The organism is Rhabdonatronobacter sediminivivens, assembly GCF_013415485.1.
Lineage (GTDB): Bacteria > Pseudomonadota > Alphaproteobacteria > Rhodobacterales > Rhodobacteraceae > Rhabdonatronobacter > Rhabdonatronobacter sediminivivens.
Map to the genome: position 1 here is coordinate 57,672 of NZ_JACBXS010000004.1, position 100,754 is coordinate 158,425.

91 protein-coding genes and 1 tRNA gene (1 of these 92 only partly in view) are annotated in these 100,754 nt (G+C 68.1%); 32 read left to right on the forward strand and 60 right to left on the reverse strand.

Going from position 1 to position 100,754, the window contains the following annotated elements:
• The 4 genes from HUK65_RS02745 to efp form a co-directional block, all read right to left on the reverse strand.
• Positions 1–1,444: the 5' portion of a TrkH family potassium uptake protein gene (locus HUK65_RS02745; protein ID WP_179904598.1), read on the reverse strand. The gene continues 92 nt to the left of window position 1, outside the view; 1,444 of the gene's 1,536 nt are visible here — the first part of the coding sequence; the start codon lies at positions 1,442–1,444; the stop codon falls past the left edge of the window.
• Positions 1,445–2,821: a Trk system potassium transporter TrkA gene (gene trkA / locus HUK65_RS02750; RefSeq protein ID WP_179904599.1), complete on the reverse strand. Its 1,377-nt coding sequence runs from the start codon at positions 2,819–2,821 to the stop codon at positions 1,445–1,447.
• A gap of 80 nt (positions 2,822–2,901) precedes the next feature.
• On the reverse strand, positions 2,902–4,110 hold the full coding sequence (locus tag HUK65_RS02755) for an META domain-containing protein (RefSeq protein WP_179904600.1): 1,209 nt from the start codon (positions 4,108–4,110) through the stop codon (positions 2,902–2,904).
• A gap of 55 nt (positions 4,111–4,165) precedes the next feature.
• Positions 4,166–4,729 carry an elongation factor P gene (efp, locus tag HUK65_RS02760; RefSeq protein ID WP_179904601.1) on the reverse strand — a complete coding sequence of 188 codons (564 nt, stop codon included), beginning with the start codon at positions 4,727–4,729 and terminating at the stop codon, positions 4,166–4,168.
• A 206-nt stretch (positions 4,730–4,935) separates the two neighbouring features.
• Here efp and HUK65_RS02765 point away from each other — a divergent pair, with 206 nt between their 5' ends.
• Complete coding sequence (locus HUK65_RS02765) at positions 4,936–5,259, forward strand: DUF6280 family protein (protein ID WP_179904602.1); 324 nt, start codon at positions 4,936–4,938, stop codon at positions 5,257–5,259.
• A gap of 109 nt (positions 5,260–5,368) precedes the next feature.
• On the opposite strand, the gene HUK65_RS02770 is transcribed toward HUK65_RS02765, so the two are convergent.
• The 11 genes from HUK65_RS02770 to HUK65_RS02820 all read right to left on the reverse strand — a co-directional run bounded on the left by HUK65_RS02770 (position 5,369) and on the right by HUK65_RS02820 (position 17,654).
• A complete protein-coding gene (locus HUK65_RS02770; protein WP_179904603.1) occupies positions 5,369–5,746 on the reverse strand; it encodes a hypothetical protein in 378 nt (125 codons plus the stop codon).
• Positions 5,747–5,870: 124 nt separating this feature from the next.
• Positions 5,871–6,275 carry an SgcJ/EcaC family oxidoreductase gene (locus HUK65_RS02775; RefSeq protein ID WP_179904604.1) on the reverse strand — a complete coding sequence of 135 codons (405 nt, stop codon included), beginning with the start codon at positions 6,273–6,275 and terminating at the stop codon, positions 5,871–5,873.
• 242 nt (positions 6,276–6,517) lie between these two features.
• Positions 6,518–6,739 carry a DUF1127 domain-containing protein gene (locus HUK65_RS02780; protein ID WP_179904605.1) on the reverse strand — a complete coding sequence of 74 codons (222 nt, stop codon included), beginning with the start codon at positions 6,737–6,739 and terminating at the stop codon, positions 6,518–6,520.
• 150 nt (positions 6,740–6,889) lie between these two features.
• Entirely contained in the window at positions 6,890–8,377 is a 1,488-nt protein-coding gene (locus HUK65_RS02785) for a Y-family DNA polymerase (protein ID WP_179904606.1), read from the reverse strand.
• A gap of 68 nt (positions 8,378–8,445) precedes the next feature.
• Complete coding sequence (locus HUK65_RS02790) at positions 8,446–9,519, reverse strand: glycosyltransferase family 4 protein (protein WP_179904607.1); 1,074 nt, start codon at positions 9,517–9,519, stop codon at positions 8,446–8,448.
• Positions 9,516–11,135 carry an ABC transporter permease gene (locus tag HUK65_RS02795; RefSeq protein ID WP_235441728.1) on the reverse strand — a complete coding sequence of 540 codons (1,620 nt, stop codon included), beginning with the start codon at positions 11,133–11,135 and terminating at the stop codon, positions 9,516–9,518. The genes HUK65_RS02790 and HUK65_RS02795 overlap by 4 nt, the downstream gene beginning before the upstream one ends.
• Positions 11,122–11,925: an ABC transporter ATP-binding protein gene (locus tag HUK65_RS02800; protein ID WP_179904608.1), complete on the reverse strand. Its 804-nt coding sequence runs from the start codon at positions 11,923–11,925 to the stop codon at positions 11,122–11,124. The genes HUK65_RS02795 and HUK65_RS02800 overlap by 14 nt, the downstream gene beginning before the upstream one ends.
• On the reverse strand, positions 11,918–12,913 hold the full coding sequence (locus HUK65_RS02805) for an ABC transporter substrate-binding protein (RefSeq protein ID WP_179904609.1): 996 nt from the start codon (positions 12,911–12,913) through the stop codon (positions 11,918–11,920). The genes HUK65_RS02800 and HUK65_RS02805 overlap by 8 nt, the downstream gene beginning before the upstream one ends.
• Before the next feature lie 128 nt (positions 12,914–13,041).
• Entirely contained in the window at positions 13,042–14,619 is a 1,578-nt protein-coding gene (locus HUK65_RS02810) for a glucan biosynthesis protein (RefSeq protein ID WP_179904610.1), read from the reverse strand.
• Positions 14,616–17,060, reverse strand: coding sequence for a glucans biosynthesis glucosyltransferase MdoH (mdoH, locus tag HUK65_RS02815; protein WP_179904611.1), 2,445 nt, complete (start codon positions 17,058–17,060; stop codon positions 14,616–14,618). Before mdoH ends, HUK65_RS02810 begins: the two co-directional genes overlap by 4 nt.
• Positions 17,061–17,084: 24 nt before the next feature.
• Positions 17,085–17,654, reverse strand: a complete 570-nt coding sequence (locus tag HUK65_RS02820; RefSeq protein WP_179904612.1) for a cytochrome b — start codon at positions 17,652–17,654, stop codon at positions 17,085–17,087.
• Between the two features lie 223 nt (positions 17,655–17,877).
• Here HUK65_RS02820 and HUK65_RS02825 point away from each other — a divergent pair, with 223 nt between their 5' ends.
• From HUK65_RS02825 to HUK65_RS02845, 5 genes are all read left to right on the forward strand, one after another.
• Positions 17,878–18,675 carry a CDP-alcohol phosphatidyltransferase family protein gene (locus HUK65_RS02825; RefSeq protein WP_235441729.1) on the forward strand — a complete coding sequence of 266 codons (798 nt, stop codon included), beginning with the start codon at positions 17,878–17,880 and terminating at the stop codon, positions 18,673–18,675.
• Entirely contained in the window at positions 18,675–20,306 is a 1,632-nt protein-coding gene (locus HUK65_RS02830) for an alkaline phosphatase family protein (RefSeq protein ID WP_179904684.1), read from the forward strand. The genes HUK65_RS02825 and HUK65_RS02830 overlap by 1 nt, the downstream gene beginning before the upstream one ends.
• Positions 20,303–21,205 (forward strand): lysylphosphatidylglycerol synthase transmembrane domain-containing protein, encoded by a 903-nt coding sequence (locus HUK65_RS02835; RefSeq protein ID WP_179904613.1) that lies wholly within the window; start codon positions 20,303–20,305, stop codon positions 21,203–21,205. Before HUK65_RS02830 ends, HUK65_RS02835 begins: the two co-directional genes overlap by 4 nt.
• Positions 21,206–21,340: 135 nt before the next feature.
• Entirely contained in the window at positions 21,341–22,459 is a 1,119-nt protein-coding gene (locus tag HUK65_RS02840) for an NAD(P)/FAD-dependent oxidoreductase (protein ID WP_179904614.1), read from the forward strand.
• Between the two features lie 265 nt (positions 22,460–22,724).
• Complete coding sequence (locus tag HUK65_RS02845) at positions 22,725–24,287, forward strand: 2-isopropylmalate synthase (RefSeq protein ID WP_179904615.1); 1,563 nt, start codon at positions 22,725–22,727, stop codon at positions 24,285–24,287.
• A gap of 505 nt (positions 24,288–24,792) precedes the next feature.
• Here HUK65_RS02845 and HUK65_RS02850 read toward each other — a convergent pair.
• Entirely contained in the window at positions 24,793–25,167 is a 375-nt protein-coding gene (locus tag HUK65_RS02850) for an ArsR/SmtB family transcription factor (protein ID WP_179904616.1), read from the reverse strand.
• 267 nt (positions 25,168–25,434) lie between these two features.
• Between HUK65_RS02850 and HUK65_RS02855 the strand changes: the two genes are divergently transcribed.
• A complete protein-coding gene (locus tag HUK65_RS02855; protein ID WP_179904617.1) occupies positions 25,435–26,616 on the forward strand; it encodes a cytochrome P450 in 1,182 nt (393 codons plus the stop codon).
• Between the two features lie 6 nt (positions 26,617–26,622).
• Here HUK65_RS02855 and HUK65_RS02860 read toward each other — a convergent pair whose 3' ends face one another.
• Positions 26,623–27,096, reverse strand: coding sequence for an Lrp/AsnC family transcriptional regulator (locus HUK65_RS02860; protein WP_179904618.1), 474 nt, complete (start codon positions 27,094–27,096; stop codon positions 26,623–26,625).
• A 252-nt stretch (positions 27,097–27,348) separates the two neighbouring features.
• Between HUK65_RS02860 and HUK65_RS02865 the strand changes: the two genes are divergently transcribed.
• Both HUK65_RS02865 and HUK65_RS02870 read left to right on the forward strand, forming a co-directional pair.
• Positions 27,349–28,155, forward strand: coding sequence for a ferredoxin--NADP reductase (locus tag HUK65_RS02865; protein WP_179904619.1), 807 nt, complete (start codon positions 27,349–27,351; stop codon positions 28,153–28,155).
• A 277-nt stretch (positions 28,156–28,432) separates the two neighbouring features.
• A complete protein-coding gene (locus HUK65_RS02870) occupies positions 28,433–29,464 on the forward strand; it encodes a fatty acid desaturase (RefSeq protein WP_179904620.1) in 1,032 nt (343 codons plus the stop codon).
• 619 nt (positions 29,465–30,083) lie between these two features.
• Here HUK65_RS02870 and guaB read toward each other — a convergent pair.
• From guaB to fabF, 3 genes are all read right to left on the reverse strand, one after another.
• Entirely contained in the window at positions 30,084–31,532 is a 1,449-nt protein-coding gene (gene guaB, locus HUK65_RS02875) for an IMP dehydrogenase (RefSeq protein WP_179904621.1), read from the reverse strand.
• An 84-nt stretch (positions 31,533–31,616) separates the two neighbouring features.
• A complete protein-coding gene (gene mltG / locus HUK65_RS02880) occupies positions 31,617–32,789 on the reverse strand; it encodes an endolytic transglycosylase MltG (RefSeq protein WP_179904622.1) in 1,173 nt (390 codons plus the stop codon).
• The gene (gene fabF, locus HUK65_RS02885) at positions 32,789–34,051 is read right to left on the reverse strand and encodes a beta-ketoacyl-ACP synthase II (RefSeq protein ID WP_179904623.1); all 1,263 of its coding nucleotides are present in this window, start codon (positions 34,049–34,051) and stop codon (positions 32,789–32,791) included. Before fabF ends, mltG begins: the two co-directional genes overlap by 1 nt.
• Positions 34,052–34,245: 194 nt before the next feature.
• Here fabF and HUK65_RS02890 point away from each other — a divergent pair, with 194 nt between their 5' ends.
• Both HUK65_RS02890 and HUK65_RS02895 read left to right on the forward strand, forming a co-directional pair.
• On the forward strand, positions 34,246–34,584 hold the full coding sequence (locus HUK65_RS02890; RefSeq protein ID WP_179904624.1) for a DUF427 domain-containing protein: 339 nt from the start codon (positions 34,246–34,248) through the stop codon (positions 34,582–34,584).
• Between the two features lie 117 nt (positions 34,585–34,701).
• The gene (locus HUK65_RS02895; RefSeq protein ID WP_179904625.1) at positions 34,702–36,075 is read left to right on the forward strand and encodes an FAD-binding oxidoreductase; all 1,374 of its coding nucleotides are present in this window, start codon (positions 34,702–34,704) and stop codon (positions 36,073–36,075) included.
• A gap of 119 nt (positions 36,076–36,194) precedes the next feature.
• Here HUK65_RS02895 and HUK65_RS02900 read toward each other — a convergent pair whose 3' ends face one another.
• Positions 36,195–36,923 carry a P-loop NTPase family protein gene (locus tag HUK65_RS02900; protein WP_235441730.1) on the reverse strand — a complete coding sequence of 243 codons (729 nt, stop codon included), beginning with the start codon at positions 36,921–36,923 and terminating at the stop codon, positions 36,195–36,197.
• Complete coding sequence (locus HUK65_RS02905; RefSeq protein ID WP_327787023.1) at positions 36,910–37,977, reverse strand: AI-2E family transporter; 1,068 nt, start codon at positions 37,975–37,977, stop codon at positions 36,910–36,912. Before HUK65_RS02905 ends, HUK65_RS02900 begins: the two co-directional genes overlap by 14 nt.
• 155 nt (positions 37,978–38,132) lie before the next feature.
• On the opposite strand from HUK65_RS02905, the gene HUK65_RS02910 reads away from it, so the two are divergent.
• On the forward strand, positions 38,133–38,366 hold the full coding sequence (locus HUK65_RS02910; protein WP_179904627.1) for a DUF1289 domain-containing protein: 234 nt from the start codon (positions 38,133–38,135) through the stop codon (positions 38,364–38,366).
• A 26-nt stretch (positions 38,367–38,392) separates the two neighbouring features.
• On the opposite strand, the gene HUK65_RS02915 is transcribed toward HUK65_RS02910, so the two are convergent.
• The 4 genes from HUK65_RS02915 to HUK65_RS02930 all read right to left on the reverse strand — a co-directional run bounded on the left by HUK65_RS02915 (position 38,393) and on the right by HUK65_RS02930 (position 42,993).
• Positions 38,393–39,181, reverse strand: coding sequence for a 3'(2'),5'-bisphosphate nucleotidase CysQ (locus tag HUK65_RS02915; RefSeq protein ID WP_179904628.1), 789 nt, complete (start codon positions 39,179–39,181; stop codon positions 38,393–38,395).
• On the reverse strand, positions 39,168–40,514 hold the full coding sequence (locus HUK65_RS02920) for a TldD/PmbA family protein (RefSeq protein WP_179904629.1): 1,347 nt from the start codon (positions 40,512–40,514) through the stop codon (positions 39,168–39,170). Before HUK65_RS02920 ends, HUK65_RS02915 begins: the two co-directional genes overlap by 14 nt.
• A 383-nt stretch (positions 40,515–40,897) precedes the next feature.
• Complete coding sequence (locus HUK65_RS02925) at positions 40,898–42,319, reverse strand: sensor histidine kinase (protein ID WP_235441731.1); 1,422 nt, start codon at positions 42,317–42,319, stop codon at positions 40,898–40,900.
• The gene (locus tag HUK65_RS02930; RefSeq protein WP_327787024.1) at positions 42,316–42,993 is read right to left on the reverse strand and encodes a response regulator transcription factor; all 678 of its coding nucleotides are present in this window, start codon (positions 42,991–42,993) and stop codon (positions 42,316–42,318) included. The genes HUK65_RS02925 and HUK65_RS02930 overlap by 4 nt, the downstream gene beginning before the upstream one ends.
• Positions 42,994–43,170: 177 nt before the next feature.
• Here HUK65_RS02930 and HUK65_RS02935 point away from each other — a divergent pair, with 177 nt between their 5' ends.
• From HUK65_RS02935 to HUK65_RS02945, 3 genes are all read left to right on the forward strand, one after another.
• Positions 43,171–44,277 carry a Bug family tripartite tricarboxylate transporter substrate binding protein gene (locus tag HUK65_RS02935; protein WP_179904630.1) on the forward strand — a complete coding sequence of 369 codons (1,107 nt, stop codon included), beginning with the start codon at positions 43,171–43,173 and terminating at the stop codon, positions 44,275–44,277.
• Positions 44,278–44,407: 130 nt separating this feature from the next.
• Complete coding sequence (locus HUK65_RS02940; protein ID WP_179904631.1) at positions 44,408–46,414, forward strand: tripartite tricarboxylate transporter permease; 2,007 nt, start codon at positions 44,408–44,410, stop codon at positions 46,412–46,414.
• A gap of 11 nt (positions 46,415–46,425) precedes the next feature.
• On the forward strand, positions 46,426–47,520 hold the full coding sequence (locus HUK65_RS02945) for a PrpF domain-containing protein (protein ID WP_179904632.1): 1,095 nt from the start codon (positions 46,426–46,428) through the stop codon (positions 47,518–47,520).
• A gap of 11 nt (positions 47,521–47,531) precedes the next feature.
• Here HUK65_RS02945 and HUK65_RS02950 read toward each other — a convergent pair whose 3' ends face one another.
• Entirely contained in the window at positions 47,532–48,260 is a 729-nt protein-coding gene (locus tag HUK65_RS02950) for a GntR family transcriptional regulator (protein WP_235441732.1), read from the reverse strand.
• An 86-nt stretch (positions 48,261–48,346) separates the two neighbouring features.
• Here HUK65_RS02950 and HUK65_RS02955 point away from each other — a divergent pair, with 86 nt between their 5' ends.
• The gene (locus HUK65_RS02955) at positions 48,347–49,375 is read left to right on the forward strand and encodes an AbrB family transcriptional regulator (protein ID WP_179904633.1); all 1,029 of its coding nucleotides are present in this window, start codon (positions 48,347–48,349) and stop codon (positions 49,373–49,375) included.
• Here the strand turns inward: HUK65_RS02955 and HUK65_RS02960 are convergent.
• The gene (locus tag HUK65_RS02960) at positions 49,372–50,667 is read right to left on the reverse strand and encodes a DUF3422 family protein (RefSeq protein WP_179904634.1); all 1,296 of its coding nucleotides are present in this window, start codon (positions 50,665–50,667) and stop codon (positions 49,372–49,374) included. The two genes, HUK65_RS02955 and HUK65_RS02960, sit on opposite strands and share 4 nt — an antisense overlap.
• Positions 50,668–50,906: 239 nt before the next feature.
• The gene (locus HUK65_RS02965; protein WP_235441733.1) at positions 50,907–51,524 is read right to left on the reverse strand and encodes an SH3 domain-containing protein; all 618 of its coding nucleotides are present in this window, start codon (positions 51,522–51,524) and stop codon (positions 50,907–50,909) included.
• Between the two features lie 141 nt (positions 51,525–51,665).
• Between HUK65_RS02965 and HUK65_RS02970 the strand changes: the two genes are divergently transcribed.
• The 3 genes from HUK65_RS02970 (at position 51,666) to HUK65_RS02980 (ending at position 54,079) form a co-directional block, all read left to right on the forward strand.
• Complete coding sequence (locus HUK65_RS02970) at positions 51,666–52,850, forward strand: amino acid aminotransferase (RefSeq protein ID WP_179904635.1); 1,185 nt, start codon at positions 51,666–51,668, stop codon at positions 52,848–52,850.
• Positions 52,851–52,863: 13 nt separating this feature from the next.
• Complete coding sequence (locus HUK65_RS02975) at positions 52,864–53,394, forward strand: gamma carbonic anhydrase family protein (protein ID WP_179904636.1); 531 nt, start codon at positions 52,864–52,866, stop codon at positions 53,392–53,394.
• Positions 53,395–53,563: 169 nt separating this feature from the next.
• Positions 53,564–54,079, forward strand: coding sequence for a hypothetical protein (locus HUK65_RS02980; protein ID WP_179904637.1), 516 nt, complete (start codon positions 53,564–53,566; stop codon positions 54,077–54,079).
• Positions 54,080–54,321: 242 nt separating this feature from the next.
• On the opposite strand, the gene HUK65_RS02985 is transcribed toward HUK65_RS02980, so the two are convergent.
• Positions 54,322–55,821, reverse strand: a complete 1,500-nt coding sequence (locus HUK65_RS02985) for a CoA-acylating methylmalonate-semialdehyde dehydrogenase (protein ID WP_179904638.1) — start codon at positions 55,819–55,821, stop codon at positions 54,322–54,324.
• Positions 55,822–55,942: 121 nt separating this feature from the next.
• Between HUK65_RS02985 and HUK65_RS02990 the strand changes: the two genes are divergently transcribed.
• Entirely contained in the window at positions 55,943–56,827 is an 885-nt protein-coding gene (locus tag HUK65_RS02990; protein ID WP_179904690.1) for a LysR family transcriptional regulator, read from the forward strand.
• 74 nt (positions 56,828–56,901) lie between these two features.
• Here HUK65_RS02990 and HUK65_RS02995 read toward each other — a convergent pair whose 3' ends face one another.
• The 4 genes from HUK65_RS02995 to ectA form a co-directional block, all read right to left on the reverse strand.
• A complete protein-coding gene (locus HUK65_RS02995; protein WP_179904639.1) occupies positions 56,902–58,344 on the reverse strand; it encodes an aspartate kinase in 1,443 nt (480 codons plus the stop codon).
• A 125-nt stretch (positions 58,345–58,469) separates the two neighbouring features.
• Entirely contained in the window at positions 58,470–58,853 is a 384-nt protein-coding gene (locus HUK65_RS03000; protein ID WP_179904640.1) for an ectoine synthase, read from the reverse strand.
• Between the two features lie 5 nt (positions 58,854–58,858).
• A complete protein-coding gene (gene ectB, locus HUK65_RS03005; protein WP_179904691.1) occupies positions 58,859–60,148 on the reverse strand; it encodes a diaminobutyrate--2-oxoglutarate transaminase in 1,290 nt (429 codons plus the stop codon).
• Positions 60,149–60,243: 95 nt separating this feature from the next.
• Positions 60,244–60,786 (reverse strand): diaminobutyrate acetyltransferase, encoded by a 543-nt coding sequence (gene ectA, locus HUK65_RS03010; protein WP_179904641.1) that lies wholly within the window; start codon positions 60,784–60,786, stop codon positions 60,244–60,246.
• 279 nt (positions 60,787–61,065) lie between these two features.
• On the opposite strand from ectA, the gene HUK65_RS18980 reads away from it, so the two are divergent.
• Both HUK65_RS18980 and cysE read left to right on the forward strand, forming a co-directional pair.
• A complete protein-coding gene (locus HUK65_RS18980; RefSeq protein ID WP_179904642.1) occupies positions 61,066–61,542 on the forward strand; it encodes a MarR family winged helix-turn-helix transcriptional regulator in 477 nt (158 codons plus the stop codon).
• Between the two features lie 79 nt (positions 61,543–61,621).
• Entirely contained in the window at positions 61,622–62,431 is an 810-nt protein-coding gene (cysE, locus tag HUK65_RS03020) for a serine O-acetyltransferase (protein ID WP_179904643.1), read from the forward strand.
• 39 nt (positions 62,432–62,470) lie between these two features.
• On the opposite strand, the gene HUK65_RS03025 is transcribed toward cysE, so the two are convergent.
• The gene (locus HUK65_RS03025) at positions 62,471–63,319 is read right to left on the reverse strand and encodes a helix-turn-helix transcriptional regulator (protein WP_235441735.1); all 849 of its coding nucleotides are present in this window, start codon (positions 63,317–63,319) and stop codon (positions 62,471–62,473) included.
• A gap of 109 nt (positions 63,320–63,428) precedes the next feature.
• Positions 63,429–64,322: a tRNA (adenosine(37)-N6)-dimethylallyltransferase MiaA gene (gene miaA / locus HUK65_RS03030; protein ID WP_179904644.1), complete on the reverse strand. Its 894-nt coding sequence runs from the start codon at positions 64,320–64,322 to the stop codon at positions 63,429–63,431.
• Positions 64,323–64,465: 143 nt separating this feature from the next.
• Here miaA and pyrH point away from each other — a divergent pair, with 143 nt between their 5' ends.
• The 6 genes from pyrH (at position 64,466) to rseP (ending at position 69,985) form a co-directional block, all read left to right on the forward strand.
• Positions 64,466–65,218, forward strand: coding sequence for a UMP kinase (pyrH, locus tag HUK65_RS03035; RefSeq protein ID WP_179904645.1), 753 nt, complete (start codon positions 64,466–64,468; stop codon positions 65,216–65,218).
• Positions 65,219–65,317: 99 nt separating this feature from the next.
• Complete coding sequence (gene frr / locus HUK65_RS03040) at positions 65,318–65,884, forward strand: ribosome recycling factor (RefSeq protein ID WP_179904646.1); 567 nt, start codon at positions 65,318–65,320, stop codon at positions 65,882–65,884.
• A 29-nt stretch (positions 65,885–65,913) separates the two neighbouring features.
• Positions 65,914–66,654 (forward strand): polyprenyl diphosphate synthase, encoded by a 741-nt coding sequence (gene uppS, locus HUK65_RS03045; protein WP_179904647.1) that lies wholly within the window; start codon positions 65,914–65,916, stop codon positions 66,652–66,654.
• Positions 66,654–67,448 carry a phosphatidate cytidylyltransferase gene (locus tag HUK65_RS03050; protein WP_179904648.1) on the forward strand — a complete coding sequence of 265 codons (795 nt, stop codon included), beginning with the start codon at positions 66,654–66,656 and terminating at the stop codon, positions 67,446–67,448. The genes uppS and HUK65_RS03050 overlap by 1 nt, the downstream gene beginning before the upstream one ends.
• 10 nt (positions 67,449–67,458) lie before the next feature.
• Positions 67,459–68,631, forward strand: coding sequence for a 1-deoxy-D-xylulose-5-phosphate reductoisomerase (gene dxr / locus HUK65_RS03055; RefSeq protein WP_179904649.1), 1,173 nt, complete (start codon positions 67,459–67,461; stop codon positions 68,629–68,631).
• A gap of 16 nt (positions 68,632–68,647) precedes the next feature.
• On the forward strand, positions 68,648–69,985 hold the full coding sequence (gene rseP, locus HUK65_RS03060) for an RIP metalloprotease RseP (RefSeq protein ID WP_179904650.1): 1,338 nt from the start codon (positions 68,648–68,650) through the stop codon (positions 69,983–69,985).
• Between the two features lie 81 nt (positions 69,986–70,066).
• Here the strand turns inward: rseP and HUK65_RS03065 are convergent, their stop codons facing one another.
• The 13 genes from HUK65_RS03065 to HUK65_RS03125 form a co-directional block, all read right to left on the reverse strand.
• Entirely contained in the window at positions 70,067–70,363 is a 297-nt protein-coding gene (locus HUK65_RS03065) for a DUF7742 family protein (RefSeq protein ID WP_179904651.1), read from the reverse strand.
• Positions 70,364–70,495: 132 nt separating this feature from the next.
• Positions 70,496–74,392, reverse strand: a complete 3,897-nt coding sequence (locus tag HUK65_RS03070) for a baseplate multidomain protein megatron (RefSeq protein ID WP_179904652.1) — start codon at positions 74,390–74,392, stop codon at positions 70,496–70,498.
• A 45-nt stretch (positions 74,393–74,437) separates the two neighbouring features.
• On the reverse strand, positions 74,438–74,908 hold the full coding sequence (locus HUK65_RS03075; RefSeq protein ID WP_179904653.1) for a C40 family peptidase: 471 nt from the start codon (positions 74,906–74,908) through the stop codon (positions 74,438–74,440).
• Positions 74,905–75,795, reverse strand: coding sequence for a DUF2163 domain-containing protein (locus HUK65_RS03080; protein ID WP_179904654.1), 891 nt, complete (start codon positions 75,793–75,795; stop codon positions 74,905–74,907). Before HUK65_RS03080 ends, HUK65_RS03075 begins: the two co-directional genes overlap by 4 nt.
• Positions 75,792–76,424: a DUF2460 domain-containing protein gene (locus tag HUK65_RS03085; RefSeq protein ID WP_179904655.1), complete on the reverse strand. Its 633-nt coding sequence runs from the start codon at positions 76,422–76,424 to the stop codon at positions 75,792–75,794. The genes HUK65_RS03080 and HUK65_RS03085 overlap by 4 nt, the downstream gene beginning before the upstream one ends.
• Position 76,425: 1 nt before the next feature.
• On the reverse strand, positions 76,426–77,085 hold the full coding sequence (locus tag HUK65_RS03090) for a phage tail tape measure protein (protein WP_179904656.1): 660 nt from the start codon (positions 77,083–77,085) through the stop codon (positions 76,426–76,428).
• Positions 77,063–77,290, reverse strand: a complete 228-nt coding sequence (locus HUK65_RS03095; protein WP_179904657.1) for a rcc01693 family protein — start codon at positions 77,288–77,290, stop codon at positions 77,063–77,065. Before HUK65_RS03095 ends, HUK65_RS03090 begins: the two co-directional genes overlap by 23 nt.
• Positions 77,287–77,607, reverse strand: a complete 321-nt coding sequence (locus HUK65_RS03100) for a gene transfer agent family protein (RefSeq protein WP_179904658.1) — start codon at positions 77,605–77,607, stop codon at positions 77,287–77,289. Before HUK65_RS03100 ends, HUK65_RS03095 begins: the two co-directional genes overlap by 4 nt.
• A 14-nt stretch (positions 77,608–77,621) precedes the next feature.
• On the reverse strand, positions 77,622–78,035 hold the full coding sequence (locus HUK65_RS03105; protein WP_179904659.1) for a phage major tail protein, TP901-1 family: 414 nt from the start codon (positions 78,033–78,035) through the stop codon (positions 77,622–77,624).
• Between the two features lie 55 nt (positions 78,036–78,090).
• The gene (locus HUK65_RS03110; RefSeq protein WP_179904660.1) at positions 78,091–78,504 is read right to left on the reverse strand and encodes a DUF3168 domain-containing protein; all 414 of its coding nucleotides are present in this window, start codon (positions 78,502–78,504) and stop codon (positions 78,091–78,093) included.
• Positions 78,501–78,839: a head-tail adaptor protein gene (locus tag HUK65_RS03115; RefSeq protein WP_179904661.1), complete on the reverse strand. Its 339-nt coding sequence runs from the start codon at positions 78,837–78,839 to the stop codon at positions 78,501–78,503. The genes HUK65_RS03110 and HUK65_RS03115 overlap by 4 nt, the downstream gene beginning before the upstream one ends.
• The gene (locus tag HUK65_RS03120) at positions 78,836–79,417 is read right to left on the reverse strand and encodes a head-tail connector protein (RefSeq protein ID WP_179904662.1); all 582 of its coding nucleotides are present in this window, start codon (positions 79,415–79,417) and stop codon (positions 78,836–78,838) included. The genes HUK65_RS03115 and HUK65_RS03120 overlap by 4 nt, the downstream gene beginning before the upstream one ends.
• A gap of 137 nt (positions 79,418–79,554) precedes the next feature.
• Positions 79,555–80,760 carry a phage major capsid protein gene (locus HUK65_RS03125; protein ID WP_179904663.1) on the reverse strand — a complete coding sequence of 402 codons (1,206 nt, stop codon included), beginning with the start codon at positions 80,758–80,760 and terminating at the stop codon, positions 79,555–79,557.
• Between the two features lie 207 nt (positions 80,761–80,967).
• Here HUK65_RS03125 and HUK65_RS03130 point away from each other — a divergent pair, with 207 nt between their 5' ends.
• From HUK65_RS03130 to HUK65_RS03140, 3 genes are all read left to right on the forward strand, one after another.
• Positions 80,968–81,846, forward strand: a complete 879-nt coding sequence (locus HUK65_RS03130; protein WP_179904664.1) for a DMT family transporter — start codon at positions 80,968–80,970, stop codon at positions 81,844–81,846.
• 41 nt (positions 81,847–81,887) lie between these two features.
• Positions 81,888–83,165 (forward strand): phosphopyruvate hydratase, encoded by a 1,278-nt coding sequence (eno, locus tag HUK65_RS03135; protein ID WP_179904665.1) that lies wholly within the window; start codon positions 81,888–81,890, stop codon positions 83,163–83,165.
• Positions 83,166–83,242: 77 nt separating this feature from the next.
• Positions 83,243–84,127 (forward strand): DMT family transporter, encoded by an 885-nt coding sequence (locus tag HUK65_RS03140; RefSeq protein ID WP_179904666.1) that lies wholly within the window; start codon positions 83,243–83,245, stop codon positions 84,125–84,127.
• Positions 84,128–84,142: 15 nt separating this feature from the next.
• Here the strand turns inward: HUK65_RS03140 and HUK65_RS03145 are convergent, their stop codons facing one another.
• From HUK65_RS03145 to selD, 10 genes are all read right to left on the reverse strand, one after another.
• Positions 84,143–86,788 (reverse strand): peptidoglycan DD-metalloendopeptidase family protein, encoded by a 2,646-nt coding sequence (locus tag HUK65_RS03145; protein WP_179904667.1) that lies wholly within the window; start codon positions 86,786–86,788, stop codon positions 84,143–84,145.
• Between the two features lie 330 nt (positions 86,789–87,118).
• A complete protein-coding gene (locus HUK65_RS03150; RefSeq protein ID WP_179904668.1) occupies positions 87,119–89,209 on the reverse strand; it encodes a 3'-5' exonuclease in 2,091 nt (696 codons plus the stop codon).
• Complete coding sequence (locus HUK65_RS03155; protein ID WP_179904669.1) at positions 89,202–89,648, reverse strand: response regulator transcription factor; 447 nt, start codon at positions 89,646–89,648, stop codon at positions 89,202–89,204. The genes HUK65_RS03150 and HUK65_RS03155 overlap by 8 nt, the downstream gene beginning before the upstream one ends.
• Positions 89,629–90,171: a hypothetical protein gene (locus HUK65_RS03160; protein WP_179904670.1), complete on the reverse strand. Its 543-nt coding sequence runs from the start codon at positions 90,169–90,171 to the stop codon at positions 89,629–89,631. Before HUK65_RS03160 ends, HUK65_RS03155 begins: the two co-directional genes overlap by 20 nt.
• A 9-nt stretch (positions 90,172–90,180) precedes the next feature.
• A complete protein-coding gene (locus HUK65_RS03165) occupies positions 90,181–92,001 on the reverse strand; it encodes a DUF294 nucleotidyltransferase-like domain-containing protein (protein WP_179904671.1) in 1,821 nt (606 codons plus the stop codon).
• Between the two features lie 76 nt (positions 92,002–92,077).
• Entirely contained in the window at positions 92,078–93,850 is a 1,773-nt protein-coding gene (locus tag HUK65_RS03170; RefSeq protein ID WP_179904672.1) for a sodium:solute symporter family protein, read from the reverse strand.
• Between the two features lie 11 nt (positions 93,851–93,861).
• Positions 93,862–94,122 carry a DUF4212 domain-containing protein gene (locus tag HUK65_RS03175; RefSeq protein WP_179904673.1) on the reverse strand — a complete coding sequence of 87 codons (261 nt, stop codon included), beginning with the start codon at positions 94,120–94,122 and terminating at the stop codon, positions 93,862–93,864.
• Positions 94,123–94,266: 144 nt separating this feature from the next.
• Positions 94,267–94,956 (reverse strand): adenylate kinase, encoded by a 690-nt coding sequence (locus HUK65_RS03180; RefSeq protein WP_179904674.1) that lies wholly within the window; start codon positions 94,954–94,956, stop codon positions 94,267–94,269.
• Between the two features lie 4 nt (positions 94,957–94,960).
• Complete coding sequence (gene acs, locus HUK65_RS03185; protein ID WP_179904675.1) at positions 94,961–96,922, reverse strand: acetate--CoA ligase; 1,962 nt, start codon at positions 96,920–96,922, stop codon at positions 94,961–94,963.
• Between the two features lie 400 nt (positions 96,923–97,322).
• Positions 97,323–99,515, reverse strand: coding sequence for a selenide, water dikinase SelD (gene selD, locus HUK65_RS03190; RefSeq protein WP_179904676.1), 2,193 nt, complete (start codon positions 99,513–99,515; stop codon positions 97,323–97,325).
• Positions 99,516–99,680: 165 nt separating this feature from the next.
• On the opposite strand from selD, the gene HUK65_RS03195 reads away from it, so the two are divergent.
• Positions 99,681–99,757 (forward strand) — tRNA-Met (locus HUK65_RS03195).
• Here HUK65_RS03195 and HUK65_RS19165 read toward each other — a convergent pair.
• Positions 99,714–100,703 (reverse strand): recombinase zinc beta ribbon domain-containing protein, encoded by a 990-nt coding sequence (locus HUK65_RS19165; RefSeq protein WP_407692408.1) that lies wholly within the window; start codon positions 100,701–100,703, stop codon positions 99,714–99,716. The genes HUK65_RS03195 and HUK65_RS19165 overlap by 44 nt on opposite strands.
• Between the last annotated feature and the right edge of the window lie 51 nt (positions 100,704–100,754).

The window sequence follows — 100,754 nt, forward strand, 5'->3', positions numbered from 1 at the left end:
CCTCGCCCAGTTCGCCCCAGGACAGGCGGACATCGGCGGCGACATCGGTCAGGGGGCCGGTGGTGGTGATCGCGGCGATGGCATAGACCAGCGCATCCTCGAAGCGCAGGCCCAGGACCGTCAGCAGGGACACCACCGCGATGGTGCTGAACAGGAACAGCATGAGGATCAGCCAGGCGGCCAGGGCCCCCTCCCGGCGCAGGGCGCGGCGCCTCACCCCCTCCCCCCCGACCGAGGACGGATAGACCACGCGGTCCAGCTCGCGTCGGCCCTGAAGGATCAGCGCATGAAGGCGCAACAGCTTCAGCCCGCCGGCGGTTGTCGCCACCCCGCCGCCCGCCATGGCCAACCCCAGCAGGATCAGCCCCGGCGGGGGCATGCCGGACCAGGCCCAGGCCACATGCCAGTCCTTGCTGACAAAGCCGGTGGTGGTCAGAAACGACAGCGCCGTGAAAAGCCCGCCCCACAAGGTATGGACCGCAGCGCCCAGATTGCCGCCTTCGCCCAGCCCGTGCGCGCCCAGCCAGTGGCGCAGCAGCAGCACCCCCGCCACCAGGAGCACCAGCACCACCGCCAGGCGCGGCTCCGGGTCACGCCACAGGGGCAGCGCGTCATGGGGCGCGGGCGCGCCCGGCAAGCTGCGGCGGCTGAGGGCCAGCAGCAGCCCGGCCAGGATCAGCGCCTCGGCCCAGAACCCGGCCGGGCCGGGACCGCGCGCCATGGTTATCCCCGAGGTCGAGAGCGTGGACATGGCCTGGATGATGGCCAGCAGGCCCGGGTTTCCGGCCATGACAAGCGCGATCCACAACAGACCCGTCACCGCCGCAAAGGCCGGCATGACTGCACGGATTTCGCGCCCCAGCCGGATGCGGGGGGCCGTTTCCGAATGGCCCTGCGTCGATGATCCTGGCGCTGCAGCCTGATGGCGGTGCAATTCGGCCTGGGCCTGGGTTTCGCCCCGGGCCATGGGCGCGACCAATGCCGCCGCGACCACCAGCACGAACGCGCCGCCCAGCCAGCCCACGGTCGCCCGCCACAGATGCACCGCATCGGGGATCCGGCGCGGGGCGTCAAAGACACTGGCCCCGGTGGTGGTGAAGCTGGAAACCATCTCGAACCAGGCGCGCGAGAAGCCCAGGCCAGGAAGCGCCTCGGCCAAGGGGATGGCCATCAGGGGCGGCAGCACCGCATAGGCCAGGATCACCACCGACAGCGGATCATCCAGCACCCGCCGCACCCGCCGCCCTGTGCGCGCGCCCGGGGCGGCGCTGGCCACGGCCAGGAACAGCGCCCCCACCAGCACCAGCACCGCCGAATGCAGGAACGCCCGGCCGATGGCGGCCTGCCCGGTGGCAAAGGCCATGGCGGCAGGCAGCAGCATCGCCAGCCCCACCCCGCCGATAAGGATCGGCAGCAGGGCAGCGTTGCGCAACAGGGCCCGCATTCAGAAATACTCGACCGCGACCTGCAGCAGGTGCTCCACCGCCGCCACATCCCCCGACAGCGCAAAGATCACGACGATATCGCCCACCTCCAGCCGGGTGCTACCGCTGGGGCGGAAATAGCTGTCCTTGCGCAGCACCCCGGCCAGCAACGCGCCTTCGGGGAAATCCACATCGCGGATCGCACTGCCCGCCAGCGGCGAGGTGGACAGCACCTGCGCCTCGATCACCTCGGCCTCGCTGTCGCCGATGGAATAGACCGACCGCACCCGCCCGTGGCGCACATGGCGCAGGATCGACGACACCGTGACCGCGCGCGGGTTGATATGCGCGTCAATCCGGAGCGGCCCCGACAGCGGGATCAGCGAAGGGTCATTGATCAGCGAGATCGCCAGCGGACAGCCCAGCGAGCGCGTGCGCACCGGCACCAGCATGTTGGTCTTGTCATCTTCGGTCAGCACCAGAACGGCATCGGCGCTGTGGACCTCGGCCTCGCGCAGCAGCTCGATATCCATGCCATCGCCATGCAGGACGATGGTGCGCTCCAGCGCATCGGCCACGCGTTCGGCGCGGGCGCGGGCGCGCTCTATCATGCGCACCCGCACCCGTTCCGTGCGCGCCTCCAGCGCCTGCGCCACCGCCAGCCCCACATTGCCGCCCCCGATGATCACCACCCGGCGCAGATGCGGCGTGGGCTTGCCAAAGATCTGCAGCGTGCGTTCGGTATCCGCGGTTTCGGCAAAGACGTAGATCTCGTCGCCTTCGAACAGCTGATCCATGGGTTCGGGCGCGAACAGCCGCTTGCCCCGGCGCACCCCCACCACAATGGCCCGCAGGGTCGAGAACAGCTCGCTCAACTGCCGCAGGGGGGTTTTCAGCACCGGACAATCCGCATCCAGCGCAATCCCGATAAGCTGCGCCCGCCCGTCCATGAATTCGGCGACATCAAAGGTCGCCGGATAGGATATCCGCTTCAGAGCGGCCTGCGACACCTCGCGCTCGGGGCTGATGACCACGTCGATGGGCATGTGCTCGCGCCGGAACAGGCTGCCGTATTGCGGCTCCAGATAGGTCTGTTCGCGCAGGCGGGCAATCTTGCGGGTGACACCAAAGACCGAATGCGCCACCTGGCAGGTGACCATGTTCACCTCGTCCGAATGGGTGGCGGCGATCAGCATGTCGGCATCTTCGGCACCCGCGGCCTCCAGGACATGGGGGTGGCTGGCAAAGCCGGTGACACCCATCACATCCAGCGCATCGGTGGCGCGGCGCACCAGCACGGGGTTGTTGTCCACAATGGTGATTTCATTGGCTTCCCCGGACAGATGGCGCGCAATCTGCCACCCCACCTGTCCGGCACCGCAGACGATGACCTTCATCTTCGCCGAACTCCTCTTGTTCACTGCGGCGCCCTGTCAGTCTTGCCATAGCATTCCGGCGCCTGCGGGGAAACCGGCCTTCAGCGGCGCAGGGTCATCACCGGGGACTGGCCGGCGTAGAAGATGGCAATGCCCTCACGCCCGATATCGAAGCGGGTGATCTGGTCCAGCGCGTCCAGGAACCGCCGCTCCAGCGCCTGCAGGGACGCGGGGCAGGCCATGCGCGTGCTGGCCATCTGGCCAAAGCGCAGCCCCGCGCGATCCGCCGCTACATCGCCCAGATAGAGGTTGCATGCCCCCCGCCCCGACACCCGGCCATCGATGAACCGCATGGTCAGCTCCGGCATCTCGGCCTGGCCGGGGTCGATGGCGATACCAAAGAGGCTGATCACGTGCCATTCCGCCCCCCGCAGCAGCATCAGCGGATCACCGCCGCAGCCGGGCAGGATATCCGCCCCCCGGTCCAGCCCCACAATGACCGGAAAGGGCATGCCGCTGACCCGGTCATGGCACAGCCCCTCGGACAGGGTAACGCCCAGGCCCTGGCCATCCAGCTCCAGCCGCCCAGCCACCGCAACGACCGGCGGCCGCGCCACCGTGGTTTCGGCATCATCGCCCGCCATGCGCAGGCTCATCGCGTCTTCGGTGATCCGCAGCACCCATTCCCCCTGCTGCCCGGCGGCATCAAAGGGAAACAGGATCGGCGGCAGCGCGGGACGGCATTCGCCCAGATCCGCGCCGCTCAGCGTGATCTTGAGCATGTTGCCATGCAGCCAGGCATCAGAGTCATTGGCCCCGAACCAGCCGCGCGGGCCCTCTTCCAGCCGCGGCAGCACATAGGTCATGCCGTCATGGCGCACCCGCAGCGCATCGGCGCCAAGGGCCAGGAAATCCGCCGGGCCGGCCGTGCAGCGCAGCGGCTGGCTGAAGCTGGTGGCCGACAGGGCGCCGGCCTGAAGCGGCTCCAGGGTCAGCGAGCGGGTTTCGGGCAGGGTCACGGCGCGGGTGGCGGCGATCACCTGTGCATTGCTGACGATCCCGGCGCGCAGTTGCGCCACCGGGCCGGGGACGTCCTCCAGCACGGTATGCAAGGCGCTTTCATCCGGCGGCAGGGGCAGGAAACGGCTGCGCAGCAATTCGCCTTCGGCATTGCGCAGCTCGAACAGCGCCTCGGTCCCCGGGGGGAGCCTGTCCAGATCCGGCCAGGACAGCGAGAGTGTCAGATCGCGCGCGGCGGCCGGGACGGCGGCAAGCGTCAGGGCCAGCAACATCAGGGCGTGACGGCGCATTGCGGAATTCCTCGGTGCAGTCCGCGCGCGCCCCCGGGCGGTGAACAGGCGGTTATCAGGCGCGCTCGACGTATTCAAAGGTTTCGGTATTGACCACCACCGCTTCATCCACACCGACGAAGGGCGGCACAGTGACCCGCACGCCATTGTCCAGGACGGCGGGCTTGTAGCTGTTGGCGGCGGTCTGTCCCTTCACTACCGGTTCGGTGTCGGCCACGGTGCAGGTGACCTTTTGCGGCAATGTGACATTCAGCGCCTCCTCACCATAATATTCGATGGTGACCATCATCCCGTCCTGCAGGAAGGGACGGCGTTCGCCAAGGATATCGGCAGGCAGTTCCAGTTGTTCGAAGCTTTCCATATCCATGAAGACCAGCATATCATCGTTTTCGTAAAGAAACTGCTGATCCCTTTGCTCCAGCCGGACGCGTTCGACCTTGTCCTCGGAGCGGAAGCGTTCGTTCAGCTTGCGCCCGTCGCGCAGATTCTTCATTTCCACCTGGGCGAAGGCGCCGCCCTTGCCCGGCTTCACATGATTGACCTTGACCGCCACCCACAGGCCCTGGTCATGCTCAAGCACGTTCCCGGGACGGATTTCGTTTCCGTTGATTTTCGGCATTTCTCACCCTGGCGTGGCTTGTGATATAATTGCCTGCCCCTATATCTGGGGCCGTGGCATGACGCAAGATCAGGATCGTGCTCCGCAGCCATGCGCCGGACGCATGGGTGGTATGCGTCACTGCCGTAGCGAATCGCACTGCCAAAGGCGTAGAGACGTCGGACGGTAAATTGCAAGTGCAAGAACAAGAAAAAAGGACCAGGATGATGTTCGACACCACGGATGGCACGGCATTCAATCACGAGCAGGGCGCCCGTGCACGGAAACTGTTCGCTGCCGTGGTGCTGGCTGCTCTGGATGATGCCATCGCCGATGACAAGAAATACGGCAATGGCCCTGAACAGATCGCCCGTTGGGCGCGGTCCCGTGACGGGCGTGAGGTTCTGTCCTGCGCCGGGATCGACCCGAACGAACGGGTGGTGAAGGGGCTGATGGAATTTGTGGGCCGCGGCGTGCGGACCTCGGTCGCGCTGTCGCGCGAGGAAAGCGAACGCCGCAACCAAGCGGCGGCCGAAGCGCAGGCCGCCTGACGCCAGCATCAGCGCGAAGCTGCGAAAACCCCGCGCCCGGTCTGGGCGCGGGGTTTCGCTTTCTGCCGCGGGCGGGATCGCATGTCCTGCCCCGGGTGCAGGCGCAGTGCTACATCTGCAGGCCCGAGGCCGTCCACAACTGACGGATCGAATGATCTCCGGCGCGGCCAAGCCGTGCCCATACGGCCGCAAAGGCCACCCCGTCCCCGCTGCGCGCGCAGATCGCCACATCCCGGGCCACGCGCGCCAGGGTTGTCAGGCCGATCTCGGATGCCGCATCCGACAGCGCCTGGGCCTGCTTGGCCATGGTGGCGGCGCTGCCGTGGTGATACACCTCCTGGAGATGCGTCAGATCCTGGGCGATCGCGCCCACCCGCTCCATCAGATAGGATTCGGCATCGCGCAGGCCGTGCATGCGGCACAGCGTGGCAATGCGCCGTCTGTCCACCAGGATCGTTTCAATCGCATCGAATGGAAGCACCATCATCGAAGCACCCGCCCATAGTTCATTTCACCCATGGGCAGGATGCAACGCCGGCGCTAACAAATCCTTGCGGTTGTGCCGGGTCTGACGGCTTTTTCCGCCTCTGGGTAAATGCGGGCTGAACAGATCACTTCGGCGGGCCGGGGCGGTCCACATATTCCGGCATCATCGAGGAATGATGTTCGATGATGCGCCAGTCATCGCCTTCGGCGCGATAGACGAAGGTGTAGCGGCACAGGACTTGCACCAGGCCCTCCTCGGTGGTCAGGTCGAAGTCGTAGACCCCGGAATTGATGGCCAGATCGCCGAAGATGCGGATATTCTGCTGGTGGATGGTGCCATGGGGGCGCTTCTTCAGGAACTGGGTGAAATACTCTTCGATCTCGGCCGGAGAGCGGCGCACCTTGTTCGACACCGTGGGCAACAGCACCGCATCGGGGGCGTAAAGCGCCGCCACGGTCTTTGGATCGCCGGTCTGCAGGGCAGCGTTCCAGCGGTCGAACAGTTGGGCAATGGTGGTTTCGGTGGTCATGCGACGGCTCCCCGGTTGATGCAGGCTGAAAAAACCGCTCTCGCTTTTGCAAGGTGCCGCGCCTTGCACAAGCATTTTTCGCCTGGCGCAGGATGCGCGCGGGGTCACATCGAAGTCAACAGGATCGGAGGAAGCCGGAAAGGGCAGCGCGCATTGCCGATGGGGCAATGCGCGCAGCATGTGCTCAGGTCTGTCCGGGAAACCACCCGGGGCCGCCCGAAGGCCGTGCCGCCGACCTCGGATCAGAGGCCGAAACGGTCCCGGAACACATGGAACGGGATCTGGTCACGGGTCAGGCCCATGCGCGACAGTTCGTCATCGCTCAGCCGGTTCAGGGCCCGGATCTGGTCGGTGCGGGCGCGCCGCTCCAGGTAGGCACCAAAGCCATTGGCCAGCCCGGCAAAGAAATCAGCGACAGCAGAGCCTTCTGCGCGGTTGCGGTGGTCGGTCGAAATAAAAGCCATGGGAACGCCTCATGTTTGTGTGTCGTCCCCTCCCTGCCATTCAAGTTAGGGCATGAGTGCTGACATTTCCATTGCCAATGCTGCAAGGCAGCATTGCACCTGCAGCAATGGTATACCAGATACCGGGCACCACGGCAGCGCCCGGGGCGATCAGGCAAACACGCCCTGCACCGCCCAGCCCCCCACCTGCGGGGTGCGGAACAGCCACAGGCGCGGGCCTTCGCGGGTCTGCACCACCCAATAGTCGCGCAATCCGCTGCGCCAGGCGGGATCGTCCAGCCACCATTCCGGGGTGATCCGTTCCGGCCCCTCCGCCTGCAGCACCTGCAGCCGCTGGCGCCGCCAGGTGAAGCGGCGGGGCGGGTCGCGGCTGTCGCGCGCGGCCAGCGGTTCGGGCGGGAAGATCAGCAGCGGGCGCGGCGGGGCGGCGGGCCAGTCCGCCACCGGGTCGGCATGGGCGGCCGAGGCGGTGACAAAGCTGCGTTCGGGGATGTGGCTGTCGGCGGGCAGGAAGCGGGTCAGCCGTTCGAACCCCACGCGATTGCCCAGCCGGGTCAGCAGGTCGGACAGGTCATCGGCCTGCATCTGGCCGCCGGTGGTGATCTGGGCGGCGGCCAGCGGCTCGGTCACGGGGGCGCTCAGCCGCAGCGCATCGATGCCGAAACCCGCGTCCACATCCTCTAGCGCGCGGTCGAACAGCCGGGCCATGGCCGTGGCGTCGCGCATGGGGCGGGCCAGGCCGATCTGGGCCTCGGCGCGGCTGCCATCGGCGCGCAGCAGGTCCAGCCGCAGGCGGCGCGCGCCCAGTTCGGCGGCCTGCAGATGGGTGCAGAGCCGCTCCAGCAGGCGCAGCAGCGCGGCGTCGATGTCCCCGCGCAGGCCGATCGGGTCCGGGAAGCTGAGGCGGACGGCAGGCAGCGGCGCCTCGTCGCGCGGGGCGACGGGTTCGGGCACCGCCCCCAGTGCCTGGTCCAGCCGCAGCAGCAGCGCCTGGCCAAAGCGCCGGGCCAGCGTGGCGCGCGGCAGGGCGGTCAGATCGGCGATGCAGCGCAGGCCCAGACGGTCCAGCGCCTCGGCTGTTTCGGGGGCAATCCGCAGGGCGGCGGGCGGCAGAGGCGCCAGCGCTGCCGCCCCCTGCCCCGCCGCGATGATGCGCCCCGGCTGCCGGCCATGCCGGGCCAGCGCCCAGGCCGCGCCGCGCGTGTCGGCGATGGCGCCGCGCGCGGCAAAGCCCATCCGCCCCAGCCGCGCCAGCAGATCGTCCAGCAGCGCCCCCTCGCCCCCCATCAGATGCGCCGATCCGGTGATGTCCAGCACCAGCCCGTCCGGGCCTTCGGTGCCCACCCAGGGGCAATAGCGCCCCGCCCAGCGCCGCAGCGCCGCCTGCGCGCGGGCATCGGCGGCGGGGTCATGGGGGCGGGTGATCAGGTCCGGGCACAGCGCGCGCGCCTCGGCCAGGGCCTGGCCGGGACGCGCGCCGCCGCGCCGCCCGGCGGGGTTGACGCAGACCAGCCGCGCCGCCCCCGCCTGCATCGCCGTCACCGCAAAGGGGCCATCGGGGGCCATGCCCCGCCCCTCGCGGTCCGAGGCGAAGCGCGGCAGCCAGAGCGACAGGATACGCCGGGGGGGCGAGGACATGGGCGAAGGATCCGATCAGGAATGTTCGCTTTACGTTCTAGGCGTCACCCCGCCCTGAGTCGAGTCCCTCAGCCCCGCCCCGCGGCCCGCGCCGCAGCACGCGCCAGCGCGCGGGCCATGACCGCGGCAGCCTCCTCCCAGCGCGGCAGCGCGGCGCCTTCGGCACGGGCGGTGGCGGCCATGGCGGCATGGGTGGCCGGGTCGGTCAGCAGCCGCTCCAGCGCGGTGGCAAAGGCGGCGGGGTCATCGGGCGGGGTCAGGATCCCGGCGCCCGGCGGCAGGGTGTCCGGCACGGCGCCCACGGTGCAGCTGACCACCGGCAGGCCATGGAGCAGCGCCTCGGACAGGACCATGCCATAGCCTTCGTAGCGGGTGGCCAGCGCGAACAGATGCGCCTGCCGCCACAGCCGGTCCAGCGCCGCCGCAGGGATCACGCCGGTGAAAGTGACGCGCGCGTCAAACCCCAGAGCGGCGCGCTGGCGATGCAGCGCGGCCTCGACGCCTCTGTCATGGGTCAGGCCGACGATGGCCGCCTGCCACGGCAGGTCCCGCAGCCGGTCCAGCGCCGCCAGCAGCACATCATGCCCCTTGCGTTCGCAGATAATGCCCACCGACAGGATCAGCGGAGGCGCGGCCTTCGGCACCGGGGTCCCCGGGGGCGTGGGGCGGTCAAAGCCCGGCAGGGCGATGGAAATGTTCTCCGGCGCCACCCCGAACTGTTCGATCAGGATCGCGCGGGTGTGCGGGCTGGGCACCACCACGTGGTCAGCGTGGCGCAGGTTGGCGGTTTCGTGGTCAATCAGCGCGCGGGCCACATCCGGGGGCAACCCCGCCTCCAGCCCCAGCGGATGGTGCAGCATGGCCACCACCGGCAGGTCCAGCGACGCCAGCAGCGCGGTGTCCATCGACCCGAAGACCAGCCCGTCCAGAATCAAGGGCGTCCCCGGTGCCAGCGCGCGCAGCTTTTCGGCCAGCTCTGCCTCGGCCTGCGGCGTGGGATGGGGCCATGAGGGCATCAGCGCCACATGCGCCGTGGGCAGGCCGATCGCGTTGAGGGTCTCCAGCATCCGGCGTTCATAGATATAGCCGCCGGTGCGGGTGTTCAGGTCGCCGGGAATGGCAAAGGCGGCGTGCAGGGTCATCGCAACTGCTCCGGGGCCACGCGGGCCAGCACGCGGCGTTCGACCGCGCCCACCAGCGCATAGCCCGCCGCCGAGCCCAGCGCCACCAGCACCACCGCCGACCACAGCAGATTGTAGTTCGAGGTCGAGGCCGTCAGCGCCATGAGGTTCCCCAGCCCCGTTCCCGTAGCCAGCCATTCGGCCACCGTCACCGCCAGCACTGCCGCCGGGACCGACATGCGCGCGGCGGCAAAGAAGGCGGGCAGCATGGCTGGCAGGCGCGCATGGATTAGGCGCGTCAGGCGCCCCGCGCCATAGGTGGCCATCACGTCCAGCACCTGCCCCGGCGCCTGCCGCAACCCCTGCAAACAGGCCACCAGCGCCGGAAAGAAGATCATCACCGCCACGATGGTGATGGTCCCCGCCGCCCCCCGCCCGAGTGCGAGCACGATCAGCGGCGCCGTGGTCACGATGGGGACCGAGCGCAGCGCCACCGCCACCGGCAGCACCGCGCCCGCCAGCCCCGGCGCCAGCACCAGCACCATGGCCAGCACTGCCCCCAGCCCCAGCCCGGCCAGATAGCCCGGCAGCACATAGGTCAGGGTCTGGGCGCTGGCCTCCCACAGGATCGCGCGGTTCTCGGCCGCCGTCGGCGCGCTGACCAGAAAGGCCCACAGATCATCCGGGCGCTTGGCGAAGAAACGGCTCAGACCGAACGCCTCCATCACCCCCCACCACAGCGCCAGCATCAGCACCAGCGTCAGCGCCGCCACCCCTGCGCCGCGCAACGCCCGCCCCGCGCGCCCCGACAGGGCGGTGGCGGGCGGCGGGGCCAGCAGCACCTCGGGGCGCGCAGGGGCCAGGGCGCGCGCCACCCAGCCCAGCGCGCCATAGGCCAGCATGGCCACCACCGCCGCCACCGTGGCCAGCGCCCATGTGGCCTCCACGTCCAGCCCGCGCATGGCGCGGAGCGCCAGCACGCCCATGCCGCGCTCGGCGCCCGTGAACTCGCCCACCATGGCGCCAAGGAATGCCGCCGGGGCCGCGATCTGCAACCCCGCCAGCAGATAGGGCAGCGCCGCCATCACCCGCACCTGCACGAACGCCGTCCAGGCCCCGCGCCCGTAGACGCGCATCAGGTCGAACCAACTGGCCGGGGCCGCGCGCAGGCCCACCATCAGCGGGATGAAGGTGGTGTAATAGACCGCCAGCGCGGCCAGCGTGATCTGTGGCCCCGGCCCGGGGCCGTAAAGCACCCGCAGGATCGGCCCGGTGGCCACCAGCGGCAGGCAGAAGACCACCAGCGCAAACCCCGCCACCACCGGCTGGCTGCGCGGGATCAGGACCACCACCAGCGCCAGAGCCACCGCCGCCAGGTTCCCGGCCACAAAGCCGAGGGCGGCGTTTTCCAGCGTGATCGCCAGCGCACGGCCCATCAGCCCGCTGTTGGCCTGCAGGTAGCGCGCCACATCCACCGGCCCGGCCAGCAGATAACTGCCCGCCAGCCCGCGCGCCGCCAGTTCCCACAGCACCAGTGCCGCCAAGGCGCCGCCCACCGCCTGCGCCCCTTCGCGCGACAGGCGCGGCAACCGCACGGCCAGTGTGACCGCGCCCGCCATGGCCCTACTGCGCGGCATGTCGCCCCGAGCCCGGATCATCCGCCCAGCCCTGCGACAGGGCGGCGGTGACCTCGGCCATCAGGGTGCGGCCCTCGGCACTGTCCAGCGCCAGAAGATCAGGGACGCGCAGATCTGCCACCACCTGTGCCGGACGGGATGAGAACACCACCACCCGGTCGGCCAGCGCCACCGCCTCGCGCACGGAATGGGTGACCAGCAGCGCCGTGGTGCCCTGCGCCTGCCAGAGCGCGGGCAGGTCCGTGTTCAGCCGCGCGCGGGTCAATTCGTCCACCGCGCCAAAGGGCTCATCCAGCAGCAGCACGCGCGGCTGCGTGACCAGACAGCGCGCAATGGCCGCGCGCTGGCGCATCCCGCCCGAGAGTTCCGCCGGGCGGGCGTTTTCAAAGCCTGCCAGCCCCACCCGCGCGATCATCGCATCCACCGCCGCCAGATCCACCGGCTTGCGCGCCAGTTTCAGCGCCAGCGCCACATTGCCGCGCACCGACCGCCACGGCAGGAGCGAGGCATCCTGAAACGCCATGGCCAGCGCGCCTTCGCCCTGAAGGTCGGCAGGCGCAGCACCGTCCAGCGTGACGGTGCCCGCGCTCGGCGCCTCCAGCCCTGCGACCATGCGCAGCACGGTGGACTTGCCGCAGCCCGAGGGGCCCACAAGCGCCGTCAGTTCCCCCGCGGCAAAGGTCAGGTCCAGCGGCGCCACCGCCTCGACCGCCGCCGGGCCGGTGCCGAAGGTCTTGGCCAGCGCCGCGCAGGTGATCGCGGGGCCGCGCCCTGCGCGTTGGTCAGCCATGCACCTCTTCCAGAATCGAGCGGTCCCACAGATCGGCGCTGACCGGCATCCCCAGCAGGTCCAGCGTCTCGATGTTCTGCGCTACGGTCTCATCCGTCCACCAGCCGAAGCCGTGTTCATCGGTCAGGTCCGAGAACATCAGCGGCACCTGGCGGCGGGCCTGTTCAAGCTGGGTGTCGCGGTCCAGCCCGGCGTCCGGAAAGCGCGCGAGCGTCAGATCGGTGGCGGCCTCCAGGTCGCGGCGGTATTCCTCCCAGCCCTGCACCTCACCTGCGATCAGCGCCACCAGATCGGCGCGGCGGTTGGCGATGGAGTCCTCGGTGGCGATGTAGGTCTGCGAATGCAGCGTATAGCCGAAATCGGCCATCAGCATGACCGTCGGATCAATCCCGCGCACATACATGGACACCGGAATGTCGGTGGACCAGGTCAGCAGGCAATCCACCTCTCCGGCGATCAGGGGGGCGGCGTCATATTGCGTGGGGATGATGGTGATGGCGTCGAAATCCACGTCATTGAGCGTGGCCAGCGTGCGCAACACGGGCGTGTTGGCGGTGGCCATGCCGATGCGCTTGCCCTCCAGATCGGCGGGGCTGTTCACGGGGTTGTCGGGGAGCGAGGTGATGGCGAAGGGGTTGTTCTGCATCGCCACGGCGATGATCTTGAAGGGCGCCCCCTGCTGGACGGCGGCGGCGGTATAATCGGCCGCCGAAATCCCCACCAGCGCGGTGCCCGAGACCACCGGCGGCTCCACCGGCGCGTTCGGCCCGCCGCTGTCCAGCCGCACGTTCAGGCCCCGGTCCGCCCAGAAGCCACGTTCATCGGCGATATAGCTGCCCGCAAACTGCACCGAATGCAGCCAGGACAGCTGCAGCGCCACATCGGTCTGCGCGAAGGCCGCCCGCGGCCCCATGCCCAGCGTCCAGGCGCCCAGCCCGGACAGCCCCATGCCCATCAGGTGCCGGCGCGAGATCTGAAACCGTGTCATTGTCATTCTCCCTGTTGTCGCGTTCGTCGCTGTTCAACCTAGTGTCAGGCGCGGCCCCCGCAAGTTGCCGGGCGTGCCCCCCGCTTGCGGCAGGGGTCCGGCGTCCGGTGCTGCCGCCGTGCGCCGGTTCAGGCGCCGCCATCGCGCGCACGCGTCCAGCGAAACAGCCAGACCGGCGCCACCAGCGCGCCGCTGTCGCGTCGGCGCAGACGCAGGCGCAACTCGGCCAGGTCCACGCCGTCGTCCGGGGTGAGCACGAAACTGGCGCGCAGGGTGCCGCGTTCGGGGGTCAGCACATAAAGCGCCTGCCCGTCGATCTTCGCGCCCGGGTCCGCGTCGATGTCCAGGCGCAGCGCTGCCGGGTCCGGGGCCTCTGCCCCCGCAACGGCCGGGAAATCGATCACGAACAGCCGCCCCGCCCGGTTCACCGGCTCCACCCCCGAGGCGCTGCGCAACGGCAGCAGCGGCAGGTCCTGCGCGCCCCGCGGCAAGGCCTGCGGCCCCGGCGGCTGCCAGCGCAGGCGATAGTCGAAGCGATGCGCATGCCCCGGCTGCAACGCGGCGGCGGGGCGCCAGAAGGCCACGATATTATCGGCATATTCGTCGATTGTGGGGATCTCCAGCAGCATCACCGCGCCGGGGCCCCAGTCGCCCAGGGGTTCGACCATGGCCGAGGGGCGGCGATCATAGGCGCCCTCGGCATCGCGGAACCGCTCAAAGCGATCGGACGATTGCAGCAGGCCGAAGCGGCGCGGCCCCTCATCGACAAAGGCGGACATCTGAAGCTGCGCGGGATTGGCAAGGGGCCGCCAGAGGCGCTCTCCGGCGCCATTGTCGATGACCAGCACATCGCTGTCATGCACGGCGGGGCGGAAATCATCGATGAAACCGGGGCCAAGGTCCGAATGCTGGAACATCGAGGTCAGCGGCGCGATGCCCGCATCCGCCAGAGCCTCACGCGCGAAGAGGTGGAGCGAGAGGTCCATCACCGTATCCGGCGCGCCTTCGCGGCCCGGGCGCAGATCGCAGATCAGCGCGGCGGCGGCGCGCGGGCTGTCGATCAGGCAGCCCAGTTGCACCGACGCCGCATCGGCGCCAAAAATGGTGATATGGCGGGTGACGGGGAATTCCTCGGGGGCCGGGCCGCCGGTGCCCAGCGCCAGCGCGCGGGCCGAAAGCCCGTATGCCGTGTCGCGCGCAAGTGCGCGGAAGTAGCTGGCGCCCTGAATGACCACGATCTCGTCGCGCTGGTCAGGGGCGTTCATGGGCGCGGTCAGGCGCAGGCCGGAAAAGCCCATGTCGGCGGCGTCCATCCGGGGCGGGCCATCGGGGAAATAGCGGGGCGCGAAGTCGAAAAGCGCGGGGTCGAAAGGGTGCTGCTGTGCCGCGCCGGGCAACTGGACGGCCACCGGGTCCCGGAACAGCCAGCCGGGGGGCAGCAGATCAGCCTGGAACGGGCCGCCCAGCGGGATCTGCGCGGCCCCGCCCGCGCGCGGCCGGACGGCGCGGTAGCTGTCATAGGTCAGCGCATCAAAAGGCGGCTGCAACAGGTTCTCTGGCGGCGCATGTGGGGTTTCGGCCAACCGCCGGGCGGTGGCGATCATGGCATCCGGGCTGCCCGCCGCGCCGATGTCCTGCGCCGGGGCCGGTCCGGGCCGAAGCCCCAGCGCCGCCACGGCACTGGCCAGAAACGCCCGCCGTCTCATGCCGCGCTGCGCCCGGGCTGCGGCGACGGGGTGGCGCGCCGGGCGACGGCATCGCGCAGCACGACCATCCGGTAGCCCATGATCCCGGCACGATGCGCCTGGGTCAGGGCATTGCCGCCGATCATGTTGGCAAAGAGCGGCACCCGCCCAAGCCCCAGCGCATCGGCCAGCGGCCCGGCCAGCCGCAGCGCCCGGTCCCGCCAGCGGTCCAGCCGCAGCAGCGGGCTGAGGTCGCGCTGTTCGACGGGGTCGAACGCTTGCGCGCGGGCCTCGGCGATCAGCCCCGCCGCAGGCGAGACATGCCCCAGCCGCCAGCCCCGGCGGAAGGCCGCAACCAGCCCCTGCCCGCGCGGGTCCAGCCGCTCAGGGTCCGTGGCCAGCATGTCATCGACAATGATCAGCACACCCCCTGGGCGCAGATGAGCGCGGGCCGCGCGCAGGAAGCCCGCGGCGCTGTCGGTGTGGACATGGCTTTCAATGGCGATGACCAGATCGGCACGCGGCAGCAACGGCGGGCAGGTGAAATCCGACTGCACCACCTGGACCTGCCGCTCCAGCCCGCGCGCCCGGGCAAAGCCGCGGGCAAGGCGCACCTGCTCGGCGCTCAGCGTGACGCCGGTCAGATGCGCCCCGGGCCAGCGCCGGGCCAGATGCAGCAACGTGCCCCCGACCCCGCAGCCCAGATCACAGACCTGCGCGGGAAGGCGGCCAAGGGCGGCCTCGGCAGCCGTGGCGACCAGAGTGTTGACATGCGCGCTTGCCGCCTCCACGCCTGCCAGACCCTCGGCCCAAAGCGGTCGATGGATCGCCAGCGCCGCGCCGCTGCCGCCGATGGCCAGGAACCGCCGGGTGCTGGCGTCATAATACGCGGCCACGGCATTGGTGCCGGGACGCGGAGCATCGAACCAGCGGATCAGCCAGGGCGCGGCCAGCAACGGGCCAACGACCGGCACCACCACGGTCGCCGCCAGAAGCGCGGCACCGGCGCCTCCGCCCAACATCATCTGTGGCGCCGTTACGGCAAGGGCGATGACGCCGCCCGCGATGGCCTCAGGGCGGCCGGGTGCAGCGGTGGCCGAGGCGGCGCTCCCGGCGGGCTGCCAGCCGCTGTCGCGCCCGGCGGCGACGGCCAGCACGAACCCCGTGCGCCGGATCATGGCCAGCGGCGCAAACAGCGTGGTCTGGGCCAGTTCGCCCCAGAGCGCGCGGCGCAGCGTGGCCCGGCGCGAAGGCGTCATCCGCCCCTGTCGCCAGCGCGCCAGCCCGGCCAGTTTCGGCACCATCAGCAGCGCCAGCGTTGCCCCCAGCGGTGCCAGCGCGGCCCAGGTCGCATGCACAGCACCGGAGCCAAGCATCACCACCAGCATCAGCCAGATCGGCGCCGAGAGGTAACTCTGGATCCCCGCCAGCAGGTGCAGGCGGCTGGCCGGATGCAGCCCGCGCGCACCGATCAGGCGCAGGTGCTGCAGGTTCCCCTGCGCCCAGCGCCGGTCCCGGCGGTGATGGGCCTGCACGCTCTCGGGGCTGTCCTCGAAGCTGCCGCGGGCCTCGGGATCGATCACCACCTTCCAGCCCGCCCGGCGCAGGGCGGCGGCTTCGATGAAATCATGGCTGAGGATCACCCCCCCCATCGGCGCGCGCCCCGGCAGCGCGGGCAGCGGCGTGACTTCGGCAAAGGCTCGGGTGCGGATCAGCGCGTTATGGCCCCAGTAATTGCCCGCGTCACCGCTGAGCCGCGCCAGCCCATGGGCAAAGCCCGCCCCGCACAGCCGCGCCGAAAGCCGCTGCATGCCCGCCAGGCGGCTTTGGCCCGGACGCAGCCGGATGGCGCATTGGATCAGCCCCAGGTCCGGTTCCGCGGCCATGCGCGCGCGCAACCCCGCCAGCCGTTCGGCGCTGAAACCGCTGTCGGCATCCAGCACCAGCATCGAGTCATAATCCGCGCCATGCGCGGCGATCCAGTCCTGCAGATTGCCCGGCTTGCGCCCCTCTGGCTCGGCCCGGTTGCGGTAGCGCACGCCCAGGGGCGCAAAGACCCGGGCTTCGGCGGCGCGGGCCTGCGGCGATGCGGTGTCCGAGAGGATGAAGATATCGCACACCCCCTGCAGCCCCGCCCGGCGCAGGCCGCGCCGAAACACGGCGATGCGCGCAGCAATCGGGTCAGGGTCCTCGCCGCAGACCAGCCAGAGGACCGCGGTGCGCGCCCGCGCGGGGGCCGCCCGCGGCGATGGCGATGCAGGCACACCGCCACGCCCCATCAGCGCCGTGATCGCCGCTCCGGCCAGCCAGAAGGCGTTGAACGCAAACAGCGCCAGCACCACGCCCGCCAGCCAGGGGTTGGTGGCCGGCAGGTCCACCCCCAGCCACAACAGCGACACCAGCGCCCCCGTCACCGCGCCCGCCAGCCAGAGTTGACGGCAGCGCGCGGGCGTCAGGGTCATGGGGGCGCGGGGACGGTCCATGGATCAGCGCCCGACCGGCGGCCAGATGCGGGAAAACACGCCATCGCGCTTGAGCGCATGCTGCACCGCCGCCCCCACATGCGCCAGGATCAGCGCGATGAGCACGAACCGCCCCGTGCTGTGGATCGCCTGCGCCGTTTCCGCCAGCGAGTCCGAGCGCGGCACCATCGCGGGCACCCCCAGCGCATCGAGCATCTCCACCGGGAACCCCCCGGCGCGGACCCGGATATAGCCGCTGACGGTCATCACCAGCAGCATGGCATAAAGCCCCCAATGCGCCAGCTTCGCCACCGCCTGCTGCCAGCCCGGCATGGTTGCAGGCATCGGCGGCGCGGGGGTGGCCACCCGCCACAGGATGCGCAGCACCACCAGAAGGAAGATGATCACGCCGCCATTCTTGTGCAGGATGAACAGCAGATCCTGGGTCGCGCGCTCCAGCCCCTCGCGCTGCATCACATTGGCGATGGGGATCGTGCCGATGATCAGAATGGCGACAAGCCAGTGCAGAAAGCGCACGGGCACGGCGTAGCGCACAACCGGCGGGCGACCGGCGTCCGGGGTCTGATGGGTCATGGCATACCTCCTGATGCTGCCGCGCTTCCGGGGCGCGCAGAGGCGCCTTGCGCATGGTTGCCCCAACAAACTCGCACGCCAGCGGGGTCGTTGCACGAATTTTATGGTAATTAGTGCGGACAGGGCGCAGGCAACTTGTAAGGGCGGTGATTTGCCGGGTGGGCTTTCACCACTTCGTGACCGCGCCAGGTTGATCCGCGCGTCACGGAACTAGTTACATTCGATGACCATGACCCGAAACACCACCCTTACGGCATATACCGGGCCCCTGCGCGGGCCGCAGCACCACGGGCTGCTTGCACTGGCGGTGCTGACCCCGCTGGCCTGCGCGGCCAGTGCCGGGCTGGCGCTGGCGGGCGACGCCGTGCAGGCTGCGCTGCCCGCCGCCGTGACCCTGGCGCTGTGCGTCGCGGGGGGCGCGCTGATCCTGCGCGGTCTGGGGTCCGAGAGCTACCCCCATGACCGTCTGGGCCTGTGCAACATGATCACCATGACCCGCGGCGCCGGGATTGCGGTGCTGGCCGGGCTGGTGGCGGCACCGCAGGCGCTGGCGGCCGGGGGCGCATTCGGCTGGGCGGTGCTGGCGCTGGCGGTGATCGTGCTGGCGCTGGACGGGCTGGACGGGTGGCTGGCGCGGCGCTCGGGGCTGCGCTCGCGCTTCGGGGCGCGGTTCGATGTGGAATCCGATGTGATCTTTGCCATCGTCATGGCGGCGCTGGCCTCGCAGGCGGACAAGGTCGGCGCCTGGTTCCTGCTGCTGGGGCTGTTGCGCCCCGCGTTCCTGCTGGCGGGCGCGGTCTGGCCCGTGCTGCGCGCGCCCCTGCCGGACCGGCGCTGGCGCAAGGTCATGGCAGCCTTGCAGATGAGCGTGCAGGTCGCCCTGCTGGCGCCGCTGGTGGCCCCGCCCTTGTCCTCGGGACTGGGCGCTGGCATCCTCTTGGCCATGCTGATGTCCTTTGCAATCGATATCCGCTGGCTGATCCTGCGCGGGCGCGCGGTGCCACGGTTTGCGGCGCCGTGATGGCGGCACAGGGCCTGCTGCGCCTGCTGACGGCGGCGGCGATCTTCTATCTGATCCTGATCCAGCCCAACCACCCGGCAGCCATGACCTGGGGCGCACTGGGCATGTTCCCGCTGGAGCTTCCGGCGCTGCTGGCGGCGCTGATCCTGGCCGGGCCGGGCCCGGCAGGGCTGGCGCTGCGCGCGGCGCTGACCGGGGTGCTGCTGGGGGTCGCATTGCTGAAACTGGCGGATTTCGGCACTTTCATCGCCTTCAACCGCGGCTTCAACATCGTGGTGGATTACAACCTGATCCCCGCCGCATGGGAGCTTGCCCGCGGCAGTTTCGGCACCATGCAGGCGGTTCTGGCCGTGGCGCTGGCGGGGCTGGTGCTGGTGGTGAGTGCGGCGGCGCTGTGGTGGGCCGGAGGGGTGTGGGCCGCCCTGGGCCGGGAGCGCGGGCGGTGGGGCGCGGCGGTGCTGCTGGTCCCCGCCCTGGCCCTGGCCCTGGCCGAGATCGGCCAGGCCCGGCGCGCCTGGACCCTGCCCGCCCCGGTGGCGCAGGCCCTCCCCGGCGCGGCCTTCACCGCCCGCGTGGCCTGGGAGCGCGCCTTGCAGGTCCGGGACACCCGCGCCGATCTGGCCGCCTTTCGCCGTGCCGCACGGCAGGATCCCATGACCGACGCCGGGCCGCTGTTCGATCTGGCCAGGGACCGTGACATCATCCTGATCTATGTCGAAAGCTACGGTCGCTCCAGCTTTGAAAACCCGCTCTATATCGACACGCATACCGGCACCCTGCGCGACATTCAGGCGGATCTGGCCGGGCGCGGGCTGGCCATGCGCGCCGGCTGGGCACGGGCACCGATGGTGGGGGGGCAAAGCTGGCTGGCGCATGGGTCGGTGGCCTCGGGGATGTGGCTGGACACGCAGGGGCGTTACCGCGCGCTGCTGGCCAGCCCCCGCCGCACCCTGTTCCATTTTGCCCGGGAGGCGGGCCTGCGCACAGTGGCGATCAAACCCGCCCATGTCTTTCCCTGGCCCGAAGGCGCCTTCTTCGGCTTCGATGCCATCTATAACGCCCCTGACCTGGGCTATGCGGGCGCGCCGTTCAACTGGGTGACCATGCCGGACCAGTTCACCCTGCATGCGCTGGACCGGTTGGAGCGCAGCGCCCCGCAGGGCAGCCGCGCGCCCCTGCTGGCGCAGGTGGCGCTGGTATCCTCGCACGCGCCGTTCCTGCCGGTGCCGCCGGTGATCGACTGGGACAAGATCGGCGATGGCACGGTCTTCAACCAATGGGCCAGCACCGGCGACCCGCCCGAGGTCGTCTGGCGTGACCATGACCGCGTGCGTGAGAAATTCCGCCTGGCGGTGGATTACAGCCTGCAGACGCTGGGCGCCTGGGCCGCGCGCCATGCCGATGATCCGCCGCTGATCATCGCCCTGGGCGACCATGAGCCCGCGCGCTTCATCTCGGGGGTGGATGGCTATGACGTGCCGGTGCATGTGATCGGCCCGCCGGAACTGGTCGCGCGGTTCGAGGCGCTGGGCTGGACCGAAGGCATGATCCCCGACCCCGCCACCCCGACCCTGCCCATGGATGACCTGCGCGACGCGCTGCTGCGCATCTTCGGCAGCGGCCTGCAATGAGGCGCCGGCGCTGGCAGGGGCTGGCCCGGCTGGCGGTCACGCTGGGGGCGCTGGCCCTGCTGCTTGCCGTTCTGGGCGGGGCCGAGATCACGCAGCACCTGCGCCAGGCGGCGCCGGGATGGGTGGCGCTGGCGGCGGGGCTGCTGGCCGCGCAGATCATCCTGTCAGCCCTGCGCTGGCGGCTGTCGGCCGGGGCGCTGGGGCTGGCAATGACCCGGCGCGCGGCAGTGGGCGAATACTTCCTGTCGGTGCTGGGCAACACGCTTCTGCCCGGGGGCGTGCTGGGCGATATCGGCCGCGCCGCCCGCGCCCGCCACACCGCCGGGCTGGAGGTCGCAGCCCAAAGCGTGGTGATCGAACGCCTGACCGGGCAGGTGTTTCTGGCGCTGGCGGCGGCGCTTGGGCTGGGGGTCTGGCTCTGGCCAGGGCCCGGGGCCTGGGGGGTGGCGCTGGCGGCTGTGGGGGTGCCGGTGGCGGCGCTGTGGTGGCTGCGCCGCGCCACCGGCAGCCGCGCCGGGCTGTGGCGCCGAGCGCTCCGGGCGGCACGGCTGGTCTGGCTGGACCGGCGCGGATGGCGCGCGCAGGCGGGGCTGAGCCTGCTGATCCTGGGGTGCAACATCGGCGGCTTCTGGGCGGCAGCCGCCGCGGCGGGGGTCGTGCTGTCGGCCCCTGACGCGCTGCTGCTGATCCCGCTGACGCTGATGGCGATGCTGCTGCCGGTGTCGGTCAACGGCTGGGGCCTGCGCGAAGGGGTGGCCGCCACGCTCTGGCCGCTGGCGGGGGTCGGCGCGGGGGCGGCGGTGGCGGCCAGCATCCTGTTCGGCCTGGCGGCCGCGCTTGCCTGCCTGCCGGGGCTTTGGGTGCTGGCCCGCTGTCCCCTGACCGCCCCCGCCCCTTGACCGCCCCCGCCCCCTGACCGCCCCCGCCCCCTGACCGCTACCGGCCCCGGCCCGGAAGGCACCTGAGCGCGCCCCGGGGCTTTTCATTCCCGCCCGCGCCTGTATCGTCACGGCGCAATCACGGACGAGGGCAGCATGACCATCGCAGTTATCGGGCGCGGGCCCATCGGATCGGCCGCCGCACGGCATCTGGCGCAGGCGGGCCATGAGGTTTTGCTGATCGGCGCCCCGGAGCCGCAGGACAAACCCGCCCATCAGGGTGTCTTTGCCAGTCATTGGGATGAAGGCCGCATCACCCGCGCGCTGGATGCCGACCGCTACTGGAGCGATGTCAGCCGCGCCTCGATCGCGCGCTATACGCAGATCGAAGCGGAAAGCGGCATCCCCTTCTTTACCGAATCGGGCGCCATGATGGCCGGCCCGGCGGCGGGTGAATTCATGCGCAATGTGGCGGCGGTGCAGGCAGAGGCCGCAATTGCCGCCGAAACCCTGAACGGGGCGGCGCTGGCCGCGCGCTTTCCCTTCTTCGCCTTCCCCGACAGCATCGACACCCGCCATGAGGCGACCGGCGCGGGCCATCTCAACCCCCGCCGCATGGTCGCAGCCCAGGCCCAGGCCGCCCGCCACCACGGGGCCGAACTGGTCGAAGCCACGGTGCGCGCGATTGACCCCGCCCCGCGGGGCGTGACCCTCAGCACCGAAGCGGGCAGCCACCGCGCCGACCGGGTGCTGTTGGCCACCGGCGGCTGGGCCAATGACCTGCTGGCGGACCCCCTGCCGCTGGCGGTCCATGCCCGCACGATCACCTTCTTCGCCCTGGACGCGGCCGAGGCCGCGCGGCTGGCCGCGATGCCCGCGCTGGTCTATCGAACCCCCGCGGGGGATGTCCCCTATGTCCTGCCGCCCATCCGCTATCCGGACGGGCGCACCTATATCAAGATCGGGGGCGACCCGGATGATCGCGTCCTGACCGATACCGAAGCGGTCAGCGACTGGTTCCGCAGCGCCGGATCGGCCGAGGTCGGCGCCTATCAGACCCGCATCCTGACCGAACTGATGCCGGATCTGCGCTTTGAGGCCACCCATACCGAAGCCTGCGTCACTGTCTTCACCGCCCGGGACCGCCCCGTGATCCGACGCCTGGATGAGCGTATGGCCGTGGCCACCGGCGGCTGCGGACGGGCGGCGAAATGCGGCGATGAACTGGGCCGCCTGGCCGCCGAGGCGGTGCTGGGCGCGCGCCTGCCCGGCTAAGCCCCCGGCTGTTCACATAGCGCGCAAATTTCGGGCTTTTCATTTCCGGCGCGCCCCGTATGATTGCGCCCATGGAACGGTCCTTGCATATCGCCCCCGGGGCGGCCGGCCGCACGCAGCGGGCGCGCCCGATCCTGCTTCTTATCTGCCTCTGAGCGTGCCCCAGGGCGCGACCGCTCAGAGGTGACCAGCGCCCGGACATGCACCCCCGATATGCACCTCCATGACAGCCCTTTCAGGGCCAAGGACATCAAGGAACAACGCCATGAGCACCCCATCCCAGGAACAGGACCGCGTCCTGATCTTCGACACCACCCTGCGCGACGGCGAACAATCCCCCGGCGCCACCATGACCCATGCCGAAAAGATGGAGATCGCCCAGCTTCTGGACGAGATGGGCGTCGATATCATCGAAGCCGGGTTTCCCATCGCCTCGGAAGGGGATTTCGAGGCCGTGCGCGAGATCGCCCGCCTGGCCCGGCGCGCCAGCATCTGCGGGCTGGCCCGGGCCCATTTCGCCGATATCGACCGCTGCTGGGAGGCCATCCGCGAGGCCAAGCGCCCCCGCATCCACACCTTCATCGGCACCTCGCCCCTGCACCGTGACATCACCAAGCTGGATCAGGACGGCATGGTGCAGCGCATCCATGACACCGTGACCCACGCCCGCAACCTGTGCGAGGATGTGCAATGGTCCCCCATGGATGCCACCCGGACCGAGCGTGATTACCTGTGCCGCGTGGTGGAAACCGCGATCAAGGCGGGCGCCACCACCATCAACATCCCCGATACCGTGGGCTACACCTACCCCCGCGAATCGGCCGAGATCATCGCCATGCTGCGCGAACGCGTCCCCGGCGCCGATGGGGTGATCTTTGCCACCCATTGCCACAACGATCTGGGCATGGCCACGGCCAACGCCCTGGCGGCGGTGGAAGCGGGCGCGCGCCAGATCGAATGCACCGTCAACGGGCTGGGTGAGCGGGCGGGCAACACCGCGCTGGAGGAAGTGGTGATGGCGCTTAAGGTGCGCAATGACATCCTGCCCTATGCCACGTCGATCGACACGCGCAAGATCATGAACATCTCGCGCCTGGTGTCGGCGGTGTCGGGCTTTCCGGTGCAGTTCAACAAGGCGGTGGTGGGCAAGAACGCCTTTGCCCATGAAAGCGGCATCCATCAGGACGGGATGCTGAAAAACGCCGAGACATTCGAGATCATGCGCCCCGAGGATATCGGCCTGAGCGCCACCAACCTGGTCATGGGCAAGCATTCAGGCCGCGCGGCGCTGCGCGCCAAGCTGTCGCAACTGGGGTATGAGCTGGCCGACAACCAGTTGAAGGACGTGTTCGTCCGCTTCAAGGCGCTGGCCGACCGCAAGAAGGAAATCTATGACGAGGACCTGATCGCGCTGATCCAGGACAGCGCCGCCAGCGGCGCCGACGACCATCTGCAACTGCGCCGGCTGCGCGTCATCTGCGGCACCGACGGCCCGCAGGAGGCCGAGCTGACCATGACCATCGGCGCGGAGGAGAAATTCGTCGACGCCACCGGCGACGGTCCGGTCGATGCCACCTTCAACGCCATCCGCATGCTGTTCCCGCATGACGCAAACCTGGAACTCTATCAGGTCCATGCCGTGACCGAAGGCACCGACGCACAGGCCACGGTCAGCGTCCGGCTGGAGCACGAGGGCCGGGTCTTCACCGGGCAATCCTCGGACACCGATACGGTTGTGGCCTCGGCCAAGGCCTATATCAACGCGCTCAACCGGCTGGTGCTGGCGCAGGCGCGGGGGAACGCCAGTGCGATGATTCATGCGGGGTGAGGGGTCGAGGCGGGGCGCGGACGCGCCCTGCCCCCTGTGCAACGGGTCTGCCCAACATACACGATACCCGATGGCTGCTTCGAGCCCTGAGCGGTCGCTTCCCGGCGCGGAATCAAGGGCGTCAGCCCGCCGCGCCTCGCCGGGCCGCCCCCCGGCACGGCGACTTGGCTGCCACAACTGCATAGCCTGGAAGTTTTACGGATCTGGCTGCCATAAAGCACGATAGCTCACAGCACGGATCGCCGCACCGCGGCCCGACGCAGCGCGGCTTCGCGCCCAATGACCAACGGCAGAAAGGTCCCGCATAGTTGCCATGGTCGGCTTGGTTCGGTGGGCGTGGCGGTTTTGGGCGCTCAGATCGGCGTCATGAGCCCCCGCCGCCCGCCCGCGCCTGCAAGGGCGCGACCCATGCGCCTGGGGTGGTGCGCGGGGGTGGTGTCACCGCCCGGAAGCCTCAACCGCCTTGTGGAGTGTCGCGGGGCCGTGCGCGCCGACGGCGCCGGGCTCAGGATTCGGCCTGGGCGCAGAACATCTCGTAGACCAGTCCGATCATGCGCGCGGCCTTGGGGTCGGCCAGGGAATAGAAGATCGCCTTGCCTTCACGCCGGCATGAAACGATCCCCTCCAGCCGCAGCCGGGCCAGTTGCTGGCTGACCGCCGCCTGGCGCGAATGCAGAAGCTGCTCCAGCTCTGTCACCGATTTCTCGCCCGCGGACAGGTGACACAGGATCATCAGCCGCCCCTCATGGGCCAGCGCCTTGAGGAAATTCGACGCCGCCTGCGCCTGCGCCGTCATGTCTGCAGGCGACAGCTTGTCGCAATCCTGATCGTCCGAGGGTTCCTCGGTCAGCAGGTCAAGTTCGGTCGCTTCAGTGGCCATGGTCCGTTCCCCATGCAAGTAAGGGCGCTGCCTATGCGCTTTCGGGGCTTTCGCGCCCCTGCCTGCGCCGGATTGGCGCCGCGTGACATATGCATATAACTAGATGCAATTCGCACCGAAAACAAGGGCCGGGTATCGGCCGGACATGGACAAGGCGCCGCAACCCCCCCTGCCCGATCCGGGCCGAAAAGGCAACAGCCGACCCCGCTTGACCCTGACCGCCCCGCGCCGCAATACCGGGGCACAAGCAGCAAGACAGGGCCTTCCATGAAAACCATCGCACAATCGCCCACCGACCCGGAGCTGGCGCAGAACCCCTATCCGTTCTATGACCGGATACGGGCGCTGGGGCCGATCGTGCACTGGGAAGACTATGGCATGCCCTGCGCCACCAGCTTTGCCGCCGTCAATGCCATCCTGCGCGACCGCAGGTTTGGCCGTGAAATCCCCGCCGCTCAGCGCCAGCCCGTGCCGGACCATCTGCGCCCCTTCTACGCGGTCGAGGATCACTCCATGCTGGAGTTGGAGCCCCCGCGCCACACGCGGCTGCGCGGGCTGGTCACGCGGGCCTTCACCTCGCGCCGGATTGCCGCGCTGGAGCCGGAGATCGCTGCCCTGACCCATGAGCTGATCGACCGCTTTCCCGAAGGCCCCTTCGACCTGCTGCCCCATTTCGCCCAACCCATCCCGGTCATCATAATCGCGCGCCTGCTGGGCGTCCCCGAAGAGATGAAGAACGATCTGCTGGCCTGGTCCAACACCATGGTCGCCATGTATATGGCCGGGCGCAACCGGGCGACCGAAGAGGCGGCCGCGGCTGCGGCCACCGCGTTTTCCGATTTCATGCGCAGCTATATCACCGAGCGCCGCGCCCGGCCCGCCGATGACCTGCTGACCCATCTGATCGCCGCCGAGGCCGATGGCGACCGGCTGAGCACCGATGAGCTGATCAGCACCTGCATCCTGCTTCTGAACGCCGGGCATGAGGCCACGGTCCACAGCATCGGCAACGGGGTCAAGACGCTGCTGGAAAACGATTACTGGGCCCAGACCCGCACCCCGGACATGGCCGCGCCGATCACCGAGGAAGTCCTGCGCTACGATCCGCCGCTGCACCTGTTTACCCGTTTCGCCTATGAGGACATCGAGGTCGCAGGCCACCGCTTCGCCCCCGGCGACCAGGTCGCCTGCCTGCTGGCCGCCGCCAATCGTGACCCGGGGCACTGGGACGCGCCGCATGTGTTCGACCCGTTGCGCGTGGCGAAACCGCATCAGGCCTTTGGCGCGGGGCTGCATTTCTGCGTGGGCGCACCGCTGGCCCGGCTGGAACTGACCACCGCCCTGCCGATCCTGGCGCAACGTTGCCCGGAATTGCGCCTGGCCGCCCCGCCGCGCTATGGCGACACCTATCACTTTCACGGGCTGGCCGCGCTGCAGGTCCGGGCGTGAGCGCGCTCAGCCCAGAGGCTCCAGCGGCAGCGCGGTGGTGGATTTGATCTCCTCCATCGACAGCAGCGCGGTCACGTTGTGGATCTTCACCTCGGAGATCAGCGCCTGATAGAAGGCGTCATAGGCGCGGGCATTGGGCACCCGCACCTTCAGGATATAGTCGATATCGCCCGCCAGCCGGTGCGCTTCCAGCACCTCGGGGCGGGCCTGCACGGCGTTGAGGAAGCGTTGCTGCCAGTCGGCCTCATGCTCCGAGGTGCGCACCAGCACGAAGAAACAGGCCTCCAGGCCCAGCGCCTCGGCCTCCAGGATCACGGTCTGGCGCTTGATCACACCGGCCTCGCGCAGCTTGCGGATGCGGTTCCATACCGGTGTCTTGCTGGACCCCACCTTGCGCGCGATCTCATCGAGCGATTGCGCCGCGTCGTCCTGCAACTCGGCCAGGATGCGCCGGTCCAGGTCATCTATCCGCACGGACATGCTTGCCCCCTCTGGTTCCCATGCCCGGATACGGAATTATATCCCATATTGGCAAGACCTTTCGCGCCGCTCCGGAATTTTTTCCCAGGCGCGGCGTTTGTGCGCTTGCCCGCAACCGGTGTTTGGCGTATCTGTCCTGCAAGTTTGATCTGGGTCATGGCGGCGGGGCGGCAGCCCGCTATCACCGCTCACGGCCTGCGCAGGAACATGGCGGGCGCAATCGATGGCCCCAGCAATGGAAAAGACAGCCGAATGACCGAACAGAGCAAGATCGCCCCCGTCGTCAAGGCGCTCCCCGATGCCCAGACCGTCACCGCCGTCACCCATTGGACGGACCGGCTGTTTTCCTTCCGCTGCACCCGCCCGCGCAGCCTGCGCTTCCGCTCGGGCGAATTCGTGATGCTGGGCCTGCTGGGCGACACTGGCAAGCCGCTGTTGCGGGCCTATTCCATCGCCTCCCCCTCCTGGGATGAGGAACTGGAATTCTACTCGATCAAGGTGCCCGACGGCCCCCTGACCTCGCGCCTGCAGCACATCCAGCCCGGCGATGAGATCATCCTGCGCCCCAAACCCGTGGGCACGTTGGTCCATGACGCGCTGTTGCCCGGCAAGCGGCTGTGGCTGTTCGCCACCGGCACCGGCATCGCCCCCTTCGCCAGCCTGTTGCGCGACCCCGAGACATTCGAGAAGTTCGAGCAGGTGATCTTCATGCACACCTGCCGCGAACTGGCCGAGCTGGAATACGGCCGCCAGCTTGTCGAAAGCCTGCCCGAAGACCCGCTGATCGGGGAATTCGTCGGCAACAAGCTGCTCTATTACCCCACCACCACCCAGGACCAGAGCCCCCACATGGGGCGGATCACGGACAACCTGACCTCGGGCAAGGTTTTTGCCGATCTGGGGCTTCCGCCGCTGGACCCGGAGATCGACCGGGGCATGGTCTGCGGCTCGCTGGATTTCAACACCGACATGAAAACCATCCTGGAGGCCGCCGGGCTGCGCGAAGGCGCCAACAGCGAACCGGCGGAATATGTGGTGGAAAAGGCCTTCGTGGGCTGAGCGGCCACCGAAGGGCGCCCAATCCCCGGTTGCCAAGGCCCAGGGCGGCCGTTGGCTGCAGGTGGGTGACACCATCCGAAACTTGCGGTCAATCCAGCGTGCCGGGTCCAACAGGATCTGACCGGCTGCGGCCCTGCCGCGCGTCACTTGATCCTGGCTGCAAATGCCACTGCACTGTTGCAAGATCCGGAGCGATGGGTTACCCCGCTCTCCGAGCGCTGCCTGGTCAACGCCAACCATTCTGCGCCGGTGCACCGGCGCCCCTATGCAGGCCGCGATGACCGATCTTTCCGATACTGTTGCCAACCGCTCGGCGCGCGAATGGCTTTCCGTTCTCGCCAGATACCGTGATCCGTCGACCCGGCGCAGCCTGTTCGAACTTGCGGTGACGCTTGTGCCGTTTCTTGCGCTTTGGGCGCTGGCATGGGCGGCACTGTCCATCAGCCCGTGGCTGGCGCTGGCGGTGGGGGTCCTGAACGGGGGGTTTCTGGTTCGCATCTTCATCATCCAGCATGATTGCGGGCATGGCGCTTTTCTGCGCAACCGCACAGCACAGGACTGGATCGGGCGAATTCTGGGCGTGCTGACGCTGACGCCCTATGCCGTCTGGCGGCGCACCCATGCGATCCACCACGCCCATCACGGCGATCTGGACCATCGTGGCATCGGCGACGTGGTCACCCTGACGGTCGAGGAATACCGCGCCCGCAGCCCCTTTGGCCGGTTCATGTACCGGCTTTACCGCCATCCGCTGGTGCTGTTCGTTCTGGGGCCCAGCTATCTGTTCATCCTGCAGAACCGCTTGCCGCTGGGACTGATGAACCAGGGCTGGCGCTACTGGACATCGGCCATGGGCACCAATGCGATGATCGGCATTGCACTGGGGCTGATCATCTGGTTCGGGGGGTTCTGGCCGGTGCTGGTGATCTTCCTGCCCACCTCGGTGATTGCGGCAACCATCGGGGTCTGGCTGTTCTATGTTCAGCACCAGTTCGAGGAAACCCACTGGTCAAAGGGCGAGGACTGGGATCTGCACGATGCCGCGCTGAAAGGCAGCTCGCATTATGTGTTGCCCCAGCCGCTGCGCTGGCTGTCGGGCAATATCGGCATCCACCATGTGCATCACCTCTACAGCCGCATTCCCTTCTACCGCCTGCCCGAGGTCATTCGCCACCATGCGGAACTGGCCGATGTCCAGCGGCTGACCATCTGTGACAGCCTGCGCACCGTCGGCCTGCATCTTTGGGACGAGGCACAGGGCAAGCTGATTTCCATCGATGAGGCCAAGCAGCGCTACCGCCTCGCCTGACGCCTGGTTTGCATGCGGGCGTGGCGGTCTGCAATGATCAGGGGTTCTGCGCTGGCGGCCACCAACGGCTCCCCGGCGAAAGGCTGGCAGGAGCGCTGCGGTCGGGCAGGCACAAACCTGGTCCTGCCGCTGGCCGCACCGCGGGGCCGGGGGGTCAGCAGGGGCATGGCGCACCCGGGGCCTCAGGGTGGCTGACAACCACCATGACCGCCCGGAATGAGGATGTGATCGGCACGGAGCACCTGCAGCGCGCGACCGTCCGAAAGGGGCTCATGACGTCGATCTGAGCGCCCATAACCGCCACGCCCGCCGAACCAAGCCGACCATGGCAGCTATGCGGGACCTTTCTGCCGTTGGTCATTGGGTGCGAAGCCGCGCTGCGTCGGGCCGCGGTGCGGCGATCCGTGCTGTGAGCTATCGTGCTTTATGGCAGCCAGATCCGCAAAACTTCCAGGCTATGCAGTTGTGGCAGCCAAGTCGCCGTGCCGGGGGGCGGCCCGGCGAGGCGCGGCGGGCTGACGCCCTTGATTCCGCGCCGGGGAGCGACCGCTCCGGGCTCGAACCGGCCATTCAGGCTGCGGACGGGCGCAGCCCAGGGCTGCGCCACGGGTGCGCGCCCTCACCCCGCCCGGTAATTCGGGCTTTCGCGGGTAATCTGCACGTCATGGACATGGCTTTCGCGCAGGCCGGCATTGGTGATGCGGACCAATTCACAGCCGCCGCGCATCTGCGCGATGGTGGCGTTGCCGGTGTAGCCCATGGCGGCGCGCAGACCGCCCACAAGCTGGTGGATCACCGTGGCCGCCGTGCCCTTGTAGGGCACCTGACCCTCGATCCCTTCGGGCACCAGCTTGTCGCTGGCCGCGTCCTTCTGGAAATAGCGGTCTGCCGAGCCGCGCGCCATCGCGCCAAGCGAACCCATGCCGCGGTAGCTCTTGTAGCTGCGGCCCTGATAGAGGATCACCTCGCCCGGGCTTTCATCGGTTCCGGCGATGGCGCTGCCGACCATGGCGCAGGACGCCCCCGCCGCGATCGCCTTGGCAAAATCGCCCGAGGACCGGATGCCCCCGTCGGCGATCACCGGCACATCGCCCGCAGCTTTTGCGCAATCCACGATCGCCGTGAACTGTGGCATGCCCACCCCGGCGACCACCCGCGTGGTGCAGATGGACCCCGGCCCGATGCCGACCTTGACCGCATCGGCGCCCACCCCGATCAGGGCGCGGGTGGCTTCGGCGGTGGCCACATTGCCCGCCACCACCTGCACCGCATTCGACTGTGCCTTGATCCGCTCCACCGCCTGCGCCACGCCTGCGGAATGGCCGTGCGCGGTGTCGATCACCACCAGATCCACGCCCGCATCGATCAGCGCCATGGAGCGCTCATACCCTGCATCGCCCACGGTGGTGGCCGCGGCCACGCGCAGGCGGCCCAGCTCATCCTTGCAGGCGGTGGGGTTCAGCACCGCCTTGTCGATATCCTTGAGCGTCAGCAGCCCGGTCAGGCGGCCTTCGGCATCGGTGACCAGCAGCTTTTCGATCCGCCGCGCCTGCATCAGGCTGCGGGCTTCCTCGCGGTCGGCGGGTTCGCGCAGCACCGCCAGATTGTCCGAGGTCATCATCACATGCACCGGCGTGCGCGCATCGGTGGCAAAGCGCATGTCACGGTTGGTGACGATCCCCAGCACGCGGCCGCGCTCATCCACCACCGGAAAGCCGGTGACGTTGTAGCGGTCCTGCAGATCCTGCGCATCGGCCAGGGTCTGGTCCGGGCTGAGCGTGATGGGGCTGTAGACGATGCCGGATTCGAAGCGCTTCACGCGGCGCACCTCGCGCGCCTGGGCGTCGATATCGAGGTTGCGGTGGATCACCCCCATGCCGCCGGACTGGGCCATGGCGATGCCCATGCGGGCCTCGGTCACCGTATCCATGGCGCTGGACAGAAGCGGGATGTTCAGCTGGATGGTGCGCGTGACCTGCGTGCGGGTGTCGGCCTCCAGCGGCAGAACATCTGACGCTGCGGGAACCAGCAGCACATCGTCAAAGGTCAGAGCCTCGCGAATCTCCATGGCGCACCTCCTGTGGCGGGGATCGTCTGGCGCTTCCCTATTTCACGCCCGCCGGGGAATGAAAAGCCCCCCTGCCGCCACAGTTCAGTTCCCCTGCTGCTGCTCGCGCGCGCGCATCTCGGCCTCGATCTCGCGCCAGCGGGCGACGGCGCGGTTGTGATCGGCCAGGTTGGTGCTGAAGGTGTGCCCGCCGGTGCCATCGGCGACAAAGTAGATATAGGGCGTGTCATCGGGGTCCAGCGCGGCGGCGATGGCGGCGCGGCCCGGGTTGGCGATGGGCGTGGGCGGCATCCCGTCGATCCGGTAGGTGTTGTAGGGTGTCACCGCGTTGAGTTCGGACTGCCGGATCCCGCGCCCCAGCGTGCCGCGCCCCTGGGTGATGCCATAGATCACCGTGGGGTCGGTCTGCAGCCGCATGGGCACACGCAGGCGGTTGACAAAGACGCTGGCCACCTGGCGGCGTTCATCGGCGACGCCGGTTTCCTTTTCGATGATCGAGGCCATGATCAGCGCCTCATAGGGGCTGTCATAGGGCAGCCCCTCCTGCCGGGTTTCCCACAGATCGTCCAGGATGCGTTCCTGGCGCGTGCGCATGTCTGCCAGCAGGGCGCCACGGTCCGCACCGCGCTGCACCTCATAGCTGTCGGGGGCCAGCCAGCCTTCGTCGGGGACCTCCTCAACCTCGCCCGAGAGGAACTCGGCGCGGTTGAGCGCATCCCATATCTGCCAGCTGGTCGCGCCTTCGGCCACGGTGATCCGATAGCGGATATCGCCTTGCTGGACAAAGCTCGCGTATTCCTCGGGCGGGTCTTCGACATCGGTGCCGAAGCGGGCCAGTTCCACAAAGCGCTGGGTCTGGGGGTCCAGTTCGCGCAGGATGGTTTCGGCGCTGGTCACGCCCACGCGAAACAGCACCTCGGACCCGCAGGTCGATGCCCCGCCGCGGGTGACAATATCCATGATCTCATCCATCGAGGCGCCTTCGGGCACCAGATAGGAGCCGAAGCGCAACCCACCGGCACGTTCGGTGTATTGCGCGCCGATGCGGAACACCGCAGGGTTGCTGATCGCGCCCTGCTCCTCCAGCGAGCGCGAGACGCCACGCAATGTGGCGCCCGGCTCCACCCGCAGGCAGATGGCGGTTTCCAGCGGCCCCTGAGCGACGAATTCGCGCTGACCCCAGGCGATCACGCCGCCCAGAACGGCCAGACCCACGATCATCAGCGTCAGCGCATTGGCTGCGATATGGCGAAACATCACTCCGCAACCTGCCCGAAGATCAGGCTGGCATTGGTCCCGCCAAAGCCGAAGCTGTTGGACAGCGCGATGCGGATATCGCGTTTGCGCGCGGCGTTGGGGGCCAGATCAAGGGGCGTTTCCACCGCAGGGTTGTCCAGGTTGATGGTGGGCGGGGCCACCTGATCGCGCAGGGCCAGGATGGAGAAGATCGCCTCGACCGCGCCTGCAGCCCCCAGCAGATGCCCGATGGAGGATTTGGTCGAAGACATGGTCGCCCTGGACGCCGCATCCCCCAGCAGGCGTTCGACGGCGGCCAGTTCGATCACATCGGCCATGGTCGATGTGCCATGGGCGTTGATATAGTCGATATCGCCGGGCGCGATCCCGGCGCGCCGGACGGCATTGACCATGGAGCGATACGCCCCGTCGCCGTCTTCGGAGGGGGCGGTGATGTGATAGGCATCGCCCGAAAGGCCATAGCCCAGAACCTCGGCATAGATTTTCGCACCGCGCGCGCGGGCATGCTCCAGCTCCTCCAGAATCACGACCCCGGCGCCTTCGCCCATGACAAAGCCGTCGCGGTCGGCGTCATAGGGGCGGCTGGCGGCCTGCGGGTTGTCGGCGCGCTTGGTGCTCAGCGCCTTGCAGGCGTTGAAGCCTGCGATGCCGATTTCGCAGATGGCGCTTTCCGCACCGCCCGCGACCATCACATCGGCATCGCCCCACTGGATCAGCCGCGCCGCATCGCCGATGGCATGGGCGCCGGTGGAACAGGCCGTGACCACGGAATGATTCGGCCCCTTGAAGCCGAAGCGGATGCTGACCTGCCCGCTGATCAGGTTGATGAGCGAGCCGGGGATGAAGAAGGGCGAGACCCGTTTCGGCCCCTTGTCGCGGATCAGATTGGCGGTTTCGGCGATGGTCTGCAGCCCGCCGATCCCCGATCCGAGCATCACCCCGGTGCGTTCGCGGGCGTCCTCATCCTCGGGCATCCAGCCGGAATCCTGCACCGCCTGGGCGGCGGCGGCGATCCCGTAAAGGATGAATTCATCGATCTTGCGCGCCTCCTTCGGCGCGATCCAGTCACTGGGGTTGAAGCTGCCATCGCTGCCATCGCCGCGCGGGACCTCGCAGGCATAGGTGGTGGCCAGCGCCGAGGCATCGAAGCGAGTGATCGGCCCGGCGGCGGATTGACCGGCGAGCAGACGCTCCCATGTTGCCTCGACCCCGCTGGCCAGCGGAGAGACAATGCCCAATCCGGTGACGACAACTCGGCGCATCTGTGCTGCCCTCTCGTTTGCGTGGAATGCCCTGTACTGGCGGGTGAAATACACCGCTTTTCCGGACAGGGAAACCCCGCCACGCCCCACGCGCGGCTTTCCGCGTGCCGCCCCTGCCCCGCCCGCGGCGGCCCCGGGGGTTTGTTTCCCGCCAAAGCCGCGATACAACACTGCCGAAACGAGAGGGAAAAGCCATGAAAGAGATTCGCATCTACCCCGCCGAGGGCACCTGGGTCGTGCGGGCCGAAGGCGCCGTGATCGGCGAAAGCCGCGAAGCGCTGGAAGTGATCGAGGGTGACGCCCCCTTCGTGATCTATTTCCCGCGCGGCGATATCGCCATGGCCTTTCTGGAACCCTCGGATCAGGGCAGCCATTGCCCCCAGCGCGGCGCGGCGACGCATTTCCATATAACAAGCCCGGGCGGACAGATGGACAATGCCGCCTACAGCTACCAGTCCCCGCCCGAGGCCATGGCACAGATTGCGGGCCATATCGCCTTTGACGCCGGCCAGGTCACGGTCGAGCGGGTCTGATCGCCGCATGGCTGGCGCCGCTGGGGGCGCTGCCCCCGTCCCCGCAAGCGGGGACTCCCCCGGGATATTTGGGCAAGGATGAAGGGGCAGACGGGCGCGCATGAAGGGGGCAAGGTCATGGTGGATGACGCCGCGATCACGGCATTGCGCGCGCTACTGGGCGACCGGCTGAGCACAGGCGCGTCCGATCTGGCGCTGCATGGCCGGTCCGAAGGGGTGTTTCAGGACATGCCCCCCGATGCCGTCGCCTATCCATGTGCGACCGGGGAGGTTGCCGCAATTCTGCGTATCTGCGCCGAACACGGCGTGCCGGTTGTCGGCTGGGGGGCCGGGACCTCGCTGGAAGGGCATGCGCTGGCGCCGCGCGGCGGTGTGACGGTGGATTTTTCGCGCATGGACCGGGTGCTGCGGGTGGCGCAGGAGGACATGTATGCCGTGGTCCAGCCCGGGGTGACGCGCGAGGCGCTGAACACCGAATTGCGCGCCACGGGTCTGTTCTTTCCGGTGGACCCGGGGGCGAATGCCTCGCTTGGGGGAATGGCCTCGACCCGGGCCTCGGGGACCACGGCGGTGCGCTATGGCACCATGCGGGCCAATGTGCTGGCGCTGGAGGTGGTACTGGCCGATGGCCGGGTGATCCGCACCGGGTCGGCGGCGCCGAAATCCAGCACCGGCTATGACCTGACCGCGCTGTTTGTCGGCGCCGAGGGCACGCTGGGCCTGATCACCGAACTGACACTGCGCCTGCAGGGCCAGCCCGAGGCGATCAGCGCTGCCACCTGTGCCTTTCCGGACATGGCCGCGGCGGTGGCGGCGGTGACGGCGACCATCCAGTCCGGCATCCCCATGGCGCGGATCGAATTCCTGGACGCGGCCTTTGCCGCCATATTCAACCGCCAGTCGAACGCTTCCCTGCCCGAGGCCCCGCACCTGATGGTGGAGTTCCATGGCTCTGCGCGCGGGGTGGCCGAACAGGCCGAAGCCTTTGGCGAGATCGTGGCCGAGGCCGGCGGCTCGGATTTCCGCTGGGCGCTGCGGGCCGAGGATCGCGCTGCGCTCTGGAAGATGCGCCACAACGCCTATTACACCGCGCGCGCGCTCTATCCCGGCACGGACCCGCTGACCACGGATGTCTGCGTGCCGATCTCATGCCTGGCGCAGGCGGTCGAGGAAACGGCGGCCGAGATTGCGGCCAGCGGGATCCCCGGGCCGATTCTGGGCCATGTGGGCGACGGGAATTTTCACGCCCTGCTGATGCCGCGCAAGGGGGACCGCGATGACTGGGCCCGCGCCAAGGCCCTGGCCGCGGCCATGGCCGAACGCGCGCTGCGGCTGGGGGGCACGGTCAGCGGCGAGCATGGGATCGGCATGGGCAAGACCGGCTACATGCAGGCCGAGCATGGCGCGGGCTGGGCGGTCATGAGCCAGGTCAAGCGCGCCCTGGATCCGAATGGGATCCTGAACCCCGGCAAGCTGCTTTCCGGAGACTGACCGCGGGCGCCCCTGCGTGCCCCAGCGGGGCACGCAGCCCGGCCCAACGGGAGCAGCGCATCTTCGATGCGCGCCCGACCGGCGGGAGCCCCCCTGCCCCCGTTGCGCGGGGGCGCAGGTCACTCCGCAAGACCGCCGCTCTCCTCATCCAGAACCTCGGCGGCGAGGCGGCGGGTGACCGGGCGGCGCCCGGCCAGGGCGCGGCGGTCCAGATCGGCCACCAGCGTCTGTGCGGCGGCCAGTGACCGCTCCATCCGCGGCAGCAGATAGGCGATCAGGCTGGGCGTGACCTGCAGCTGCCGGTCGGCAAAGAGCTTGACCAGCACCGCCTCCAGCAGCGCATCATCGGGTGGGGCCAGCGCCACCACCGCCGTGGCCTGCAGCCGCGAGGCCAGGTCCGGCAAGCCCAGCGCCCAGCGCGCAGGCGGGGTCTTTGCAGTGATCAGCAGCCGCCCCTGCGCGGCCAGGATCATGTTGTGCAGATGAAACAGCGCCTCTTCGGCGGCAGGCAGGCCGACCAGGGCTTCGGCATCCTCCAGCGCAATATGCTTTGTTCGGGCGATCAGGGCATCCGGGTCGCCCAGCAACACGGCGCGTGCAGGCAGCACCTGCCCTGCGGCTTCGGTCGCCCACAGATGGGCCAGATGGGTCTTGCCCGCGCCCTCGGGGCCGGTCAGCACCAGCTTGCCCTGCGGCCAGTTGGGCCAGCCTTCCACCGTGGTCAGCGCCTGGGCATTGGCGGGCGTGACAAAAAAGTCCTCGCGCCCCATGGCGGCCGGCAGGGGCAGGCCCATCGGTATCTGCTTTGGCGTCATCATGATGGCGGCCTTCGGTTCAATCGCGCTCATGCCCGCCCGGCGGATCATCGCTGGGGCGGTAGAGCGCGCTCTCCATGTAACGCGCGACCGAGAATTTCACCAGCACCCCCACGGCCGCGGCCACGGGCACCGCAACCAGCATCCCGGTGAAGCCGAACAGCGTGCCAAAGGCCGATACCGCGAAGAGCAGCCAGACCGGATGCAATCCAACCGACCCGCCCACCAGCCGTGGCACCAGCACATTGCCCTCCAGAAACTGGCCAAAGGCAAAGACTGCCACCACGGCGATGATCAGCACCGGTTCACCCCAGAACTGGAACAGCGCCAGGCCAATCGACATCACGCCCCCGATGATCGCCCCCACGAAGGGAATGAACGAGATCACCCCCGCAACCACGCCGATCACCAGTCCGAATTGCAGCCCCACCACCATCAGCCCCGTGGCATAATACACAGCCAGGATCAGGCACACCAGGAGCTGCCCGCGCACGAACCCCGCCAGCGCCCGGTCCATCTGCCGGGCCAGGTCACGGATCACCGGCGCGTGATCGCGCGGCAGCAGCGCATCCACCCGTGCCACCACCCGCGGCCAGTCCAGCAGCAGGTAAAAGGTCACCACCGGCGCGATGACGATGAACATCACCACGCCGATCAGCCCCGACACCGCCCCCAGCGCCCCTTCGGCGATGGCCATGCCGCGTTCGCGCAGGGCCTCGCCGATCCCTTCAAGGTTCTGCATCAGCATCCCGTCTTCGGCCAGCAATCCGGGAAAGCGGTCGGATATGGCCTCGCTCGCCTGTTCGGTCAGGTCCGGAAGCGTCTGGATCAGCCGCCCCCCTTCAGCCACAAGCGGCGGAATGACCCCCACCAGCACCGCAACGGCCGCTCCGATCATGCCAAAGAGGATCACACTGACCGCCGCCGCCCGCGGCAGGCCCAGCCGCATCAGCCGCCCCGTGAGCGGGTCCAGGAAATAGGCCATGGCCGCACCGGCCACGAAAGGCAGCAGCACATCATTGAGCACCCACAGCAGCGCGCCAAAGGCCAGGGCCGCGATGCTCCAGTATCTTGCCTGATCGGTCATGCGCATGCGGGCGGGTCCGGGTTGTATCCAAAGGGGCATATCATCGCGCGGCTGGCGCAGGGACGCAACGTCCCCGCGGGAAAATCCCCGCTGGACAGGGGCGGCACGCTGCATATATCGCTGCCAGATCACCCTCTCTTACCGCGGGCCACAGCATGAGCGATGACGTCTGGAAACGCGCCGAAATCGACAGCCCCTGCATCAAGGTCTGCGTCATCCATCCCGAATCCCGGCTCTGCACCGGGTGCCTGCGCAGCATTGACGAAATCACCGCCTGGTCCCGGCTGACGCCCGAGGAACGGCGCAGCATCATGGCCACCCTGCCTGCCCGCGCGGGGCAGTTGCGCCAGCGCCGTGGCGGCCGTGCGGCACGCCTGAACCGGGGCTGAGCACCACCACCGACTGCGGCGCCCGCTTAGGCCACGGCCGGCGGGCCAAGTCGCCCCATCAGATCGGCATGCACCCCCGGCCCTGCCGCCACGATCCCGTCATTGCGCGGGTCCAGCCCGGCAAAGACAGGCACCGCCCCGTGCCGGTCGCTCACCACCGCGCCTGCCTCGCGCGCGATCAGCGCGGCGGCGGCGATGTCCCAGTCCCAGGTCTTGCGCAGGGTCAGCATGGCGTCGAACGCGCCTTCGGCCACCAGCGCCAGCCGCCAGGCCAGCGAGGGGCGGAAATGGCGCTCCACCGGCGGCACGCCGCCGGGCCACAATTCCGGCGCCAGCATGGGGCGCGCGGCCAGCACCCGCGCCCCCTCCAAACCGCGGCGCAAAGGGACCGCCAGCCGCCGTCCGTTCAGCCAGGCCCCGCCCCCCAGCGCCGCGCCATAGGTCAGATCCATCAGCGGCAGATGCACCACCGCCGCCACCGGCTGGCCATCGCGCACCACCGCCAGCGCATGGGCAAAGCTCTTCTGCCCGTCGATGAAGGCGCGCGTCCCGTCGATCGGATCCACCACAAAGACCGAGGCGCAATCCAGCCGCGCCGGGCTGTCGGCGGTTTCCTCGGACAGCCAGCCATAGCGGGGGCGCGCGGCCAGCAGGCGCTTGCGCAACATGGCGTCGATCTCCAGATCGGCCTCGGTCACCGGGCCCTGCCCGCCGCCCTTTTCCCAGCGGCGCACACCCTGGCCGAAATGGCGCGCGGCGATCTCCCCGGCGGCCTGCGCCGCCTCGTGCAGCAGCCTCAGGTCATTCTCCGGCAATCGTCAGCCCCTCAACCAGCAGGCTGGGCACCTGATCGGACAGATGCAGCCGCGCGTCATTGGCGGGCGTGACCCGCTGCAACATGTCGCGCAGATTTCCGGCGATGGTGCATTCGTTCACCGGCCAGGCGATCTCGCCATTCTCCACCCAGAACCCGGAGGCCCCGCGCGAATAATCCCCCGTGGTGGGGTTGATCGACGCCCCGATGAGCGAGGTCACCAGCAACCCCGTGCCCATGTCACGCAGCAGATCCTCGCGGCTGGCCACGCCCTGGGTCAGGGTGACATTGCCCACCGACGGGCTGGGCGGCGCGGCCACGCCCCGCACGGCATTGCCGGTGCTCTGCAGCCCCAGCTTCGACGCCGTCGCCAGATCCAGCACCCAGCTTTCCAGAACCCCGTCGCGCACCAACACCCGCGCGCCGCTGGCCAGCCCCTCGGCATCGAAGGGGCGCGAGCCGGAGACCCGCTTGCGCAGCGGGTTTTCGGTCAGCGACATATCGGCGGGCAGCACCTCTGCCCCCATGGCATCGCGCAACCAGCTGGACCCGCGCGCAATCGCCGTGCCGTTGATGGCTGACAGCAGATGCCGGATCAGCCCCGCGCTGATGCGTTCGTCATAGAGCACCGGAAAAGCGCCGGTGCGCGGCTTGCGCGCCCCGCGCCGGGCCACCGCGCGTTCGGCGGCAATGCGGCCCACCATCTCGGCCTCGGGCAGATCGGCCTGAAACACGCGCGATTCCGCATGCCAGTCGCGCTCCATCCCCGTGCCCTCGCCGGTGATCGCCACGCAGGACAGATGGCGGGAGCTGCGCGCATACCCGCCCGAAAACCCGTTGCTGGCCGCCAGCCACACCTGCCGCCGCCCCCAGGCCGCCGAGGCCGCCTGCACCTGCGACACACCCGCCACCGCCAGCGCCGCCGCTTCCGCCCGCCGCGCATCCTCTTCCAGCGCCGCCGGGTCAGGTTCGGGCGCCGGGTCGTCCAGCTCCAGCCCCGCGCCATCGCGCCGGGCCGAGAGTTCCTCGGGCAGGGCCAGCCGCAGATGCGGATCCTCGGGCGCCTCGCGCGCCATGGCCACGGCGCGTTCGGCCATGGCGGCCAAAGTGCCCGCGCGCGTGTCCGAGGCCGAAACACAGGCCTGCCGCCGCCCCATCAGCACCCGCAGGCCAATCTCCACCCCTTCCGCGCGCTCGGCCTGCTCCAGCACCCCGGCCCGCACGTCGATGGATTGCGAGACGCCGGAAATCGCCATGGCATCCGCGGCCTCGGCGCCAGCGCGCCTTGCGGCCTCCAGCAGCGCCTGGGTCAGGGGGGCAAGGGGTTCGGTCATGCAATCCTCCGGTTCTGCGACCCTCCCCATGTAGTGCAGCCGCCGCCCAAGGGGAATGCCCCCGCCACCGATTGCAACACGTGCCCCCAACCGCAACCTGACTGGACAGGGCGGACCGACTGCGCCGCGGGCGCAGAGATCCGACCTCCAGCATTGCGCCTTCATCCTGTCGGAAACGCCGTGGGGGTCCCCACGCCCGGAAACCGCAGCTGTGGGGCCGGGTATCGGCGCGCCGCCCCCGCAGCACATGCGGCGCGCAGGGCTTTCCCCGGACCGGCAAGCCACCCTCCGGCGCCCACCGCCCCCCAAAAAACCGCTCATTTATCTTGCGAAAAATACTCCGGGGGGAATCGCCCGGAACGGGCGATGGGGGGCTGGCCCCCCTACTGCGCTGCCAGAGCAGGCAGCGCCTGCAGGTCCAGCGGCAATCGCAGACGCAGGGTGCACCCTTTCTCCACCTCCAGCAATTCGGCCTGGCCGCCATGGCCCTGGGCAATCGCGCGCACGATCGGCAGGCCCAGCCCGCAGCCCTCGGCGCCATCCCCGTCCAGCCGCACAAAGCGTTCAAAGGCGCTTTCGGCATCCACCGGGGCGATCCCGGGGCCGCTGTCGCTGACCTCCAGCCAGGCCTCATCCCCCGCGCGCGTCAGCCGCAGATGCACCGCGCCGCCGCCGGGGCTGCCGTATTTCAGGGCGTTGTCGATCAGATTGTCCACGGCCTCTTCCAGCAGGACGCGGTTGCCCTGCACCTCCAGCGCATGGTCGGGGGCGTCGAATCCCACCTCGACCCCGGCGGCAAGCGCGCGCGGCACATGGCGGCGGGCGACATCGGCGACCAGATCGCCCAGATCGATCCGCTGCGCGCGCAGCGGCGCCGCCGAGGCGATGTCGAAATTCAGCAACTGCCGGCTCATGCGGCTCAGCCGCCGGGCGGCTGCAGTCAGATCGGTCAGGCGGGCGGCACGGTCCGCAGGGTCGCGGGCCTCCAGCGCGGCCTCGGCCTGGGCCTGGATGGCGGCGACGGGGTTGCGCAGTTGGTGCGCGGCATTGCCGATGAACGCATCGCGGCGCTCCAACTCACCGCGCAGGCGTGCGAACAGGCTGTTGATGGTGCGCACCAATGGCGCAACCTCGGGGGGGACGGGGCGGCGGATGGGGTGCAGCTCATCGGGGCTGCGCAGGGCGACGGCGCCACGCAGCCCGTCCAGCGGCGCCAGCCCGCGATTGATGCCGAACCACACCAGCAGCCCCGCCGCCAGTAGCATCAGCGCCAGCATCTGGCCCGCCTGGGTCAGCATCAGCAGGCTGAGCCGTTCGCGCTGGCGCACCGTCTGCCAGACCTGCACCGTGGTCCAGCCATCAAAGACCGGGTCGGCGATGAATTCACGCTGCACCACCACCCGCACCGGATCGCCCAGATAGCTGGCATCGAAGAACACCGCCTGCCCGCCGGGCAGGTCGGCGGGCAGCGGGTCCACCGGCGCGTCACTATACCCGGCCACAAACCGCCCGTCCGCCGCCGCGACACGATAGAAGATCGGATCCCCCGTGGCCCCGACCAGCGAGTCCAGCAGCGCATCGGCCAGGACATCGCCCTGGGTCAGCACCACCTCGCGGGCGATGGCATGGGCCACCACCTTCAGCGTTTCATCATAAAGCGCGGTCGAGATCTCGCGCGCCTGCACAAAGCGCACCACGCTGGCCAGCACGGCCACCACCACCAGCGGCAGCACGATCATCACAAAAAGCCGCGTGCGCAGGCTGGTGGCCATTGCCTCGCGCGGCGGGGGGCGGCGGCGGCTCATGTCGGCTGCGGCTGCAGCATGTAGCCCAGCCCCCGGATGGTGCGCACCTGCACGCCGCCGCCCTCGATCTTGCGCCGCAGGCGTGAGACCAGCAACTCCACCGCGTTTTCCTCCACATCGGCGCCGGTGCCGTAGATGCGGTCACAGAGCGCGGGCTTGGACACCACGCGGCCCGCGTGATCCAGCAGCGCCTCCCACAGGGCCAGTTCGCGGCGCGAAAGCGCAACCGCGCCATGCGGCGCGCGCAGGCTGCGGGCCTGGCGGTCAAAGACCAGCGCGCCAATGGTTTCGCATTGCGCCAGCGGGGCACCACGGCGGCGTGCCAGGGCGCGGACGCGGGCGCGCAACTCCTCCATGTCAAAGGGTTTGGTGACATAGTCATCCGCGCCCGCATCCAGCCCGCCCACCCGGTCAACCAGCCCGTCGCGGGCGGTCAGCGCCAGCACCGGCAGCGCATCACCCCGGGCGCGCAATTCGCGGATGATGTCGAAGCCGCTGCGCCCGGGCAGGTTGATGTCGATGATCGCCAGATCGCCCCCTTCGCGGGCCAGAAACTCGCTGCCTTCCAGTCCGCAGGCCATCCAGTCCACGGCATGGCCGTCAGCCTCCAGCGCCTGTGCCACGGCGCGGGCCAGCATGGCGTTATCCTCGATCAGCACGATCCGCATGTCCATCCCGCCCCGACATTGGGCAACCCGCACCGCGGGCGCCCGGAAAATCAACGTTTGACAGTTTACCGACAGTATTGCGACATAGAAAGACGCTCACGCTGCGGTGACCCGTCCCGGGATGATCCGGTCCCGGCTTTCGGCCCATCGCGCGCAACAACAGACCACCGGGAGGACCCAAGAATGACAGATATCACCCGCTTCACCCGCCGCGCCGCCCTTGGCGTTGCCGCCATGGCCGCTGCCACCCTGGCCCTTCCGGGCGCCGCGCAGGCCGAGTATGACTTTTCAGGCCAGACCGTGGAATGGATCATTCCCTTCGGCACTGGCGGCGGCTCGGACACCTGGGCACGCTTCAACGCGCCGTTCCTGTCCCGGCACCTGCCCGGCAACCCCACCGTTGCAGTGGTCAACGAACCCGGCGGCGGTTCGACCCGCGGCACCAACCTGTTCGCAGCCCGCGCGCAGGCCGACGGGCTGACCATCCTGGGCACCTCTGGCTCCACGCAATTCCCCTATCTGCTGGGCGATCCGCGCGTGCGCTACGAATACCAGGACTGGTCCGTGGTCATGGTCGGCCCCACCGGCGGGGTGGCCTATACCTCGCCCTCGACCGGCATTTCCTCGGTCGAGGAGATCGCCGATCTGCAGGGCCAGCGCCTGACCTATGCCAGCCAGGGCGCGACCTCGCTTGATCTGGTGCCGATGCTGGCCTTCCGGCTGCTGGGGCTGGATGTGAACTATGTCTTCGGCTTTGGCGGGCGCGGCGATGGCCGCCTGGCCTTCGAGCGCGGCGAGACGAACATCGACTACCAGACCTCCTCGGCCTTCATCAACAACGTGACACCGCTGGTTGAAGAAGGCACGGCGATCCCGCTGATGAGCTGGGGCGTGCTGGACGAAGAGGGCAACCCCCAGCGTGACCCCACCTTCCCCGATCTGCCGATCCTGGAAGAGGTCTATGAGATGGTGCATGGCGAGGCCCCCTCGGGCGACCTCTATGAGGCTTACAAGGCGTTCAACACCGCCGGGTTCGCCGCGCAGAAGATGGTCGTGCTGCCCACGGGCGCCTCGGACGAGCTGGTCGAGGTCTATCGCCAGGCCTGGCGCGATGTCTTCGCCGACCCCGAGTATCAGGCCACGGTTACCGACGCCCTGGGCGAATACGGTCAGGTGACCGATGCCGCCGCCGAGGCCCTGTTCCGCGCCGGCACCAACATCGGTGACAGTGTGCGCCAGATGGTCGTGGACATGCTGCAGGACGAATACAACGTTCGTCTGGGCGACTGATCCGGACGCCCTGAAACACGCGAAGGTCCCGGCACCGTGCCGGGGCCTTTTCGCCTGTATCCCGCCCTGCCGCCGCTGACCGGGCCACGTTTGCCCGCAGCCCCGCGCAGCCTTGCCGAAAGGGTCAGCCATGCTTGAAATCTTCGCGTCCGCCCTCAGCGATATCCTGACGTTCCAGCATATCGGCTACATGATGATCGGCGTCCTGGTGGGGCTGATGATCGGCGTGTTTCCCGGGCTGGGCGGCATTGCCGGGCTGTCGCTGGTGCTGCCGTTCCTGTACGGGCTGGACACCACAAGCGCGCTGGCCATGCTGATCGGGCTGATCGCGGTCATCCCCACATCCGACACATTTGCCAGTGTTCTCATGGGGATACCGGGGTCTTCGGCCAGTCAGGCAACGGTGCTGGACGGCTTTCCCATGGCCAAGAACGGCGAGGCCGCCCGCGCCCTGGCCGCCGCCTTTTCGGCCTCGCTGGTGGGCGGCATCATCGGCGCGGTCATCCTGACCGGGTTCGTGCTGGTGGCGCGCCCCGTGATCCTGTCCTTCAGTTCGGCCGAATTGTTCATGCTGTCGGTCTTTGGGCTGTCCATGGTGGGCGTGCTGGCGGGCAAGAGCCTGGTCAAGGGGCTGGCGGCCTGCGGGGTCGGGCTGGTGATCGGCTCCATCGGGGGGGCACCGGCCACGGGCGAATTCCGCATGGTCTATGGGGTGGACTATCTCTATGACGGCATCCCGCTGGTGATCATCGGGCTGGGCCTATTTGCGGTGCCCGAGATTGTGGACCTGATGCGCCGGGACCGCTCCATCGCGGGGAACACCGGGCTGGGCGCGGGCTGGTTCTCAGGCCTGCGCGACGTGGCGCGCAACTGGTGGCTGACCCTGCGCTGTTCCTCCATCGGGGCGATCATCGGCGCCATTCCGGGGCTGGGTGGCACGGTGGTGGACTGGATCGCCTATGGCCATGCGGTGCAATCAACCAAGGACAACCCCCGTTTTGGCCAGGGCGATGTGCGCGGGGTGATCGCACCCGAATCCGCCAATAACGCCAAGGAGGGCGGCGGCTTGCTGCCCACCCTGCTGTTCGGCATCCCCGGCAGCGGTGCCATGGCGGTATTTCTGGGCGGGATGGTTCTGCTGGGCATCCAGCCCGGGCCGTCCATGGTCGGCACCAATCTGGACCTGACCTATACAATCGTGTGGTCGCTGGCGCTGGCCAATGTCCTTGGCGCGGGGCTGTGCATCCTGCTGGCGGTGCCGATTTCGCGGCTCACGCTGATCCCGTTCAAGCTGCTGGCGCCGTTCATGATCGTGGTGATCTGCTTTGCCTCCTTCCAGGCCACCCGGATCATCGAGGACATGGTCGCGCTTCTGGTGCTGGGCGTGCTGGGCATCTACATGCGCCGCTTCGGATGGCCGCGCCCGGCGCTGCTGATCGGCTTCGTGCTGGCCACTCAGGCAGAGACCTACCTGTATCAGGCGGTCCAGTTCTACGGGTGGGAGTTTCTGACCCGCACCGGGGTGATGATCATCATCGGCCTGACGCTGGGGTCGATCTGGCTGGGCGTGCGCTCCAAGGCCTCGTCGAGTTCGCGCGAAGAGTTGCTGGCCGAAGAGCCCGCCCATGCACCCGGGCTGGCCGAGAATATCCGCGCCCGCGCCCCGCAGCTAGCCTTTGCCGGGCTGATGCTGGTGGGCTTTGTGCTGGCGGTGCAGGACGCGCTGAAACAGTCCTTCCTGGGACAGGTATTCCCGCTGGTCATGGCCTCGGCAGGGGGGCTGTTCACGCTGGGGGTGATCGCTTTCCTGGCCTTCGGGCGCGTGAATACCCCCGCTGCAGTGGACGCAGAAAGCGGCATCGGCACCGACGAAGACCCGCCCGAACGCTCGATGCTGGCCAGCCTGTTCTGGCTGGCGGCGCTGGTGGCGCTCACCGCCATTTTCGGCTTCTTCATCGCGCTGATCGTGTTCTTCATCGCCTTCCTGCAGTTCCGCGCGCGGGCCAGCTTGCTGATGACCGCCCTGCTGACCACGGGCGCGGCGGGCTTTGTGTTGACGCTGGCGTATTCGCTGAACATGCGCTTTCCCGGTGGCCTGCTGCAGGATCTCTATCGCCTGCCCTGGCCCTTCAGCTGACAAGGACGACCATGACCCAGACTGCCCTTCCCTTCCTGCTCATGCGCGGGGGCACCTCGCGCGGGTTGTATTTCCGCCAGAGCGACCTGCCGCAGGACCGCGAAACCCTGGCCAGGGTGCTCAACGCCGCCATGGGCGCGGGCCAGCCGGTGAATGCCGATGGCATGGGCGGCGGGCAGGTGGTGACGAACAAGGTCGCCATGCTCGCGGCTGGCAGCGATGGCTGGGCGGATGTGGATTACTTCTTCGCCCAGGTCTCGCCCACCACGGCGCTGGACGTGGATTTTCGCCCCACCTGCGGCAACATCCTGTCCGGCGTGGGGGCGGCGGCGCTGGAAATGGGGATCGTGCAGGCCACGGGCGACGAAACCCGGCTGCGCATCCGCGCCGTCAACACCGGCGCGCGGGTCGAGGCTGTGGTCCAGACCCCCGGCGGGCGGGTCAGCTACGCGGGCGACGCGGAGATCGACGGCATCCCCGGCACCGCCGCGCCGGTGCATCTGAACTTCATGGACACGGTCGGCACGCTCTGTGGGGCGATGCTGCCCAGCGGCGCGGCGCGCGATGTGATCGACGGGGTGGCGGTCACGCTGATTGACGTGACCATGCCCATGATGATCGCCCGCGCCGCCGATTTCGGCCTGACGGGGTATGAGACCAAGGCCCAGATTGATGAAAACCCGCAGGTGATGGCCCGGATCGAGGCGATCCGGCTGGAAGCCGGGCGGCGCATGGGGCTGGGGGATGTCGCAGCCTCGGTCACGCCGAAAGTGGGGCTGCTGGCAGCGCCGCAGGCGCCCGAGGCCAGTATCAGTGCGCGCTATCTGACCCCCTGGGCCTGCCATCCGACCATGGCCGTGTCCGGCGGGCAATGCATTTCCGCCTGCGCGCTGCTGCCCGGATCGGTGGCTGAGGGGCTGGCCCGGATGCCCGGTTCCAGCCCTGCGAACATGCGGGTGGAACACCCCATGGGCCATATGGATGTGCTGATGGATTTCGCCCATGGCCCGCAGGGGCTGGAGGTGAAAAGCGCCGGTATCCTGCGCACCGCCCGGCTGATCGCGCGCGGCGAGGTGATGATCCCCGCCCATATCTGGGCCGGCTGACGCGCCCCGCGCTAACCGGCACTGCCGGGGTCCGGGGCGCCATCGTCGCCCCAGATCCCGGGCGCCTCGCGCAGCTGGCGCAGGCGGGTGCGGTGGGCGGCCTCGATATGGGCGCGCATGGCGGCCTCGGCCCCCGGGCCGTCGCGGGCGGTCAGGGCGCGCAGCAGGGCCTCATGCTCGGCGGCGGCGGTTTCGGCGCGTTCGGCGTCCAGCAGGGTCGAGGGGCCAAGGATCAGCAGCGTGCGGCTCATGCTGTCCATGGCATTGCGCAGGAAGCGATTCTTGGCGGCGTTCAGGATCCCGGCATGGAACTGCCGGTTCAGCCGCGACACTTGCGCGGGGTCAGCGGTGGCGGCGGTCATGCGGGCGTTGATCTCGGCCAGCTCGGCCAGTTCGATATCCGAGGCCGCCCGCGCCGCCAGCCGCGCCGCCGTGCCCTCCAGCACCGTGCGCATGTCATAAAGCTCCATCACCTCGGCATAGCTGAGGCGCCGCAGGGATGCCCCGTGGCGCGGCACATGCTCTACCAGCCCGTCGGCCTCCAGCTTGCGGATGGCCTCGCGCACGGGCGTGCGGCTGATGCCCAGCCGCGCGGCCAGGTCGATCTCGCGCAGGCGGGCGCCGGGCAGGATCTGGCCCCGGCGGATTTCCTCCAGCAGGCGCTGATAGGCCCCCTGCCCCTGCGAGGCCTCGATCATGGGGGCAGGAGCAGGGTCGGAATTGCGTGGGCGGCGGGGCATGGGCGGACCGGGAAGGAGGGGGTTGCGTGTGTGTATCCAGATGTATACAGTTGGCCCACCGTGAGTCAACCCCGACAGGCCACCCCATGACAGCGCTTCTGAAAACCATGCTGATCGCCGCGCTGGGCGTGGCCGTCTTTCACACGCTGAACCTGCCGCTGCCGTTCCTGTTCGGCCCCATGTTCGCCTGCCTGGGCGCGGCCCTGCTGGGGGTGCAGCTGAAGGGCAACAAGCTGGTGGAACATGGCTCACGCTCCATCCTGGGGGTGGCGGTCGGGGCCAGCATCACGCCCGCGCTGCTGGCGCAACTGCCGACCATGGCCACCACCATCGCGCTGGTGCCGCCCTATATCCTGCTGATCGGGCTGATCGGCGTGCCCTTCTTTCGCCGCTTCGGCGGCTATGACCGGCCCACGGCCTATTACGCGGCCATGCCCGGCGGGTTCCAGGACATGGTGCTGTTTGGACAGGAGGCCGGGGCCAACACCCGCGCGCTGGCGCTGATCCATGCCACGCGGGTGCTGATGATCGTGGTGCTGGCGCCGATCATCCTGGCCTTCGCCTATGGGGTCACGCTGGACGGGGCCATCGGCGCCCCGGCGGCCGAGGTGCCCGCCCACGAACTGGCGCTGATGGCGGCGGCGGCGATCATCGGCTGGCAGGTGGCGAAAAAGCTGGGCCTGTTCGGCGCGCCGATCCTGGGGCCGATGATCGTCACCGCGGCGCTGTCGCTGCTGGACCTGCTGCATTTCCGCCCCCCGTCCGAGGCCATCCAGGCCGCGCAGTATTTCATCGGACTGGGGATCGGCGTGCAATATGTCGGCGTCACCCTGCGAGAGTTGCGCCATGACGTGGCCGTGGGCGCGGCCTTCGCGGTGATCCTGGCGGCGCTGGCGGCAGTGTTCACGGTGATCGCACGGCAACTGGGCGGCGCGCCCCCGGTCGAGGCCTTCCTGTCCTTCGCCCCCGGCGGGCAGGCGGAACTGGCGGTGCTGGCGATTGTGGTTGGCGCGGATCTGGGCTTCATCGTCGCGCATCATGTGGTGCGGCTGGTTATGGTGATCTCGCTCGCCCCGCTGATCGGCGCGCGCTTCCTGCGCCAGTCCGGGGATTAGCCCGAAGGCCCGGAAATCCGGTTGCGGATGCGCCGCAGTGCCGCCCACACCCCGGCCACCACCAGCGGCGTCAGCACAAACAGCACAAGCGTGCGGCTCAGCCCCAAGGGTTCGGCCAGCGGCATGGCCATGTTCGCGGCCAGGTTGACGCCATAATAGCTGATCGCCACCACCGACAGCCCCTCGACCGTGTGCTGCAGGCGCAGTTGCAGATCGGCGCGCCGGTCCATGCTTTCCAGCAGCTTCTGGTTCTGGGCCGAGCGTTCCACATCCACCCGCGTGCCCAGCAGCGTGCCCGCGCGCATGGCGCGTTCGGCCATCACGGCCAGCCGGGTTTCGGCGGATTTCACCGTGCGCATGGCCGGGTCATAGCGGCGCATCATGAACTCGCGCCAGGTCTGGCGGCCCTCGAACCGCTCCTCGCGCAGCACATCGATGCGCTGATGGACAATCGCCTCATAGGCGCCGGTGGCCCCGAAGCGAAAGGACGATTCCGCCAGCATGTTCTCCAGCTCGCTCGAAATCTCCAGCAGCGCCTGCAACGTGTCCTCGGCGCTGGCCTCATCCTGGGTCATGGCGCGGGTCATGCGGTTGAGCCGCTCATCCAGCGCCCCCATGCGCGGCGACAGCTCCCGCGCGCGGGCCAGCCCCAGCATGGACATGGATTTATAGGTCTCGATCTCGCACAGCCGCTGGATGATCCGCCCGATCCGCCGCCCCCCCGTGCCCCGGCGCACAAAAACCGCCATGCGGATATGGCCTGCCCGGTCGATGCGGAAATCGCTGGCGATGATCGCCGCCCCGTCCAGCACGCGTGAGACAGCGAGGCTCTCGGGCACGAACCAATCGGCCAGTAGTGCTGCGATACGGCCCTCGGTCTCGGGGATGTAATCGACCCGCAACAGGACCGAGGTCACCCGCACCCCCGGCGCCGCCGCCAGCCAGTCATCGGGGAACACCTCCAGCGCGCGCGGGTCAAAGGGCCGCTCGCCCACGCCGGGCTCAAAGGCGGTATAGGTGACGAATTCGGTGTGGCTCTCCCATTTCAACACATGGCGGCCCAGATCGGCGGTGTGATGGGTGGCCTCGGGCGCGGGATGAGCGGCGCCGTGGCGGGCCAGCAGGGACAGCAGGTGCGCGCGATCCTCGGCCTTGTCGCGGCCAGCCGCCTCGCTCGGGCGCTTGACGGCCACATAGACGGCGGTGCAAGGGGCCTCGATCGTGGCAAAGGGGCGGGCGTGCAGCTCGTTGACCAGGGCGTAGCGCAGGGAATGGTCCGGGATGGGGGGCATTTGCGCTACTCCGCTGCGATCAGCCATGGCCAACCATATTCTGCACCTGCAGCCGAAAGGCAAATGCCCCGCCCGGCACACCGCGGCACACTTGTTTTTTCGCCACACCCGGCAGCCACAGAACCGGCCCTGCGCCCGCGCAGGGCCGCGCCCCCGAGGCGCGCAGGGTGGGTGGGTGGGCGCGGCTCGGGGGCGCACCGGCACCACGCCGGGGGCCAGCGCGCCCCCGAAACTGGGCGCTACTTCACGGGAACCGCCGGGGCCAGCGAACAGCACCCCGTCAGCAGGGCTGCCTCCGGGCCGGGCATCAGCCCCACGCCAAGGCCGAACAACCGGTCGCTCATCCCGTCGGAGCAGTCCGGCGCCGCATGGACATAGGCCACAACCCCGCCCTCGGCCCGGATCATGCGGCGCAGATCATCGCGCAACATGGCATCCTGGGCGATTTCCAGCGCAAAGCGCTCGGGTTCTTCGCCCATGGCCTCATAGATCAGATCGCCATCGTCATGGTGCAGGCTCCAGAACGGCTCGGTCCCGAAGCAGCGCAGCCCCACCGGCAGGTTGTAATTGTCGATATGCACCCCACGCGCCGCCATGTAGCGCAGGAACACCCAGCCCGTGCCCTCGCCCACATTGATCCGCCCCCAGGTGCCACGGCTGTCGCGGGCCGTGACCTCGATCCCGCGCGCATCCGGGGCCAGCGTGCCGATCACCTCGGCCTGCGCGGTGGGCGCGGCGCGGATGTTGAGCGTGTCATCCGCCGCCACCCCCGTCACATCGAACAGCTGCGGCAGGGGCTCGGCCTCCGCCTGCCCCGCCCAAAGCATGAACGCCGCCATCATTGCCCAGAACCGCATCCGCATCCCTCCTTGCCTATGCCTTCAGCCTACACGCTTGGCAGCCTGCGCCAAAGCCCCCTGTCCGCATTGTCACTGCCGCCAATCGCCTTTACTGTGCGCCCAACCCCGCAACCGGATTGAAAGTTCAGAGGACTCGCCATGTTCGAAACCCTCACCCCGCCGCCCGCCGACAAGATCATCGAGCTGATGGCACAGTTCCGCGCCGACCCGCGCGAGGACAAGATCGACCTGGGCGTCGGCGTCTACAAGGACCCCGAAGGCCGCACCCCGGTCATGCGCGCCGTGCGCACCGCCGCCACCCGCGTCTGGGAGGCCGAGACCACCAAGGCCTATGTCGGCCTGGCCGGAGACGCCGCCTTCAACGCCGCCATGGCGAAGCTGGTGCTGGGCGAGGCGCATGACCCCGCGCGCACGGCCTCGGTCGCCACGCCGGGCGGCACCGGCGCCATCCGCATCGCCGCGGAACTGATCCGCAACACCGCGCCCGGGGCCACGGTCTGGATGTCGGACCCCACCTGGCCCAACCACCCGGCGATCCTGAAATACCTGGACATTCCGCAGACCAGCTACCGCTATTTCGATACCACCACCGGCGAGGTGGATTTCGACGCCATGATGGCCGATCTGGCCGGGGTGCAGCGCGGCGATGTGGTGCTGCTGCACGGCTGCTGCCACAACCCCACCGGCGCCAACCTGACCGCCGATCAATGGCTGGCGGTGGCCGATCTGCTGGGGGACAAGGGCGCGCTGGCCTGGATCGATATTGCCTATCAGGGCTTCGGTGACGGGCTGGAGGCCGATGCCTTCGGCACGCGCCTGCTGGCCAAACAACTGCCCGAGGTTCTGATCGCGGCCTCCTGCTCCAAGAATTTCGGCGTTTACCGCGAGCGCGCGGGCGTGCTGATGGCGCTTTCGGCCAAGGGCACGGACCGCGATGTGGTGCAGGGCAACCTCAACACCCTCAACCGCGTCAACTATTCCTTCCCGCCCGATCATGGCGCGCGGCTGGTCAGCACGGTGCTGGACAGCGACGATCTGCGCGCCGACTGGGCGGCCGAGCTTGAGGATGTGCGCAACTCCATGCTGGGTCTGCGTACCCAGCTGGCCGAGGAGCTGCGCCGCCTGACCAATTCCGACTGCTATGACTTCATCGCCCGGCACCGGGGCATGTTCTCGCGCCTGGGCCTGACGCCGGAACAGGTGGCGACCCTGCGCAAGGAGCATGGCATCTACATGGTGGGCGATTCGCGGATCAACATTGCCGGGCTGAACGCGCAGAGCGTGCCGGTTCTGGCCCGCGCCATCGCCGCGCTGGATGGCTGAGCGGAGCGCGCCCATGATCCTGGCCTACAAGGACCACGAACCCACCCTGCCCCCGCAGGACCAGCATTTCATCGCCCCCGATGCCATGGTCATCGGCCAGGTGGCCCTGGGGGCCTGGACCTCGGTCTGGTTCGGCGCCGTGCTGCGCGGGGACAATGAACCCATCCGCATCGACGAGGGCAGCAACATCCAGGACCTCTGCGTGCTGCACACCGACCCGGGCTATCCGGTCCATGTGGGGCGCAACTGCACCATCGGCCACCGGGCGATCCTGCATGGCTGCACCGTGGGCGATGGCTCATTGGTGGGAATGGGGGCGATGGTGCTCAACGGCGCGAAGATCGGACGCGGCTGCCTGATCGGCGCCGGCGCGCTGGTGACCGAGGGCAAGGAAATCCCCGACCATTCGCTGGTCATGGGCAGCCCCGGCCGCGTGGTGCGCACGCTGGACGCGCAGGCGCTGGCGCGGCTGGAACGCTCGGCCGCCGGATACCGCGACAAGATCGTGCAGTACCGCGCGACGATGCGCCCGGTGGCGGGCTGAGGCAACCTCTGGCGCCCCGGACTGCGGGCGCGGGGTAACCTCGGGTCATTCGGAAAACCGCAAAAAAATCCTGAAAACCATGAAACCGAAGGCGGGGCCTTTGCGTCAGTTGTGCAACGGGGCGCGCAAGAAGCGCACCCGGATTGCAAAGGAAACAGGAGGACACCTGATGACCAACCTGTCGAAACTGATGACTTCGGCCGCAGCCGCAACTCTGATCGCGGGCGGTGCGATTGCACAAGACCTGCCCACCACCCGTGAAGACGCAGCCGATCCGGCTGGCATGTCCGAAGCAGAGGACGCCACCCGCGACGATGTGGGTGTGACTGGTCTGGCTGGCACTGAAGATCCGAATCTGGATACCCAGACGCCCGAGCGCACGGAGCGTGCCGCCACCACCCCCGAAATCGACAACGCCCTGCATTCGATGACCGAGGCCATGGCCGCCAATGAGGTGGTCACCGTGTTCGGCAGCGACGGCATGCCCATCGGCACCGTGCTGAGCGCCGACCCGTCGGCAGCCGGGCTTGCGGAACTGTCGATCTCGCTCGATCCGACGCTGGACGTCGATGTGCGGCGCGTCACCTACCGCGGGGCCGCCGAGGTTGACCCCGAAGGCCGCGTGATGCTGCCCATCGCCGTGGGTGAGTTCACGGACATGATCCACGCGCAGACTGCAGGGTAACGCCTCGCGCGATGGACCAGAGAATGACCCCCGGGTGTGAACCCGGGGGTTTTTCATTTGCTCCTGACGCAAGCGCTTGTCGTCGCGTCATGGCGACGCCCCCGTCGAGGAAAGCCCCCCACCCTCAGCGCACGTATACCGATGGCCCAGGCACCGTGACAGGGGCTGGCCCAAGCGCGCCGTCCCACAGAAAAGCCCCCGGAGGACATGCTCCGGGGGCTTTGCGCTGTCAGGCTATGGGATCAGTCCATGGCCTTGAAGTTGAAGGCCGAGCCCTCCTTGATCCCGCTGGGCCAGCGCGAGGTCACGGTCTTGGTCCGGGTGTAGAACTTGAACGCATCCGGCCCGTGCTGGTTGAGGTCCCCAAAGCCCGATTTCTTCCAGCCGCCAAAGGTGTGATAGGCCAGCGGCACCGGGATCGGCACGTTGATCCCCACCATCCCGATATTGATGCGGCTGGCGAAATCGCGCGCCGCGTCGCCGTCACGGGTGAAGATGGCGGTGCCATTGCCGTATTCGTGGTCCATGGCCAGGCCGATGGCTTCCTCGTAGCTGGCGGCACGGACCATGGACAGGACGGGGCCAAAGATCTCCTGCTTGTAGATGTCCATTTCGGGCGTGACGTGGTCAAACAGATGCGGGCCGACGAAAAAGCCGTCCTCATAGCCCTGCAGGCGGAAGTTGCGGCCATCGACCACCAGTTTCGCGCCCTGTTCGACGCCGCTTTCCACCAGCCGCAGGATGTTTTCCTTCGCGGCCTTGGTGACCACGGGGCCGTAATCCACGTCATCCCCGGCGGTATAGGGGCCGACCTTCAGCTTTTCGATCCGCGGCACAAGGCGTTCGATCAGCGCATCGGCCGTGCCCTCGCCCACCGGGACGGCCACGGAAATCGCCATGCAACGCTCGCCCGCCGCGCCGTAACCGGCGCCCACCAGCGCATCGGCGGCCTGGTCCATATCGGCATCAGGCATGATGATCATGTGGTTTTTGGCGCCGCCAAAACACTGCACCCGCTTGCCAGCGGCGCAGCCGCGCGAATAGATGTAATGCGCGATCGGGGTGGAGCCGACAAAGCCGATGGCCTGGATCGTCTCGTTGTCCAGGATCGCATCCACGGCGCCCTTGTCGCCGTTGACCACCTGCAGAACGCCATCGGGCAGCCCGGCCTCCTGGAAGATCTCGGCCAGCATCAGCGGGACCGAGGGGTCGCGTTCAGAGGGCTTGAGGATGAAGGCATTGCCGCAGGCCAGCGCCGGGCCCATCTTCCACAGCGGGATCATGGCCGGAAAGTTGAAGGGCGTGATCCCCGCGGCCACACCCAGCGGCTGACGCATGGAATACATGTCGATGCCCGGGCCGGCGCTGTCGGTGAAATCGCCCTTCAAGAGATGCGGCGCGCCGATGCAGAACTCGATGACCTCGAGCCCGCGCTGCACATCGCCCTTGGCATCCGGAAAGGTCTTGCCATGTTCGCTGGACAGCTTTTCAGCCAGCTTGTCCATGTCACGGTTGATGAGGCGCACGGCCTCCATCATCACGCGGGCACGCTTCTGCGGGTTGGTGGCGCCCCAGGCGACTTGCGCCTTGGCCGCCTCGGCCACCGCTGCGTCCAGCTCCTCACGGCTGGCCAGCGGCACCCGCGCCTGAACCTCGCCGGTCGCGGGGTTGTAGACATCGGCAAAGCGCCCCGATGTGCCCTTGACGTGCTTGCCATTGATCCAATGCGTCAGTTCCTGCATGGAATTCCCCTCCTGATAACTTCGCGCGCAGGATACCCTTGCAATTTTGCCCTGCATAGGGGCAGTTTCCCAAAGAGGTCTTGCATTTCTGCAAAGGAAGCGCGTGAGCGACTGGGATGACATGCGGGTGTTCCTGGCCGTGGCGCGGGGCGAAAGCCTCAGCCGCGCGGGCCGCGCGCTGCGGCTGGACCCGGCCACCGTGGGTCGGCGCATTGCGCGGCTGGAAACCGACCTGGGCGCGCGGCTGTTTACGCGCTCCCCCCTGGGATACGAACTGACCGAGGAAGGCCAGCGCCTGCTGACCCACGCCCAGGCCGCCGAAACCGCGCTGGCGGGCGCGCGTGATGCGCTGCACAGCGGCCCCGGCGGGCTGCGCGGCAGTGTGCGTATTGGCGCCCCGGATGGCTGCGCCAATTACCTGCTGCCGCAGGTGGTCGCCGCCATCTGTGACGAAAACCCGGGGCTGGAGGTGCAGATCGTCGCCCTGCCCCGCGTCTTCAACCTGTCCCGGCGCGAGGCCGACATGGCCATCGCCGTATCCGCCCCCGAGGCCGGGCGCCTGAGCGTGCAGAAAATCACCGATTACCGCCTGCATCTGGCCGCCGCGCGCAGCTATCTGGACCGCCACGGGCCCATCCGCAGCATGGACGATCTGCGCGGCCACCGGATGATCGGCTATATCCCTGACATGATCTTTGACAAGGAACTGGATTATCTGTCCGAAATCGGCGTGCAGACGGTGGGGCTGGCGTCGAATTCGGTGTCGGTGCAACTGAACTGGGTGCGGCAGGGGACGGGGGTGGCAGTGGTCCATGACTTTGCCCTGCCCGCCGCGCCGGGGGTGGTGCGCGTGCTGCCGCAGGCCTTCAGCCTGACCCGCGCCTTCTGGCTGATCCGCCACGGCGATGACCGGCGCCTTGGGCGCCTCAATCGCCTGGCCGAGGCCCTGACCACCGGCCTGCGCCGCGAACTGGCCCGGCTGGAGGCGCAGGTGCCAGCCCCCTGACCCCATACTGCAGGCACCACGCAAAAGGCGCGCCTGCCCGTGGCAGACGCGCCCTTTCCCGCACCCCGGCGGCGTCACTCGGCGGCAATCGCCGCCGGGGTGGTGTCGCTTGCCGCTTCCGCATCCTCGATAAAGGCGCGGTGCAGCACCCCGATGGTGTCATTCATCCGGTCCCGGTCTACCAGGAACTGCACCTCGGTCCGGCGCAACCCCTGCTGCAACGCCAGGGGGCGGATACCCGCCGTCTCCAGCGCCTCCAGCCCGCGCCGGGCGATGGCCAGATCGCTCAGGTCCGAGCCGATCACCGCCACCATGGCCAGCGGGCGCGTGGAGAACTCGGCATTGGGGAATTTCTTCGCCAGATCGCGCTCCACCCGCCGGATGGATTTCAACGAGGCATCGAGCCAGTGCGTGATCGAATTGGCATTCGAGGATTTGGACACGATCCACAGGTCATGGCGCGTCAGCGCCTCCAGGATCGCCGCGTCATACCCCTTGACGCCCACCATGTCCGGCTCATGCAGCTCAAAGCCGAAGATCGGCAGCCCGGTCACCATCTCCACCCGGCCGGGCGCCCCGCCCTCGGGACCAATCAGCGTGCCCGGGTCTTCAGGCTCGAACGCATGTTTCACCCGCAGCTTCACATCGGCCCGGCGCAACACCCGCGCCGCATTGGGATGGATCGCCTCCATACCCAGGTTCGACAACTGGTCGGCCACATCGAAACTGGTCCGCCCGATCTTGCGCACCGCATCCAGCCCGACGACCTTGGGATCAGCCGAAGACAGATGGAATTCCTTGTGGATGATAGCTTCCCCGGCACCCGTGTGGGCCGCCAGATGCGCAAAGACCACCTCGGAATAGCCGCGGTCATATTCGCGCATGAGCCCTTCGGAACACTGCGCATAGCCGGTCACAATCGGCAATTCGCTATCCAGGTCAATGCCTTCCATGGCATTGTTCAACCGCTCCGCCAGCGTCGGATGCCCTTCATCGCGCCAGCCTGTCAGGTCCACGAACCGCGCGTTCACGCCTGCGCGCTGCAACATCAACGCGGTGACAAATGCCGAATGCGCCTCACCCAGGCCCGACAAAAGCTCGCGCAGGGTCATCATCTGCGTGTCGATACGGAAATGCCCGTAAGAGCCGAGCCGCTGCAGATCGATCATGCAGGCCCGCGCGCCCTCGATCCGGTCGCGCACAAAGGCATCGGCACGCTCACGGTCGCCATCATGATCCAGGATCTCGCCATGGATGCGCATCATCTCAGCCGCCACGGCCTTTAGCGCCTCACCCCAGCCGGACCCGGAATCGTCATTGGCGAAATGGGCATAGACACCCCGGTCGCCGGATTTCTTGTGCTCCAGCAACAGGTTGGTGATCCCCCCATAGGCCGAGACCACAAACACCCGGCCATAAAGCGCCGCGCCCTCGCGCCCGCCCAGCCAGAGGGTGTCCAGCAATTCGCGGCTCCGGCTCATGCAGGTGCCACCGATCTTTTCAACTGTGTGTGCCATGGTCCTTTTCAGCAGCGCGCAGGCTGCCCTCATTTTCTTGCAGGAAATACTCTCGGGGGGTGAAACCAGCCCCGGTCACGGGGCTGGTGAGGGGGGCTGAAGGCCCCCCTTTGCCCGGCTCGAAATCAGTCCGCCGCTGCGTAGGAGCCATCCTCGCGGTGGACTTCCTTGCCCGTCACCGGCGGGTTGAAGCAGCAGGCCAGAACCATTTCTTCCTCGCACAGGATGGTGTGCTTGTCATGCTGGTCCAGCGCATACATCACGCCGGGGCGGATCTCATGCACCTCACCCTTGGCCAGATCCTCGATCGTGCCCTTGCCGCTGATGCAATAGACGCTTTCGAAGTGGTTCTTGTAATGGAACGTATGCTCGCTCCCGGCGGCGATGGTGGTGATGTGGAAGGAAAACCCCATCCCGTCATCGGCCAGCAGCAGGCGCACCGATTCCCATTGTTCGGCAGCCACGCGCCGGTCGGTTTTCTTTTCTGCGTGAAAGTCGCGCACGATCATTTCGGTTACTCCGCTGCAATGCGTGTTGTTTCGGAAACCGCATCTTGCGCTGCGGCTTCGATGATATCCAGCCCGGCTTCGAACTGCGCCTGCGGAATCGTCAACGGCGCAAGCACCTTGACCACCTCGTCATGCGCGCCCGAGGTTTCGATCACCAGCCCTTCGGCGAAGCAGCGCGCGCAGATGTCGGCGGCCAGCGCGCCCGAACCCACATCGACCCCCTGCATCATGCCACGCCCCTTGACGCGCGCGCCGGGGATGAGGTCGGCAATCCGCTTGAGCCGTTCGGTCAGCACCGCGGCCTTGGCTTCGGTCTGCTTCTGGAAGGCATCATCGGCCCAGAACTTTTCCAGCGCCACGCGGGCGGTGACAAAGGCATGGGTGTTGCCGCGGAAGGTGCCGTTATGCTCGGCCGGTTTCCAGATATCCAGATCCGGGCGGATCAGCAGCGCCGCAAAGGGCAGACCATAGCCCGAAAGCGATTTGGCCAGCGGGATCAGGTCAGGCTCGATCCCCATCCCTTCAAAGCTGAAGAACGGCCCCGTGCGCCCGATACCGGACTGGATGTCATCGGCGATCAGCAGCGCACCATGCTTCTTTGCCAGCGCGGCGATCCCCTTCAGGAACTCGGCGCTGGCAGCGTTCAGACCGCCCTCACCCTGGACCGGTTCGATCAGGAAGGCCGCAGGCGCATCGATCCCGCCCGAGGGGTTCTCCAGCATCGCCGTGATATAGGCGAGGCTGTCCACGCCCTCGATGGCGCCCTCGAACGGCATCCGGGTGACGCCGTGCAGCGACATGCCACCGCCACCACGCTTGCCGGCATTGCCGGTGGCGGCCAGGGCACCCATGGTCATGCCATGGAAACCGTTGGAAAAGGCGATTACCGTCTCGCGCCCGGTCACCTTGCGGGCCAGCTTCATCGCGGCTTCGACCGCATTGGTGCCGGTGGGGCCGGTCATCATCACCTTGTGGTCCATGCCGCGCGGCTTCAGGATCAGCCGCTCGAAGGTTTCCAGAAAGGCGGCCTTGGGGCCGGTGTGCATGTCCAGCGCATGGGTGATGCCGTCGCTGGCGATGTAATTGACCAGCGCGGCCTTCATGTCCGGGTCATTGTGACCATAGTTCAGCGACGAACATCCGGCCAGAAAGTCGATGTATTCGCGCCCGTCCCGGTCGGTCAGGGTGGCGTTGCGTGCGGCGGCAAACTCCACCGGGAAGCTGCGGCAATAGCTGCGCGCCTCGGATTCGCGGCGGGTATAGATGTCGGTCTCGGGTTTCGGATCGGTGGTCATGGCGTCAACCTCGCTGGTTGTCATGATGAAAAGAGAAGCCGCCGGCGCACGCTCCGCAGAGCATGCGCCATGGCAGCATCGCGTGTTCGGAAAAATCAGGCAGCCTTGCGGTCGGCGGCGGCATCCAGCGTGATGGTGACCAGATGCTCGGTGGCATGGGCGCCACCGAAATGGGCCTCACGCTCATAATGGGGGGCGTGGCTCAGATCCCCACCCAGGCGGCGGGCGAAGCCACGGAACAGCCCCCAAGAGGCGTCATTGTCCCGGGTGATGGTGGTTTCCATCTGGCGCACGGATTTGCAGACCTGACGCTCCACCAGGGCCGCAAGCATGTGCCGGCCCAGTCCGGTGCCGCGCATCGAGGCGCAGACAGCCACCTGCCAGACAAAGATCGTATCTTCGCGGCCCGGCGGCAGATGCGCGGACACCCAGCCCACGACCTTGCCATCCTGTTCGGCCAGCACGCAGGTATCTGCGAAATGGTCGCACTGGATCAGGTTCATGTACATGGAGTTTTCATCCAGCGGCTTGCAGCGCGCGACCAGGTCCCACACGTCCGAACCGTCGGATTTCGACGGCTTGCGGAGGCGCAGGCGACCTTTAGGTGTTTCGATAATCTTGCGAATCTGGGCAGTCATTGGTTCTACGTCCCGGCTTTTTCCTTCGTTGAACTAAATATAAGGGACTGGAGGATCATTGCAACCCTGCGGCGAAACACCGACCTGTTGACTATTTTTCGGTTGCAAATCAAGCATATCACGGGCTTCCTGCGCCCGATTTTCGGGCAATCTGGAAATTTTTATTTCCTTAACCTAATCATTTGTCCATCTAAGATACCTGCGCCGCCGGGTGCGGCGCGCTCTTGCCTTTCGCGCGCGGGCGCAGCAATCTGGTGCGTGTCACTACAGGAAGACCCCGTGAAAAGCCGCGCCGACCCCACCCTGATCGCCCTGCGTCGCATCCTGCGCGCGCTTGACAGCAATGACCGCGCCATTGCCCGGTCCTCGGGGCTGTCGAACGCACAGATGCTGGTGCTTCATGCGCTCGCCGATACCGGCCATGAAATGCCGCGCGACATCGCGCGCAGGCTGGGGGTATCGCAGGCCACCGTCACCGCGCTGATCGACCGGCTGGAGGTGCGCGGCCTGGTGCGCCGCGAACGCCGCCAGGCGGACCGCCGCATGGTCTGGGTCATCCTGACCGATCCCGGCCGCGCGCTGCTGGACGCAGCCCCTGACCCGCTGCATGACCGGTTCATCCGCCGGTTTGATGCGCTCGATGACTGGGAGCAGGCGATGCTGATGGCCGCGACCGAACGCATGGGGAAACTCTTCGATGCCGAGGAGGTGGAGCCGCTGCCGGTTCCCGATGACCCCGCGCGCCGGGCAGGTTGAGGCAGGCGCGCCCTTTACACCGGCGCCGGGGCGATTATCTGGTGTTTCACAGGCACGCCGGAGCGATGGGAGACGACCGATGGAAAAGCGCGAGGCCCGCATCAAGGCGCTGGACCCGGTCTGGCGGCGCATCCACGATGAGGCGCATGAGGCCGTGGCGGCCGAACCCCTGCTGGGCGGGGTGTTCCATTCGTCGATCCTGCATCACACCACCTTCGAAAAGGCGCTGGCCTTCCGCTTCTCGCTGAAACTGGCCTCGGGCGAGATGTCCGAACAGATCCTGCGCGAAATCGCCGATGAGGCCATGGCCGACGATCCCAGCATCGGCGCCGCCGCCCGGGCCGATCTGGTCGCCACCTATGAGCGTGACCCCGCCTGCAACCGTTTCCTGCAACCCCTGATGTTCTTCAAGGGGTATCAGGCGCTGCAGGCCTATCGCATCGCCCACTGGCTCCATGCCCGCGGGCGGCTGGATTTTTCCTATTTCGTGCAGATGCGCGTGTCCGAGGTCTTCGGCGTCGATATCCACCCCGGCGCGCGCATGGGCCGCGGGATCATGATCGACCACGCCCATTCCATCGTCATCGGCGAAACCGCGGTGGTGGGCGACAATGTCTCGATGCTGCATTCGGTAACCCTGGGCGGCACCGGCAAGGAAGACGGCGACCGCCACCCAAAGATCGGCGACGGGGTGTTGATCGGCGCGGGCGCCAAGGTGCTGGGCAATATCACCGTGGGCCATTGCTCGCGCATTGCGGCCGGGTCGGTGGTGCTGGAGGATGTGCCGCCGAAATCCACCGTCGCCGGGGTGCCCGCCCGGATCGTGGGCGAGGCGGGCTGCGCGCAACCCTCGATCACCATGGACCAGATCCTGCGCGGCGAGGTCTGAGGGCATGTCCCGGCCCGGCATCGCCGGACCGGCCCCCGGTCACACCGCGCGCATCCGCACCGCATCGCCGGGCGCGGCACCGCCGTTGCGGCGAAAGGCGCTGGGGGTCTGGCCCGCATGCAACTGGAAATTCCGGGTGAAATAGCCCGGCGTCGAATAGCCCAGCGCGCGGGCCACGTCCTGCACCGGCATCCGTGTATCCAGCAACAGGCGGCGGGCCTCGAACAGGCGGCGGTCCTGCAACAGGTCATGGGCGGTGCGCGCGCAACTGGCCTTGCAGGCGCGGGTCAGATGGGTCGGTGTCACCCCCAGCGCGCGGGCGTAATCGGCCACGCACAGCCCTGATCGGAACTCGCGCTCCAGCAATGCGGCATAGCGCGCGGCCAGGCGCTCCGAGGCGCGCAGCAGCCCCTCGCCGGTGTGGGCGTCCTCACGCTCATCCAGTTGCCGCGCGATCCAGACCCCCAGCAGCCCCAGATGATGCCGGGCCGCCACCATGCCGCCCGTCCGGGTGCTGGCCACTTCGCGCTGGATATTGTCGATGATTGCCGCCAGTTCGGACTGGTCGGATTTCTCGCGCAGGCGGAAGTGATGGGGCACCGATGGCAGGTCCAGCGCGCAGTCACGGCCGAAGAACACCGCCGCCCCGTTGGCCCGATGCGTGACGGCAAAGCCATGCATGGTATCGGGCGGCAGGAAGATGGCATTGTTGGCATGAAATCCGCGCGTGCGCCCGGCGATGGTGATCCGCCCCTGCCCCATGGAAAACCACAGCAGCACGGGTTCCCGCAGGGCGCGCATGGCCTCGACCTGCCAGCGCGGGCCGCCGGTCAGGCGGGACATGGGCTGCACGCGCAGCCGCGAGGGGGTTTCCGGGATCAGGGTCATGGCTGCCTTCTCCGCCGCGGACAGGCCCAGAGTAGGGACACCCGCCCGTCATCCAAAGCGGAATCTGCACGCAGGCGCCGGAATCCGGCTGCCCGGCGTGGCCAGCAGGTCACGGCAGCGTCACGCCCTGCCACCCCGCCATGCGGTTGCGAAACCAGGTCCGCTGGCGTTTGGCATATTGCCGGGTGGCACGGATGGCGGCATCGCGCGCCTGGGACAACGACATATGGCCCTGCAGATGGGCCACCAGCTCTGGCGCGCCGATGGCTCGGGCCCAGGGGGCGGCGGGGTCCCAGTCAGCCAGCACGGCGCGAACTTCCTCCAGCGCGCCCTGGGCCAGCATGGTGTCGAAGCGCGAATCGATTCGCGCGCCCAGCCACTCCGGGTCCGGGCGCAGCACCAGTGCGGCGGCCACTGCAGACAGGGGCAGCAGCGGCGCCGGGGTGTCCGCCTGCCAGTCGGCCAGCCCCCGCCCGGTGGCCGACAGAACCTCCCACGCGCGCTGGATGCGGGCGGGGTTGGCCCGGTCGATCTGCGCTGCAGTGGCCGCGTCCAGCTCTGCCAGCAGGGCGCCCGGACCTTCCGCCCGCAACCGGGCGGTGGCACGGTCCCGCACCGCGGCGGGCACCGGCGGGATCGGCGCCAGCCCGCGGGTCAGGGCGTTGAAATACAGCCCCGTGCCCCCAACGATCACCGGGTTGGGATGATCGCGCAGCAGGGCTGCAACCTCGCGCAGCCAATGGCCTACGGAATAGTCGCCCCGGCCCACATGACCATAGAGCAGATGTGGCACCTGCCGGGTTTCGGCCCTGGACGGGCGCGCGGTCAGAACCCGCCACATACCATAGACCTGCAGCGCATCGGCATTGACCACCGCACGCCCCTGCCGCAGCGCCAGCCCCAGCGCCAGGGCCGATTTGCCGCTGGCGGTGGGTCCGGCCAGCAGCACCGGGCGGGCGGGGTCCGGGTCCGGCCCGGGCCAGGGGGGCTGCGCGCCGCTCATGCGCGGGCCCTTGCGCGCTGGGCACCATCGCGCCCGGCGGCGCGCGCTTTCACGTTGAACACCGGCCCGTTTTCCGACATTTTCCGCCCTGATCCAGAATTCCCTTCTGCCGGCTGAGGCAGACACAACAAGGTGCCCGCCCCATGCCCGATCCTGTGCCCGATTCTGCCTCCGAGAGCCAGACCAAGCCCGCCTATGCCCGCGTGATGCTGAAAATCTCGGGCGAGGCGCTGATGGGCGATCTGGGCTACGGGCTGCATCCGCCCACCGTCCAGCGCATCGCCGCCGAGGTGCAGGCCGTCCACCAGCTGGGCGTGGAGATCTGCATGGTCATCGGCGGCGGCAACATCTTTCGCGGGCTGCAGGGCAGCGCACAGGGGATGGAACGGACCACCGCCGATTACATGGGGATGCTGGCCACGGTGATGAACGCGCTGGCCATGCAATCCGCGCTGGAGGCGCTGGGCATCCACACCCGCGTGATCAGCGCGATTCGCATGGATGAGGTGGCCGAGCCCTATATCCGCCGCCGCGCCGTGCGCCACCTGGAAAAGAAGCGCGTCTGCATCTTTGCCGGCGGCACCGGCAACCCCTATTTCACCACCGACACGGCGGCGGCCCTGCGCGCCTCGGAAATGGCCTGCGAGGCGATCTTCATGGGCAAGCAGGTCGATGGCATCTATGACAGCGACCCAAAGACCAACCCCGAGGCCAGGCGCTTTGACACCATCACCTATGATGAGGTGCTGCGCAGCAACCTCAAGGTCATGGATGCCTCGGCCATTGCGCTGACCCGGGACAACCGGATGCCGCTGATCGTGTTCTCGCTGGATGAACCCGGGGGCTTTCGCGGCATCCTGCGCGGTGAAGGCACCTATACCCGCGTCACGGTATGACCCCCTGCACCCGGGCTGTTGTGCCGAATCGAACTGGTCTATAACGCAGACAAAACGGGTGCTGTGATACACGGTGCCATGAAGGAAAGAGTGCAAGACATGTCCGACAACGATCTGGAAATCGATCTTGATGACCTGGAACGGCGCATGGATGGCGCCATGGCCTCGCTGCGGTCCGAATTCGGCTCACTGCGCACGGGGCGCGCCTCGGCGTCGATGGTGGAGCCGGTGATGGTCGAAGCCTATGGCCAGATGACCCCCATCAACCAGGTGGGCACCGTCAACGTGCCGGAACCGCGCATGGTCACCATCAATGTCTGGGACAAATCCCTGGTGGGCAAGGTGGAGAAAGCCATCCGCGAAAGCGGGCTGGGGATCAACCCGCAGCTCAACGGCACCATCATCATGCTGCCCATCCCCGAGCTGAACGAGGAACGCCGCCGCGAACTGACCCGGGTGGCCGCGCAATATGCCGAACACGCGCGGGTGGCCGTGCGCAACGTGCGCCGCGACGGGATGGACCAGATCAAGAAGGCCAAGACCGCCGGCATGAGCGAAGACGAACAGAAACTGTGGTCCGAGGAAATCCAGACCCTGACCGACCGTTTCATCAGCAATATCGACAAGGCGCTTGAAAACAAGCAGACGGAAATCATGCAGGTCTGACCCTGCCCAGCGAAAGCGGCATTTTGAACATGAGTTTTGACCAGCCGGCCGAAGGCGAAGACCCGGCCCTGACCAACCGCCTGCATGTGGCGGTGATCATGGACGGCAACGGCCGCTGGGCCCAGGAACGTGGCTGGCCGCGGCTGGTGGGGCATCGCAAGGGTGCCGAACGGGTGCGTCAACTGGTCCGCGCCTGCCCCGAAGTCGGCATCCGCTACCTCACCCTCTATGCCTTTTCGACCGAGAACTGGAAACGCTCCACCGAGGAAGTTCTGGGCCTGATGTCGCTGTTCGCGCGCTACATCAAGCGTGAGGCCGACCGTATGGCGCGCGAAGGCGTGCGCATGCGCATCATCGGGGACCGCAGCAAGCTGGACCCGAAGCTGGGCGCCATCTTCGACTGGATCGAGGCCGAGACCGCCAGCAATGACCGCGTGCATCTGACCGTGGCCATCAATTACGGCGGGCGCGATGAAATCCGCCGCGCCACCTGCGCCATCGCCGAAAAGGTGCGCGACGGCAGGCTGGACCCCGCGCAGATCACAGATGCCACCATCAGCGCGCATCTGGACACCCATGCCCTGCCCAACCCTGACCTGGTGGTGCGGACCTCGGGCGAGTTGCGGACCTCGAATTTCCTGGCCTGGCAGGCGGCCTATGCGGAATATGCCTTCACCGAAACGCTCTGGCCGGATTTCACCCCGGAAAAGATGACCGAAATCCTGCACGAATTCGGCCTGCGCGAACGCCGCTTTGGCGGGGCGAAGTAATGGCGGCCAGCTTCGGCGATCTGCGCGACCGCACGCTGTCCGGGGTTGCCATGGCCGCCATCGGTATCGGCGCGGTCTGGGCCGGGGGCTGGGTGTTTCAGGGGCTGGTGGGCGTGCTGGTGGCGCTGATGGTCTGGGAACTGGCCCGGATGCTGGATGCGGGCGCCCCCTTCGGCAAGGCCGAGGCCAGCGGCTTCAGCGCCGGGGTGGCGCTGCTGGTCTTTGTCAATCAGCTCTCCGGGCTGGCGCTGCTGGGGGTGCTGGCCCTGGCCGTGGCATTGCTGGCCTGGCGCTTTGCCCGGGACCGGGCGCTTGCAGGGGGCTATCTGGCGCTGATCCTGCTGGCGGGGCTGGCGCTGATCGTCATGCGCGGGGCCTTTGGCTGGGAATGGGTGCTGTGGCTGGTGCTGGTGGTGATCGGCTCGGACGTGGGCGGGTATTTTGCGGGCCGCATGTTCGGCGGGCCAAAGCTCTGGCCCCGGGTCAGCCCGAAAAAGACCTGGTCCGGCACCGTGGCGGGCTGGGTTCTGGCGCTGGGGGTGGGCTGGGCGATGATGGGCCCGCTGGGCGCGGGGTCGGGGATCTTGCTGGCCTCGGTGCTGCTGGCCATGGCCGGTCAGGCGGGCGACATCGCCGAAAGCGCGCTGAAGCGCCATGCGGGGGTCAAGGACAGCTCGGCGCTGATCCCCGGCCATGGCGGGTTCATGGACCGCTTTGACGCCATGATCACCGCGGCGGTGATGTTCCTGCTGCTGGCCGAAACCGGCGTGATCGGCGCGGTGATCCTTGACTGAGGCGGGGACGATGCGGCGGGTTTCGGTCTTTGGCGCCACCGGCTCCATCGGCGAAAGCACCTTTGATCTGTTACAGCGCCGCAGCGACGTGACCACCGTGGCGCTGAGCGGCGGGCGCAACGTGGCCCGCCTGGCCGAACAGGCCCGCGCGCTGGGGGCGGAACTGGCCGTCACCGCCTTTGACGATTGCTACGCCGATCTGAAATCCGCGCTCTCGGGCAGCGGGATCGAGGCTGCCGCCGGTACGGCCGCCGTGATCGAGGCCGCCGAGCGCCCCGCCGATTGGGTCATGTCCGCCATCGTCGGCGCCGCCGGGCTGGCCCCCGGCCTGCGCGCGCTGGAGCGTGGCGCCACTCTGGCCTTGGCCAACAAGGAATCGCTGGTCACCGCCGGGCCACTGGTCATGGCCACCGCCCGCGCCCATGGCGGCACCATCCTGCCCGTGGACAGCGAACATTCGGCCGTGTTCCAGGCGCTGGTGGGCGAGGATATCGCGGCGGTGGAGCGGGTGATCATCACCGCCTCGGGGGGGCCGTTCCGGGACTGGCCCGCCAGCCGCATGGCCCGCGCCACGCTGGAAGAGGCGATGAACCACCCCAGCTGGTCCATGGGCCAGCGCATCACCATCGACAGCGCGTCACTGTTCAACAAGGCGCTGGAACTCATTGAAACGCGGGAGTTCTTCGGGATCGACCCGGCGCGGATCGAGGTGCTGGTCCACCCGCAATCGCTGATCCACGCGCTGGTGGGCTTCAGTGATGGCGCGCTGATGGCCCATATCGGCCCCGCCGACATGCGCCACGCCATCGGCTACGCGCTGAACTGGCCCGCCCGCGGCCCGGTGCCGGTAGAGCGGCTGGACCTGGCCCGAATCGGCCAGCTGAGCTTCGAGGCCCCCGACCCCAAGCGCTTCCCCGCGCTGCGCCTGGCGCGTGAGGTGATGGACACCGGCGGACACGCAGGCGCCGCCTTCAACGCCGCCAAGGAGGTTGCGCTGGACCATTTCATCGCGCGGCAGATCGGCTTTGCGGATATGGCGGCCCTGGTGGCGGCCACGCTGGAGCACCTTGCCGCAGGCCCGGACCTGGCCGCGCCGGTAAAAAGCCTTGATACCGTGCAGGCCATGGACCACATGGCAAGACAGACCGCCAGGGCGCTGATCGCCAGCGGCGGCATTCGCTGAACGCAGGAGCAAGCTATTGGATTTCATGGGGCTGTTGCCGTCCTTCGGCAGTTTCTTCTTCACCCTGGCGGCCTTTGTGGTGGCGCTGTCGATCATCGTGGCGGTGCATGAATACGGCCATTACATCATCGGACGCTGGTCGGGGATCCATGCGGATGTGTTCTCCATCGGCTTCGGCCCGGTGCTGCTGAAAGGCACCGACAAGCGCGGCACGCAATGGCAGATCGCCGCCATTCCGCTGGGGGGCTATGTCAAATTCGCAGGCGATGCCGATGCGGCATCAAGCGGGGCGGATGATGCGGCCATGGCAGAGATGGATGCGAAGGCGCGGCGGCGCACCATGCATGGCGCGCCCCTCTGGGCACGCGCGGCCACGGTGGCGGCGGGGCCGGTGTTCAACTTCATCTTCGCCATCCTGGTGTTCGGCGGCTACATGATGGTGCAGGGCGTGGCCACCGATGACCCGGTGATCGGCGAGATCGCCCCCCTGCCCACCGAAGGGATCGAGTTGCGCCCGGGCGACCGCATCCTGGCCGTGAATGGGGTCGAGGCCGAGAGCCTTTCGGAATTCTACACCGCAGCCGAGGCGCTGGCGCCATCCGAACTGGTTCCCTATCGTGTGCTGCGCGGCGGTCAGGTGATCGAGGTCGCAGGCCCCTATCCGCAGCCGCCGCTGGTGGGATCGGTCAGCCCGCAGTCGGCCGCGCGCACGGCCGGGCTGCGCGCAGGCGATGTGATCATCTCGGCCAATGGTGAGCGCATGCTGGCCTTTGCAGACCTGCGGGTGGCCACCGATGCCTCGGGCGGGGAGCCGATGCAACTGGAGGTCTGGCGCGATGGCACCGTGTTCGAGGTTGACCTGGCCCCGCGCAGCACCGACCTGCCCCTGCCCGGCGGCGGGTTCGAGACCCGCTGGCTGATCGGCCTGACCTCGGGGTCGGTCTTCGACCACGCCACCCGCACCCCGGGCCTGCTGGAGGCCACGGCCATGGCCAGCGCCCAGACCTGGCTGGTGATCCGCACCAGCCTTGAGGGGCTGTATTACATGGTCACAGGCGTGATCAGCACCTGCAACATCGCCGGTCCCATCGGCATCGCCGAGACCTCCGCCGCCATGGCCAGCGACGGGCTGTCGGATTTCATCTGGTTCATCGCGGTGCTGTCGGTGGCGGTGGGGCTGCTGAACCTGTTTCCCATTCCCATCCTTGATGGGGGTCATCTGGTGTTTCACGCATGGGAGGCCGTGACCGGCAAACCACCTTCGGACCGCGCACTCCGGATCCTGATGAGCATCGGCTTCGCACTGCTGATCACGCTGATGGTCTTTGCACTGACCAACGACCTGTTCTGCTGACGCCCCCCCTGCGCGCCGCCTGGGCGGACCGCCCCACCCACCCACCCTGCGCTCCGCCCAGGCGGCGCGCAGGGGGGCTGCTCATGGAGGGCATCGGTGCGTGTGCAGGTCCAGAAGCGTTTCGATCACCATCAGCATGGCGGCCAGATATGCCGGGTCACCCGCCGCGGGTTCGGGACCGGGATCATGGCGCAAGGCCGCGGCCATGAGCGTCCCGTTGCCCAGCGCCGGATGGACCCGAGACCACAGGCGGCGATAGCGGTCGGCGCGCTGTGCGTCGGTGATGATTGCGCGCAGCACCTCAGGACGCGCGTCCTGGGGTGTCACCATCAGCACCCGCGCGGTGGCGGCAATATCTCCATGGGTTACCGGACGCATCGCCACCATCCGTCTGCGCGGCACTGGCACCCCGCACACCACCGCCCCGTTGCGCCAAGGGGTCCGGGGCGCGCATGGGTGGGTGGGTGGGCGCGACACGGGGCGCTTGGCGCAACGGGGCGGGACACGCGGTCAGAGTTCATGATCGATGCTCGCTTCCGGTCCGGGGCCGAACAGGGCCGAGATCTGGGCCACCGTGACGCTCAGCCCTCCGTCCAGCCCATCCTGAGCCTGCTGGGTGGCGGTGTAGGTCCATTGCGGCTGGCCGATCTCGATCTCTCGCCGCAGGGCGCCATCCCCGCCCAGGATGCGCAGGCGGTAGCGCTCGAACTCCTCGCCCAGGGGCACCCCGTATCCCTGCCAGCTATCACCCTCGATCCGGGTCCGGCGCACCCAGCTGATCCCCAGATCCCCCCCCGCAAGCGGACGCAACCGCAGATGCGCCGGCGCGTAGGGGCGCAGCCCCACGCCGTCGAAGGCGCGCGTGACCTCGGTATAGCTGGGATCGGATACGGGCCGCGATGCAGGGCCGATCCGGTAGCGATGCGCCATCCCCCGGACCGATCCCGGCAGGTCGATCTGTTCCGGCGCCCGGTCCATCAGCACCACGGTGCTGCCGGGGGGCCATTGCGCGGGCATCACCCCGTCGGTCCCTTGCTGGCCGCGCAGGCGCAGGGACAACTCCCACAGATCCGGGGCGATCAGCGCCACCTGCTGGAACTGGAACAGCTCCCACGCCTGCCCGTCGCCGATGGCCATCAGGTTCGCGCCCCCCAGCACCGCCGCCGCGCTGGCCGAGGCCAGCGCCCCGCCGCCCAGCCGCACCCGCAGTGCGGGGCCCCGGTCCCAGCGGCCCGCCGGCGCCCAGGCGAGGGGTGTTTCCGTCACCCCGACCGTAGCGGGTGAGACCAGCAGCCGGTTCAGCTCCAGCTCTGCCCCCAGGGCGCCTTCATAGAGCGCGACCGCTCCCGGCCAGGGCCGGGAGGCCACCGCCAGATGCGGCGCGTGGGGCAGTTCATCCCCGCGCATCAGCGGCAGGTCCAGGAACACCGGCAGCACCGGCACGGGTGCCGCAAAGGGGCGCAAGCTGCTGCCTTCATCCACCACATCCGCCGCCGCATAAGGCGCAGGCTCTACCCGCACGGCCTCGACCGCGCGGCTCAGCCCCTGCGAGACCCGGTCAATCCGATAGAGCCCCTGCCCTGCCCCTGCCTCCAGCCGCACCACATCGCCCGGCCCATGAGCGCGCGAGGGCGGCAGCGTGAAACGCGCGCCATCGCGGGCGACGCGGGCCTCGGCCAGCCAGCGCTGGGCCATGCTGCGCGCCTCGGCCCGGTTCAGGACCAGCGGCAGATCGCTGCGCGACACCACGGTCTGCGCCTCATCGGGGAAGCGGGCCTCGGTCACGCGCTGGTCGAAATCGGCCTCGGCCTCGGTATAGCCGATCTGGACGCGGCCGATCAGCTCGGCCTCGGGCGCGCGGGTGGTCTCCAGCGCGCCGCCGTCACGCTCGGCCAGGTCCGGCAGCGCAAGGGTGCCCGCCGCGCGGCCATCGCGCAGCCGAAAGACCAGCGTGCCGTCCCGTTCCACCGCATCCACCCCATAGGCCAGCATCAGCGGCTGCAGCATCGCCCGCGCGCTGTCGGTCGAGGCCACGGCGAACCCGCGCACCACCCCGTGCAGGGCGCTGACATCCACATGGTGCACGCCCGCCGCCGCGCAGATATCGGCCACCACCGCCGCCAGCGGCTGGTTCAGCGCCCGCCCCGAAAGCCAGTGACCCCGCGCCCAGTTCTCGCCATCGGCCCAGAGCGTGCGGTTGCCCGGGAACCACGGAAACGGCCGCGCATCCCAGGCCCAGACATGGGCGCGGGACATATCCACCATGGGGCCGCCATAGAGGTCGGACACCGGGTTATGGGCCGGGTCGCCCCAGTAGCTGGCCATTGCGCGCAGGTATTGCATCTGGATCAGGTCATCACGCCGCCCGGTGGAATAATACGGCAGGCTGCTTTCCGAGGATTTCGGATCCAGGAACTTGTTGGGCTGGTTCGTGCCCTTGTCGATGGCCGCGCAGCCCAGTTCGGTGAACCAGAAGGGTTTCGAGCGCGGCACCCAAGGGCTGGGCGTGACCGCACGCTGGCCGTCGATCCGGTCATGGTGTTCGTTCTCCCACCAGCTGCGCAGATCCTTGTAGCGCCAGATCCAGGGCTCGTCATACGCACCATCGGTGATGGGGGTGCGCTCCTGCGCGGCGCGGGCGCGGGCATCGGGGTAATACCAGTCATAGCCCTCGCCCCCGGCGACATTGGCGCGCAGGTAATCAAGGTTGTAGATGCTGCCCCAATAGGCATCGGCGTGGTCCTGACCATCGCGCCAGTCCGACAGCGGCATGTAATTGTCGATGCCGATGAAATCGATCGCCTCATCCGCCCAGAGCGGGTCCAGGTGGAAATAGCGGTTGCCGGTGCCATCGCTGTAGCCCCAGTATTCGGACCAGTCAGCGGCATAGGTCAGCTTGACATCCGGGCCAAGGATCGTGCGCACATCGACGGCCAGGGCGCGCAGGGCGGCCACGGCGGGGAAGCTGTGGCCGGGGCCGCGGATCTGGGTCAGCGCGCGCATTTCAGAGCCGATGCAGAAGGCATCCACTCCGCCCGCCGCCGCACAAAGTGCGGCGCAATGCAGGATGAAGCGGCGATAGGACCACTCATTCGGCCCGCCATAGCTGACCGCGCCGTTGGAGATCGAGAAATCGCCCGGGGCCACGGTGCCGAAGAAAGCGGCGACCTCGGTTTGGGCGGCGGGGGTGCCATCGGGGGTGTCGGGGCGGCCAGGGGCGGCCTCCAGCGTGATGCGACCGCGCCAGGGCAGGACCGGCTGATCAGGCGCGTCGGACCAGGGATCGGGCAGGCCGTTGCCCTCCATCTGGCCCATCAGCAGGAAGGGATAGAACACCACCTTCTGCCCGCGCGCGTGCAACGCGTTGATCCCTTCGATCACCGCCGCGTCGGCGGGGGTGGAGCCATAGACCGGCCGCCCGTCCAGCCGCGCCAGTTCCGGCGCGGTGGCGCGGGTGCGCCCGCTGACGGACCAGGACAGGCCGCGATCCTTGGCGTCGGCATGTTCCAGCTTCGGCTCCACCCGGCAGCGGCCCGCGCGCAGGTCATCGCCGAACCACGAAACGATCAGCAGGCTGGAGCCGCAGCCCGGCAATTCGCGCACCAGCTGGTCCAGCGCGACCTCCAGATCGGCGCGGCCCTGGGGGCTGTTGGTATTGATCGCCTGCGCCGCGCCCAGGCCCAGATCGCGCGTGACCGGCGTTTCGGCAAGCGAGAAATCGCCCGTGCCGGGCATCAGCGCCACGGCCTCGACCACGCGGTCCAGGGTGGGTTCGCCCTCGGCCTGGGCGGCGCGCAGCACCTCGAAGCTGAATTGCGGGACGCGGTTGCCGAAACGGCCCAGTTCCAGATCCTCGATCACCACATAGGCGATTCCGCGATAGGCCGGGGCGCGGCCCGGGCCCTCGACGGCCTCGATCTTTGGATCCGGGGTCTGGGAGTCGTCGCCATGATAGACACGCAGGTCCAGATCATCGGGGGCGATTTCCTCGCCATCGGCCCAGATGCGGCCCACGCCAAGGATCGGCCCCTCGCACAGGGCCAGGGCCAGGCTGATGGCGTAGGAATATTCCTCGACCTTGACGCGCGGGCGGCCCTTGCCGCCGCCGCTGCGGCTGGTGGTGCGGGTTTCCTCGAACCGCGTGGCCCAGATGACATGGCCGCCCAGCCGCACCCGGCCCCAGACACGCGGCAGGGGCGCGCCCTCGCCCGCGGCGGTCAGGCGCAGGCGGTCCACCCGGCCGCTTTCCACCACCTGCGTGCCCGGCCCCATCAGGCGCTGATCGATGGCCATGCCGATGGTCGCCCCCACCGCGCGCCCGATCACCGCACCTGAAAGGCCCAGCACCGTGCCCCCCACGCCCGAGCCCAGCGCCGCCCCTGCCGCCGAAAGAACCAGAGTTGCCATTGCGTTATCCTTTCCGATCCGGGGGATGCACCGCGCGCGGCTGCATCACACCCCTGTCCCGCCTGTCCCGGTGGCCATCACAGGCCGCAGCCGAAAGCGCGCCACGATCCGGCGCGCCCAGACCCCGCCAAGCGGGCTTTCCACCACCCCATGCCCGATGAAGGCATGGATGAAATGCGGCCCGCCCGGGCGGTCGCTGCGCAGGCCCAGATGCCGCGCCGCCATGCCGCGCTGCAGCCGGAACAGCAGCACATCGCCCGCCTGCGCCGCGCCACTGGCGGGGGCCAGAGCGGTCTGCAGCCCGAGCAGCAGGGCCTCGCCCTCAGCGCTGTCCCAGCCCTGGGGGTACAGCGGCAGGGCGGCGGGTTCGGCGCCATGCACCGCCCGCCAGACCCCGCGCACCAGCCCCAGACAATCGCAGCCCGCACCACGGACCGAGGCCCGGTGCCGAAACGGCGTGCCGATCCAGGCGCGGGCCTCGGCCACCACGGCCTCGGCAAGCTGGGTGTCGGTCATGTGTCGTCGCCCCCGCGCAGGCGGCCGCCGTCATTGACGCCGTCGGTTCGGGGATAGGCCAGCAGCCAATCCTCACGCGGGATATGGGGAAAGCCCCGGAAATTCCGCAGGTTGTTGAACTTCAACCGGCAGGAGGCGGCGCGCTTGTCGCAGCCGGCCTCCAGCCGCAGCAGATCGCCCGGCGCGGGCGCGCGGCCCAGTTGCTGCCAAAGCTGCAGGCTGCGCTGCCCGCCCGGCGCCAGCCGGTCGCTGCGGATCACGCCCACCTGCCCGGCCGCCGCGCCCTCCAGCACCCGTAGGCGGCCGAATTCGAACCAGCGATCTTCGAACCCCGGCAAATCCGCGAAGTCGAAGCTCTGGCCCGCGTGGACCACCTCGGCCGGCAGATCCACGGCAAAGCCCGGCAGCGACAGGTCAAACCCGCAGGCGCTGTCGCCCAGCACCGCGCCGCAGCCGGTCTGGAACACCCGCCCCCGCGTCTGGCCCAGGGGTTCGGTCAGCCCGCGCAATTCGGCCTGAAAGGCGCCGCCCGCGCGGGTGATCTCGCCGATGGTGCCGCGAAAGGCCACGCGGCGCTGCGACGGGTCGGCCCAGTTGACCTCCCATATCACCAGCGCCGCGCCATCATAGAGGCCGGCGAGGATGTCGGCCTCGGTCAAACCGCTGTCGATCAGGGCGCCCATGGCCTCGGAATTGTCCACCGACAGGCCGGTGCTGCTGTCCAGCGCGCGCGCGCTCATGCCCGCATCGGCGCGAAAAGTGACGCCGTCAAAGCTCAGATCCCGGTCATGGTCGGTGAAGCCCAGCACCGTGCCATCGGCGCGGGTCAGCTGCCAGGCGCGGCAGACGGTGGTCAGGCCGCTGGAGAGATGCTCTTGCAGGCTCATGCGCGGATCTCCACCACCGGGACGCGGGGCAGATCGCCGGCGCGGAAACTGGCGACCGAGACCTGGATCAGGTCGGTGTCGAACCGCACCGGCACGTCGAATTCGAAGCCCGCGCGCACCTCGGCCCCCTTGCCCGGGGGCGTGTCGAAGCGGATCACCCCGGTGGTGGCGTCCAGCGCCCAGCCCTTGCCATCGGCCATCAGATCCGCGCCCAACGCCACCATGACCGTATCGGCCACCGGCTTGGTGATCGCGCGCCATTCCACCTGCGCGCCGGACCGATACCCCTTGCGCAGGGCAAACGCGCGCTGCACCCCGTCGCCCATGCCCAGCAGCTGATCCGTCGCTGTCACCGGGCGCGAGGCCGGGGCGGAGCGGTAATCCGCCCAGTCCTTCCAGCGAAACCCGTGCAGCCGCCCGCGCCGCGCCTCGAAAAACGCGATCAGCGCTTCGACATCATCAAGCCGCCGCAACCCCAGCCCCGCGTCATAGCGGCGGCGCGATTGCGCCCAGGGGCTGTTGCGTTCCTCATGGCCGTTGGTCAGCGTCACCACCTCGGTGCGCCGCTCAGGCCCGCCAAGCGAGCCGAAGCTCAGATTCGCCGGAAAGCGGATTTCGTGAAAGCCCATGTCAGCGGTTCCTCTGTCCCCGGGCCAGCAGGCGGCCCATTTCCGCGGCGATCTGGCTTTCCGAGCGGCGGAAGCCTTCGACATCGGGGGTTGAAATATTGAAAGTCACGTTGATCGCGCGCCCCCCGCCACCCGCGGCCTGCACCCCCAGCTTGCCATCGGGGCCGCGGCTCAGGGGCATGATCGCCTCGGGGCCGGCCTCGCCCATCAGGCCGGTGGTGCCGCCGCGCATGGGAAAGGCCGTGGCCTGCGAAATCACGCCCCCCTTGGCAAAGGGCATCACCCGGCCGTTGGCAAAGCTGCCGCCCTGGGCAAAGGGCATCACCGCCCCCATCAGCCCGCCCACGCCGCGCGCCAGCGCCGCGCCCAGCGCGTTCTGCACCGGCGCCATGGCCTGATTGTAGACCGAGGCCGACATGGTCTGCGCGACCCCGCGCAGCGCATCCTTCAGCCGCATCCCGTCGAACACCATCCCGTCAAAGGCGCGCCGCAAGCCGCCACCAAAGGAGCGCGAGAGCCCCTCGACCTGGCGCTCGGTCATGGCCAGCGAGCGTTCCAGCCCAGCCAGCTCGCCCTCGAACCCCGCGACCATGCCGCTGGTATTGCCCAGCCGCAGCTCCAGCGCGGCCAGCTGGTTTTCAAACTCGGTCATGTCCGTCATCTTGCTGCGCTCCTGCAGTGTCGGGGTAGCGCGCGGCCAGCTCCTCCAGCCGCGCGCGGGTCAGGGGCTGGGCGCCGCCCTCGAAGCCCAGCATCACCGCCAGTTCCAGCGGGGTCAGCGCCCAGAACTGCGCCGGGGTCAGGCGCAGATCGCGCAGCCCGGCGCGCATCAGCGCCGCCCAGTCCATGCCTGGCCGCGCGCTCATGCCTGGTCAGGGCGCGAAAACGCCCGCGCCAGCAGCAGCGCGGCCACCCGCGCGCCCTCGACCGGGCCGCCGCGGATCTCGGCCGACAGCAGGTCATCCGCCGTGCCCTGCCAGCCGCCGCCGCGCAAACCGGCCACGATCAGCGCCAGCACATCGCGGCTGGTAAAGGCGCCGCCCTCGAACCGTTCGACCAGCGCCATCAGGCTGTCGGCCTGCAACGCGGCCTCCAGTTCCGCCAGGGCGCCCAGGGTCAGCTTCAGCACATGGCGGCGGTCGTCGATCCACAGCGCCACCTCGCCCGCATGAGGGTTGGCCATTCTCCGCCCCCCGCTCACAGCGCCACGAAATCAAGCGCCCCGGCCGAGGCCAGCGCGATTTCATAGGTCGCCTCGCCATTATGGCTGCCGGCGTAATCCAGCCCGGTGATCTGGAACCGGCCCTCGACCAGGCCGAAATCGGGGATCACCACCTGAAACACCGGCACCTCGCCGGCAAAGAAGATGGCCCGCGCCCGTTCATCGGTGCCCGCATCGCGGAACACGCCCGAGCCCGAGATCGAGGCCGATTTCACACCCGCCCCGCCCAGCAACTCACGCCAGCCGCCCGCGCTTTCCAGGCTGGTGACATCCACCGTTTCCGCGTTGAAGCTGATCCGCGTGGCGCGCAGCCCCGCGATGGTCTCGAACTGGCCGTCGCCGGTCATGTCCACCTTGATCAGCAGATCCTTGCCGTTCTGCGCCCCCATGGGTTCACTCCTTGTTGTGCGGCCCGCGCCGCCTTGCATTGCTCAAGGGGCCGGTTCAGCCCGCATCCTCCACCCGCGCGCGAAAGCGCAGGTCAATCCGCCGGGTGCGCCCGCCCTGCAGGCGCCGCGCCTCGGCCCGGTCGAACCACAGCCCCACCAGGCGCCCGCGCTGAAGCGCCAGATCGGCGCCCGCCAGCAGATCGGAAATCCGCCCCGCCGCCTGCTTGGCCTCCAGAAACCCCGCCGCGTCCGAGATGACCGAGATCACCATCCGGTGCTCGGCCCCCGCGCCGCTCTGGTCTGATCGGTCCAGAACCTGCTCGGCGCCGATCAGCACATGGGTGCCGGGCGCGCTGGCGGGCGGGGCGGCATCATGGATCGCCCCGGCCACCAGGTCCGACAGCACGGCATCGCCTGCCAGAGAGTCATAGATCGCGCCCTGCAGGGCGGCTGCCATCGCATAGCTCATGCCGGGTCCTCCTCCAGCGCGGTGCAGACCAGATACCGGCCCGTCGGGTCGGCCTCGGCCACCGCCAGAATGCGAAAGCGCCGCGGCCCTTCGACCAGCCGCTGGCCGGGGCGCGGGCGGCGCGGGCTGCCCGCAGGCGCGGCGCGCAGGGTGATGCGCAGCCGCTGCGCCGCCTCGGGGCCCATGGCGCCCATCCGCTCATTGCCCGCGCCGGGCCGGATCTCGGCCCAGAGCATCCCCAGCGCGCTCCAGGTGATCGCCTGGCCCCCCGCACCATCGGGCGCCGCCTGAGGGTGCTCCAGCACCAGCGCGCGCGTCAGCCGCGGCGCGCTCATGCCCGCCCCCCGGTGCGCAGCACGCGCCAACGCTCCAGGATCGAGGCCACCGCCATCGGCAGAGCGCCGCCTGCCTCGCGGTCCTCATAGTGACGCGCGGCCAGCATCAGCACCGCCTGCGCCAGATCGGCGGGCAGATCCGCCCATTCGGGGCCGAACCCGGCGGTGAACCGGATCACCGCGCCCCCGCCCCAGCCAATCACCGGCAACACCACGCCCATGGGCGCCAGCACCGGGCGATGCTGGTCACGCAGCAGACGCCAGCGCGCAGGGTCCACCAGGGTTTCCCCACCCGCGCGGTCCAGCAGCGCCACCTCCTGCACCTCGCGCACCGGCGCCACCGGCAGCACCTGCGCGTCGGGCGTGCGCCAGCCCTGCACCCGCAGCTCAAACCCGCGTTCCAGCAACACCTTGCCGGTCCGCGCCTCTACCGTGGCCATGGCCGCGCGCAGATACTGGGCCAGCAACCCGTCCTGGCTGGCATCATCGGCAAAGCCGCTGCCCATGCGCAGATGCTCGCGCAACGCCACCACCGGCAGCGCCTCCGGTGCAAACCCGCCTGTCTCGATCAGCTCCATAGCGCCCTTCCTTGCCTGCACGCCAAAGCGCGCCGCCCCGGCGCGGCGATCCCAACTGACCGCCGCGCCCCTCTCCTCATCTTGCGAAAATCACGCCCGCTGGGGCCGCCGGGGGCTGCACGCCCCCGGCCACCGCATCAGTCCTGCGAGAACCGCAGCAGCTTGATCGCCTTGAAGTCCGACACATCGCCGCCCACGCGCTTGGTGGCATAGAACAGCACATGCGGCTTGGCGCTGAACGGATCGCGCAGCACGCGCATGTCCGGACGCTCGGCGATGGTGTAGCCCGCGCCGAAATCGCCAAAGGCAATCGCATAGCTGCCCGAGGCGATGTCCGGCATGTCCTCGGCGATCAGCACCGGATAGCCCATCAGCCGCGCGGGCTCTCCCGCGGCCAGACCGTCCGACCACAGGAAGCGGCCATCGGCATCCTTCATCTTGCGCACCGCACCGGCGGTTTTGGAATTCATGACAAAGGTGCCATTGGCGCGATAGCCCGCGCCCAGCGCATAGACCAGATCGACGATGGAATCGGCGGCATTGGTGGTGGCGAAATCGCCATTGTTGCCGGTGGCGATATAGCCCAGGCTGCCCCAGGACCAGCTGTCCTCGGCCACTTTCGGATGATCCAGGAAGCCGCGCGGCTTGTCGTCGCCATCGCCGTCGATAAAGGCCTTGGCTTCGGCCCGGGCGAATTTCCCGGCGATGCGCGCGGCCAGCCAGCCTTCGATGTCAAAGGCCGAATCGTCCAGCAGGCGCTGGCTGGCCTTGGGCATGGCCGACAGCTCATGCAGGCGGACCGGAATACGGTCGATCGCGTGCCCGGTGCTTTCCACCACCGCGCCGGTCTCGCTCGCCCAGCCCGAGGCCACGTCCGAATGATCCACCAGCACATCGAAGGAGGTCGCCTCGACCGTCACCACCGATGCGATCGCCCGGATCGAGGCCGCCCCATGCAGCACGCCGCGGATCGTCTCGGCGGTCTGGGGATCGACCAGATAGCCACCCTCGCCCGCGACCTGGGTGTTCAGACCCTTGGTTTCGAACTCCAGCCCGCGCATGGCGTTTTCGTCGCCCGAACGCAGATAGGCGTCGAACGCCTTCAGATGGGGCGCCCCGGCGTCATCGGCGCGGCTCAGAACCGGGCGCGTCACGGCCTGGGCATGTTTGCGATCCAGCATGGTCATTCGCTCTTCCTGTTGTTGAAGTGAGACTTGAATATCATCCTGAAACGCCTTGAACTCGCTCAGGAACCCGGCAACGGCGGCTTTCACCTCCGCCACCGGAAGGTCGGGCTCCACAGCCGCCTGCGGAACCGGACAGGATGCGTCGGATTGGGTCATGGGGCTCTCCTCGGTTGCACCCGGCTGGCCCGGAAACGGGACCGCATGTCGGGTTGGGGCAAGGTATAGCCCCACGGGGTAAAGCCGGGCTGAGCACAGCGCACGCTGCCCCCGCGCCCGCGCGCAACACCCGCGCCGCGATTCCCCGTTTCCCCCGCCCCGCCTTCTGATGTAGGCAGGGGGTTCTTAACCTGTGAAAGACATCCCATGACCGACAACCTGCGCGGCAGCCTGCTGATGGTGCTGGCAATGGCGCTCTTCGCGCTCGAAGACATGCTGATCAAACTGCTCTCGGCCAGCTTTCCGGTGGGGCAGATCATCGCCTTTCTGGGCGTGGGCGGGGCGCTGATCTTCGGGCTGATGGTCTGGCTGCGGGGTGAGCCGCTCTGGCCCCCGGCGCTGTGGTCCGGGCCGGTCATCATCCGCAACCTGGGCGAGATGGTCGCCGCCATGTCCTTCGTGATGGCCATCGCACTGACGCCGCTCTCCAGCGCCTCGGCCATCCTGCAGGCCACGCCGCTGGCGGTGACCCTGGGCGCGGTGCTGTTTCTGGGCGAGAAAGTCGGCTGGCGGCGCTGGGGGGCGATTCTGGCGGGGTTCTTCGGGGTGCTGCTGGTCATCCGCCCGGGGTTGGAGGGGTTCGAGCCCGCCTCGCTTCTGGCGGTGGTGGCGGTGTTTGCCCTGGCCGCGCGCGATCTGGCCACGCGGCGGGTGCCGGCGGCGGTGTCCAGCTATCAGCTTTCGGCCTGGGCCTATGCGGCGATGATCCCGGCGGGGCTGCTGCTGACCGCCTTCAGCACCCGCGCGGCCAGCCTGCCGGACGGGATGCAGGCGCTGCAATTCACCGCCATGCTGGTGCTGGGCCTGGGCGCCTATTACGCGCTGGTCGGCGCCGTGCGCACAGGCGAGGTTTCGGTCGTCACGCCCTTTCGCTATTCGCGGATGCTGTTCGCGCTGATCATCGGCGTGGTGGTCTTTGCCGAACGCCCGGACGCGGCTACCCTGACCGGGGCGGCGATCATCGTCGGCGCCGGGGTCTTCACCATCCTGCGCGAGCGTGCGCAACGGGGTTCCCAGCCCGCCTGACCCGCGCTATAGAGCGCTCAATCACCACCACGGGGGACGTCATGGGCACCATCATCGACATCATCGGGCGCGAGATCCTGGACAGCCGCGGCAATCCCACGGTCGAGGTGGACGTGATCCTCGAGGACGGCTCCATGGGCCGCGCCGCCGTGCCTTCGGGCGCCTCCACCGGCGCGCATGAGGCCGTCGAGCGGCGCGATGGCGACCCGGCGCGCTATCTGGGCAAGGGCGTGCAAGAGGCCGTCTCGGCCGTCAATGGCGACCTGGCCGAGGCGCTTCTGGGCGCGGATGCCACCGAACAGGTGGCCATCGACCAGGCAATGATCGAACTGGACGGCACCCATAACAAGGGCCGGCTGGGCGCCAATGCGATCCTGGGCGTGTCCATGGCCGTGGCCAAGGCGGCGGCGGATTTCACCACGCAGCCGCTTTACCGCTATATCGGCGGCACGTCAGCACGCACCCTGCCGGTGCCGATGATGAATATCATCAACGGCGGCGAACATGCCGACAACCCCATCGACATCCAGGAATTCATGATCATGCCCGTCGTCGCGCCCTCCATGCGCGACGCTGTGCGCATGGGGGCCGAGGTCTTTCACACCCTGAAGAAGGAGCTTTCGGCGGCAGGTCTTTCGACCGGGATCGGCGACGAGGGCGGCTTCGCCCCGGACCTGCGCTCCACCCGCGAGGCGCTGGATTTCATCCTGAAATCCATTGAAAAAGCCGGATATACCCCGGGTGGCGACATCATGCTGGCGCTTGATTGCGCCGCCACCGAATACTTCAAGAACGGCGCCTATGTCATGGAAGGCGAAGGGAAAACCCTGAGCGCGGCGCAGAATGTGGACTACCTGTCCGCCCTGGTCGCGGATTATCCGATCATCAGCATCGAAGACGGCTGCGCCGAGGATGACTGGGAGGGCTGGCAGATGCTGACCGAAGCCCTGGGCCGCAAGGTGCAGCTTGTGGGCGATGACCTGTTCGTCACCAACCCCACCCGCCTGCAACGCGGCATCGACGAAGGCTGCGGCAACAGCCTGCTGGTCAAGGTCAACCAGATCGGCACCCTGACCGAAACCCTGGCAGCCGTGGACATGGCGCACCGTGCGCGCATGACCTGCGTGATGTCGCATCGCTCGGGCGAGACCGAGGACGCCACCATCGCCGATCTGGCCGTGGCCACCAATTGCGGGCAGATCAAGACCGGCTCGCTCGCGCGCTCGGACCGGCTGGCGAAGTATAACCAGTTGATCCGGATCGAGGAATCGCTGGGCGAGACCGCCATCTATGCCGGGCGCACGGTGCTGGCACGCTAAGCGAACGCGCGGCGGGGTATCTTGCCCCCGCCGCCCGGACCTGCCAGACCGGGGCGGCACCCCTTGCCGGAGCCGCCATGCCCACCGATCGCACCCTGACCGAGATCAACCTGCCGCTGGCCATCGCCACCATCTGCGCGGGCGTGGCTTTCCTGGTGGTCAATGACGCCATCGCCAAGCTGCTGACCGAGCGCTACAATCCGGTGCAGATCATCGCCATCCGCAACATTCTGGCGGTGCCGATGATCGCGGCGGTGGTGCTGGCGATCTCGGGCACGGCGGGGCTGCGCACGCGCTATCTGCGCGTGCATGCGCTGCGCGGGGTGCTGATGCTGGTCGGCGCGTTCTTCTATTTCTCGGCCCTGACCGTGCTGCCCCTGGCCGAGGCCACGGCGCTGGTGTTTTCCGCCCCCATCTTCATCACCGCCCTTTCGGTGCCGATCCTGGGCGAAAGGGTCGGCCCGTGGCGCTGGGCGGCGGTGCTGGTTGGGTTTGCAGGCGTGCTGGTGATTGTCCAGCCGGGGGGCGCGGCGTTTCAACCGGCATCGCTGATGGTGCTGGGCACGGCCTCCTGCTACGCGCTGTTCATGATGATGGCGCGCTTCATCGGCCGGGATGAGGGGCTCTGGACCATGATGCTCTTCGCGGTGGGCTTTCCGGGGCTCTATGCCCTGCCCTTCGCCACTGCCGTGTGGGTGCCGGTGCAGACCGCTGATTACGCGCTTTTCGCCGCCATTGCCGTGCTGGGCAGCCTGGGCATCACGCTGATCGGGCAGGCCTTCCGGCTGGCCCCGGCGGCGGTGGTGGCGCCCTTTGACTATACGGCGCTGATCTGGGCCTCGGGGGTGGGCTGGCTGATCTGGGGCGATATCCCCGGCGGCTGGACCGTCACCGGTGCCAGCATCATCATCGCCGGGGGGCTCATCATCCTGTGGCGCGAAGGGATGCAACCGCGCCCCTGACCCACGCCCGAAGGTTCAGGCGACTTCCGACAGGCTGCCAAGAAGGATGCCGGTCATGGCCACCGAAATGTCGGCCTCCAGCGCGTTCAGCGCGATGCCCTGATCATAGCGCACAGCCTCGCGCCCGGCCTCGTGCATTGCATCGGCATCCACGAAAACCCATTCAGGGCTGTAGGCGCCGGGCAGACTCACAGCGTGGCGCAAGATTTCCAGCGCATCGGTGGCGCTGACCCGGCCGTCGCCATTGAAGTCGGCGGCAATGAAATGCTCCGGCCGGGCGGGGCCGAAGCTGGGCTCCAGCCCGACGGCCAGGCGCAGCACTTCCAGCGCATCAGTGGCCCGGATCGCCGGATCCCCAGCACTGTCATAGGCGCGCGCGGCATCCAGAACCCCGTCACCACCCGGCGCCAGATCCAGCTCGAACGCGCCGCTTGCGGAGGTCTCGGCGTTCGCTCCGGCCATGCTGAGCGCAACCCCCTGCATCGGCGCCCCCCAGAGGGTCTGCACCAGACCGTCAACCCGAACCGTCACCGGGCCCTCGGCAGCAGGCAGATCCTCCAGCCGGATCACCCCGTCGGCAAAGGCAAGTTGCTGGATGTTCTGCAGGGTATCGCGGCCCTGGCTGACAAAGGCATGGCGCTGGTCTTCGACCACCACCGTATCGCCCAGACGCTGCACTGCATAATCCGCCTGCAGACCGGCATAGATCACCGTGTTGGTCCCGCCATTGCCGTCATAGATGTCATTCCCAGCCGACGCGACAAAGACATCATCCCCGGGCGTCCCGCGCAGATGATCCGGACCGGTGCCACCTGCAACCGGGCCGTCGCCGGGCTGGGCTTCGATATCGAATCCCAGTTGAACCCCCAGGCGTGCCCGCGCGCCGTAGCTCATGGCGTTGAAATCCAGATAGACCGTGTCGGCATCATGGTGAACCCGGGCATCATCGAACCCCTCCAGCGTGGTGCCGGCGGCGATCACCTCGGCGCTGCGCAACGCGATTGCGGGGTTGTCGCGCAGCCCTTCAAAGGTAAAGGCAAAGCCGTTGTAGGGGTCTTCATCCTGCGCCGTGGCATACCGCCCGCCGAAATTGGCCCGGATGGTGTAGTTCAGCACCTCGCCGCGCATCTCGACCGTGGCGGGGACCGGGCCCGGGACCAGCCCGGGAAAGAGGTCGGACAGATTGCGGATGCTGGTCGCAGGGTCGATCATGACGCTGGCGGCAGTCCCGTGCGGGCTGTCCACGCTGGGCAGCAGCGGCTGGATCAGCATCTCGGTGCCATCGAGCAGGCCATGCCGTGGCGCCGACACCCGCGTCGCCCCCGATATATTGGTCAGGTTCACATCCGCAAAGTTGCGCAGTGATTGTCCTGCCAGCGTGTCCGGGTCAAAGCTGGACATCTCACTGCCCGCAAAGCCGAAGAACGCGTCCCCGTCGCGGCCATTGGCCAGCCCCCAGAGACTGCTGATCGGATGCTCGTCGATCCGGGGATCCTCGGGGTTGATGACGCCATCGCTGTCAATACCGTAGCGGACGAACGCATCCTGCCCGAAACGGCTGACGGCAAAGACGAATTCCGTCGGCGTTCCATCGCCATCACGCAGCAGGATCACATCGCCCGCGCTTTGATACGGCGAAGGCAGCAGGCCATTGGCGATCACCACCCCGGTGTCGATATACATCTGATACCAGCGCCCGCCGCCAGCCAGCACAGCCTGGGCCGCGCCGTTGTTTTCAAACACGGTGAGGGCGTTCACAGAGCCGAACGGCAGGCTGTAAAGCTGTTCCAGCTGCTCGGTTTCGGGGTCGACCCGAAAGACCCGGCTGAAATCGGTGGCGTAGAACTCGCCATATACCCCTTGCGCGATATCGGTCAGTTGCCGCCCGAAACTGCCGGTCTGGGTGACCTCATCATCGTCCCGGTTGTACAGGGCAAACCGCCCGTTCAGGTTCAGTATGAGGAAGTCGAGCGGTTCCGCATGTGCCCCGTCTGCACCCGCGAAGGGCAGACTCGTCACAAGTTCGCTAGCACTTCTGACAGGCAGGCCGTCTTGCCAGGCCTCGAAGAATACAGGTGCCGGCTCCGCGCCAACCGTCTCACGTTCAAAGCCCAGACCGGAACTGGCCAGAACACTTATATTCGCAGCTTGGCTGGACCCCGGATCACTGCTGCCGCCATAGCCCTGACCGTCGCCGCTGGTGATGAGCTCGTTTCCGAAATGGACATGCAGATGGGTCGATGTGCGCAGGCCTGTATTTCCGACAAATCCAAGCTGCTGCCCACCTTCTATCGGCATCCCTTCCGCGATCCCCGCAGGCAGCGAGCCCGCGCTCAGATGCAGGTAGCTGGCATAGAACGCGGGGGCATCTACGGGCTCGTGCCGAATAGTGATGAAATTTCCCCAGCCGCCGGGACCGATGGATTGCTCTTGCCCCTCGATTATCTGCAGGTCAGAGTTTTCAACCACCGATGCGGGAGCACCGTCCATGACGTCGCCGCGCCAATCGACCACATAGCCTGGCGCGACAGATCGGACTGGAACGACACCTGGCTGTGTGATCGTTGCTGCATCGAGCGTGTCGCCGTCCAGAAAGACAAAATCGACGGAGTAAAGCAACGCGCCGAAATGGCTGGTCGTCCCGCCATAGGCCTGGCTCACACGCGCCGTAAAGCCTTCGCCAAAAGGTAACTGTATTCGAGCAGCGTCATCAGAAATGGGAAAGGGCATGTCCAAACCTATTGAAGTGGGAGAAGGGTCACAAAGCGGTGGACCTGAAAACGCCCGAACCCTAGGCGGTCACAAATGCCTGATCAAGATCGAAGCGTGAAACTCATTATCCAGGCATCAAGGACAAATACGCTGCATGTCATGGCTTGATGGATGCAACCATTCTCTGGAAATGTGCCCTTTCCAAAGCGCCGGACGCCAGCCGTGACACCTCAAACCTCACGGCAGCGCTTAGCCCGAGGTCCCACAAAGGGACATGCTTCACCCCTTCGCGTTCAGATCCTTCAGCAATCGCCCATGGCGGCGCACCTCGCGCAGGACGTCGCCAAAGGTGACCAGCCCGCGGGCCTGCAACATGGGCACCAGCCGCAGGAACGCGTCCGCCGTGGCGACCGTATCGCCGATGGCGGTGTGGCGGGCTTCCTCGGGGATGGTGATGCCCAGCCGCGCGGTCAGCGCGTCCAGCGAGTGCTGTTCCGTCTGGCCAAAGACCACCGCCGACAGCAGCACCGTGTCCAGCACCGGGTGATCGAAGCTGGCGCCGATGGCGGTTTCATGCCGGCGCAGGAATTCCATGTCAAAGGGCGCATTATGGGCGATCAGCACCGACCCGCGCGCAAAGCCATGGAAACGCTGCCCGGCCTCGGCGATGGTGGGGGCGCCCTTGACCATATCCTCGGTAATCCCGTGGACCGAGGTCGAGCTGGCCGGGATCGCGCGCTGCGGGTCCACCAGCGTGTCGAACACCTCGCCGCGCACGCGCCGGCCGTTGACCAGGCGCACGGCGGCGATCTGGACGATCTCGTCGGCGGATGGCGTCAGCCCGGTGGTTTCGGTGTCGAACACCACATAGGTCAGATCCTCCAGCCGGGCATCGGCCACGGCGGCGTTGCGGGCCTTGGACAGCAAGTCGAAGTCATAGACCACGGCGCGGGCCACGGGGGGCGGTCGGCGAGTAGCGCGGCGCGCGTTGCGGATGGGCAGGCGCACAGCACCGCCGCCGGGGCGCAGCTCGGTCCAGGCTTCGGTGCCATGGGTGTTGAGCACGGCGCGCGCGGTCAGGTCCGGGGCGGCAGGGTCCACGGCCTCCTCCAGCCAGCGGTCGAAATCGCCGACATTCAGGGGTTTGCCCAGCCAGCACATGTCCAGAACAGCGCCGGGGCCATCCTCTTCGATCAGGTCCAGCCGGAAATCCTGACCCAGCCCTTCGGCCGCGACACGGCGCCCCAGCCAGTCGAAAAAGGCCACAAGTTCAAAGCCGTCGCAGCGCAGCATCAGTTCGGGGCCGGCACAGGTCAGGGCGCGGCCCTCGGCCTCGAAGCGCGCGCGCAGGCTGTCGAACAGATCGGCGCTGCGGGTTTCGGCCAGCGGGCGCCAGTCGGTGCGCCCGGCGTCATAGCGTTGGCCAAGCTCGGTGATCGCACCGGTCAGGGCGGCCACTTCGTCCAGCATGGCGGGCATCATGGCTGCGCTCTCGGGCAGATCGGGGGCCTCGGACACAACGCCGATGACGGTCTGCAGATTGGCTGCCGGACGGCGCACACGGTCAAAGACCTCGCCCAGCAGGGCCTCGCGGCTGGCATGGGCGGCCATGTCGGCGGTCACATCGCGCAGGGTCAGCACATAGCCCGGTGGCCCGCCCTGTTCGGTGCGGCGCAGCACGCGCATCCGCCCGGCCAGCAGCCGGGCGCTGCCGGTGGTCGCGCACAAAAGGTCCGAGGCCGCGTCCGGGTCGCCCGCATCGACCAGGCGCGCATAGGCATGCGCAATCGGTCCTTCGCGCAGATACTCCAGAAGGTTCCGGTCCAACCCCGGCGCCCCGCCTGCGCCCAGCAATTCGACCGCCGGGCCGTTGTAGAAGACCAGCTGGTGTTCGCCGGTGCACAGCAGCACCGCCACCGGCACATCGGCCAGCAGCTTTTCCAGCCGCGCCTTCTCTGCCGACAGACGCGAGGTCTCGCGGGCCACTGCCTCGGCCAGGGCGCTGCGGGTTTCGATCAGGCTGCGGGTGGCTTCGGCGGCGGCGGGGGCCAGATCGCCCAGATAGCGGGCGCGGTCGCGGTCCAGATCCCCGTCAACCGCGGCATGGGTGCGCGCCCGGATGGCATTGGCCAGCGCTTCGATCGCGCGGGCGACATGGGTGTCGAACAGCAGCCAGATCCAGGCCACCAGCCCCAGCATGATGAACCCGGCAAACACCCCGGCCTGCACCAGCGCGCCCACCAGCCCTTCGACCTGCGGCGCGCGGGCCAGCGACAGCCAGAACCCCGCCACCATGGCGCCGATCCCGCCCACGGCCAACAGCACGAAGAACAGCAGGATGCGGATGCGCAGGCTCAGCCGTTCAAGCATTCCCGTTCCCCGCGGCTTCCGCGGTGGCGGCGCGGGCCTCGGCGGTGGCGGCGTCCGGGTCGGCCAGGATACGGCGGACTTCCTCGCGCAGGGCCTTGAGCTCGAAAGGTTTGGAAATGAACCCCGTGGCGCCCATGGCCAACCCCTTGCGCCGCTCCATGGCTGAGCCGCGCGCGGTCATCATCAGGATCGGAATATGGTCCAGTTCCGGGTCCGAGCGCACCGACTGGCAGATTTCATAGCCCGAAACCTCGGGCAGCATGACATCGAGCAGCACCAGATCCGGGCGCATGGAGCGGATCAGTTCCAACGCCCCCGCGCCGGTATCGATGCGGGTCTGCTCATAGCCCTCGCGGGTCAGCAGGTAGTCCAGCGCGATGGCGATGTTGTCCTCATCCTCGATGACAAGGATGCGTGCCCTAGCCTTCGTGTCCTCCATGGTCTCCTCCTTCGCAGGCTTCGCGCAGCACCGGATCCTCCGGCGACAGGCGGAACCAGTTGCCCCCCTCCGGGGCTCCCTCCTCGGTAAATCGTGTGGCGCTGGTCACGTCCATGCGCCGTGCATTCGCACAGTCGAAAATCACCTGCACGCCGAAATTCAGCGCCCAGCGCTCCTGCAGGATCACGCCCGTCAGCACCAGATCCGGCTGCGCCTGATGGCGCAGGGTGACACGGTGATCCACGGCGGTGATGCGGTTCGACAGCGGGAAGATATAGCTCCAGGGCCGGAACCAGGCGGTATGCGTGTTCTGCTGCGCAATCACCACGCCGGGCGGCAGGGCATTTTCGACCCGGCCCGCCCAGGTGTATTCCAGATAGATGATCATCCCCACGATTCCGGCCGCAGCGGCAAAGGGCATGGTCCAGGTGGGCAGGCGCCCACGGCTCAGGTGATTGATGACCAGTGCAATCCCGGCGGCGGCAAAAGCCGCGCAGACAACGGCGATGAATTCCAGCAGCATGAGCGCGTCCTAACCCAGTGTTCCGGTGCGCGAACCCACCGCCGATTGCATTGTGCGCACCACCACAAAGGCGTCACGCAGGTGGCTGCGCTCGAAATCCGACAGATCCGAGGGCGCCAGATAGTTGTCAGGCTTGCGCCCCATGCGCACCAGGGCGGCCTGGTTTTCCAGCCGCAGCCGGGCGATCAGGTCATAGGCTTCGATCAGGTCGCGCGCGCCGGACACGCTGATCACCCCCGCCGCTTCGGCCGCCAGCAACCTTTCGCGGGTGTTGACCGGGGTCAGCCGCCCCTTGAGCGCATAGACCCGCGCCAGATCGGCCACCGGGACCACGCCGCCAAGCTTCATGTCCACATGGTTCTTGTATTCGCCCGACCGGATGGTGGCGAAGCCGCGCAGCAGCCCCAGCGGCGGCGCATGTTTCAGCGAATTCGAGATCATATGCGCCACGAAGATCGAATTCTTCGCCGCCGCCTCCAGCGTTTCGGCCTGCAGGTTGCGAAACAGCGACACATCGCCGCCGATGGGACGCAGGTCAAACATGACCGAGGCCAGCATCTGCGCCTCGGGGTCGGGCGTGTCGATCCAGCCCTTGAAATAGCGCCGCCATTTGCGCACCGGCTGACACCAGCGCGGGTTGGTGGCCATCATGTCACCGGGGCAATAGAAATACCCGGCAGCGTCCAGCCCGTCGGAAACGATCCGGGCCAGTTTCAGGAAATACTCCATGTCACCGGGCGCCATGGAATCGTCGATCATGATGCAGTTGTCCTGATCGCTGACCCCGGTCTGCTCCTGCCGCCCCTGGCTGCCGCAGGCCAGCCACAGGTACGGCACCGGCGGGGGGCCCAGTTCAGCCTCGGCCAGGCGCAGCAGGCGGCGCGTCACGGTATCGGCCACATCGGTGATAAGGCGGGTGACCACTTCATGCGCGCTGTGCCCGCCCACCAGTTGCACCAGCAGCTGGGGAATGCGATCGGTCACGCGGGCCAGCGCCTGCGCATCCTCGGCGACCGAGGCATCGCGCACCAGTTGGGCCGAGTTCACCGCCTGAAACCGCGTCAGGTCGGTCTGGGTGATGATCCCCAGCAGCTTGCCATCGCGCACCACCGGCAGATGCCCGATGCGGCGTTCCAGCATCATGTGCAGGATGTCCGAGCCCAGGCTGTCCGGGGTCAGGGCCTGGACGTTACGGGTCATCACCTCCGAGACGGGGGTATCCCCCGGCAATCCCTCGGCCAGAACGCGGGCGGTCAGGTCGCGGGTGGTGACAATCCCCACCAGCGCCCCGTTTTCGGTAACCGCGACCGAAGAAATCCGGTTCTCGCGCATGGTGCGGGCGGCCTCGGTCACCGATGCATCGGGGGGGCAGCTCACCGGGCTGCGGGTCATCAGGTCCGAAACCTTCAGCGTGGACAGGTCCCCCGTGCGATCACGACCGCCCCGCCCGCGGTTGAAAAAGCGTTCAAACGCCGGGTGATTGGCGATCAGATGGCGCAGGTCCGCCACCGGCAGCTTCAGCAGCACCGAATCCTCGGTCACGCGCGCCGTGGTCACGGCCAGCCCGTCGCGCAACAGGCCCCTTTCCCCAAAGGAGTTGCGCGGACCCAGCACCGAAATCAGCGCGCCGTTGCCGTCGATCACCTCGACCGCGCCGCGCCAGATCAGGAACAGACCGCGGATGGGTTCGCCAGTGGCATAGACTTCGGTTCCGGCCGGGTATTCCCTGCGGCTGAAGGAACTGGCGACCCGCGCCAGTTCGTCCTGCGGCAGGCTGTCATAGGGATGCACGCTTTGCAGAAAGGTGATGATGTCGTCCTGGTCCTGCATGGCGCTTCCTCCCCGTCGGCCATGAAGTGGCCTGCCCCCGTATCGCACGGGGACAGGCCGATGTCATTGATCCGGATCAGTGATCCACGGCACCGCTGGCCCCACGCGGGACGCGGATGGATTCCACCAGTTCCTGGATCTCTTCGGGTGCAGGGCCGGTCAGCTTCAGCGTGATATAGGCCGCAGCAAAGTTCAGCACCGCACCAACAGCCCCGAAGGACAGCGGCGAAATCCCCATGATCCAGGCGTCCTGCGTATTCGGCAGCAGGTTGGTGCCCGGGATGAAGAAGAAGCCCAGATAGGTGAAGATGTAGAGCACGGTCGAGCCAAGCCCCACGATCATCCCCACGATCGCCCCGGAGGAGTTCATCGTCTTGGAGAAGATGCCCATCATGATGGCCGGGAACAGCGAACTTGCCGCCAGTCCGAAGGCCAGGGCCACCACCTGTGCCGCAAAGCCCGGCGGGTTGGCGCCCAGATAGGTGGCCAGCACGATGGCAAAGGCCATGGATATCCGGGCGTAGAGCAGCTCCTGCTTTTCCGAGATCCCCGGCGCGAAGGTTCGCTTCAGCAGGTCATGACTGATGGCCGAGGATATGGCCAAGAGCAGACCCGCCGCCGTGGACAGCGCCGCCGCCAGACCGCCCGCGGCGATCAGACCGATGACCCAGCCCGGAAGCTGCGCGATCTCGGGGTTGGCCAGCACCAGGATATCCTGGTTGAAGGTCACCATCTCATTGCCTTCCCAGCCCCGCTCGGCAGCCATGGCCGGGGGATTGGCTTCGTTGTAGTACTGGATCAGGCCGTCGTTGTTCTTGTCCTCGAACGCCAGCAGGCCCGTACGCTCCCAGGTTTCCATCCAGTCCGGCCGCTCGTCATAGCTGATCGGCTGTTCCTGGGTGCCATCGGGGTAGATGGTGGTGATGATGTTCAGCCGCGCCATGGCACCGACCGCCGGAGCAACGGTGTAGAGCAGCGCGATGAAGACCAGCGCCCAGCCAGCGGATTTGCGGGCATCGGCCACTTTCGGCACGGTGAAGAAGCGGATGATCACATGCGGCAGACCCGCGGTGCCGATCATCAGCGACAGGGTGAAGAGCACCATGTTGAAGGTGGTCTGCGGCTCGTGCAGGCCGGTGTAGTCATGGAAGCCCAGCTCCACCAGCACCTCGTCCAGCTTGGCCAGCAGCGGCAGGCCGGATTCGGTATGCGTGCTGAACAGACCAAGCTGCGGCAGCGGGTTGCCGGTCAGTTGCAGCGAGATGAAGACCGCCGGAATGGTATAGGCGGTGATCAGCACGCAATACTGCGCCAACTGGGTGTAGGTGATGCCTTTCATCCCGCCAAGCACGGCATAGGCGAACACCACCGCCGCGGCGATGATCAGCCCGGTCAGGTTGTCCACCTCCAGGAAGCGCGAAAACGCCACGCCCGCACCGGTCATCTGGCCGATCACATAGGTGATCGACATCACCAGCAGCGAGATCACGGCAACGATCCGCGCCGTCTTGCTGTAGAACCGGTCGCCGATGAAGTCCGGCACGGTGAAGCGGCCGAACTTGCGCAGGTAGGGCGCCAGAAGCAGTGCCAGCAGCACATAGCCGCCCGTCCAGCCCATCAGGAAGGTCGAGTTGCCGTAGCCCACGAAGGCGATGAGACCCGCCATCGAGATGAACGAGGCCGCCGACATCCAGTCCGCCGCAGTGGCAGCACCGTTGACGATGGGGTTGACCCCGCGCGAGGCCGCGTAGAAGTCTGATGTGGACCCGGCGCGGGCCCAGATGGCGATCCCGATATAGAGGGCAAAGGACGCGCCCACGAATATCAGGTTGATGACAAACTGATCCATGTCTCAGCCCCTCACTCTTCGTCCACGCCGTACTCGCGATCGAGCCGGTTCATGTACCAGGTGTAGTAGAAGATCAGCACGATGAAGGTCAGGATCGACCCCTGTTGCGCAAACCAGAACCCAAGATCGGTGCCCCCGATCGGGATGCCCGACAGGAGCGGGCGGAACACGATGCCGAACCCGAAGGACACAAGCGCCCAGATCACCATGCTGATGGTGATGATCCGGATGTTGGCCTTCCAGTAGTCATCGGTCGATTTTTTCTCGGACATGAGACATCTCCCAATTTTCCTCCTCACTTCCCTGCCCCCCGCGCGGGGACAAGGACCTCTTGGACAGCCGCCACAGGCCCCTGTGAGCAGCTCACAGGGCGGCGGGGCGTCATCGCGCCGTGGCGCGCGCCGGTTTACCGGCTGTTATTGTGCCGATGCGTCCTTCACGATGGCCTGCAACTCTGCAGCAATGTCAGCGATGTCGCCCATCGCATCGACGCGCTTCAGAACGCCCTTGCCATCATAGTGTTCGATCAGCGGTGCCGTCTGTGCGTGATAGGCATCAAGCCGCGCACGCACGGTTTCGGCGGTATCGTCAGCCCGGCGTGTGAACTCCGTGCTGCCGCATTTGTCGCAGACACCGGCCACCGCCGGGGTCTTGAACCTGTCATGATAGCCTTCGCCACACCGGGCGCAGGTGTAGCGCCCGGCAATGCGTTCGACCATCGCCTCATCCTCGACCTCAAGCGAGATCGCCGCCGAGACGTTTGCCCCCTGGTCGGCCAGCAGCGCTTCCAGCGCCTCGGCCTGGCCGGGGGTGCGGGGAAAGCCGTCCAGGATCACGCCCCTGGCGGTGTCCGGCTGGGCCATGCGGTCGCGCAGGATGGCCAGGACGATCTCATCGCTGACCAGGCCGCCTGCGTCCATCACCGCTTTCGCGGCCTTTCCGGCCTCGGTCCCGGCCTTGACGGCGGCGCGCAGCAGATCACCGGTGGACAGTTGAACAAGGCCGAAGCCCTGCTCCAGCATCCGGGCCTGCGTGCCCTTGCCGGCCCCCGGAGGGCCCAGCAGGATCAGAACGGCGGGGCGGGTCTGTGTGTCGCTTGCGCTCATCGCCTCAGCCCCGGTTCATGCGGTTTTCGATCAGGTCATCGACCACTGCCGGTTCCGCAAGCGTCGAGGTGTCGCCCAGCGCGCCATAGTCGTTCTCGGCGATCTTGCGCAGGATGCGGCGCATGATCTTGCCCGACCGTGTCTTGGGCAGGCCCGGTGCCCACTGGATCAGGTCCGGGCTGGCAATGGGGCCGATCTCCTGGCGCACCCATTTGACCAGATCCTTGCGCAGGTCCTCGGTCGGCTCGACCCCGTTCATCAGGGTGACATAGGCATAGATGCCCTGCCCCTTGATCTCATGCGGGTAGCCGACCACGGCGGCCTCGGCCACCACCTCATGGGCGACCAGCGCCGATTCGACCTCGGCGGTGCCCATGCGGTGGCCGGAAACGTTGATCACGTCATCCACGCGCCCGGTGATCCAGTAGTAGCCATCGGCATCGCGCCGGCAGCCATCACCCGAGAAGTAGTAGCCCTTGTACTGCTGGAAATACGTCTCCTGGAAGCGCTGGTGATCGCCCCAGACAGTGCGCATCTGACCGGGCCAGCTGTCGGCGATGCACAGCACGCCTTCGGCCTCGGTGCTCTCGATCTCCTTGCCGGATTCGGCCTCCAGCACCACGGGCTTCACACCAAAGAAGGGCTTGGTGGCCGAACCCGGCTTGGTGGGCACGGCGCCAGGCAGCGGCGTGATCAGATGGCCGCCGGTTTCGGTCTGCCACCAGGTATCGACGATGGGGCATTTCCCCTTGCCGACATGGGTGTTGTACCAGTTCCAGGCCTCGGGGTTGATCGGTTCGCCCACCGTGCCCAGCAGCCGCAGCGACGACAGGTCATGCTTTTCCACATGATCGGGGCCATGCGCCATCAGCGCGCGGATCGCCGTGGGGGCGGTGTAAAACTGGTTGACGCGATGCTTGGCGCAGACCTCCCAGAAGCGGCCCGCATCCGGATAGGTGGGCACGCCTTCGAACATCAGCGTGGTCGCGCCATTGGCCAGCGGGCCGTAGATGATGTAGCTGTGCCCGGTGACCCAGCCCACATCGGCCGTGCACCAGAAGACATCGCCATCATGGTAGTCAAAGGTGTACTGGTGCGTCATCGCCGCATAGACCAGATACCCGCCCGAGGTATGCACAACCCCCTTCGGCTTGCCGGTCGAGCCCGAGGTATAGAGCACGAACAGCGGGTCCTCGGCGCCAACTTCGGTATAGGCGCAATAGGGCGCGGCCTCGGCCATTTCGGCCTTCAGGTCGACATCGCGCCCCTGCACCCAGGTCGTCTGGTCGCCGGTATGCTTGACCACGAAGCATTTGACCCTGTCAGAACAATCGGTCAGCGCCTTGTCGGTGTTCGATTTCAGCGCCGTGCGCCGCCCGCCGCGCGGAGCGGTATCGGCGGTGATGACGGCCACGGCTTCGGAATCGTTGATCCGCTGCGCCAGTGCATCGGGCGAAAAGCCCCCGAAGACGATCGAATGGATCGCCCCGATCCGCGCACAGGCCAGCATGGCATAGGCGGCCTCGGGGATCATGGGCAGATAGAGCACCACGCGGTCGCCCTTGCTGACGCCATGCTCCTTGAGCACATTGGCCATCCGGCTCGTCTGCTCCAGCAACTCCTTGTAGGTGATATGCTGCGCAGGGGTCGCCGGGTCATCGGGCTCGAATATGATCGCCGTCTGGTCGCCACGGGTCACCAGATGGCGGTCAATGCAGTTGGCGCTGACGTTCAGCGTGCCATCCTCGAACCACTTGATATCCACCTGGCCGAAGTCGAAATTGACGTTCCTGACCTTGGTAAAGGGCTTGATCCAGTCGATCCGCCTGCCGTGCTCTGCCCAGAATGCCTCGGGGTTGTCGATCGAGGCTTTGTACATCGCCTCATAGCCGCTAGCATCAACATGGGCGCGGGAGATGAATTCATCCGACGCGTGAACCAACGGGGCTTTGACGGTATCTGACATGCATACTCCTCCTGTCACGGAAGGCGCGTCAGCTATCCACCCCTCCCGAATTTACCAGCGCAAGGCCGCGCCGGAATCCTTCCCTAACGGCATCATAACACTTTCGTCAAAAAAATGGTAACTCTTTTTTTTCAAACGATTTTTCTGTAAAGAGTTGCTTGGTATCGAACCGTTTTGTGTAAAGTGTTTTCACGGCGTCACAGTTCTGCCATATTTTCAAAGGCTTCCCGGACCCCGCGAAAGCCGCGCGCCAATTCGGGTCGGCGCCCTGCCCCCCGGGGCGACGGGCGCCCTGCCCTTGCAGGTGCCGGGCCAAATCATCGCCCTGCGCGCCAGAGCGGCCTGCAGGCGTGATTCGCGGCCAGCCGGGCGGGTGCGGCGCCCCCCCTGCCCCGCAGCGTCAGCGCGCCGTGATCCCGGGCGCGCCCGCAACCACCCGCCCGATACCGGCCGCGCGGCCGAACCCGGCGCCATGCAGCGCGTCCAGCAGCGTGGCCAGCTCCTGCTCCGGCACCGCGGCCAGCAGCCCGCCTGCGGTCTGCGGATCGAACAGCAGCGCCGCACGGGCAGTTTCGGGCGCCGTGATCCGCCCCTCCAGGACGGCGCGGTTTGACGGTGCAATGGTGGAGCCGTGCCCCTGACCTGCCAGCACCTCGGCCCCCGAAAGAAGCGGCAGCGCCTCCAGGTCCAGCTCTGCCGCCACGCCCGAGGCGACCAGCATCTCCATCAGATGCCCGGCCAGACCAAAGCCCGTCACATCGGTCATCGCCCGCGCCCGTGGCGCAAGGATGGCCGCAGCCTGCCCCTGCGGCTGGGCCATGGCGGCCAACGCTGCGGCCACGTCATCGCCCGCCGCCTGCATCTGCATCTCGGCGGCCAGCAGGGTGCCGGTCCCCAACGGCTTGACCAGCACCAGCGCATCCCCCGGACGGGCGCCACCCTTGGTCAGGAGCGCCCCCTCCGGACGCCCGGTAACGGTGAAGCCGATTACCATCTCGGCGCCCATGGCGCTGTGACCGCCGACGATGGCGCCCCCGGCCTCGGCCACCACGGCATGGGCTCCGGCCATGACCTCGGCCAGGGTGCGGCCTTGCAGGGCCGGCGACATATGCGGCAAGGTGATGCTGGCCAGCACCGCCTGCGGCTGCGCGCCCATGGCCCAGACATCCCCCAGCGCATGCACCGCCGCAATCCGCGCCATGGTATAGGGATCATCCACCAGCGCGCGCAGATGGTCGGTGGCAATCACCTGGCGGCGGTCCCCCATGCGCAGGATCGCCGCATCATCGCCCGCGCCGGCCTCGACGTCCGGATGGTCCGGCGGCGGCAGCGCAGCCAGCGCCTGCTGCAGGGCCCCGGACCCCATCTTGGCGCCACAGCCGCCGCAAAGCGGCCTGGCGGCGCCAGGCATCTGGTCCAGCCCCGCCGCGCGCAGCTTGGACGCCGCAGGCACGGCAGGCACGGGCGGGGCGAATTGCTGCATGAATTTCGCGTCAATCCGGTCCTTCAGCCGCCACAGCCAGGCACCCTCGACCGCCAGTGACCACTTGTCCGCCAGCGCCTTGCGGTCCCCCAGCGAGATCAGCTTCAGGTAATCGCGCTGCGGCCAGTAGCGCCGCTGCACCCCGGTTTCGGCCAGCGCTGCGCGCAGGTTGGCCAGCAGCACCGGCGCCTGGCGCACCGCATAGACCCCGGCCTTGGCCCGCGGCGCATGCTGCATGTGGGCGCAATCGCCCACCGCAAAGACCCGCGGGTCCGTCACGCTCTGCAGCGTCGGCCCCACGGTGATGAACCCGTCCTGCAACGCCAGCCCCGTATCGCGCAGCCAGTCATGGGGCCGCGACCCGGCCGCGCCGACCACCAGCCCCGCAGGCACCGAGGCCCCATCGGCGAGGTCCACATGATCTGCCCCAATGCCAACCACGCTGGCCCCGGTCTGCAGCATGATCCCGGCCGCGCGCAGATGGCCCAGCAATCGCGCCCGCGCAGCCCGGCCCAGATGCGGCAATGCCTGCGCCCCGGCCTCAAGCACCGTTACCTGCGCCCCCGGCACCCCGCGCAGGCGGAAGGCCATGGCCAGCGCCAGTTCCACCCCCGCGACCCCGCCGCCAATCACCACCACCCGTGCCGGAACCGCGCCCCGCGTGGCGCGGGCGACAAACTCCTCCCACGCCCGGGCATAGCCACCCAGCGGCTTGGCCGAGACCGCATGCGCTCCGTAACCCGGCACCATCGGCAGATCCGAGGTGATGCCGATATCCACCGACAGAACATCATAGGCCAGATCCGGCCGCCCCCGCAGCCGCACCCTGCGCGCGCCAGGGTCGATACCGCAGGCCCGGTCCAGAATGAGCCGCGCCCCCGCCCGCCGCGCCAACCGCACAAGGTCGATCTCCAGCGCAGCGCGGGAATAATGCCCGGCGATATGGCCCGGCAGCATGCCAGTATAGGGCGCCGAAGGATCGGGGTTGACCACCGTCACCCGCGCCCCGGGCAGCGGAGCCATGGCCCAACGGTGCAACACCAGCGCATGGGTATGCCCGCCGCCGATCAGCACCAGATCGCGCGTCCAGGGCGCGGGGATCCCTGTCATCATCTTGGCCGTCCTACAAAAGCTCAATGCAGGCGCTTGCCACCCGCATCCGTCTTCCGCATACCCCCTTCCCGCTCCCGTCGCCACAGGACAATCCGCCACCCGCGGCAGCCTCCGCTTTGCCCCTTGACGGCCAGGTCGCACTGGCCTAAGACCCGCCGCGTTGGCGGAGTAGCTCAGTTGGTTAGAGCAGCGGAATCATAATCCGCGTGTCGGGGGTTCAAGTCCCTCCTCCGCTACCACCGTTCCCCCCGACGCTCGTATGCGCATGTTGGGATAGAGGTTCGGGGCTTCCATGAGCTCGGAAAGCCGGCCTTCCAGCCTTATCTTGAAGCCTTTGTCCTCCGGGGTAACCACCACCTTCGAGATCAGGCGTCTGATGCGTTCGGCGGCATCTTCGGTGTCGGGCGATATCCCGGCCGCGAACACCCCCTCCAGATCGCCGACATAGGTCTGGTACTGCCGCAACGCGGCAGGATGCAGGCCCACGACCTTGGGCGCCTCCGGCACAACGGCAAGCTCTGCCTCGATTTCCTTCTGCCGTGCAGACAGTTCACGCATCTGGGCGCCGATCACCTCGGTCGGCAGGCGCTCGTGCACATAGTCCTGCCAGGACCGGTCCAACAGCCGTTTGATCTCGCCAAGCTTGTTCTCCAGAACGATGCGCTGGCGCCGCTTGTCCGCTGTCGCACGCTCACGCTCCTGCTGGTAGGCCTCGGCGAATTCCCTCAGCAGATGCGGGGCCTTGAGGTGCTGCTTGAGGCCGGCGAGGACCGCCGCCTCGATCTCATCCATGTAGAAGATGCGGTTGTTGCTGCAGGCGCCCGATTCGCGGCGCGTGCTGCAATGGATACGGACACGGCCGTGATCGCGGTCCTTCACCGACAACCCGCCGCCGCAGCATCCGCATTTGAGCAGGCCCGACAGCAGGTAGCGCGCCTTGCGCTGTCGCTGTGGGGCTTCATGGCTGCGATCCCGCTTACGCGCCTGGACCGCATCGAAGAGCGGTTGCTCGACGATCGCCAGCGCGGGCACCTTTTCCCGCCTCCACGCCTCGGGCGGGTTCGCCCGTGACACCCGCTTGCCGGTGTCGGGGTCCTTCACCATTCGCACGCGGTTCCAGACGAGCACACCGGAATAAAGCTCGTTGATGAGGATCCCGTAGGCTCCAGACTCATTGATATTCAAAGCCAGAAGAGGACGGTTGCGGCGAGCGCGACGGCGGAGAGGAACACTTTC

Bases quoted from the DNA above. Each gene is read 5' to 3' on its own strand.
- HUK65_RS02985 (WP_179904638.1), bottom strand. From the start codon at position 55,821: ATGCAGGAACTGACGCATTGGATCAATGGCAAGCACGTCAAGGGCACA.
- HUK65_RS02765 (WP_179904602.1), top strand. From the start codon at position 4,936: ATGTTCGACACCACGGATGGCACGGCATTCAATCACGAGCAGGGCGCC.
- HUK65_RS02950 (WP_235441732.1), bottom strand. From the start codon at position 48,260: ATGCCCCGCCGCCCACGCAATTCCGACCCTGCTCCTGCCCCCATGATC.
- guaB (WP_179904621.1), bottom strand. From the start codon at position 31,532: ATGGAGATTCGCGAGGCTCTGACCTTTGACGATGTGCTGCTGGTTCCC.
- HUK65_RS02900 (WP_235441730.1), bottom strand. From the start codon at position 36,923: ATGAGCGCGATTGAACCGAAGGCCGCCATCATGATGACGCCAAAGCAG.
- HUK65_RS02855 (WP_179904617.1), top strand. From the start codon at position 25,435: ATGAAAACCATCGCACAATCGCCCACCGACCCGGAGCTGGCGCAGAAC.
- HUK65_RS03065 (WP_179904651.1), bottom strand. From the start codon at position 70,363: ATGCGTCCGGTAACCCATGGAGATATTGCCGCCACCGCGCGGGTGCTG.
- HUK65_RS03050 (WP_179904648.1), top strand. From the start codon at position 66,654: ATGGCGGCCAGCTTCGGCGATCTGCGCGACCGCACGCTGTCCGGGGTT.
- HUK65_RS03150 (WP_179904668.1), bottom strand. From the start codon at position 89,209: ATGCTTGAACGGCTGAGCCTGCGCATCCGCATCCTGCTGTTCTTCGTG.
- HUK65_RS02790 (WP_179904607.1), bottom strand. From the start codon at position 9,519: ATGACCCTGCACGCCGCCTTTGCCATTCCCGGCGACCTGAACACCCGC.
- HUK65_RS03155 (WP_179904669.1), bottom strand. From the start codon at position 89,648: ATGGAGGACACGAAGGCTAGGGCACGCATCCTTGTCATCGAGGATGAG.
- HUK65_RS03115 (WP_179904661.1), bottom strand. From the start codon at position 78,839: ATGAGCGCGCCGCGGCTGACGCGCGCGCTGGTGCTGGAGCACCCTCAG.
- HUK65_RS02870 (WP_179904620.1), top strand. From the start codon at position 28,433: ATGACCGATCTTTCCGATACTGTTGCCAACCGCTCGGCGCGCGAATGG.
- HUK65_RS02910 (WP_179904627.1), top strand. From the start codon at position 38,133: ATGAGCGATGACGTCTGGAAACGCGCCGAAATCGACAGCCCCTGCATC.
- frr (WP_179904646.1), top strand. From the start codon at position 65,318: ATGTCCGACAACGATCTGGAAATCGATCTTGATGACCTGGAACGGCGC.
- HUK65_RS02925 (WP_235441731.1), bottom strand. From the start codon at position 42,319: ATGAGCCGCCGCCGCCCCCCGCCGCGCGAGGCAATGGCCACCAGCCTG.
- HUK65_RS02970 (WP_179904635.1), top strand. From the start codon at position 51,666: ATGTTCGAAACCCTCACCCCGCCGCCCGCCGACAAGATCATCGAGCTG.
- HUK65_RS03120 (WP_179904662.1), bottom strand. From the start codon at position 79,417: ATGGAGCTGATCGAGACAGGCGGGTTTGCACCGGAGGCGCTGCCGGTG.
- HUK65_RS03160 (WP_179904670.1), bottom strand. From the start codon at position 90,171: ATGCTGCTGGAATTCATCGCCGTTGTCTGCGCGGCTTTTGCCGCCGCC.
- acs (WP_179904675.1), bottom strand. From the start codon at position 96,922: ATGTCAGATACCGTCAAAGCCCCGTTGGTTCACGCGTCGGATGAATTC.
- HUK65_RS03110 (WP_179904660.1), bottom strand. From the start codon at position 78,504: ATGAGCTATGCGATGGCAGCCGCCCTGCAGGGCGCGATCTATGACTCT.
- fabF (WP_179904623.1), bottom strand. From the start codon at position 34,051: ATGCGCCGAGTTGTCGTCACCGGATTGGGCATTGTCTCTCCGCTGGCC.
- HUK65_RS02980 (WP_179904637.1), top strand. From the start codon at position 53,564: ATGACCAACCTGTCGAAACTGATGACTTCGGCCGCAGCCGCAACTCTG.
- HUK65_RS02780 (WP_179904605.1), bottom strand. From the start codon at position 6,739: ATGGCTTTTATTTCGACCGACCACCGCAACCGCGCAGAAGGCTCTGCT.
- HUK65_RS02830 (WP_179904684.1), top strand. From the start codon at position 18,675: ATGGCGGCACAGGGCCTGCTGCGCCTGCTGACGGCGGCGGCGATCTTC.
- HUK65_RS02865 (WP_179904619.1), top strand. From the start codon at position 27,349: ATGACCGAACAGAGCAAGATCGCCCCCGTCGTCAAGGCGCTCCCCGAT.
- HUK65_RS02920 (WP_179904629.1), bottom strand. From the start codon at position 40,514: ATGACCGAACCCCTTGCCCCCCTGACCCAGGCGCTGCTGGAGGCCGCA.
- HUK65_RS02975 (WP_179904636.1), top strand. From the start codon at position 52,864: ATGATCCTGGCCTACAAGGACCACGAACCCACCCTGCCCCCGCAGGAC.
- HUK65_RS02775 (WP_179904604.1), bottom strand. From the start codon at position 6,275: ATGACCACCGAAACCACCATTGCCCAACTGTTCGACCGCTGGAACGCT.
- HUK65_RS02820 (WP_179904612.1), bottom strand. From the start codon at position 17,654: ATGACCCATCAGACCCCGGACGCCGGTCGCCCGCCGGTTGTGCGCTAC.
- ectB (WP_179904691.1), bottom strand. From the start codon at position 60,148: ATGACCACCGATCCGAAACCCGAGACCGACATCTATACCCGCCGCGAA.
- HUK65_RS02785 (WP_179904606.1), bottom strand. From the start codon at position 8,377: ATGTCCTCGCCCCCCCGGCGTATCCTGTCGCTCTGGCTGCCGCGCTTC.
- HUK65_RS02940 (WP_179904631.1), top strand. From the start codon at position 44,408: ATGCTTGAAATCTTCGCGTCCGCCCTCAGCGATATCCTGACGTTCCAG.
- HUK65_RS03000 (WP_179904640.1), bottom strand. From the start codon at position 58,853: ATGATCGTGCGCGACTTTCACGCAGAAAAGAAAACCGACCGGCGCGTG.
- HUK65_RS02755 (WP_179904600.1), bottom strand. From the start codon at position 4,110: ATGCGCCGTCACGCCCTGATGTTGCTGGCCCTGACGCTTGCCGCCGTC.
- HUK65_RS03170 (WP_179904672.1), bottom strand. From the start codon at position 93,850: ATGGATCAGTTTGTCATCAACCTGATATTCGTGGGCGCGTCCTTTGCC.
- HUK65_RS03070 (WP_179904652.1), bottom strand. From the start codon at position 74,392: ATGGCAACTCTGGTTCTTTCGGCGGCAGGGGCGGCGCTGGGCTCGGGC.
- HUK65_RS02930 (WP_327787024.1), bottom strand. From the start codon at position 42,993: ATGGACATGCGGATCGTGCTGATCGAGGATAACGCCATGCTGGCCCGC.
- HUK65_RS02860 (WP_179904618.1), bottom strand. From the start codon at position 27,096: ATGTCCGTGCGGATAGATGACCTGGACCGGCGCATCCTGGCCGAGTTG.
- trkA (WP_179904599.1), bottom strand. From the start codon at position 2,821: ATGAAGGTCATCGTCTGCGGTGCCGGACAGGTGGGGTGGCAGATTGCG.
- HUK65_RS02935 (WP_179904630.1), top strand. From the start codon at position 43,171: ATGACAGATATCACCCGCTTCACCCGCCGCGCCGCCCTTGGCGTTGCC.
- HUK65_RS02890 (WP_179904624.1), top strand. From the start codon at position 34,246: ATGAAAGAGATTCGCATCTACCCCGCCGAGGGCACCTGGGTCGTGCGG.
- HUK65_RS03165 (WP_179904671.1), bottom strand. From the start codon at position 92,001: ATGCAGGACCAGGACGACATCATCACCTTTCTGCAAAGCGTGCATCCC.
- HUK65_RS02770 (WP_179904603.1), bottom strand. From the start codon at position 5,746: ATGATGGTGCTTCCATTCGATGCGATTGAAACGATCCTGGTGGACAGA.
- efp (WP_179904601.1), bottom strand. From the start codon at position 4,729: ATGCCGAAAATCAACGGAAACGAAATCCGTCCCGGGAACGTGCTTGAG.
- HUK65_RS02850 (WP_179904616.1), bottom strand. From the start codon at position 25,167: ATGGCCACTGAAGCGACCGAACTTGACCTGCTGACCGAGGAACCCTCG.
- HUK65_RS03175 (WP_179904673.1), bottom strand. From the start codon at position 94,122: ATGTCCGAGAAAAAATCGACCGATGACTACTGGAAGGCCAACATCCGG.
- HUK65_RS02795 (WP_235441728.1), bottom strand. From the start codon at position 11,135: ATGCCGCGCAGTAGGGCCATGGCGGGCGCGGTCACACTGGCCGTGCGG.
- HUK65_RS03105 (WP_179904659.1), bottom strand. From the start codon at position 78,035: ATGGGGGCGCAGAACGGCAAGGATCTGCTGATCAAGGTGGACATGACC.
- HUK65_RS02895 (WP_179904625.1), top strand. From the start codon at position 34,702: ATGGTGGATGACGCCGCGATCACGGCATTGCGCGCGCTACTGGGCGAC.
- pyrH (WP_179904645.1), top strand. From the start codon at position 64,466: ATGCCCGATCCTGTGCCCGATTCTGCCTCCGAGAGCCAGACCAAGCCC.
- uppS (WP_179904647.1), top strand. From the start codon at position 65,914: ATGAGTTTTGACCAGCCGGCCGAAGGCGAAGACCCGGCCCTGACCAAC.
- HUK65_RS02990 (WP_179904690.1), top strand. From the start codon at position 55,943: ATGCGGGTGTTCCTGGCCGTGGCGCGGGGCGAAAGCCTCAGCCGCGCG.
- HUK65_RS02840 (WP_179904614.1), top strand. From the start codon at position 21,341: ATGACCATCGCAGTTATCGGGCGCGGGCCCATCGGATCGGCCGCCGCA.
- HUK65_RS03095 (WP_179904657.1), bottom strand. From the start codon at position 77,290: ATGAGCGCGCGGCCAGGCATGGACTGGGCGGCGCTGATGCGCGCCGGG.
- cysE (WP_179904643.1), top strand. From the start codon at position 61,622: ATGGAAAAGCGCGAGGCCCGCATCAAGGCGCTGGACCCGGTCTGGCGG.
- HUK65_RS03025 (WP_235441735.1), bottom strand. From the start codon at position 63,319: ATGACCCTGATCCCGGAAACCCCCTCGCGGCTGCGCGTGCAGCCCATG.
- HUK65_RS03085 (WP_179904655.1), bottom strand. From the start codon at position 76,424: ATGGGCTTTCACGAAATCCGCTTTCCGGCGAATCTGAGCTTCGGCTCG.
- ectA (WP_179904641.1), bottom strand. From the start codon at position 60,786: ATGACTGCCCAGATTCGCAAGATTATCGAAACACCTAAAGGTCGCCTG.
- HUK65_RS03140 (WP_179904666.1), top strand. From the start codon at position 83,243: ATGCCCACCGATCGCACCCTGACCGAGATCAACCTGCCGCTGGCCATC.
- HUK65_RS02825 (WP_235441729.1), top strand. From the start codon at position 17,878: ATGACCATGACCCGAAACACCACCCTTACGGCATATACCGGGCCCCTG.
- HUK65_RS02835 (WP_179904613.1), top strand. From the start codon at position 20,303: ATGAGGCGCCGGCGCTGGCAGGGGCTGGCCCGGCTGGCGGTCACGCTG.
- HUK65_RS02945 (WP_179904632.1), top strand. From the start codon at position 46,426: ATGACCCAGACTGCCCTTCCCTTCCTGCTCATGCGCGGGGGCACCTCG.
- HUK65_RS03075 (WP_179904653.1), bottom strand. From the start codon at position 74,908: ATGACCGACACCCAGCTTGCCGAGGCCGTGGTGGCCGAGGCCCGCGCC.
- eno (WP_179904665.1), top strand. From the start codon at position 81,888: ATGGGCACCATCATCGACATCATCGGGCGCGAGATCCTGGACAGCCGC.
- HUK65_RS03080 (WP_179904654.1), bottom strand. From the start codon at position 75,795: ATGAGCCTGCAAGAGCATCTCTCCAGCGGCCTGACCACCGTCTGCCGC.
- HUK65_RS02845 (WP_179904615.1), top strand. From the start codon at position 22,725: ATGAGCACCCCATCCCAGGAACAGGACCGCGTCCTGATCTTCGACACC.
- mltG (WP_179904622.1), bottom strand. From the start codon at position 32,789: ATGTTTCGCCATATCGCAGCCAATGCGCTGACGCTGATGATCGTGGGT.
- selD (WP_179904676.1), bottom strand. From the start codon at position 99,515: ATGACAGGGATCCCCGCGCCCTGGACGCGCGATCTGGTGCTGATCGGC.
- dxr (WP_179904649.1), top strand. From the start codon at position 67,459: ATGCGGCGGGTTTCGGTCTTTGGCGCCACCGGCTCCATCGGCGAAAGC.
- HUK65_RS03130 (WP_179904664.1), top strand. From the start codon at position 80,968: ATGACCGACAACCTGCGCGGCAGCCTGCTGATGGTGCTGGCAATGGCG.
- HUK65_RS03125 (WP_179904663.1), bottom strand. From the start codon at position 80,760: ATGACCCAATCCGACGCATCCTGTCCGGTTCCGCAGGCGGCTGTGGAG.
- HUK65_RS03090 (WP_179904656.1), bottom strand. From the start codon at position 77,085: ATGACGGACATGACCGAGTTTGAAAACCAGCTGGCCGCGCTGGAGCTG.
- HUK65_RS02810 (WP_179904610.1), bottom strand. From the start codon at position 14,619: ATGAGACGGCGGGCGTTTCTGGCCAGTGCCGTGGCGGCGCTGGGGCTT.
- miaA (WP_179904644.1), bottom strand. From the start codon at position 64,322: ATGAGCGGCGCGCAGCCCCCCTGGCCCGGGCCGGACCCGGACCCCGCC.
- HUK65_RS02965 (WP_235441733.1), bottom strand. From the start codon at position 51,524: ATGCGGTTCTGGGCAATGATGGCGGCGTTCATGCTTTGGGCGGGGCAG.
- HUK65_RS03100 (WP_179904658.1), bottom strand. From the start codon at position 77,607: ATGGCCAACCCTCATGCGGGCGAGGTGGCGCTGTGGATCGACGACCGC.
- HUK65_RS03180 (WP_179904674.1), bottom strand. From the start codon at position 94,956: ATGAGCGCAAGCGACACACAGACCCGCCCCGCCGTTCTGATCCTGCTG.
- HUK65_RS02805 (WP_179904609.1), bottom strand. From the start codon at position 12,913: ATGACACGGTTTCAGATCTCGCGCCGGCACCTGATGGGCATGGGGCTG.
- HUK65_RS02955 (WP_179904633.1), top strand. From the start codon at position 48,347: ATGACAGCGCTTCTGAAAACCATGCTGATCGCCGCGCTGGGCGTGGCC.
- HUK65_RS02995 (WP_179904639.1), bottom strand. From the start codon at position 58,344: ATGGCACACACAGTTGAAAAGATCGGTGGCACCTGCATGAGCCGGAGC.
- HUK65_RS02905 (WP_327787023.1), bottom strand. From the start codon at position 37,977: ATGACCGATCAGGCAAGATACTGGAGCATCGCGGCCCTGGCCTTTGGC.
- mdoH (WP_179904611.1), bottom strand. From the start codon at position 17,060: ATGACCCTGACGCCCGCGCGCTGCCGTCAACTCTGGCTGGCGGGCGCG.
- HUK65_RS02960 (WP_179904634.1), bottom strand. From the start codon at position 50,667: ATGCCCCCCATCCCGGACCATTCCCTGCGCTACGCCCTGGTCAACGAG.
- HUK65_RS02800 (WP_179904608.1), bottom strand. From the start codon at position 11,925: ATGGCTGACCAACGCGCAGGGCGCGGCCCCGCGATCACCTGCGCGGCG.